This window comes from Methanohalophilus sp. (assembly GCF_030156785.1).
Lineage (GTDB): Archaea > Halobacteriota > Methanosarcinia > Methanosarcinales > Methanosarcinaceae > Methanohalophilus.
This window is the reverse complement of record NZ_JASGLW010000002.1, coordinates 1-115343: the sequence shown is the minus strand read 5'-3', so window position 1 is coordinate 115343 and position 115343 is coordinate 1. Positions and strand designations below refer to the sequence as shown.

Genomic DNA, 115343 nt, shown 5'->3' with positions numbered 1-115343 from the left:
CAGAATCTATTTAAATTTATCTTATTTGAGTAGTTATTCATCTTTTTCATTTGATTTCTGGATTCCCCTGAAAATACCTCTCAGCGTTTGAACTTCACGAGGTGTTAGGACAGCCCTTCCGAATATTCTCCTGAGCATCAGGTATGTTTTTTCTTTCTTATGTTCCGGATGTCCTATGTCATCCAGCATTTCTCTTAGGTGCTCATAAAGGAGTTCCAGATCAAACCTGTTCGCAATAGGCCTTGAAGGATCTTCCATATCGCTCATTTCATAAAGAACGACAGTTGCCGCATGGGATATATTCATCACGGGATAATCATCCGTTGTGGGAATTGTTAGTATCATGTCACACTGTTTCAGTTCTTCCTTTGACAAGCCATTATCTTCCCTGCCAAACAAAACTGCAATCGTTCCGTCAGCATTCTCAATATGTTCCTTCATTTGTTTAGGGGTGTATAGCGGAACACGAAGATGTTCATCCTCTTTGATTCCTGATATCCCACTGGTCCCAATTACCAGATTTGCATCACCGATTGCCTCCTTCAGACTGGATACTATTGTTGCACTTTCAAGTAAATCCTGTGCATGGGACGCCATAGCTCTTGCTTCTCCTTCAAGAGGACAAGGATTAACTAGCACAAGATCATTATAACCGAAATTCTTCATTGAGCGGGCAACAGATCCAACATTTCCCTGATAAAGTGGCTCGACAAGTATAATGCGTAAATTAGGAGACATCTCCCTCTACATCGTCTTCTAGATATAATTGCTTTCTGGGACTTTTCTGGTAAATTATTTTGGAGGGATCTTAGAAACCCTTGCCCAAACAAAAAAGATTCATATGCTTCATCCATCACGTAAACAGTGTTTAAAGAAGGAATTTCTACATAGCCAAAAATCAAAAGAAAAAAGAATCTCACGGAAACCATGAGCAAAAACAATCATGTGAAGATACTATAAACCAGCATACCAAGATCAACGATGAATTCCTTGATAATTGTCCCGGTAGTCAGCCCTTTGTATGAGATGTTGCCTTCCGCATCTATGGTAAGTTCAAGGGTAGGTGTGATTCCATCATCCTGCCAGACATCGTAGTTGCCATCTCCATCAAAGTCAATCCAATTACCACCTTCAACAATCATCCCGGATTCTGTGATAACCCCATATTCCTGCTCATTACCATTGGGCATTGTAGCATAAACATGTATTATTTCGTTACCCAGAAAACTGTGCACAAACCCCGGAAGTGCGTCAAGATTCCGGTTGTAAGTTTTCAATGCCTCCAAAAGAAGAAAACGCTCATCATCAACTATAGCGTCTTCCGGTAGAGATACACCCTCTTTCCAGTAATCACATGAGAGAATCTCATCATAAATCACATCCCCATTGGCATCTTTCTCGGTCACGGACTGGATATAGACATAACCGTTACTGGAACCAAAGGGAACATGTACTCCGGTTTCATTTTCAACTGCGTAATTGACACACAAAGTACAACCGATTAAACGATAACCTTCCTCTGGTTCCGGACAGTCATCATCACAAACAAAGTATTTAGCTGCCTGCACTCCCGTAATTGATCCAAACATAACTAGAAGTAAAAGTAAAATATGTATACTTATTCTCATAATAACTCACCTGAGATTTCGTAATTGAAAATCTCAATTAATATATCATATTTCATTACATTTTATCTTATTGTTAATAACGAACCTGACCCCCCTCTTATACCTTTTTCTAGCAGAAATGCTAAGCTTAGTGGAAAAACTTCACAGCTAACAAAGCCATGAATCTTTATGCCTTTTCTCTTCTTAGATTCATTGTAAGCCGTCCCATGTATCCCTTTTTAGTTACAGTGAAACTACTATCTAAACAAATTGTTTCAAGTGATAGCTTACCTTTGCTGAGAAGCTGAATCTCTAAGTGACTCTATAATTCTATTCCATATACCCTTCTTCTGACCAGCGCCTTAATCTCCTCCAAGCAGTTACTGAAAAATCCATAAGTTTTAGGCACATCTCTCCATCTACACGATGTAATTAAAACAAAGATCATTGATGAGATTTCGACCAACAGCTCTTTCCCTATCAGTTATTGGCTGTGATGATAGAACAGAGTTTATAAATCCCCATGCTTCATCAGAAGGATTTTTAGATTACCATCTCAGTTTTTCTTTGAATTTCATCTATTTTTCTGATTTCAGCCATTTCGATCTCTTCTATGTGTCTTTTATCCCCTTCAATACCCCTATCCCTTTCAGACAAACTTGCTATTACTTCATGTGGGCCATAGCAGATCAATAGATCTCCTGCCATTAATTCCGTATCCCCATCCGGACTTCCTATAAATTTTTCTTCCCCAGCAATTTTCCTGTAGATTGCCAGAACCAAAACCCCTTCCATATTCAACTTCAAATCTTTTAACATTCTATTTTGTAGCCATTTATTCTCCTTAACTTTAATCTCACCAACAGAGTATCCTTTAGTCAATCCAAGAAGCTGCTGATAGTCATAAACTGCTAAAGAAGTAAATTTGAGGAGCAATAACTTGATGGCTTTTCTCATTATTTTTTCAATATAGATGGATCTAAAGAATAGATAAATCAGAATCAAACCTAAAATAAGGAAAATTAAGTTAATTTGTGCTTCCTGAAAAGTATTTCCTGCAAATGTAAAAACAAGTGTAGCTATAGTGGAAGCCAATCCACCACTTCCAAGAAGAATCAAAATTCTAATTATCTTCCTTCTTGCCGGATGTGACACTGCGTATTCGGATTCAGATGTTGTGAAACCTGCTCCGGAGAAAGCGGATTGAGCCTGAAAAGATGAAAGATCTTTAGATAATCCCGTCATCTCAAGGGCAACTGAACCAATTCTGATTATTATACGTGAGAATAGTATTACTACCAAAAAAGAAATTAAAGCAATCATTTAAATCAAACATATTTTCCCAAATAGGTTATAAGTTTATTGATGAACCTGTTTCACAACTCCTTCCTCCTATACCTTTTTCCAGCATAAAATGAAACATGCAATATCCAGCAATCCCTTGAAAACTACATTGCACCTTTCATATGTACTTGCTAATCTTCTAAATCCCATCTTCAACCATGCGAATCGTTCACTACTGGTTCATTTGGTATATCCCCCCATCTACACCCTATAATTAAAACAAAGAGGATACCATTTACGACATTGCGGTCATTAATTCTCCTACCAGTTATTGGCTGTGGTAATAGGAAAGGTTTGATAAGTTCCCATTGTTCATCAGAAAGTTATCTAAAATTCATTCAATATCCCCAAAATATAATTAGGAGATGTCGCATTTACATATATTTTGAAACCGGCTATATAATAAAGTGTAAAAAATATTGGATTTATTCAAAGCTGTATAATAAGTCCAATACCTCTAAATTGGAATATAGTTTGAGAGGCTTTTTGAATAGATGGTTCCTTAAATCGAAGAAGATGTAGATAAAACATCTGTGGATCACTATTCAAACATATTTAGAACTGTTTATTTAACTTAAGTGGAGCTGAATTAAAATGGAAATCGAAGAAGTTAACGAATTTGGAGAAGAGCTAATCAGAATACTCAATTTGGAAACTTCCCCTGTAGCAGTATCATTGATTCCAGATACACATGAAATCCCAGAAGAAATTGAAAGGCTAAAAGAGTCTACAAGACATTGCCAGATGATAGATGAAGTCAGAAGAAAGGGTACTCAATTTTACACTTTGGTAGATGATCAGAAGTGCAATGGTGGGGCTGCAGCCATGGGCCTCTGTGAGATGAGTAATGCGCTAGCAAGTGGAGATCTCTATTATAGACTTGGTCGTTTCAGTACCCTGAATGCAGCAAGACGTACCATGCAGCAGGTTCCCACTGTCCCAGCTGGGTCTATAAAGGCAATTGTCTATGCTCCTCTTGAAAAGGCGAAGGTAATGCCAGACGTGGTTGTAATCATTGCTAATCCTGAGCAGATAATGTGCATATCTCAGGCATTGATTCGCAAGTATGGTGGAAGGGTAAAAACAAGCTTTGCTGGCATCCAGAGTCTTTGTGCAGATGGCATAGCCTACCCATACCTCTATGGAGCACCTGGAGTTACTGTGGGATGTACAGGAAGCCGTAAACATGCCGGCATCCAGAAAAGTGAAATGATCATAGGGATTCCAATTGAACAGCTGGAGGATCTGATAGAATCTGCAAGGGAAATATTTACCTGAAAATTTTTTACTCATGGTTTTGTTTTTTCCTTTTTTTTCAAATCTATTTGTGGTATAGCCCATTAGATAGTATATTTGATAGGATATACTAATGGTGCAAGATGTAAAGGCAACTTATTAAAACAAAAAACTTTATCCATACAAAAGAGGCTTCCTATGAAAGTTTTCATTTTTGTCTGTGGAGAAGGGTTGGGTCACACAGCTCGCAGCATGGCTGCCGGGAAAGAGTTTGAAAATGAAAACCATAAGGTCGTTTTTGGTGCCTACGGATACTCCGCAGAACTGATCCGGAAAAATGGATTTAGGGTTATTCCCATCCCCCCCGAAATCCGGCTTGTAGGGGATAGCGGAACACTTGATATGAAAACTTCAATCATTGAAAGTTTGAAGCTCAGACAGATCCGCGGATTATTCAGAGTTATGAGAATGATCAAAAATGAAAAGCCTGATGTGGTTCTTTCTGACAGCTATTACCTTGGAACCTTGTCGGCTCTGCAATAGCATATCCCTGTCTGTCTTATGGTAAACCAATCAAACATGGAAGAATTCTTCAAAGACGGGTTTATTCTTCGCATACTCGGAAAAATTGCAAAGCTGTTTTACAATGCAGTCTTCAGAAAGGTTGATCACATAATAGTCCCCGATTTCCCGATACCACATACAATCTGTCAGCTTAATCTTAATTTTGAAAAAAAAATACAGGAAAAAGTACTTTACACCGGCCCCCTGCCTGCGAAAAAACCAGACGAAGTTTAGGCAGAAGAGCTTCCAAAGCCTCATGTCCTCTCATTGGTAGGAGGTTTTGGGTATCGCAAACCTATCTTTTTAAATATTTTGAAAGCTGCTAAAATGGATTCCAAAATCAATTACACCATGCTTACCGGACCAGGAATCAAAGCCGAAGATTTTGGAGAGGTACCAGAGAATGTTACCATGCTCCCTTTTGTTCCAGACCAATACCCATACCTAAAGGGTTCGGATGTGGTAATCGCTCCAGGTGGGCACACCACCATGATGGAAGCTCTTACATTTGGAATACCAGTAATTTCATTCCCTGACAAAGACCATGCTGAGCAACAGAATAATGCCCACGGATTGGAAAAACAAGAGTGCGGTTTCCGGATGAATTATGATGCCAGTGCAGAAGAAGTATTGTACAGGATAAGATATGCTATAGCCGGGAAATTGGCTGGTCCAAAAAAATTTGCAACCCTTGCATCAGAGCTGGAAGGAGCTACAAGATTGCGAAAAATTATGGAACACTTGGCAGATGACCAAATAATATAAATGCATAGCCTTTTATTTCTAACTGGCCCCGCACCATGCGGATTAAAGGTCTGTATTGCTGAATGAGAAGTTATCTTGACCTAGGGTACCATGAAGAAAACAACCAAGTGGATGGCATTATCATTTCTGATAAGCCTGACTGTGATGGCCGGAGTCCTGATTTATACCTTTGATGCCAACACCCTTGAAAGCATACGCAACATAAAACCGTTCTACATAGTACTGGCAATAGTACTGCATCTCAGTTCTTATGCAGTATGGGGATTGCGGACAAGTGTCTTGTCAAAAGCTCTCGGGTACAGGATTGGACTAACGAACGCCATTCAAATTGTCACTTCCAGTACTTTTCTGGCTTCAATTACCCCATCTTCAATAGGTGGTGAACCCCTCAGGATCCATCTTCTCAATAACAATAATATGCCAATTGGAAGTGCTACAGCAGTCGTTCTTGGTGAAAGGGTTCTGGACGCAATTATCATTCTGTTAGCTGCCCCCTTTGCACTCTACCTATTCAGAGATATTACAGCGGATCATAACTTTGATGTAATTATAATAGCAGGAGAAGTATTTCTCTTTTTTATTCTTGGAATTTTGTTATATGCCATATGGAAACCAATGCACACAAGACGAGCAATTCAATGGATTGTTAAAAGATGTGAAAATGCATTTGGTGAAAAAAGGAAAACATTTTTTTGTAACCTTTCAGAAAAGATCGATACTGAACTAGAAGAATTTCACGACAGTATTTACTACATCCTCAGCAAAGGAAAAATAGGACTGTTGAAAGGCATAATATGCACCTTATTCTTCTGGATTGTTGAATTTTCAATGCTTCCTGTAATCCTTATTGGATTAAATGTTGAACCATTGGGACTGGTCGTATATGCAGCCCAGGTACTCCTGATGATAGTTGTGATTATACCTACCACACCTGGTTCGAGCGGTGTGGCTGAACTATGTGCAACAACACTCTTTTCGGTTTTTGTACCAACATATGTACTGGGGATTGTTGTTATTTCCTGGCGCGCATTTACATATTACATGAACCTGCTTGTAGGCGGGTTTGTAAGTTTCAAGATACTCCGTGACACCGTACTTGTGAACCGGATGCTTAAGTAAAGAATTTCTTAAAGCGATCCACAACCGCTGATATTTTCATCGGATTCCCATAATGCATCCCACAGTGGGGACAAGAGAAATCAGAGTTTACTTTTATACGTGCATTGCAATTAACACAGGGAACAGTGGGCTTGCGCAGATGGTAAGCAATCCTAGCTACCAGAAACCGATAAAAAGCAAACATGGAATCACTGTAGCGAAATGTCACAAAACAGCAGATAAATGCAAGGAGGATTCCACCAATCATATCAGTAATCCAGTGGATGCCAAGATAGAGTATAGTAAACAGAATAACCACAGTTGCAACAACTGAGAATACACGGTAACGCCTTGAATCCACATTATGCAGGACAACCAGCATTGCCATTATGGAAAGAGCCGCATGAAGACTCGGAAAACAATTGTTGAGAGTGGGATCAACTATTCGCACCCCCTGTGCTATGATAGGGCTCAGGTTGTAGAGCAACGGAGTAACGCATGCTAGTGTATAGCCTGTAACTTGAACTGGGAACAATACATAGAATGGAAATGCAACTATGTATATCAGGATGAATGCCACAACAAATTCCTGGATTGCCCTGTAACGTTGTAAGTATAGCAGGAGCAAGAAGGTAAATACCAATAAAAACGGAAACATCAAAAGATAGAAAAATCCACTGATATATGTCAACAAAGGAGTAGCAAGCTCCTGAATAAGACTTACTTTGTTCCCTTCAATAATCATAATGTAACGCGCATAATTCTGACCTGCAGGGATTCCAACTGCCTCGCTTATAACATCCTGCAGACGCACCAGTGCGTAAACAATTGACATTGGTAGCGCGTAAAGCAGGATATCCAGCAGGAGATGTCTCCACCGTTGTGAGAGGCGAATGTCCTGCCTGTATTTGCGCACATCAAGAGGTACAAAGATATAATATCCTACAATAATCATTAGGATCAAGGCAGGAATTAAAAGCAGTGTCATGAGATAAACAGATAGCACCCCTTTGCAAGCCTCCGATTTATCAATGTGATTCCTAATAGGCCCATATTCTGTATATTAGCCTCTTTCAAAATATAAAGAATACATCTCCTAATTATATTTTGGGGGCATTGAATGAATTTTAGATAACTTTCTGATGAACAATGGGAACTTATCAAACCTTTCCTATTACCACAGCAAATAACTGGTAGGAAAATTAATGACCCCAAGATCATCAAGGTCTTTGTTTTAATTGTAGAGTGTAGATCGAGAGATATGAAAGAAGTTTATTTTAAACCATTCAAAGGAAAGTGATATTAACTTCCTGAAACATAGTTTTATTGGCAACAAAGAAAGGAGGTGAGATTTGTTGCAGTCTTTTATTGTAGAACATTATCTACAGAAAGAGATTGATGTCTATTGCGGGGGACCTGATATCTTTTCAGGAAAGGTAGAAGCATGCGCTGATGGCGTGCTAACTCTTGAAAAGGATGGAAAATACACCCACATTGCTATCCAGAAAATAGTGGCAATCTGGGAAGAAAAATAAGAAATTGGGCATGTTGCCGGAAAATCCGGCACAAGCCATATTTAATTGACTTCTGCAAACGCAAATTTATGCATTACTTTGGTGACTTTTATAGAGATTTCGTCTCCAACTTCGGTCCCAGGTACAAAGATCACAAAACCTTCAATACGGGCAATTCCGTCGCCTTTCTTGGCAATATCTTCAATTACAACATCATAGGATTCTCCAGCTTCCACTGGAGCAATAGGTTCATTACGTTCGAACAACTAAGTACACTTCCTTAAACAATTAAGCTCGCTGGGATGTAGCAAAACAGACATAGGTGAAAAACCACAATGGTAACCACAATGGTATATTACTAGCCGAAAAGCTTCCAATCCTGCGATAGCGTATACATGCATCTTTTACTATAAGAATCTTTTGCCCAAGAAAACGTAACCAGCAACATAATTATTTATGCCGTGGAAATATAGTATACAGATAACATGATAAGTAATTTTTAAGGATGCTGGCTGAATGCAAGAGCTACAGATCAAAGTTGAGAAAGCACATCCCATTGATTTTGGAAGGGGTATTATTCGCCTGGATCCAGACACACTCTTAAGCCTTCAACTTTCACCTGGGGACATCGTCCAGATTGAGGGCAAGCGGAATACTGCCGCGAAAGTCTGGCGTGCCGACAGACAGGATTGGGGTCAGGGAATCGCAAGAATTGATGGTTACACCAGACAGAATGCCGGAGTGGGAATAGGCGAGCGAGTGACAATCCGTAAAATCGAAGCAATTCCTGCTGAAAAAGTGCTTCTTGCACCTCCTGAGGGTGTAATGATGGAATTTGGGGAAAACACAGAATCCATCATTAAGCACAACATACTCAAAAGACCACTTGTTAAGGAAGATATAATACCTATTATCAGTTCCATGGGCCAATCCCATCCGGGAAGCCAGGCCATACCTCTTATCGCAATTGAAACCGAGCCTGAGGAAGGGGTACTTATTATTACTGAAAGAACCGAAATCCAGCTTCAGGAAAAACCAGTAATTGGATATGAGAATGCGACCCGGGGCATTACCTATGAAGATATTGGAGGACTCAGAGATGAAATCCAGCGTGTAAGAGAAATGATTGAGCTTCCACTGAAACATCATGAGCTTTTCCAGAGACTAAATATTGAACCTCCAAAAGGGGTTATTTTGTACGGACCCCCTGGCACTGGTAAGACACTCATTGCCAAAGCTGTTGCAAATGAGTCCCGAGCACATTTTCTCTACATTGCCGGTCCTGAAATTATGGGTAAATTCTATGGAGAAAGTGAGGAAAGATTGCGCAGGATTTTTGAAGAAGCGGACGAAAATACCCCATCCATTATTTTTATTGATGAAATCGACTCTATAGCACCAAAGCGTGAAAACGCGACAGGAGAAGTCGAGCGTAGGGTGGTCGCACAATTACTTACCCTGATGGATGGAATGGATGAACGCAAGGAAGTGGTTGTTATCGGTGCAACCAACCGTATTGATTCAATTGATCCTGCACTACGCCGCCCCGGTAGATTTGACCGCGAAATTGAAATCGGTGTTCCGGATTGTGATGACAGGCTCGAGATACTGCAAATTCACACACGTGGAATGCCTCTTTCCGAAGAAATCGATGAAGATTATTTACGTTATCTTGCAGAATACACACAGGGTTTTGTTGGGGCCGATATGCTTGCACTTGTTCAGGAAGCTTCAATGAGGGCGTTGCGACGCATACTTCCAGAAATCAACTTTGACGAAGAAAAGATTCCCGAAGAAGTACTTGAAAAACTTGAAGTCACGGCACAGGACTTTGAAGATGCACTCAAGGAAGTCGAACCTTCTGCAATGAGAGAAGTACTTGTTGAAATCCCGTCTGTTGGCTGGGATGATATCGGCGGGCTTGAAGATGCAGAACAAGAACTAAGGGAAACTGTGGAGTGGCCATTGAAATGGCCTGAAAAAATTGAAAAGATGGGAGTTAAACCCCCTACCGGTATTTTACTATATGGTCCACCCGGAACCGGAAAAACTCTTCTTGCACAGGCAGTAGCCAATGAAGCAAATGCAAATTTTATAAGCATTAAGGGTCCACAGATATTCTCAAAATATGTTGGCGAGTCAGAAAAAGCTATTCGGGAAATATTTAAGAAAGCCAGACAGGTTGCACCATGTATTATTTTCTTTGACGAAATAGATTCAATCGCATCTATCCGCCAGGGCGGTAGTGATGAAGGCGGAAGGGTAACTGAACAGGTTGTAAACCAGCTCTTAACTGAAATGGATGGGTTGGAGCCCCTTAATGAAGTCGTAGTCATAGCAGCTACAAACAGACCAGATCTTATCGACCCGGCACTGCTTCGTTCCGGAAGATTTGACAGGCTGGTAATGGCTACTCCAACAACACATGAAGGAAGAATAAGTATTTTCCAGATCCACACAAGAAACATGCCATTAGATGATGATGTGAATATTTCAGACCTTGCAGGCATGACTGAGGGATATGTTGGAGCTGACATCGAAGCCGTTTGCCGGGAAGCTGCAATGCTTGCCCTTCGAGAAAACTTTGATAATGACAAAGTAAGTCTCAGGCACTTCACACAGGCTTTTGAAAAAGTTAAGCCAACAGTTAATGAGGACATGATAGACTTTTATAATCGCTTGTCCCAGAAACTTAAAGGCGGTACACGAAAGACTGAAACTAGTTCATATACAGGATATATTTGAAGGAGAGGACTTATAAATGGTAAAGGTGTTTGCAAAAAACATTTCCAACAAACAGGTAATGGCAACAGACGGCACTGAAATTGGTATACTTAACAATGTTGTAATGGATATAAAAAGTGGAAAATTAGAAGATCTCATAATCAAACCTGATATTGGTCTTGACACATCCAAATATCCAATGGAAGGACAATACCTAAAGATCCCATTTAGAGCTGTCCGCTCCGTTAAAGATTACATTGTTGTGGACAGGGCATTTATTTCCGAACAGGCTTAAGCGATTAAACCTTCAGCCAGCAGGTATTCAAGTGCCTCTTGTGCTCCATCACCAAATGATGAAGAGGTTACCATATCTGCTACCTGAATCAGTTCATCCGATGCATTGCCAACAGCCACAGAAAAGCCTGCAATCTCACACATTTCAATATCGTTTACTGAATCGCCGATGGCAACAAAATCTTTTGTATCAATTTCCATTAATTCTGCCATTCGGGCAAGACCAGTACCTTTGTTAACATTCTTACTTTTTATGTGGATTGCAAATCCTGTATCAATAATTTCTACATTGTAATTGGAACCTGAAAGTGCTTCCTGAAGTTCTTCAACTGGTATACCCCTTTGGATAGTTATTTCAGTTTTACGGAGAAAGGGATCCAATCGAACAAGATCATATTTTGAAGACAACAGATCGAATGCAGCCTCACATTCCTCAATATTATCCGAAATATACGGCTTTGTATCGAAGGCCAATTGTAAAACTCCGCCATTCTCACTGATGACTTTTCCTTCCAAACCCATCAGCTTTGAGGCTGCAGAGGCATAACAAAGTACATTTCCGGTAGCCAGCACTACTGGTATTTCAAGGTTATAAAGAAGTTCGCAAGCCCCGTAGTGAAGCTTCCTGTCCATACCAGTGATTGTACCGTCTATATCCACAGCAAGTGCAGAGAACATGACATTAGCTCTAAGAAAAGGAATATGATAAAATTATCCCTGAATCATCCGTCTAGCAGACCATCTGTGGTAACTGCCACAATCGCTTCTCCGTCTGGAAGGCATGGAGAATCCACCAATTTGACAATTCTCTTATCGCCCTTAGATTTGCGTATATATATCCTGAAAGTTGCTGTATGACCCACGATATGCCCTCCGATTGGGCGAGTTGGATCACCAAAAAAAGCATCGGGCTTCGCCATCACCTGATTTGTCACCACCACACAGGCATTATTAAGATCACCAAATCTCTGGAGATCATGAAGGTGTTTATTCAGCTTTTGCTGTCGATCTGCAAGCGTACCTCTCCCCACATACTCAGCCCTGAAATGTGCTGTCAGTGAGTCTACAATCAACAAACGGACTGGTTTATCAGTATCTTTTAGTGCAGTTGCTTTTTCCGATGCGGCATCCGCAAGAAGAATCTGGTGATTGGAATTGTAAGCCCTCGCCACATGTATATTCCTGAGAAAATCTTCCGGGTCAAGATCAATTCCGTGTTTTAGGGCTGCACCTTCGACCATCTGTTTGATCCTCTCTGGCCTGAAAGTGTTTTCAGTATCAATTATGATAACTGAACCATTCAATCCGCCAAATTCTTCCGGAAGCTGGACATTAACAGCAAGCTGATGAGTAATCTGGGTTTTTCCTGATCCGAATTCACCATACAATTCAGTGATTGCCTGAGTTTCCACACCCCCACCAAGCATCTCATCAAATTCTACACAACCTGTAGAAAGTTTTCCTACTTTCTCTCGTCTTTCCATAACAAGATCGCCGGTTTCGAATCCGCCAATGTCTGCCGCACTTCTGGCGGCATTGATAATTTTAGCGGCTGTTGACTCTCCGATGTCTGCACTTGCCACAAGTTCAGCAGGAGAAGATACTGCAATCGCTTCCACGCTTGTGTAGCCTGCTTCCCGTAGTTTCTGGGCAGTTGCCGGACCAACATGATCCAGTTCTTCAAGTGATATCTCGCTCATTAAAATACCTCTTTTGGTGCACAATTTTTCGTCCTGGGTGCACTGTGATATGATTGAACTATCCACATTGCATTATATATATGTGACCAAAGCAACCTGAAAATATTCTGGCAAAAAGCGAATTATGAAAATTCAGCCCTTATTATCCGGTATTCCCTGATGAGCATCCATGAAGTAAGCACGAAAGCCAGTGTATCTGCTATCGGAAATGCCATCCACACCCCTTCAAGATCATATGCACGAGGCAAAAGAAACAGCAGAGGCAAAAGGAAAATGGTCTGTCTGGCCATTGAAAGAATAAATGAAGGGAGGGGCTTTCCCAAAGCCTGATACATTCCTGCACTCACAAACTGAATACCCAGAAGCGGCACAGCCAGAACCATTATTCTGGTTGCAGATACACCTACTTCAATAAGGTGTGTATCAGTTGTAAATATTGAAAACAGAAATGATGCCAGCGAATACAAGAGCACAAAATCAAAAATCGCAATCAGTGTGGAGATCCAGAGAGAAAGTCTGAGCGATTCCAATACCCTTTCAAAGTTTCGTGCACCATAATTAAACCCGATGATAGGTTGCATACCCTGCAATAGGCCAATAAGTGGCATCGAGGCAAAAACAAACAATCGGTTGAATATACCGTAAACAGCTATAGGAACATCCCCACCATATATTGCAAGAATATTGTTCACGAAAACTACTACAATACTCATTGAGGAATTACGGGTAAATGGAGCAAGCCCAAGCGCACAAACCTCTTTTAATATTGGTATATCGGGTCTGAGATCATGAGTTCTGAAAACAAGACTACTGTAACCTGACATGAAATATTTCACCAAGAAAAATGCAGAAGCAAAATAGGAGATTACAGTAGCAATTGCAGCTCCTCTGATACCCATTCCCAGTCCGAAAATAAATATCGGATCAAGAATTATGTTCAGTACGCCACTAAACACCATTGTTAACATGGCAACCCTTGCATTACCTTCAGATCGGGCCACATTATTTGCCACAAGGGAAAACATGAAGATCGGCGTTCCATAGAGCAATATTTGAAGGTATTCCCTTGCAAAAGGAAGAATTGTTGGAGTCGCTCCGAAAAGCTCCAGAATCGGAGTCATGAAAACAAGACCCATTATGGAAACTAGTGTACCGAGTACAATGGACATACCTATAATATTCCCAAAAGTCTTTTCAGCACCCTCAATGTCCTTTGAGCCCAATCTGCGGGAAATTATCGATGCCCCACCAAGTCCTATGGCAAGGGAAATTGCCATGCTTATCATCAAAACCGGAAAACTGACCGCAATTGCGGCAATACCCTGAACACTTGCATCCCCAAGAGCACGTCCTACAAAAATAGTATCGACTATGTTGTATAGACCACTCACCAGCATACCGACTGTCGCTGGAGCTGATAGCTTGAGCAAGAGCTTGCTTATTTTTTCTATACCCAGCATTTCACTTTGTGCTTTCATCCCACATTTCCTCACAAACGTTATTCACCATCTTTGCAAGCAGTTTAATAAAAGTGGCTTGCTCTTCATCTGAAAATCCTGTAAAAAGCTTCTTCCGACGCATAGCGGAGATTTTCATAACAATTTCCTGTAGCTCCAACCCTTTCTCAGTAAGGTAAACCCGTAAGGCCCTTTTGTCCGAATGATCCTGTACTCTTTCAACATACCCTTTTGAAGCCAGTTTTTGTACGGCTCTGGCGGCAGTAGCTCTGTTGACCAGAAACATTCTGGCAAGCTCTTCCTGATACAAGCCATCCTGATGGTAGAGAGCCATCAAAAAAGCAATTTGTCCACCACCTATCCCATATTCTTCGAGATGTTTTGCCATATATCCCAGATTATGTCTATGAAGAAAGGCAATCATGGCACTGGGGGAATATGAAGGGTCAGAAAAACTCATTGGTCGTTGCATAAACCATGTTGTATATAATTGTTGCGTATGCAACAATCTGCCATAAAGGCTATCAAAAAAGAAGACATCATGAGTCCTGATGCCACGAATAGCGGTAGGAGGAACTTTTGAATTCCTGCATGATGGACACAAACGGCTTTTGCGCAAGGCTTTTGAATTAGCGGAATCAGGGACTGTTGACATCGGTGTCACTTCCAATGCAATGGCACAAAAAAGGGGGCGGGAGATTCTTGATTATACAAAACGTCTTAAGCAGCTTAAAGACTACCTGGACCATATTCAGGTAAAAAAGGAATCCTACAGAATCCAGAAGCTTGAAGACCCTTATGGAACAACCCTGACTGATAATTATGATTACATCGTGGTCTCGCCTGAAACATATCCAGTTGCCCTCAAAATAAACGAAATTAGGAAGCAAAAGGGCCTTGATGAAATAACTATCGTCAAAATTGATTACGTACTTGCAGATGATGAAATCCCCATTTCTTCCACTAGAATTGTAAAAGGGGAAATAGATATTCACGGCCACCTCAAAGGGACAAGACTTTAATTTCTTTGCTTTCATATTATTTTCCCATGAGACGCGAATTCACAGATAGAGACATGGAAATTTTTAACAAGCTTGCTCCAGAAGCCGGGGGAAATAATATTTCATCTATGGGACATCCATTCCCGTTTATCCTGAGACCTGTTTCCCACAAATTCGCGGAATCCGCAGAAGATTTCAAGGAACGACTCTCACGGCTTTCCATGGAAGAAATTGAGTATCTTGCCGATCTTGTGATGGAAGGGACAGAAGAAATCCGTACACTGGAAGATGAGGACATTGACAGCTTTTTTGAAGTCGTTAGTGAAAAAGTATCTGCTGAAAAAGTTGAAGCACTCAAAAATAAACTCGGGATTTTTTAAAACATGCCACTCTTTTTTGGAACCGCAGGGACTCCTATTAGCGCAAAGGAAAAGGGAAGTATTGGAGGGATTAAGCGTATCCGGGAACTTGGTCTTAGTTGCATGGAACTTGAGTTTGTGCGCGGAGTGCGGATGAAGGAAGACACCGCCCGAAAGATAGCAGCTGTTGCCTCCGAGAATAAAGTGGCGTTGAGTGTTCATGCCCCATATTACGTTAATTTAAATTCCCGTGAACCTGAAAAAATTGAAGCAAGTATCAAACGCATTTATGATTCCGCCCGAATCGGAAGTCTTTGTGGTGCATCATCCATTGTTTTCCATCCTGCTTATTATCATGGAGAGACCAGTAGAATCGTTCTGGAAAAGGTTATCAGATCACTGAGAAAACTCAGGGAAATCTTTGAAGAAAAAGAAATTGATGTTATTCTTCGCCCCGAAACTACCGGGAAACCCAGCCAGTTTGGAACTCTTAAGGAAATACTGAATATGGCTGTTGAGGTGGAAGGTGTGATGCCATGCATTGATTTTGCACACCTGCATGCCCGTACTAATGGAGATATTAACACATACGAGGAGTTTGCAGCCTGCCTTTGTATTGTGGAAAACTACCTGGGAAAGCAAGGGCTGGCAGATATGCATATGCACATTTCAGGAATTAAATACAACTCAAAAGGGGAGGTAAAGCATCTAGTCCTGCAGGAATCTGATCTAAATTACCCTGCCCTTATGAAAGCATTGAAGGATTTCAACGTTGAAGGTCTTGTGATTTGTGAAAGTCCGAACCTTGAAGAAGACGCACTGCTTCTTCAGGAAACCTTTGAAAAGCAGTAAATCAGCTCTTTTTATATTGCTCACACACACTGAAGAAATTGTGGAATAATGCCTCACCACTTTTGGTATGTGCAACTTCAGGATGCCATTGTACACCATAAATTGGTTTATAAGGATGCTTCATGGCTTCCACCTCACATATATCCGAGCGTGCAAGCTATATGAATCCTTCAGGCATGACTGTAACCTCATCTGCATGAGATGCCCACGTCGTAATTTTTGGACCCAGACCTTTCAGGATATCATTTTCTTCGAGGATTTCAACATCAACATCAGCATAGCCGCCATATTTCCCTGAACCGGTGCTTCCCCCGAAAGAGAGAGCTATTAACTGGTGCCCGAGACAGATGCCAAGAATAGGAAGATCAATTTGTTTTACGTAGTCACTACAAAGACCAATCCGGTCCATGCTTGGACCACCGCTCAAAATTAATCCGTCCGGCTCCATTGCGTGGATTTCATCTATTGGAGTTGTATTGGGAATGATTTCTGTCTCCATGTCCAGATCGCGGACGGTGCGATGAATCAGATGACAAAACTGCCCGTAATTGTTGATAACAAGTATCTTCAACTTTTCCATGAATGGACTGAGGAATATAAAAATATATAATACATTTGCCTGCACAGCATCTGGTTAAACCAAATTTTGAAATTACAAACAAAAAACTTAAATATAACACTGTGTAACTATGTCACATACTGACACGGTGAAGGAGTTGGACATATGTCTGAACTGGGAAAGAATATTCGAATAGAAAGAATAATGGACAGAGATAGCAGAAACATGGTGATCATACCTATGGACCATGGATTGTCTGATGGCCCCATCAAAGGTGTAATCGACATAGCAGATTCCATAAACAAGGTTGCCGAAGGAGGAGCTAACGCTGTACTCATGCAGAAAGGAATGGTTCCTCACGGTCACAGGGGATACGGTCATGATGTGGGTTTGATTGTTCACATGAGTGCTTCCACATCACTGGGTCCCGACCCCAATGACAAGGTATTGGTCTGCACAGTTGAAGAAGCATCCAGAATGGGAGCGGACGCAGTTTCTGTGCATATAAATGTGGGATCTGAAACCGAATCCGAACAACTCAAGATACTGGGAGAAATAGCCAAACAATGTGATTACTGGGGAATCCCATTACTTGCAATGATGTACCCCAGAGGAAAGAAGGTCACTAATCCGCATGACCCCGAAATGGTAGCCCATGCAGCCCGTGTAGGTGCGGAACTGGGGGCTGACATCGTAAAGACCGTTTACACCGGAGATGAAGAATCATTTACCAGGGTAATAGAAGGCTGTCCAGTTCCTGTAGTTATTGCAGGAGGACCAAAGACCAACACCGACAGGGAATTCCTGGAGATGATCAGGGGAGCCATGGACGCCGGAGCCCGTGGTGTTGCAATTGGTAGAAACGTATTCCAGCATCCAAACCCTACAAAAATAACAAAAGCAATTACACATATAGTACATCAAAACAGTACTGTAGATGAAGCTTTAGAGATATTACGCTAAAAGGAGTCATCCTGATGAACAAGGAAGTATGGATACGTGCCGATGAAGGCGACTGGGAAAAGAAAAAGCAGCGCATCACAGCAGGTCTCGAGGCTGGTGTTTCATGCGTACTGGTATTACCGGAGGATGTTGACAAGGTAAAAGAGCTTGGAGATATTAAGATCGCCACTTTCTTTTCATCAGAGCCGTCAAATGCAGATATCATAGTAGTGGGTAAGGATAGTGAAGCAGATGGAACACTGCCCCTGCCCACAGATTTAAGTAATTCCCGGGATTTCGATATCATTGCACACCTCCGCCGGGAAAAGAAAACTGTTGCAGGCTTTTCCATAATACACGACAAAGCCCATGAAAAATTTGCTTCATCCCTTGGCAGGGTTTGTGATTACCTTATTGCAATCGGTACTGACTGGAAAGTCATCCCACTGGAAAACCTGATAGCATCACTGCAACCGGAAGACATGAAAATCATATCCGGTGTTCGCGATACCGACGAAGTCAGGCTTGCCCTTGAAACCATGGAGCATGGTGCAGACGGAGTATTGCTTGACACAGATAACCCCGATACCATTCGCAAATCTGTGGAAATTGCAGAAGAAGCAACTTCCGAGCGGCTGGAGCTTGAAGTTGCAAAGGTTACAAAGGTAGAACAGGTTGGAATGGGGGACCGTGTTTGTGTAGACACCTGCAGCCTCATGGGTACCGGAGAGGGAATGCTTGTAGGATGCGGTTCAGGTGGCATGTTTCTGGTTCATTCCGAATCAGAAGATAGTCCTTACGTTGCTTCCCGTCCATTCAGGGTTAATGCGGGAGCAGTTCATGCGTATGTTCAGACAGGCGGAAAAACACGATATCTTTGCGAACTAGAAGCTGGTGATGAGGTTGCAGTTGTAAATGCCGAAGGAAGGCAGCGTAGAGCTGTTGTGGGAAGAGTTAAAATTGAGCGGCGCCCACTCATGCTTGTAGAAGCCTGCACATCTGATGGCAAGACAATAAAAAACATCCTCCAGAATGCTGAGACAATCAAGCTCGTTTCAGGAGATGGAAAACCTGTTTCCGTAACCAGCCTCAAAGAGGGTGACGAGGTTATGGTCTATGTTGAGGAAAGCGGCAGGCATTTCGGGATGAAAGTAGAAGAAACAATCATCGAGAAATAAACATGCTGGAGTTACCCAAACACAATCGTGCCCTCATTGTTGCATCCATTGATAACAATCCATATTCACAAGCATTGGCCGCAAAAAATCTTGGTGCCGATGTTCTGGAACTCAGAATGGATCTCCTTGGAATTGACTCTGTGGATGCTGCCATCCTACTTAGAGAGCAAGTTTCATGCATTGGACTTCCATGTATTGCAACCAATCGAATACGTTCAGAGGGCGGTCACTGGGGAGGAAATGAAGAAAGCAGGCTGGAAATACTCGAAGGAATCCTTCCATACGTAGATGCAGTAGACATTGAAATGTCTGTTCCTGAGAAAAACAGGATTATCAAAAGTGCAAAAAGCAATCATGTAACGGTAATCATCTCGTCACACTTCTTTGACAGCACACCCCCAATGGAAAAAATAAATGAGATTTTCAGGAAAGGACATAAAGCAGGGGCTGATATCACAAAGATTGCCACAATGCCCAAATCACCTTCAGACGTCCTGAAGCTTCTGGAGGCAGCAAATTCTGCCGATAGTCCTGTATGCGCTATTGCAATGGGTAAAATTGGAAGTTACAGCCGGGTTGTAGGTGGGCTTTATGGATCAGTCCTCACATATGGCTGCATCGGAAAGGCCGTTGCACCGGGTCAGCTTAGAATTGACAAGCTTAAAGCTGCAATGGAGATGCTGCTGTGAAGGTTTTTGGCGTAATAGGAAATCCTGTAGAACATTCCCTTTCGCCTGCAATGCATAATGCTGCATTCCGTGAACTCGAAATGGATTGTGTCTATCACCCATTCAGGGTTGCCCCGGAGTACCTAGGGAATGCTATAAATGGAGCAAATGCCCTTGGTTTTGGAGGACTTAATGTCACCGTTCCACATAAGGAGCAAACACTGCATTTTGTGAAACCCGATGAACTTGCTCTCCAGATTGGTGCCGTAAACACCATTGACTTCAAAAATGGGATAAGAGGATACAATACCGATGGTCTGGGTGCTGAAAAAGCTCTGACAGAAAAGGGAATCCGCATCAAAGGTGCAAATATTTCGCTAGTTGGTGCCGGAGGAGCAGCAAAAGCTATAGCATATCATTTTTCAAATCTCGGTGCAAATATTGATATATTCAACCGCACGCTCCGGCGCGCAGAAGAACTTGCCCGTGTTGTAAATGGACATGCCCACGGATTGGACATTCTCGGGAAAAGCCTTGAAAACTGCGATATTCTGATTAACACCACTACAGTTGGAATGTATCCAAATTTATCCGAATCCGTTGTAACCCGTGAACAACTTCATTCGGATCTGGTTGTATTTGATATAGTTTACAATCCACTGGAAACAAAATTACTTCAGGAAGCTAGGGCTGTCGGTGCTAAAACAATTGACGGTGTTGGAATGCTGGTTCATCAGGGAGCCGAAGCATTCCGTATCTGGACTGGCCGCGATCCTCCGGTTGAAACCATGAGAAAAGCCGTATTGGAGGAACTTTCATGCAGATGCTGATCATTGGTGGTACAGGTGAAATGGGGCAATGGTTTGCAAAATTTTTCAAGAACGAAGGATACGATGTCTGGGTATCGGGACGCCGGGGGCGCGCTGATGTTGCGGAAAAACTAGAAGTTAATTTCACATCCTCTCCAAAAGAAATAATTCCAGATTGTGACATTGTTATTGTATCAGTTCCTATTGATATAACACCTGAAATTATACGGCAAGCTGCCCCACTCATGAAACCCGGTAGTTTGTTGATGGATCTTACATCCATTAAGAAAAAGCCGGTTGAAGCAATGATAGAAGCCTCACCAGAAGACGTTGAACTGCTGGGAACACACCCCATGTTTGGCCCCTCGATACCATCATTGCAAGGACAAACTTTTATCCTGACACCTGTGAAAAACAGATGCGAAAACTGGTTCCCGAAAATCCGTAAATTACTGGAAAAACAAGGTGCACACATCGAAATAATAACCCCGCAAGAACATGACCATATCGTATCAATCGTACAGGGATTGACTCATTTTGCCTACATCACAATTGGTGCAACCCTGAAAGAACTTGATTTTGATGTGCAGGGGTCACGTCGTTTCATGAGTCCTGTTTATGAGATTATGTTGGATTTTGTCGGGCGTATATTGGGACAGAACCCTTGGCTTTATGCACAAATACAAATGCAGAACCCTGAGATCCCGAATGTACACAGGACTTTCATAGAGCAATGTGAGAAACTCTCTCAGCTTGTTGTGGAAGAAAAAGCTGATGATTTCTGCAGGGTTATGAAAGATGCCTCAATTCATTTTGGAGATACAGTGGCTGCATTACATAGATCTGACAAGCTTATCAATGCAAAAGTAGCAGAATTTGAAGAGCTGGTTCACTCCATTGGAAAGGAAAGAGGGCTATACCATATTTACTCAGGTAAAACTCATATTGGGATTGTTGAGAAGGTCATGCCAAGATCGGTCACTATTTCAGAATCCGGAAAACTTGTGACCCTTAAAATTGAAAATGTACGCCTCCTGAGTTCCGATGAACTCAACAAATGGAAAAATGAGAATATTACAAGAAAGACCAGAGATATTTCCGCCTACATCCCCAATAATGCTGATCCTGATATTCTGTGCCAAATTCTCGAGAAAATAAGTGAGGGAATATCCTGTAAGGTACATGACATCTACAATAATCCTGAAGGACACATGAGTGTTACTTTTCGTTTGAGTATCCGTCAGGATATTGATGTAAACAAAATACAGATTGAAGCGGAAAAACTGCTTGAAGGCATAGGGTGTACCCTTCGCTAAAGCAAGGATTTATGTAAATCATATGCACTTTGTTTTGAAAAGAACATAAAATGGCGTGATGATGTGAAAGTGAAAAAGAAGAAACAAAATGATGCCGTATTACCGCATGTCTTCGGAAAAGACATCCGCGAATTCCTCAGGTATTACAAAGGTGGACTCCTTTTAATAGCTCTTCTGGGAATATATCTGGGGATACAGGGACTTTATCTGATTATTGTAGCAAAGGATTACATTCCCGGAATTTCCCTGTTTCTGGCAGCATTGCTAATATCTCCCCCACCTATTGGGATATCAAATATGGTGGCACAGCAGCTGAGAATTGAACTGACAATGGTCATGAAACTGGGATTTTCAACAATTTTGCTGGTGATAGCAGTGCTTACGCTCTGAATTTTGAGAGACATATAATGGAACTGACAAAAAGACATGTGTTTTCCCAAAAAACTCTGTAGAAATCGCCCTACGGATACACATATGAACAAATCTAACCACAGAAAACACAGAAGTCCACAGAGGAGATTTCAAGAGTCCTGAATGCTATTTGTGGGAGTTTTTGCCATCTCTTTGATCTCTGTGAATTCTGTGGTTTTATGTGAAGTATAAGTGTTCTACAAAACCAAACAACTATTAAAAAAAGAAAAAAGTATGATCAAGTAAAGCTCAAAGGAAGCTTACAAGATCTTCAAGTGCGCTTTTTGGATCTTCCGCCTTGACAATACCTGAAGCGAGCAAAACCCCATCTGTACCAAGTTCAAGGGCTGCTTTTACATCTTCCCCTTTTGAAATTCCAGCACCGCACAATACCTTTACATCTGAATTTATGCGCCGGACTGCACGCACTGACCCTTCCACAATCTCCGGGTCCGCTTTTGAAACCGGGATTCCGCTGCCGATGAGCCCCGGCGGTTCCACTGCCACATAATCCGGGGAAAGAGCCGCTGCTGCTGCAGTTGTTGGAATATTGTTGGTGCAGACAATTGAAGTCAAACCTTCAGCTTTTGCAGCGCTTACTGAAGCCTCAATATCTGCAAGCTTGAGACGGTGTTCTGAGTGGTTGATAAGGGTTCCGCAGGCACCTGCATCTTTTACACAGCGTGCAAGCACATGACCAGTATGGCTTCCTGGGGCCATTCCATCCAGATGCTGAGAATATACGGGAACATCCACCTCTGATGCCACACGATAGACATCGCAAAGCTGGGGTGCCACCGCAATGGTAACACCGGATGCCTTGGATACTTCCACACATGCTTTAGCTATTTTTACAGCTTTAGGTCCTGTTCCCTCCAAATAAGTCTTGAAGTTCACCACTATAAGCGGAACCTGCATTAACTCACCTCAGAAGTCAGTCATTACCCTGAACTGATCGATTTCAGGTTTACCTAGGGCTTCAATGAAGCGCTCGGTAGCCTGACGCACATCTTTGGCGTTGGTTATGGCACGTCCGACTACAAGGATATCTGCACCTGCTTTAAGAGCATCCGGTATAGTATCTACACGAATACCACCTGCAACAGCCACAAGCATCTTGGAGGATAGTGCTTTCATGTCATCGATGCTACCCCATGCGTGAGCCGTTTCCTCGATGTCAATCGCCCTGTGGAGCTCCACCACGTCAGGAAGCTCATCCAGCTGCTTGAGCACTGAAACCGGGTCTGGCTGGTTAAGTGTATCCATGACTGCATAGATACCGGTCTTGTGAGCTTCTGAAATTGCTTTGTTGAGGGTTGCAATGGGTGCAAGAGCTGAAATCACAATGGCATCTGCAGTAGCATCCGCAACCATTCTTGCTTCAAGGTTACCTGTGTCCAGTGTTTTCAGGTCCGCAACAATGAACGCATCAGGTTTGATTTCCCTGAGCTTTGTGATAACATCTACACCATACCTCTTGATCAAAGGCGTACCGGCTTCAAGAATCAGATGATCGCTCTTTGGAAGCTGCTTTACAATGCTGGTTACTACATCAATGTTGGGGTTATCCAGTGCAACCTGAAGGTATGGCGGGTCCCAGAGTCTTGATACCTTAAATCCCATGATAGCATGTGCCATCCTGTCTTTTTCCTCAAGAACCTTGTTAATGCTGGGAAATCCATTCATTGCTCGCTTGATCGCCAGTTTGGTGGCTCCGTAATTATATCTGTAAATACGGTTGTAATCCTGAGCATCGGGGTGGATGAAAACACTTGCAATAACAACAAGTTCTTCAGCTTTCTCTTTAGGGATCAAACCTTCCTCTACAGCATCGGCTACTGCCTTGGCCACTGCAGCCTGTGCAGGACCAAAAACCTGGGATGCCTGATCCATGTTCTTTACAGTGACCTTCGGAACAATGAGAGTTGAGGGTTTGGTAGGGAGATTTGGCCTGATTACCGAGAGTAATGGAGTGTGCCCTGCTGACAGCTGGGTCATCCCGGTAGCAAAGGCCTGTCCTACCGGACCTTCCTTCTCTCCGATCATAAGATCAATGTGGGCGAGCTCGGGGGCCTCGCCTATTAAAGCTTCTCCAATTAACATCATTGTATCAATTCGCTACATGTGTATGAATATATATATGGTTTCTGATGAGTCACAATTGAATATTGAAAAAATTATTTATTGATGAGCACAAATACAAACTACGTGACCTTAAAAACAGAAAATACCTTGATCAAAAATCCTCGAGTTCGTAATCTATTGGTGATTACTGCTTTGATCATTAGTTTTTTTGCTGCGTGGTTGCCTGATTTTGAATTTATTTTTGGAATGGAGCAGGGTCGTATAAGTTCCATGCTGGTTTTTGGAACATTTAATGGCTTTCTACTGGGGCCAATTGTCGGACCTATTGTGACAATTGTGGCAATGCTTCTGCATTTGCCAATAAACCCTGAATATCTGGGAAACAACCTATTTACGTACCTATCCCCTGGATTTATCGGTCTTGCATCAATAATAGCAGGATTGTGTGTTGCTGAAAAACAAAAATTTGCTTACTCTATCTTTGGTGCAGTGATTCTACTGTGGTTTATCACACCTGTTGGCTTTCAAGCTTATTCATACATCTGGTTCCATGTTCTAGTGCTCGCTTGCTGTGTCCTCGCTTCAAGAAAGCAGGCATTTTATCACGTCTCCAGAAGATGGCAAATCTTTGTATACTTATTCCTTGTATCGTTGCTTGCGGTTCTCGCGGATCATTTAATAGGGAGCATTATTGCTGCATTCGTCTTTGATCTGGATGCGAATGTGTATAAGGAAGTAATTTACTTATACCCGCTAGAGCGCCTGATACTTGCATTTTCAGCTGCAGTTTTCGGATATATAGTATTCATGCTGGTACAAGTACTCACCTCAGAAAATATCAGAGATAGAAAAGAACCATTTACAGATGTCAAAGACATTGTCGACTACATCGAAACCGATGTGAAAGCAATTCTCCATAAAGAGAGAAAGTAATCTTAGCAAATCTGATCTTTTAGATTGAAAATTGCCTTGGAAAAAGGATGAGCTGGATCTTCACATGTAAATAATTTTTTAGTTCCATATTTTGAAACATCACACATACATGGAATTCTTGCAAGTACTGGAACTGGAATTTGATCCTCAAAAGAAAATGAAGATACACCATTATTCATATTTTCGATTGCAAAACAACGCTTCTCAAGTGGTTTGTAAATCCCGTTGATAACGAGCTGGACGCCTCTGCTTTCCCCTGACTTAAATACTGTTATCACATATTCACTGCATGCAACTACATTTACAGAAGTGTAATCAACTCCTGGACTGGAATCCATTATTACCACATCAAACCCACTGGAAAAAAGTTTCTTTTTGCAGTCTATAAGTTTCTGAAGCGCCTGTGATTGCCAGCGACGGTCCTTTAAAGATATTTCCCGTATTTCAGCAATATCCGGATTAGAATATCCAACACACACTCTACCTTTTGTACCCATCTCTCTGGTAGCATCCACAAGAACATCATCAATTTCCTGCCTGCCTTCAAGAACACTGTTCAACCAGCAATCTTTAACAGGAAAGAGGCCACTGAAAAGGCTTGGAGACTTGAGATCAAGATCCAGAAGACAAACATTTTTTCCATCCATTGCGTAAGCATACGCAAGGTTCTGGGCAATACAAGTTTTTCCTGTACCCCCCTTTGAAGAATGGATTGAAATAGAGAAACTCATGCTAACATGCCACAAGGTCGTTTAAGATTTTGCCTATCTGCAAGTACTTTTTAATTAAGCGGGAGTCTCATCCTGCAGCAAGATATATATTAATTATCCTGGTTAATCTTAATCGCATCGATGAATATAAAGAAATATATTCTTTTTGTGATTATAAGGAGGATTGGATCTCAAAAAATACTTTTTTACCTTTCCTGAATTTACGTACATGACCCATCCTTACAAGCTGATTAAGATATGAACTTTCTACAGCTCTTTTCTTGGATGTTATTTTTGCCAGATCCTCTGCAGTGGACACGCCATTTTCAATAAGTGCAGTCGCAGTTGTCCGCAAATGATCTGGCAATGACAGAAGAGTCATCACATCAAGCCCTTCAGGAACTTCATCTGCCATATAAATGTGTTTCATCCTGAGAAGTTTGTCAAGTTTCTCATCAATGCTTTTGAGTAAAAATAGGATTTTATCTGTCTGTTCTTTATTATCCATGATAAAACCTCCTAAGAGTATTCATGTACTACATGGATACATAAATTTAACGTCTTTTCAAAGAATTCTGGACATATATGGACCTTTTAATCTGTATCCGAATTTCCTGTAATATTCCCTTGCACCAATGCCACTAATAACTGAAAGCTCACGATAGCCAGCAGCCCTTGCCATCTATTCAGCTGCTTTTAGCAACTCCTCCCCATAACCCCGGTGCTGCCAGTTTCCTTCCTTTGCTTCCTTTCCAGGTGGCACAAGTGAACCGTAAACATGTAATTCCCTCACAAGAGCAGAATGCTCGAGTTCCTTTCGGTGAGGATTATGAGGAAACCGTAAACGCAAAAATCCTATCAGGATATCCTGCCTCACATCTTCAAAGGAAATAAAGTGCTCAAGCCCGTCACATGATTTGTAGCTTTCTACCATTAGTTCAATGTCAGATGGAACTGGTTCCTTTCCTTTTAGCAGCTTGTGCCCAACTTCCCTGCATCTGATACATCTGCAACATCCACCCTTCTCTTCAAGTCTCTCAGAGGCAAGCTGCCTGATATTACTCTTCCTGACCCCTGCAAGAATCTGTTTTGCAGGGATATCCCTTTGTATACGCTGCAGCCTCACCCATTTTGGAAGTATTGCTTTTATGTCTGCAATCAGTTCGACTGCTTCGTCATCATAAAGTGGAGAATATTGCCCATTCTCCCACATTTTGTTAAGTTCGGTTCCTTCTGTCACAAGGGTTGGATAGATTTTGAGATAATCCGGCATAAACCTTGAATCCGTGAACAGTTTCTTAAAACCGCGTAAGTCCCTTTCACGATCTGATCCCGGAAGCTGGGGCATCATGTGAAAGCCTACTTTCAGACCACTGTCACGCAAAATGCGGTTTGCATTTACTGTGTCTTTTACCGTATGACCCCTCTTCATACGGGATAATATAAAATCAAAAACGCTTTGCACACCAAGCTCAACTTTGGTTGCACCTAGCCGGAGCATTGTGTCCACTTCATCTTCAGTAGCCCAATCCGGACGGGTCTCAAAAGTCATCCCGATGTTGCGCACGGAAGCAGTTTCATTGGCTTTCTGAACCTCTTCTAGCGGAACAAACTGCCCCCTTGAAAAGACAGTTTCTCGCCATTGCTTCCCCCGGTAATCATTCATAGCCTCAAGACAACGCCTTACAAACCACTCCTGATAATCAAAGGATCTGGAAGGCATAGTACCTCCCATAATAATCAACTCGGCTTTGTCAACATCATGTCCGATGTCTTCCAGCTGGGTAAGGCGGCCGTTCACTATCCTGTAAGGATCGTAATCATAACGTATAGCCCTCAAAGCTGCAGGTTCCTGACCCATATAACTCTGGGAAGACTTGAATCTGGAAGAAGGACCACCCGGGCATGGTACACAAACTCCATGAGGACAGGGTGCCGGCGAAGTCATAACCGCAATAACAGCAACACCAGAGATTGTACGCACGGGCTTGCGACGTAGGAGAGCTTTGACTTTATCCCGTACCTCCGGGGGAGCAACTGCAATTATATCGGAATTCCGGGGCAATTTCTTGAGGGACATCTCCCTGCAAATTATCAGTTTTTGGCGGTTTAACTGGGTTTTGTCCTCAATATCACCACTTAAGACCAGATTTAAAATCTTTCTGCATGCCTCTATGAATTTTTCATCTTCATCAAACATTAGACATCTCCGTGACAAGGGCTTCAAGCTGTATCCTGTCGCTGGCACCGCTGCGTATAAGCATATCTGCATCTGAAAGTTTCTGCATCATTGCCGCAATGTCCTCCGGCTGCAGGGTCTCTTCCCAGATAACCTTGTGAAGCTGACTTATTACTTCCACTCCTGACATACCATCATTGATAAGAAGAGAATCAATAACTTTTCGGGCAGCTAGAAGATCTTTTTTGAGAATAGTCCTGTAAAGCTCCCTCACACCTGCAGGAATGCTTTCCTTGGACGCTGTGAAAATCATTTCGGTGTCCACTTTTGAACCGGAGTTTTCAAGGGAGATGGTCTGCAGGATATTGAGTCCGCATGCAATATTGCCTTTGCATAGCATGTACAGGTAACCCCAAGCATCCTCATCCACATCAAGATTTTCAGCTTCAGTGACTCTTTTAAGGAAAGCTGTGAAATCTTCCTCCCCAACATATGTGAAGAAAAGTTCCAGACCCCTCGATCGCAGTGGCAAGATCAATCTTGAAGGCTGGGTTGTGGAAAAAACGAACCTGCATGTCTTACTGTAGCGCTCCATAATCCTCCTCAGGGCATGTTGCGCATCTTCCCTCAGGGACTCAGCACTGTCAATAAAAATTATTTTATAATCAGCATCCAATTGACCCATTGCAGCATATTCATTTACAAGATCCTTGAAAATTGAAATCACGCTGTACTGGATCTTCTTAGGATCATCCGTTCCGAGGAAGCGAATGAAACGTTTATCCCTTACAAGATAGCGTTTCCCCTGATCGAAAAAATCTGATGCGTTGAAGTAAGTGAGATTGCGTTCGTAATCCTTACCATACAACTCATTCGCAAGGGCAAAGACTGCTGTGGATTTGCCACAACCCGCAGGGCCATGGATTACAAGATGAGGCAAGCGGCCTGAGGTCACCACCTGACGAAGCATATCTACTGCATTCTTGTTTCCCACTATACCGTCAAGGGTTTGTGGTCGATATTTGACAGTCCACAGGTCCTGCGTAGCTTAACCCTCCTCTTCGTAAAGGACATGTTTAATCACTTTGCCATAAACCGGTCTTGCAATCAGCACACCAATCATAACGCCAATAATGGTTGTTATTGCAAAGCCTTTCAGGGCACCAAAACCCATTACCACAAGCGGGGCCATTGCAATCACCGTGGTAGCAGCGGCTGCGAATATGATGCCAAATGCACGGGAAATACGTGACAGATATATCTTAGTCGAAGGCAATTTGCCTTCATAAAGCACTTCATCTGTAATTATCACAAGGTGATCAATACCGGTTCCTATGGCTGCGATAATTCCTGCAATTGCCGGGAGGTCAAGCTGCCAGTTAATTGCAGAAGCAAATCCGAGAATCATTATGACTTCAGATAGGGAAGTCCCGACCATAGGAATAAGAATCTGTTTCTTTCTATACCTGCGGTATACCGTCAGTGCAACTGCTATAAGTGCAAGTAATCCTGCAATAACAGCCTCCATTTTGAACTGGCTTCCAAGTGCTGCATCCACCTGACCTGAGCCCATGAGTTCAACATTTACCGGAAGTGCACCGGAACGAAGGTGTATCTGAAGTTGTTTTGCCCGGTTTTCACTATCCTCATCTGAACCTGTGGATGCCTCCCATGCATAAATAGGAGTCTGCTGGAGTTTTGAAGCTGCAGATAAACTGAGCGGTGCACCATACACTTCCTCTCCATCAAGATACATCATCAGCCAGTGTGCATCCGGATTTTGGGTTGCTCCTGTTTCAATTGCCACTTTTTGTAATGCAAGTGCACCTTCCTCGCTTAGAGTAAATGGTGTGAACCATTGCCCGTCATGATAACCAGCTATTCCTACACTTGCAATGTCATCGCCGTAAAGTACATGTTTTGTTTGGTTGCCGTTGGTCTGGATTCGGATTTCGAACTTACCGGGAGTCAGTGCAATATCCTTGGCTGTTGTAAGATCGATCCCTGCAAAGTCTATGAGGATATACTCATCACCCACTGTCCTGACAGGAATATCCTTAAGCCCGAGACCATTGAGTTTGTCACTGAGAATGTCTTTGGTCAGATCGCGTGTCTCGGTCCTGACACCATCACGATAAAGTAATTCGCCAGATTCGTCGGAGAGTATTGAACCACCTACTGCAGCAAGAAGTGTATTAAGCTCTTCTTCACTAACAGCCGTGCGGATCTCATATTCCACTCCATCTTCGGTTGTAAACGGAACGACCTCGCAACCCAGTGAGTTTGAAAGATATGACACCATCAGAACCTGCTCAGTTGTGAAAAGTGTTACTACCGATCCGTTGCCTTCACTTGCAATTGAATACTCTCCCAGTCCCAGCAGATCCATTTGTGAATTGACTACAGGTTCATCTGTTACCATTACTATTGTAGACGTGCCAGCGGGTGTTTTAGTCACGCTTTGTATAGTGACATCGTAACCTGTTGTGGATTCTAGTAATGCTTCTGCCATCTGCCCTAAATTCGCATCAGCCTGAATTACAGCTCCCTGAAGTTTTACCTGAAGCCAAGAACCTCCTTCGAGATCGAGTCCATAATTGAGATTTGTATCAAACCCTTTATCTGCAGAATACCACGGATGTATTGCTACAACTGACAGCAAGAGAGCAAAGATGAAGATCCTGACTCTCCAGTCTTGCCAGATGGTTTTAGGATTCTGTTTTCCACCCTCGTTCATTTTTTCACCCCCCTGGGGTTCTTTGCAACATACCATTTCAAGATGCCTGTATTGAGCATCCATGTATTCATAATATCGGCCAGCAGTCCAAAGATGAGGACTATGGCAATGTCGGAGAGCAGGTTAATCTGGGAAGCTGTAGAGGTTATGAGATAAGAGAAAGTTGTTACAAAATACATTACCACGAGGGCTGCGAGGGTTGTGGTGGTCATGGTCAAGCCGGTATGCAGCGCCAGAGATATTTTTTCATCAATGCTGCCCCTGCGCTTGAGAACGCGAGTGGTAAGCAAAATGTCGCTGTCTACTGAATAACCTATAAGCATCAGGAGCGCTGCAACCGTTCCGAGAGATAATTCAATGCCTACAATAGTCATGAACGCGGCAGCTATCGTAATATCGGAGAGTGCTGAGAGAACGACCGCTAACGATGGTACAAATGTTCTGAAAATCAGGAAGACGACTATTGCCATCCCGATGAATGAGAAGACAAGTGCCTTCAGTGCCTGTGCCTGCAGGTCTGCGCCGTAAACCGCACCGATTTGTCGGATTTCGACATTGGAATAAGTATCCATCACACTCTGTTCAAGGGCACGCTGTTCATCGTTATCCATTGGACCAAATTGCATTACCGCACGCTCTCCGGCTTTGCGTACGTCAATCAGTGCATAAGAAGAGTAAAGTTCCTCAAGCTCTGATACGGAATCGTCCGTCTGCATGGAAATCATGGTACCTCCTTTAAATTCCATACCAAGATTCACAGGCGAACCTGTGGTCGCAAACAAAACCCCAAGAACCAAGAGTGATACAACAAACACTGTCAATGGAATGCCTATTAATTGCTTAATATCACGTCCCCGGACAAAAGCTTCCAGTTTATCTCCAAAACCAGCCATGACTATTATCTCCGATAACTATCACTAGATGTGTAAGTCCATAGCATTGCACTATATAAACAATTTCCTTATTGTACTGTAATCCACCAACGTTTAATAGTAGAGATGTTAGAAAACATAGTAGATTTAATCAAAACAAAGAAAAAACATGGAAAACCGGGGGGATTTGTCTTGAAATAGATATTATCCGGCATTATAATAGTGGCACTTTTTATACTGGGATCAATTATGGTAACCGATGCAGCCGTATATGTTGTTAACAGCGGCGATTCGATACAAGGTGCAGTAGACCGTGCAAATGCCGGCGACACCATAATTGTCAACAGTGGAACCTACTACGAAGCTGTTGCCTTAAATAAACCAGATCTTATTCTCCACGGGAATGATTCAGGAGATGGATATCCCACCATAGACAGTGGCGAATCCAGTGGAATTACAATTGAAGATGATGGATGTGTTGTTGAGAATTTTCATATTACAAAATCAAACTACGGCATTTTTGTGAACTCGGACAACAACATCATAAGAAACAATGATGCCAGTTTGAATGAAAACGGGATCTTTATGAATAATTCAAAAAACAATATGGTGGTGAGGAACACTATTAATTCAAACGGGATGTTTGGAATAATCCTGCAATTTTCCAATAACAATACAATTCTCGGCAATATTGCAACTCAAAACGGAGGAGACGGAATTGTGGTGCATGACTCTGACTATAATACATTTGTCGGCAATAACCTAAGTTTAAATGGTGACGATGGGATTGATCTGGTTTCATCAGACTATAATGTCCTTGCGGACAACATTGCTCAATCAAATAGTTGGTTTGGAGTCAATCTGGAGAAATGCAATTACGATCAGTTTGTTAACAACAGCATCGTCTCAAACCACGACTACGGGATGTACATTTACTACTCCACTAATAATATCCTGAAAAATAACAATGTCAGTTCTAACGGCTACTATGGATTTCGCCTACAATCATCGGATTATAATGAATTCATAAACAATACTGTCTGCTCAAATAAAGACACCGGCATATTGATCAGAGATTCAAATTACAATGTTTTTGAAGAGAATATTGTAAATTCAAATGCTGAAAATGCCTTTGAGATGGCTGGAAAATCGATGCATAATCTGTTTGCCAACAACACTGCCATCTCAAACGAAATGTATGGTATTTCTATAGAATATTCACACGACAACACGTTTTCCGGTAACATCGTATACGGTAACCTGCATGGTGATTTCTACGGCGATTCCTATCCCAATATATGGAGTACAGACAGCTCCGGTGAAATTTACGGAAATCTTTTCCAGAAATATATGGCAGAAAATTCCAGCGGAAATTTCGAGAAAACGGAACTTTACTACAAAGTAAATGGCGGGGAATGGATCAGATACAATAAAAGCATTGAATCTGAGTTCACATCTCCCCCAGTTTCTTTTCAAGATTGCTATTTCTATACCATTGAAGCTGATTTATCTAATTCCGATAGCATGAGTTCCAAAAATGCAGTCCTGTCATCAGAAGATCATATCTCCAATACTTCTGCCATTAATGACATTGATGAGAATACAATGGCAGAATTCGGGGGACTAACACTAATCCTGTCGGTTATGGCTGCATTTTTGCTGAAGCGCAGGAGTTGCTGAACAGTTTTCTTTTAGTACTAAATGATGGTTATTGAAGATAATTGAAAACGTACCTTTGGCTTATCGCAAATTCTACAAATGAGATTTGCTATGGAAAAATATCAAATCTGGGAACTTTTCAAAGTAACACATACAACATTGTAAAATTAACATTTGAGGATGTTGAAGCTATTTGAGATTTAATCTCCCTATGTCCGCAAATAAGCACTCAGTATGGTGGTCTAACAATGGGATTTGACGCAAATGCAATCGATGGCTGGCTAGCCATGGTATGGAAAGCAAATCCCTAATTAAAAAGACAAAAAATAATCATCACTAAAATGAATCATGTGAACAAAACTAATATTACTGAGGATGCTTAATTTTTAGCTTCTATTCCCAAATAATCAAATTTCCAGTCCACCAAAAACCAATATATATCTTACAACCCTCTCATAAGCTATGGATGAGAGACCTTCTATTGACGAATATTTCCTTGAAATCACAACTGTGGTAGCCAAACGTTCAACATGTCTGCGCAACCGGGTAGGTGCTGTTATCGTACGTGATAAGCAAATTCTCTCAACCGGCTACAACGGTGCGCCGAGAAATATGGAACACTGTCTTGACATCGGATGCATCCGTGAGATGAATAATATCGAATCAGGCACCCGTCACGAAAAATGCCGAGCAGTCCATGCAGAACAAAATGCTATAATACAGGCTGCACTTCACGGAGTTGGAATTGAAGGCGCCACTCTTTACTGCACGCATCAGCCCTGTATCCTGTGCGCTAAAATGATAATCAACTCAAATATTAAAAGGGTAGTATATCTCAATTCCTACCCCGATACCGATGCACTGGAATTTTTCAGCGATGCCGGGGTAGAAGTAGAAAATTTGCAGCCATCACACCTGCTTAAAACTGCGTAAGGCTTTCTTGACCACATCCTCATCGTCAGGCCGGTAAAGATCGGTAATTGTGACTTTTTGATCCGTGTGGAAGTTTAGACCTCTTACAATCACAACCGGACATCCACCATCACCCTCACCCATTAACAAATTAGCTGCGGCTGCTATCTCATCCACAACTGCCTCCTCGCTTATTTTAAGTTCCATCCCGAAAAGGTCATGTGTACCTTTCCAGTCCCGAAGGGGTTTAATGTGATAAACACCGATTGCCACGCCCGTTTGCCCTATTCTGAAAGCTCTACCGTTGGTATCAGTAATAATTACACTCACGTTTTTGCCTGAAAGCTTCTCGATCTCTTCACCAATCCTGCATGCACTGGCATCGGGATCCTCAGGCAATTCCACAAGTTTCCCGTCCTCAACATTAGAATCATCAATTCCTGCATTGATGCAGACATGGGCAGATTTGCTCTGCATCAGCATTATGGGATAACCTACGAGACACTCATAACTCCTGTCAAGGACTGCCTGCACAAGCCTTGGATCTCTACCTCCCTTTTTTCCAAGGCTAAGAGCCAGTTCCCCGGGAACAATGTTTTCAAGTGTAAATATGCGACCTTCTGCCTTTGCAACAATAGTGGATGCGATAACTACAATATCCCCCTCTTCAAGGACAGTGTTTTCACAGATCATCTGTGCAATGTTATCTCCGGGCTGTACCAAAGGCAGGCTATCAACCGTAAGAACTTCCATTTTCAAAGACTCAACACCTCAACTGAAAATAGCATCAGGAATAAATAACAGTATCTACAATTACTAAATGCGGCGATGATGAGAGTTACCCCCACCGAGTAAAGGATGACGACAAATACTGATCTGATGCCGCGAAAATAATTAAAACGATAAAAAATAAGAAAAAGATAAGAGATTATTCAATCTCTATCTTTGGTTTTTCTTCAGACTTGATCTTTGGAAGAGTTACAGTCAATACCCCGTTCTCAAGCTTTGCTTTTGCACCTTCATCTGTTACATTGGAAGGCAGTGATACAACACGTGAGAACTTGGAATATCTACGTTCTTTCTGGACGTAGCCTTCTTTTTCAGATTCTTCATCTTTTTTCGACTCAGCACTTATTTCGATGTATCCTTCCCCTACACGGATATCTACATCAGCTTTGTCAACCCCTGGAAGATCCGTTGTAACTATTACAGAATCTTCTTTTTCCTGAACATCCACAAGGGGGGCGAATACATCTCCGCCTTTCAACTCAATCGAAGGCATAAAGTCCTTAAAAAGGTGGTTTAAGTGATCCTGTGTCAGGCGGATCTCTTCAAGAATATCATTAAATGGCTCCCAACGGCCAACTTCCGGTACCCCTGTTCTGCGAATTAAACTCTTCATTAATACCACACTCCTGCAGTCTTCTAAGAACTGCAGCGAAAATTATGTTGTCTAAACTTAAAAATATTACGGTAGATGCTTTTTTAATTCGATTTCTCCAGTTTCATCAGAAGCTTTATCAAATCATTGCCTTCCACAGTACCCAAACATCCATTCGCAACACTTTTTTCAGTGTACTCGACAACTTCATCCCTAATAATATCTGCAGTCGACCAGACTACAAAAGGCACCGATTCCGGAGTATGGGTTCTTAGGGCAATTGGTGTCGGGTGATCTGGTAAGACAAGGACTATACAGTCCTCATCAAGTGACTCCACACCATCCAAAATGGGTCCAACAATCTTTCCATCAAAGTCTTCAACCGCCTGTATTTTGGCTTCAATGTTACCCATATGACCTGCTTCATCGGGTGCTTCAACATGCACAAAAACAGCATCATGGTTTTCCAGTGCTTTTAAAGCAAAAGCTACCTTTCCTGCATAGTTTGTGTCAATGTAGCCAGTGGCTCCGGGTACATTAAGAACGTCCATACCTGCATAAACCCCTAACCCTTTAATGAGATCAACTGCCGAAATCACCGAAGCTCTAAGCTCATAGAGATCATAAAACATAGGGAACTCCGGAGCATATCCCTGACCCCAGAACCAAATCGAATTTGCGGGTCTTTTTCCTTCCTCAATCCTCTGGGCATTAACAGGATGATTTTCAAGAACATCCCACGATGCTTCAATCAATTTACTGAGATTTCCGGAGGCGTCTCCTTTTGGCATGTGAGCTTTTACAGGTTGCCCCAGCACATCATGAGGTGGCGTACAGATACAGTTCACACCAAATGGGGCAACCATAAGATGGCGGTAGCTAAATCCCGGATAAAAATGAACATCTCCTCCTAGCTTCTTCTCCACTGCTTTAATAAGTTGAGCCGCCTCTTCACTTGAAATATGTCCTGCACTGTGATCGATAATTAGCCCATTTTCAATTGTAATGAGATTACAGCGAAATGCTACTTCCCCTTCCTTTAAACCGATGCCCATGCTTGCAGCTTCAAGGGGAGCACGCCCGGAATAATACTTTCGGGGGTCATATCCCATAATCGACATGTTTGCAACATCGCTCCCTGCGGGATATCCATCAGGAACATTATTAGCAAGACCGCATGCACCTTCTCTTGCCATTTTGTCCATATTCGGAGTGGAAGCCGCTTCCAGAATTGTTTTCCCGCCAAGGATGTCAATAGGGTGATCTGCCATCCCGTCGCCAATGAGTACTATATATTTCATACTACAACCATGGAAAAACTGCTATATATCTTCTGTTAGTACTTTAAAGTTAGTACTTTAAAGAATATATGAAGAGATGGGTAAAATGAAGCACATAATTCTGATAACAGCTTTTCTATTGATTCTTATAAGCATAGCCGTATGTGCAGCCATTGAAGATGAAACACCCATCCTGTATTATGAGACCGATGCTACAATCAACGATGTCTTCGACCTCCAGCAGGATTATTCTATAAAGGTTATGGACATTAACAGTAACAATGGCGACCTGTGGATACAGGTGTCCCTTGAAGGGGATGAAGTAGACAATGGTTTTGTCCGTGAAAACGACCCTTACGAATATATCCTTGAACTCGAAGATAATGAGGATGAGTGTACAAAAAAATACCTGATCGTGAAGGTATCTTTTATTGACAAGAAAAATTCAGGAGATGAAACAATCTCCAAAATACTGATTGAACAGTTCCTTGATCCGGAAAGATCCGATTCTGATTTCCTTATCTTGGGTTCAGAGGTTTCCGTGGAAGAAGGTGAAGAAAAAATACTTAAAAACGGATATACCCTCACATTCACTGATATTGACACCGACACTGCAACCCTTATCCTGAAAAAAGATGGCAATATTCTGAAAACAGAAGATGAAATCGAAGAAGGAGATGTCTTCAGTTATACGCTTGAGGATAACGGGGAAGTACACACCATCTTTATGGCTTATGTCGACACCATCTTTGAAGGTACAGACTCAAAAATCGTCATTCTTAGGAATGTTACCTTACGCAAGGACAGCGGAATAGATGCAGGCCTCAACATAGAAATATCGCTGAGTGACGTTTCCGCCGGAGAAGAAGCAATTATCAGTTACACACTTGATGAGGCTGCCTCCAGAGTAGAAGTGTTCCTTGACGGGGAACTAATAGATCATAGGAATAATGTGGATGCGGGGACCTACCCTGCAATTACAGGAAAACTTGATGCCGGTATTTATGAAATTTCCGTAAAAGCAATTACTGAGGAGGGACTGGAGGTTGAGAAAGATGTTGCTTTTGAAGTGAAGAGCAAAAAACAGACTGTATCAGTAGATGATATTGAGCCTGTTGTAGGCAATATTACCGATGTCATTAATGAATCCGGTATCAAAGAAGAGCTAAAGGGCATTCCGGGTTTTGGAGCAGTTATTTCAGTTCTTGCACTGGTATCAGCCATTATGTGGAAGCGCAGATGAAATAATGGTTCATAATGTTTATATCCAACTGCCCTATTATACTGCCAGAAAACGATTAAAGCTTACACAAACGTGATTAAAACATGAAATATGTAATGAAATTTGGCGGAACGTCTATTGAAGACGGAAAAAAGATCCGCCATGTTGCCAGCCTACTCAACGATTACAAAAAAGAAGGCCATCAAATAGTGGCAGTCACCTCGGCACTTGGTGGTGTTACTGACGGTTTACTTGAAAATGCCATAGAAGCTTCCAGAAAAGGGAAAGTTCCACAGATCAAGGAATTCATGGCAAACCTTGCAAAAAAACACTATGATGCAGTGGAAGAAGCCATCGATGACAGTGATACAGCTGATGAAGTCATCGAAGAAATTGATGCCCGTATTGATGAGCTGGAAAAGGCACTTATTGGAATTTGCTATCTTGGGGAGCTAACTCCTCGTTCCATTGATTATATTTCATCCTATGGTGAGAGGCTTGCCGCACCAATCATAAGCGGAGCAATACAAAGCTTCGGAACCAAATCAAAGGCATTTACCGGTGGAGAAGCGGGTATTGTTACAAATAGTAACTATGGAAAAGCAATCCCCTTGGAAAAGTCCTACGACAACATAGAAAAAATAATCGGGAAAATTATTGATGATCACATCCCAGTAGTGACCGGCTTTATCGCTGAAAACGAAGATGGTATAATCACAACCCTTGGCAGGGGCGGCTCTGACTATACCGCATCCATCATTGGTGCTGCGCTTAAAGCAGACGAAATCTGGCTGTGGAAGGAAGTGCATGGGGTGATGACCAGTGACCCCCGCATTGTGCCTGATGCACGCCCAATCATGCAGATATCCTATATCGAAGCAATGGAATTATCCTACTTCGGTGCCAAGGTACTCCACCCAAGGACCATTGTACCTGCTATCAAACACGGTATTCCTGTCCGGGTCAAAAACACCTTTGAGCCAGACTTTGAAGGAACACTTATTGTGGCAGACCAGACCCGCAGCGAAGATGTTGTTAAGGCAGTCACTCTGATCCGTAATGTGGCGTCCATAAACATTTCCGGTGCCGGGATGGTTGGTGCAATTGGTACTGCAGCACGTGTATTTTCAGCTCTTGCAGATGCCGGTGTGAACATAATTATGATCAGTCAAAGCTCCTCCGAAGCTAACATGTCATTTGTGGTACATGATAGAGATCTTGATATTGCGATGAAAGCGCTTCAAGCAGAGCTCGAGAAAAACTCCATTGCTGATGTCGCCTGTGATAGTAACATTTGTGTGCTTGCAGTCGTTGGAGCCGGAATGGACGGTATACCCGGAGTTGCAGGAAGGGTTTTCGGCGTATTGGGACGGGAAAAAATCAATGTAATTATGATAAGTCAGGGTTCATCTCAGCACAACATTTCATTTGTTGTCAGTTCAGATGATGCGGAAGATGCGGTCAGGGCGTTAAATAGGGAATTTGGGCTCGGTGCTCTACTGGAGGAATGATTTTGCAGGGGAAAAAACTCACATATGCAGAGTCCGGTGTGGACATCCATAAGGAAAATGATACAATAGGAAACCTGACAAAAAGCATGACATATCGCAGGAAAGGTATTGGTGCACCCTTAACAAACATTGGGCATTATGCCGGTCTCATGGATTTCGGGGAATATGCGCTTGCAATGGCTACCGATGGAGTAGGATCAAAAGTGCTTATTGCAACGGAAATCGAAAAATGGGATACAGTAGGAATTGACTGCGTTGCCATGAATGTCAATGATCTGCTGGCTATTGGTGCCGAACCTATAGGTTTTGTGGATTACCTGGCAGTTGAAAAACACTCCAATGAATTTGCCCGTCAGATTGGCATCGGACTTGCAAAAGGAGCTGAAATCTCAAAAATTTCAATTCTTGGAGGGGAAACAGCAACCTTGCCGGAGATAGTTAACGGTTTTGACCTTGCAGGAACCTGTCTCGGTATGGTTAAGAAAAACGAAATTATAACCGGTGAAAAGGTGAAAATTGGTGATGCGCTTGTGGGACTCCCCAGCAGTGGGATACACAGCAATGGTTACACCCTTGTTCGCAGGATAATTGAAGAATCGAATTATTCCTATCATGATCCTCTCCCCTATGATCCCACAAAAACCATCGGTGAAGAGCTTATCACCCCTACCCGAATTTACATGGAAGTGCTGGACGTAATCCGGGAATGTAATGTACACGGGCTTGCACACATCACAGGGAGTGGATTGTTGAAACTTCAGAGGGTTACCAATCTCGGATTTGAATTTACTGACCCAATTGAGCCACCGGAAGTTTTCAGGTTTCTCCAGAAAGAAGGAGGAGTGGATGAAGCTGAAATGTATCGCACCTTCAACATGGGAATGGGCTTTTTGATAATACTACCACCGGAAGAAGCCAAAAAAGCTGCAAGCCTCTGCAATGGGAAAATTGTGGGTAAAATCGTGGAGAAAGGGATCAAATTGAAAGGAATCGATATCATCTAAGGTATTCAAATGTCTTGTATCAATGACATACCCTATGAAATAATGCTTAAAGGTGCCTCCCCGAAAGAATGCGAGGATTTCATTCGCAAGAACTCTGACGAGATGTACCATGTTCCTGCAGGTTACAAAATCCGCGGTGTTATGCTTAAGGGAGCGAAGACAATACCAATTGGTCTGAAGGGAGATACAATCTACTTCCAGTACGTAAAGCCCTGTACCGGCCTGTTTGTACTCAAACTGGACAATGCAGGGGACGAAATCGATAAACTGAGAAGTGAAGGCCACGCCGATTAAATACGGGCATGTTTACCCTTTTCCACCACATATTTGAGGAATTCCTTGGTAGGAAACTCATGAACAGTCGTGGCGATGACCAGCCCATCTCCTATCTTTTTTTTCACCATCAAAGCACGCCCCTGTTTGTCTCTGAGGATCACATCCCCGTCCGTTTTTGAGAAGTAGCCATCACAATACACTTCCAGAGGAACGGATATTATATATCCCATCTCCTTATCCACCACCTCTACGGGAATCTGCATGTGTTCCTCCACATATGTTAGCTCAAAAGGCAGCCAGTTATAGTTGTATGCGGAAACACATGCCCCAAACACCACGAGGACACCTCCCTTTTTCACAAAGGCGACCACTTGAGAGCCTTTATTTTCGATCCCTCTGTATACCTTTGTATAGGCCGTATTGGCAAAACCGGTAGGAACTATCAGGCATCTTGTTGCCGGCAGGAAAGGAGTTCCCAAGGCATTGCCGTCTACCCGCATGTGTTCATAGCCATGTTCTCTGAAGAGCTTTTCAAATAGGAGAGGTTTATCCCAGAGCAGTAGTACATCGGTCATGGTAAAAGATACTCCCGACAAAGATTATATTATTGACGATACGGTGCTCAGTACTGGTTGTAGAGTAGTTCGACTTCCGTGGCATTGAGTGCATAGTCATATATTGCAACTTCATCAATAGAACCATCGAATCCAAAGTTTTTCATCCCCAATCCAATATTTTCGGTAATCTGCGCCCCGATCTGCAGAGAACCAGAGGTCTTGGGCGCCGAAATACCCCACTGGTTGATTGTGGAAGTGTCCAGCTCACCGTCAATGTAGAGATTTACGGAACTGGAATTCCATGTCCCCACAAGATGATACCACTGGCCTTCATTAAGAGTGGTGCTTGAGGAAACTGTTAATTGGTTTATGCCAAAATAGACTTTCGGGGTTTCCCACATCTTGAGGAAATAGGCTTCGTCCGAATAGTCCTTTAGCTGACCTTTGTGCACGATCCCGGCATAGGGTATGAATTCGTCCATATAGATCCACGCCACGATACTGCCTTCGTCCGAAAGGTCAAGGTTGCTGCTGTCTGGAACCGTGACATATTCGTCCAGCCCATCCAACATAAGACCAGTAGTCCCTCCCACGCCCGTGCCCCACTCAACCTGCCTGACGGTGCTTCCGTCATTGTCATCAATGGAATCGTCTGCATTGCTGCTGTTAAAAGTCCAGAGAGATACAGGAGATGTCAGTGAAGAAGATGATGCTGGCAAGATCTCGTAGTATCCGCTGCATTTTAGATAGGTATCTGAGGGATTAAACGTAAGTAACGTTGAACCGGAGCTGTAAAATCCGATATTATAAATGTTTATCGCTGAATCATTGGTGGGCCACCAGCCAATTATGACATCGTTATTAGCTTTAAGATAGGTCCCACTCTCATAGGATGGTAGTTCATACCGCAAAGTGGAAATGAAATCTGATATCGGTTGAACATACAAATCGGTAACGTATCCCGAATCTACCAGAACGCCGTTTATGTATAGGTTGACATTGAAATCAAAAGTCGATATCTGGGCACTCTCTATGTTCATATCGATCTGCCCAGAGGTCTGGTCATTCACGATCTCCAGCTTTATGGAATCCCCTGGGTTCAGATCATACTGGGTTCCGTCTATCGTAACATAACGGTAATTCCCTTCATTGGTGAAGCTGATATATCCACCATCTTTTATGACACCACCTATATCGTTTTTGTTCAGGATAAGCCGATCCGCATAGATACCCGGCATACCCGTTACGGTCCATTCCCATGTGATCGAATCGGTAAGTGAGGGATCAATGGTGTTGTGAGCTACAAGGGTCAGGGTATGGGTACCCGCGGAAAGAGGCGTATTAGTATAAATAGGGAAGGTGCCATTGGACCATGCCACACGCACGCCGTTCAGAAGGAATTCATTATATGAAGCTTGGCTGCTCGTTGCTTTGAAGGTTGCGGGTTCTAGCACACTACTGGTACAGGATAGATTGGGAGGGTACGGGTCGGTGAGTACTGGAGCCTGCAGGTTCCCGGAAGAACCTGAGTAATAGGTGTCACCTCCGTATAACTGGCTGTCAAAAAAAACAAGATTCGCCGAGGTATGAATCATCTTTGATTGCAAATAACTGTTTTCATTTATATTGTATCCAAACATATCGGATACATTCAAGGCAATGATATCACCAAATTCCCACATATCCCGATGATAGAAAGAAGATATAGTATCCGAATCAATCCTCTTAGTGGTACCGTTAATGTTTACCAACAGCTCTAGTTCATTGATATCAACGGTTTCCCCACCAGCATGCCTGAAATAAAGAGTATCTGATTCAGTATCTGCCCAAGCATCTACATCCACCCTTGCAGACTCAGCTGGTCCTAGCTGTGAAAAAACAAAAGTGACAATGGAAGCAAATGCCAGAACTACAATCGCAGTCAAAAGTATTTCACCGACTACTTCCGCTACAGCAGAATCATTGCTTAAAAGCTTATTCCTGCGTGGAATGACTGGCATGCAATAATTAAACAATTTTATACAATATATTATTGGTGGATCATACGGTATTTAGGTAACGCTGGATTTCCCAGTCGTGAACTTGGATCCTGTAATTATCCCATTCTGCCTTTGCAATCCGCAGGACATTATTATGCACATGCTCCCCAAGTGCATTCATGAGCAGTTCATCGTTCGCAAAATACATCGAAGCTTCATTAAGAGTTTCTGGAAGTGTTTTGATACCTTTGTCAAGAAGTCCACAAGCCGTTAATTCAAAGATATTTTCTTCCGTGTATTTCTCCGACGGATCTATCTTGTTTTTAATTCCGTCAAGACCAGCTGCCAGAATAGCTGCAAATGTGAGATAAGGATTGCATGAAGGATCCGGGTTTCTCAACTCAATTCTTGTACTGTTACCCCTTGCTGATGGAATACGTATAAGAGAACTGCGGTTTGCTCCTGACCAGGTAATGTAAACAGGAGCTTCATAGCCGGGAACAAGCCTCTTGTATGAATTGACCAGCGGGTTGGAAATTGCTGCAATAGCCTTTACATGCTTAAGCAATCCGCCAATAAAATAAAATGCGATATCGCTTAATTCCATTTCACCATCTGGATCATAGAAAGCATTCTTACCATCCTTTGAGAGAGAGAGATTTATGTGCATACCTGATCCATTCTCCCCAAAAACGGGCTTTGGCATAAAAGTTGCATGAAGACCATTGAGTTTTGCAATTGTCCTTGTCACATACTTGAATGTCACCACGTTATCTGCAGTGGTAAGGGCATCCCCGTATTTGAAATCAATTTCATGCTGTCCGAAAGCAACCTCATGGTGGGATGCTTCAATATCAAAATTCATATCAGTAAGAGTCTGTACGATCTCTCTTCGAATATCTTCAGCGAGATCTGCCGGAGCGAATTCAAAGTAACGTCCAAAATCATGGGGTTTTGTTGTGGCAACTCCGTCCTCTATTTCAAAAAGGAAGAATTCAAGTTCCGGTCCTACATTGAATGTATAACCCATATCATGAGCTTCTTCAAGTACTTTCTTGAGAACATAGCGTGGATCCCCGGTAAATGGAGTTCCATCCGGTTTATAGACATCACAGATCATCCTGGCAACAACACCTCTGCTCTGATTCCACGGCAAAATAGCAAAGCTGCGAACATCAGGATGCAACACCATGTCGGATTCATCAATTCTTACAAAACCTTCAACTGAAGAACCATCAAACGATATGCCTGGACCGAGGGCTTTCTGGATCTGTGTCACAGGGATCTCGACATCCTTAACAACCCCCTGAATATCAGTAAATTGCAGACGAATGAACTTGACATCTAGTTCTTCAATTGCTTTCAAAACATCCTCTTTAGTGTTGATTATCATTAGTATCACCTGATGATTAGCAATATTGATTGCTTTTACGCCCCGTATGATATATCATGCTTTTGGTGATAAATAAAATCGAAAGACTATAGAAGTGACTGAGTTTCAATTTATAAAAGCTAACTTAAAACAAATAGGTGCCCTAAAAAAGAACTGCTTGTAACCAGCAGTTTTAATCAATGAACTTTATCCCAACATCTTTCATATTGTTCCTGATGGCTATATTGATAAGAAGAGGCGTCAGGGATTCAACCATCGAAGATGTTTCAAGTGGGCCTATGTCGAGTGGTCTCATGTTGGAAATATCCCTTACAAGATCAAAAACAACCTTTTTAGAATGCATGTTGTTTCCGCAGACTCCGACATCATAACTCAATTCGATATCCATATTTGAGAGTTTTGCTGCAGGTACATTGTGGAATGCGGATACGAGTTTAATTCCATCTGGAAGCATGGCATCTATTTCCTCTGCCGCACTGCCTGAAGCAGGAGTGCTGTAGCAGAAGTAATCCACTTTATAATCATCGCGATCAGTTGCTTTAACCTCAATAGTAGTGGAATCCGGGACTATCATACACCGATCCTTTGCCATTGGTACAACAACAGATATGACAATCTGATCTTTTAGTACAGGTTTAATTTGATCAATTATTGCAAACACCTGATTATACCTGATTGCAAGGACCACTACATCAGCCGCTGCCGCTGCCTTTTTGTTAAGTGCGCCAGTAATATTAGCATCAAGACCGTAATCTTTCAGTATAGCTGTAAATTCAGCAGCTTTGGTTTCAGCTCTTTTCTGATCCCGGGAGCCGACAATTACTTCGTGCTTTTGGCCCCACCTGAGCGCAAATCCTTTCCCGATATTGCCAGTGCCACCTATTACTGCAATTTTCATTGGAACCCCCATATTTTGTAATACAATAAAAAGTTTCTCTTTGTTTTAATTACAAGTCGATGAATAGTGTCGAAAAAAAGGTTAATTGAGAAGTTGCCTGATTATTCAGGTATTCCTCTTTATTTAGCAGTAATTTTTGGAACTGGATGGTCTTGACAGGGAATTCAGGATTTATTTTTCTTCCCGGTAAAGTCTCTCCCTCTCAAGATTTAATAGCCTGCGAATGACAAGCTTTGGTTTTCCAATCCCGACATTTGGGATCTCTGGGTAATGCTGGGTTGCATACTCATAAAGTTCCTGTGCATTCATCTTACGGAACTTATTCTCAAGTTTGAGAATCTCTTTCATGATTTACCTCCATTAACCAATCCATCTGATGTGCTTTTCTATATTTAGGACTTATGGTTTTGCAGGCAGAGAAATTCTATAAAACTTATTTTCTATAAAACTTATAATTCCGAACAATCATTTATGAGTGATCTATAAGTAATCACATAAATTCCGGGATTTAGCGAAGTCTTCAACAGAAATCATTATGAATTGAAAGGTATATCTATCAGACAAAAGGGTTTTGAGGTTAAATATATATGAGCGGAAACTACGAGCCATTACCGAGTTCTTATTTCTTTAATGCCCTGCTGGATAGGGAAACGATTATCCTTGCGACCAACACCCGCATAACCTTGGTAACGAAAGGTATTCTCAGAGCAGCAAAGGAAATGGATGCACCTGTTATTTTGGAGCTTGCAAGATCTGAATCTGATCTTAGTGGCGGATATACCGGGTTGACTCCAGCTGAATTATCTAGACGGTCACGAGAAGCTGCAGCGGAAGTAGACTACGATATGTGGGCACTTCATGCTGATCATATTGGTATTAAGAAAGGTACTCCAGAGGACATTGAAGCCACAAAAGAGCTTGTGAGCGGGCAGATTGATGCAGGTTTTACATCTTTTGCCATTGATGCATCCCATCTTTTTAATTTCCAAGGCGGCAATTTAAGGGAAGAGCTGGCAGACAATATTAATGCTACTACTGAAATCGCCCATTACATTGAAGAAAAAATGGCCGGAAAAGAGTATGGCCTTGAAGTAGAGGTAGGTGAAATCGGGCGAGAGGATGAACATGGGCGTGTACTCACAAGACCTGAAGAAGCCGTTACTTTTATTCAGGCACTTAATGAAAATGGTGTATATCCTCATGTTCTTGCCATTGCAAATGGCAGTGCTCATGGAAATGCCTATGATAGTGCAGGGCACCTGATTGAAGATATTTCAATTGATGTTGAACAAACCATCGCGGTGGCAGATGCTCTCAAGAAAAGCGGTTCAAATGTGCGTATTGCACAGCATGGGATTACCGGAACGCCCCCGGAATTGATTTATGAGCGCTTCCCGCACGGTGCTATCCTTAAAGGAAATGTTGCAACCTATTTCCAGAACATTGTATGGGATATTTTCAGGATTTTTGAACCCGAACTTTTTTGGGACATCTGGAACTGGACAATAAAAACGTACCGCGAGAAAGCTCCGGATAAATCCGAAAATGAGATTTTCGGCAAATTCAGTAAATTCGCAATAGGGGAGTTCTTTGATAGGATTTATGCGGTAAATAATAATACAAAAGTTGCGATTGACGCCCGGGTCTATGCAGAAACCATAATCTTACTGAAAGCTTTCAAAGCAGAGGGCACTGCTAAAATAGTGAGGGAATATATTTCTTCCCTCTAAACTCATTTTTTCAAAAGGAGCTCTTCAGCCTTTTTCTTACTGAGCCCCTCCAAATAAACCGTCTTCTGGCTGCTTTTTGCACCGGCAGTAATTGATATCGATGACGTGGGGATGCCAAAGATTTCCGATAGCTTACGGATAAGCTGCATATTTGCTTTTCCTTTTTGTGCTTTTTCCGTGAGCTTAACTTCAATGCGCTTTCGCCACGCATTGTATTCTCCTGGGACACAAATTGTTTTCGAACCAGCGGTGACTTCAAAATCAATTATTACTCCCGTATCAGTCTCGTGGATAGCATCACTTACACGCATAAATATAATTCCAGGGGATTGCATGAAACGGGGACAATGCTGTCGCCCGACGCACTAACTCCGGAAGTTCATCCTCTGGATATCTCCGCGGTCCTTTCCGGTTACCCTCGTGACAGGCTTTGTCGCATCGTCTCCAATATAGCGCATTGAGGTTGTCTGTACACTCATTGAAAGGCTTCTGCCATATTCTTGTGCAAGGACCTTACAATGCGCATATTTTCCTACGCTCTGTATTTGATAAAAAGATGTCGTTAGATCATGTGTAGTACCGTTTAACTTATATATTAGAAGAAGGTAATTGATTGCCAACCCAACGTGATTTGAGCAAACTCTACATGCGGTGTCTGGTTGGAGAGGTTCACCTACAAGGAACAATTAAAAACGAAATCAGAAAACGTCGGTATGAAACATACATCGGGTTTGCCTATCAATTAAATTAGCCTAAAACGTCTCATAAATCAAAGAGGTCAAACAAATGTCAACAGAAAATCCATTTGAAAACTCAAGGATGCAGTTAGCAAAGTGTGCAGCAATTCTTAAACTCGATGACGGTGTACATGAAATGCTCAGACACCCAATGCGTGAAATGCATGTCTCCCTTCCAATCCGCATGGACGACGGTTCCATTCGGGTCTTTGAAGGATTTCGGGTTCAGTACAACGATGCAAGAGGACCCACAAAAGGCGGTATCAGGTTCCACCCGGATGAAACCATTGACACTGTAAGGGCTCTTGCAGCATGGATGACCTGGAAATGTGCAGTCGTTGATATTCCACTTGGCGGTGGTAAAGGTGGTGTAATCTGCAACCCTAAGGAAATGTCCGATGGCGAACTAGAACGTCTCTCCCGCAAATATATCCAGAGCATCTCCCAGATTGTAGGTCCGGAAAAAGATATTCCTGCACCTGATGTATACACCAACCCCAAAATGATGGCATGGATGATGGATGAATTCTCCAAAATCTCCGGCATGAACAAAGCAGGTGTCATCACTGGTAAGCCACTCTCAATCGGTGGTTCACTCGGAAGAGGAGACGCGACTGCAAGAGGAGGTCTTTACACTATCCGTGAAGCAGCAAAAGAACTCGGAATTGATCTAAAAGGTGCAAAAGTTGCTATTCAGGGATATGGAAACGCAGGATACTTCGCAGCAAAAATTGCAACCGAAGAATACGGATCTACTGTTGTTGCGATAAGTGACAGCAAGGGTGGCATCATGAACATGGACGGTATTGATCCGGAAGTTGCATTCCAGCACAAAGTTGACACCGGATCCGTTGTGGGTCTTTCAAACACCGATCCAATTTCCAACGAGGACCTTCTTGAACTTGATGTTGATATACTCATCCCTGCAGCTCTTGAACACGTAATCACCGAGAACAACGCAGACAAAATCAAAGCTAAGATTGTAGCAGAACTTGCAAACGGTCCTACTACACCAAAGGCAGACGTAATTCTCCACGAGAGGGGCGTACATGTCATTCCTGATTTCCTCTGTAACGCTGGTGGAGTAACTGTGTCATACTTTGAAATGGTACAGAACTTCTACATGTACTACTGGAGCGAGGAACGTGTTCACAGTCGTCTGGACAGAAAGATGACTGATGCATACCACGCAGTTCTTGAAGCATCCAAGAAATACGACATCGACATGAGAACCGCAGCTTATGTAGTTGCTATTGACCGTGTCGTAGTTGCAATGAGTGACCGCGGCTGGATTTAAGCCCTCCGCAAACACCTGTCGTTTAAAAATAGCTGAATGACCCTCCTTTATGTGGGGTCATCGGCTATTTTTTCGAACCAATCGTTTTATTGGATCTCCTCAATATTGAGCAGCTGATTTAATATTTGTTTTCTCCAGTTCAATTGATATGGAAGATTGAAAACTCATTCAACTTGCATTCGGTCATTCATCATCTTGGTATGTAATAGTCATAAATCTTGAAGATCTTGACGTTTCTAAAGAAAATAGATATCCACCTTGATTTTATAAAATGACCTAATTTCCCTTCTTTGGTTTACAACCTAAAGTGAACTCCATCATACTAAAAAGAAAATGTGTGGAAGCAACTTGATTTTTCCATTATGAAACATACCTTTCATGTAAGATATGTATCCTGATCTTTGATGGCAGGGGGACTCAGTTTACCCACACAACATTAAAGAAAAACAAATTTAGTATTCCCTTTTAGACAAAAGCCCTGAAAAATCAAGCTGAGTCTTCATCAATTAAACGTGATCCTACTCCTATAACCCTTAGATGAGTTTGAAGAGGAAAATCCCACCCATCCGGCACTATTTCTTCCTTGATAACATCGATATCTACATGATCCGGATCAAGTCCTGCATCTTTCATGTATTGCATAATGAGGGACTCCCCGGTTTCCTTTGCATAACGCATGGCATCACTGTATTCGTGGAAGCTGACTCTTCCAAGCTCTGAGAAAACATAATATTCCCAATCCGGTGCCGCCATTGATGCAGGTTTTATCAGGAAGTCAACCCTTCTAACACCTTTGGCTGCAAGAGCTCCTGCGGCATTGCCAACACTTGAGTATTCCGGAAGAATAATTTCCGCATCAAGTATTTCCTCAAGCCCTTCCTTGTAAGCGACTACTGGACCTCCAATGAGAACTACCGGAATACCTACTTTGAACTTCACGGGGACATCAAGATCGAATATTTTTCGCACTTCTTCTTTTGGAACTCCTTCGAGGAAGAAGGATACAAGATGCGAAGCCATATTGCGAGTAAACTGCTGCTTAACGGACAACGCAAATCCCTTTGGGTCCAGTTTACACATTTTCCCTAGTAAAGAAGCACCAATTTCTGCAGCTTCTATATTGTTCTCGGTGTAATCCCCCAATATGTGAAGAGCATCGGTTGGAGTAAAGCCAATAGTTTGTATCAGACGCTTCTGAATAAGTTTGTCCAGAACCTTGGAAGAAGGATATCTGTTATTAAGCCGAGATCTCAGCTCTCGAAGTGAGGTTGGCTCATCCGATACCGCATCAAAAACCGATTTTTCGAGATCTGTAAGCCCGATTGGTTTATAGCCGGATTTCATGTAAAATGTAGTCGGCTGGATGTTATTACTAATCAGTGTGTTGGCAGGCATGGGATTTATTTTGAGCATTTCCAAAAAATCCGGGAATAATTCCGCGGCACGGCTTAGTGGAATTACCCTCCGTGGACCAATGTTTATTTTTCCATCTTTCACCCATACGTGGCTGTCTCCACCCATTGCAGATGTTTCCATCTTAATAGCCTTTACGCGTGTTTTCCAGCCACCTACAACCGCCCCCTCATCACTTATCTCAGGAACACCGTTTTGTATTACTGATATATCCGTGCTGGTTCCGCCAACATCGATGACTGCACAAGTGTCTTTTCCGCTAAGGAAAGAAGCACCTACAAGACTTCCTGCTGGTCCTGAAAAAACAGATTCGATTGGTTTTTCGAGGGCACTCTTGATGCCAATTACGGATCCATCACACTTAAGCATGAATATTTTTGGAGAAATCCCACGACTCTTTATATCCTTCTCAACCGTTTCCATGAATTTTTCCGTGATTGGAAGCAGCTGAGCATTGAAAAATGCAGTCGTTGCCCTTTCAAATGCACCGAGATCAAGAGATAACTCATGTGCACATACTACCGGATGACCTGTGACTTCCCGAACAATTTCCTTTGCTTTTTCTTCGTGCTCCGGGTTGCGTATACTGAAAAAAGAAGAGATTGCAAATGCTGAGACTTTATCCTTAACTTCTCCAGCAAACTTACGTATCCCTGCTTCATCAAGAGCTTCTTGTTCCACACCATTGTGATTGTGACCGCCTGCAACTTTTACATAATATGGTGTTGGAAGCTCCTGTTTAATATCGTAGTTACCAATGAGTATGAGAGCTACCGGAAATCCAGTCCCTTCAAGAATTGTATTTGTAGAAAGAGTTGTGGATACAGATACAATTCTTACATCTTTTAGTAGATTCGGATCAATCCCATTAATTGCGTTTTTTATTCCCTCGATAGGATCTGGATAACTTGTTAATGCCTTGTTTGTAGCAACAATAGTATTATCATCGTCATTTAACAAAACGGCATCAGTATAGGTACCACCTGCGTCAATCCCAAGACTATATACCATAAAAGACAATTCCTTTTTTTGGATCAGTTTGATTTAATTATATGCGGCAGAGAGATACCATCAAATGCTCACTATATAAAGATTCCGTATTGTCTCATCGCTGTGAACTTCAAAAATAAAGCCTGCTGACATCGAATTATGTAGGAGCACAAACCACTCCGAACAAAATACTATCTACCAAAATCAATCTTCATCATAAATAAAAAACTGACATCAATAATATTATGGCTGTGAGAGCAGTTAAGCCATAGTCTGTATTTTTATATTTCATTTCATAGAGTTGTGTTCTTAACCCGCCATGATAGCATCGACTTTCCATCGCAACTGAGATATCATCTGCCAGTCTCATGCTTCCTGAAAAAAAAGGAATTATTAGAGAAAATATTCCGGATATCATGAACTTATTTCCTAAACCCCTTGAAAGCTGGGCATCCCTGACTTCTTCCATATAATGCAAAAGAAGCGGAAACAAATTCATTGATAATGCCATCATTGTGGCAATTTCAGAAGTTGTCACCCCCAGCCGGTGGACGGGGATTGGTTTTAAAATTGCTTCAATTGCCTGCGCAAGCATTGCAGGAGAAGTCGTTGCTGAAAAGAGAGAAGCAAAAAGAAGCAGCAGAATAAAGCGTCCTATCACAAGGAAGCCGCTGAGTAGTCCTTCAATCGAAATCGAAAAACACTAGAATCCAATTGATTCCTGACCCGGGGTCAGCAGAAAATGGAACAAGAAGATGGCAATAAGAAACGGAATTAGTGGACGGACAGACAAAACATGTCTCTTTATCGATGTCCCGGAAAAATATGCTGCCATAATGAAGATGGTTAAAGGAAAAAGCAGATTCTGAAATGCCGATATCCTGAATATTAAAATGCTTAATCCAATAAGGGCAAAAAGCTTGGCTCTTGGATCTAGTTTATGAACAAATGAGTTGCTTATAACAAACCCAAAAAAATCATATTTTCTCATCCAGTGCCCTCCTTTTTACAGGCAGAGAGAATTGCTTCAAATGCTTTTTCAACTGTGAAATCCGTAGGAGATATGTCTATACCCTTTCTTTGCAATACGGAAATCAATGCAGCAATTGTGGAAGATTGCAAAGGGTAATCTGAAGCAAAGGACTCTGGAGATCCGTCATAAACAATTCCCCCATTTTCAAGGAATAGAATCCTGTCAACTAACCCGACAAATGTATCAAAATGATGGGATGCTATTAAAATCCCACATCCACTTGCTTTCAACTTTACAATGCTATTTACCATCCTGCTTCGGGAAACACTATCCAATCCACTGAAAGGTTCGTCAAGAATCAAATAGCGAGGTGAACAGGCAATTATACCTGCAAAACATGCAAGTTTTTTCTCGCCACCACTCAACCTGTGAGGTGAAAGATCAAGCAACTCTTTTCCCAGACCCACAAGATCTGCAGCTTCAAAGACTGTTTTTTTGAGGTCATTCCCTTTTAAACCATAATTTTTCGGACCGAATGCGATGTCATCGAAAACAGTTTGTTCAAACAACTGTCTGGAAGGGTGCTGGAAAAGAACACCAACAAGCTTTCTGGCTTTTTTATTAGATGCAGGAATATCATCCACTATAACCAACCCACTATCTGGTAGTAGCAACCCATTGAGATGTCTGATAAGCGTGGATTTGCCAGAACCAATGTCTCCCATAAGCCCGGAGACTTCACCCCTGTTCAGACAAATAGAAATGCCGGATAGCACCGGTTTATCATTTGAATAGGAAAAGCTTATGTTTTTTACCTGAATCGGCATATGCCCTCCACCAATACATTCACATCACATGATATATTTTCAACAATACCTGCCTGCTTGAGTCTCAGGGAAAGTTCCATAATGGGAGGTATTTCCAGACCTGCTTCCCAGAAGATCTAATCTCCAAGAAAAGGTTCCATTTTCCCGTCATAGAAAACCTCACCGTTTTTCAGAGCAATAACCCTCTCAGCGTGGTTTATTTCATCCAGATTGTGAGCAATTTGGATGATAGTTTTTCCTTCGGAATGCAATTTTCTGATTACGGAAATTATTTTTTCTTTGGTATCTGAATCAAGCATTGAAACCGATTCATCAAAAACCAGGCATTTTGGTTTCATTGCCAATACTCCTGCAATTGCAGCCAGCTGCATCTGGCCACCGCTGAGCTGGGAAGGGGATCTCTTTTTGAACATATCCATTCCAACACTTGCAAGTGATGACTCAATAGCTTCAAGCATTTCCTTCCGGGGAAAGCAGAGGTTTGATGGCCCAAAAGCGACGTCTTCCCAAACCGTAGCACCTACAAATTGTGTCATTGGATCCTGAAAAACCATTCCTACTGTCTGACGGATTTGCTGCAAGCAGGATTTATCAGCCGTGTTCATTCCAAAAACGTTCACAGAACCTTCAGTAGGAATCAACAAGCCGTTGAGATGTCGCGCCAGAGTTGATTTACCACTACCGTTCTCCCCCACAATTGCAACATATTCACCGGTTGTTATCTTAATATTTATATTCCTGAGGATGTAATCATCCCCAGAATACCGAAATGACAGATTTTTTGTTTCAATCATAGCTCATATCCAAGTGTGTAAACAATACGGCCGCAGCGATCGCCTTAATGGCATCAAGAAGTATAAACGGAGCTATCCCTATAATGAATGCTTCCTTGGGGGTGAGGGATGCCACATAAATAAGCTGCAGATAGCCAAATACGTAAATTGTAACCATTCCCGCAAGGAAATAGAGTGAAACACGGAAAAATGATTTGGTGGGGAAATGCTCTACCAGATAACCTATCACATAGGCTGCTGCCACAAATCCTAACAAGTAACCACCTGTGGGACCAAGAAGCACACCCAACCCTGCTGCACCTCCGGCAAAAACAGGGAGTCCTGCAATTCCAAGAAGAAGGTAAACAAGCATGCTGGTCATACCCCAACGAGCACCTAAGAATGCCCCCGCAAAGAATACAAACAATAACTGAAGGGTTATCGGAACCGGCCCACCTATTGGGATTACCATGTAGGCCCCTACTGAACTCATTGATGCAAACAGGGAAGCATAGACCATTTTACGTATACGTTCAGATGAATTTACAACGATGTCAACCATTGCGGAGTTATTGGTTAACAAGTAATATATAATTTTGTTTTGAGACCTTTAGATTAAAAAAAGAGAGTGATGGGCTTTGTGAGCCACATCACATATCCATATCAGGCATTTCAGGTGTAGGACCTGCTTCATTTGGAGAAGCTGCAACTACGTCATCAATTCTCATGATCATCACAGCTGCTTCCGTTGCAGACTCGATAGCCTGTACCTTAATGCGGAGTGGTTCAATAACATCTGCGTCCCACATGTCTACAACCTTACCTGTGTAGACATTAAGACCTGCATTCTTGTTGCCTTCCTCGTGCTGTGAGCGAAGTTCAACAAGTTTGTCAATTGGATCGAGTCCTGAGTTCTCAGCAAGGGTTTCTGGAATTGTTTCAAGTGCTTCGGCAAACTTGCTTACTGCGAGCTGCTGCCTTCCTTTGAGACTTGCTGCATATTCGTTGAGACGCAAGGATAATTCAACTTCCGGAGCCCCGCCGCCGGCAACTACATTGCCGTCTTCGAGTGCTACACTTACAACGTGAAGTGCATCATCCATTGCACGCTGGAGGGAAGCTACGACGTGTTCGGTTCCACCATGAAGAATTACAGTGACTGCCTTTTTCTCTTTGCAGCCTGTGATGTAAGTCATCTTGGTGCCTTTAATGTCACGTTCCTCAACCACATCGGCTTCACCGAGATCTTCAGGAGTGATTTCATCAATATCCTGTATATTGGTTGCACCTGTTGCTTCACATATTCTCTTGATGTCGCTCTTCTTTACCCTTCTGACAGCATATACTCCGGCTTTCTCAAGATAATACTGTGCCAGATCATCAATTCCTTTCTGGCTAAAGACAACATTTGCACCGCTTGCGATAATCTTGTCAGCCATTTCCTTGACCATTTTCTCTTCCTGATCAAGGAACATCTGCATCTGTTCAGGAGAAGTTATCTTGATTTCAGCATCCATTTCAGTCTTGCGGAATTCAATAGGGATGCTGAGCGCAAGGATTTTTGCACCTTCGATCTTTTCAGGCATGTTGGGATGGGTACGTACTTTGTCAATAACAAGACCTTTTACAAGATGAGATTCCTTGATGCTTGCTCCTGCCTGCTTTTCCACCTTGATGTTAGTAACATCAGCTACAAGCCCGTCCTCAGTCTCCTCCACAATCATTTTCACTGCGTCAACAGCGAGTTCAGAAAGTTTTTCCTTGTAATTCTCAGCACCTTTTCCGGTAATTGCAGTGGATGCAATCTTTTTCAGGGCTTCGTCATCATCAGGCGAAACTGAAATTGCAATATCATTAAGGATTTTAATAGCCTTTTTGGATGCTTCCCTGTATCCGGTTGAGATGATTGTCGGATGAATGCCTTTGTTGGTGAGTTCTTCTGCATTTTCAAGAAGTGCACCGGCAATTACTGCAGCGGTGGTTGTTCCGTCACCAACCTCTGAATCCTGGGTCTTGGACACTTCAACAATCATTTTTGCTGCAGGGTGTTCGATGTCCATCTCCTTAAGAATGGTTGCACCATCGTTAGTAATTACAACGTCACCCATGCTGTCCACGAGCATTTTATCCATGCCTTTGGGACCAAGGGTTGTACGTACTGCGTTTGCCACAGCTTTTCCTGCGAGGATGTTGTTGCTCTGTGCATCCCTACCTCGTGTTACTTTACTACCGTCTGCTAAAATGTAAATTGGCTGTCCTGCCATATATCCTACCAAAATTCTGACCTCCTGATAAATAATATAGTGATTATTATAGTACTGACATAGCACCCGTAGGGTACATGCTCTGCTCGTTCTAAATGAATGAACTTCTATATAAACATTGCTTATCTGCCCCAATGACAAATAGGATGGAAAAGGAAAAATATACTAATTTAAAAGGGGTTAACTGTACAGGATTTTTCATTAAATTGCCATGCAAGTTGGGATTACATAAATGGAAAAAGCAGGCGGTGTTTCCAAATACTCCTCAAATGTGCGGGAACATGGGAACATATTATGTTTGTATAAAGCTGCGGAGATAGGAAGAAATAAGGTGGGTGCCATAAAGGATGAAGACTTTTTTGATAAATATAAAAACAATATTACGAGTATGATTTACAAAAATAATAGAGGTACTCACAAAAATAAGTTAAAGCGTCCCGACCGAGACTTGAACTCGGGTCTAAGGCTCCGCAGGCCTCAAGGATATCCGCTACCCTACCGGGACACGCTTTGATGTTGTACATGTTTTTCAGATATAAAGCTTGCTGATGAGCTGAGAAAATAGATAAGAATTAAATGCATGCAAAGTATGAAGGATTAGTATGACAATGACCATAGGCCTCGCCGGCAAACCTAATGCCGGAAAATCAACATTTTTCAAAGCTGCCACGCTGGCTGATGTGGAAATTGCAAACTATCCGTTCACAACCATCAACGCCAACCGCGGTGTTACGTATGTGCGCACTACCTGCCCCTGCACCGAGAAAGGCAAACCCTGCGGCAAATGCAACAACGGTGTGCGCTACGTCCCCATAGAGATAATCGATGTTGCGGGATTAGTTCCGGATGCACACAAGGGGCGCGGATTGGGTAACGCCTTCCTTGACGAATTGCGGCAGGCACAGGCAATTATCCACGTAATCGACGCCTCCGGAAGCACTGACATCGAAGGCAATCCCGGAGATATCGATAGCCACGATCCTCTTGTGGATGTTGACTTCCTCAACCACGAAATTACCATGTGGATGGCAGGCATCCTTAACCGCAACTGGTTGAGACTCGCACGAAAAATAAAGGCTGAAGGGCTCAAACCCGAACAGGCAATCGCCGGACAGCTCATGGGAGCAGGTGTCTGCGAAAGTGATGTACACAGAGCTCTCTGCCAGTACAAGGATGATAACTACGAAAAATGGGGAGAAAACGAACTTGTCGAACTTTGTGAACACATACGGACACTCAGCAAACCCATAATGATCGCAGCCAACAAGATGGATATTGCTCCACCTAAAAACCTGAAAAAGCTCAGTGAACTCGATCTCATTGTGGTACCTACAAGTGCTGCGGCCGAACTAGCCCTTCGAAATGCTGCAAAACAGAAACTTATTGATTACATTCCAGGGAACGAGGATTTCAACATAATTTCCGAGGATCTCGATGAGAAACAAAAGAGAGGGCTGGAAAGTCTCAAGGCATTCATGAGGGCACACAGGCCCAATGGCTGCGGTGTGCAGGAATGCATAGATAAAGCAGTTTTTGAGCTGCTTGACCTGATTGTTGTCTACCCTGTGGAAGACGAGACCCACTGGACAGACACAAATGAAAACATGCTTCCCGATGCCTATCTAATGAAACGCGGCTCAACAGCCCATGACCTCGCCTATCGTGTTCATACAGACATAGGGAAAGCGTTCCTCTATGCAGTTGACGGACGCACGAAAATGAGACTCGGGGAAAAACACGAATTACAGGATGGAGATGTCATTAAAATTGTATCAACTGCCCGTTAAGGATAGCGGAGTTAAGTACCGTGCTAAGGAGAATCTACGAAAAACACCTTCAGAATACAGTAATGAAACCAGGAAAGAAGATTCCTGAGCATATTGCTGTAGTTCTCGCAGAAACAGATATCCTGAAAAATCATGGCACTAACAAGCTTAAGGATTTCATTAACTGGAGTTTAAAGATAGGATTTATTGAAATCAGCATCTACATTGATGTTCTCGATACGGTTCCTCAGCTACAAGAAAAGATGGAAAGCAAGCTTGCTGATACCCTCCGACAAATGTTTGCCACCATGCCCCTGAAAACAGAATATGCAATTTACAATTCCAAAGGGACTCTTGTGGCAAAAGATGGGAGCAAACAACCTTTAATCAACATTCTCGTAGGATTCGGGGGAAAAAAGGAACTCACACATGCTGTTAGAAGCCTTCTTGAAAAAGTTGAGATCGGCGAACTTCAGCCTGATGAAATAACTGAAAAATCCATAGAAAACAATCTAACAATCAAGACGGAACCTGATCTAATAATACGTGCAGGGGGAAAGCATCTTTCTGATTTTCTCATTTGGCAATCCGTATACGCGGAATTATTTTTTACTGATGTCAACTGGGAAAGTTTCAGAAAAATAGATCTTCTGAGAATAATCCGTGACTTCCAGAACCGCCAGCGGAGATTTGGGAAATGAGTTCAGGATGGGAAAGACATTACGTAGTTGTTGTATGCCCGAAATGCCGAGTACATTCTCAGATAGTGGATGATAGGGGGCAAAAAAGCGTACGCTGTCAGAACTGTGGTACAAATCTCCGATTTAGAAAACTGCGACAATTCCATAATTCAACTGATCTAGAGGAAGCCATCCTGATAAGAACAAAATTGCAGGCATCTCTTGTAGGGAAAGGGGATTCTAGAATAATTTCGACGATAGAATTCGATAAGTCCAAAATTAAGGAGAAAAAGGGAAAAAAACCAATACCCAACAAACCCCAAGAGATTGTACTTTCAAAAATTCCCGCCGGGGAAAGCATCTCCTTCACAGAACTAATGAGCCTCGTTAAAACGATGGGCCTTGATGAAGAGAAATTTGAGGATACATTGCACAAGTTGCTTGAATCTGGAGAGGTTTACGAACCTAAAAACGGGATTTTCCGCAGAGCATGATTTTTTGCACAAATTATATCTAAAAAAGAATCATAACAGTATGGTTCGAAGTACTTTTTATAAACTGTGGAGAAAATTTGAATATGTCAGAAAGTAGTCTCGACGCTGTTGAACTGCTGCTCACAACCAGCATCTATAACGATCACAAAGAGTTGGATGAAAACAGTCTACCTCGCAATATCAGGAAAAACTACTGGAACAGACAATATAATGGTGTTCCAAAACCTGTTAAAGTATCGCTCTTAGATCTGGAAAAACTATATGGAATAGATAACCCAAAAGCTGAAATTCAAGGAATCCCCTTTCTTGAAATCGATGATGTTGGATACAAATTAAAACTTACATCTTTTGACATAGCTGCAAAGTGGTTTGAAAAACAGGATAGTTCAACGGAGAGAATCAACAACAACCCTGTCCTTGCATATTATTTTGAAAAACGTGAACATGAGCATGCTGATTATAATGCTGCGCTGGAATTTACCCGCCCCAAGGAAGTAGACAGGGAATGGCTGGAATCCCTTCAGGAAAAGATCAGCAAAGAAGAAGGTGGCGAGGATATGCTCAAGCTTGCCCATCTCATCGCCCCCGAGGATATTATCCAGCCACTTGATGAACTTGTCCTTACCTCCAAACAGAAAGAAAAAGTTAAGAAAATTGTCAAGGCGATTACATATCGAGATTATCTAAAAGAAATAGGTCTTTATGATGTTGGAAAAATCCTCTTTGTTGGAGCTCCAGGTACCGGAAAGACGTCAGTTGCAAGGGCACTCTCCGAAAAACTTGCCTTGCCTTTTGTAGAAGTCAAGCTTTCCATGATAACCGATCAGTATCTGGGAGAAACAGCCAAGAATATTGACAGGGTTTTCGAACTGGCTAAGAGGTTAAACCCCTGCATCCTGTTTATTGATGAATTCGATTTTATCGCCAAAACCCGAACTTCCGACGAGCATGCAGCTCTGAAAAGAGCAGTTAACACTCTCCTGAAGGCCATTGATAGTATTAGCCTGACAAACAATGGCGTTCTGCTGATAGCTGCAACAAACCATCCGCAAATGCTTGATTCTGCTGCATGGAGACGTTTTGATGAAATAATGGAATTCCCGTTACCCGATCTTGAGATGCGAAAGGAAATCCTTGATATTGTTACTCAAAAAATTAAAGGTGAAATAAATACTGAAGAAATTGCAGAACTCTCCGAAGGATACACAGGTTCCGACCTCAGAATGATAATCAGGGAAAGCGTCCTATCTGCCCTCCTTGAAGAGAGGACTGAACTCTCACAGGAGGATCTCCTTAATGCAATTGAAATATTCAATGCAAGAGATATCATCAAATCGGATGAATATATACGTCGCAATTTTACATGAAAACGGGGGTAGCTTATGAAAATCACGTTACTTGGTACCGGTGATGCTCCCGGAACACCTATAATTGGATGCCATTGTCCTACCTGTAACGATGCACAGAGAGGAACCAAAAGCCAGAGACTTCGAAGCTCCTTGCTAGTGGAAAATGAGTATGGAAAAGTGCTTATCGACACTGGACCGGATCTTCGTGCACAGCTTCTGAAAAACGGAGTTGAGCATGTTGACGGAGTGATATGGACACATGGCCACTACGACCATTTCACAGGTTTTGCAGAATTCCACCGCGTGCAATATAAAGTTGATGTCTACGGGATTACGGAAACCCTTGATTATATCGTAGATTACCTTTCATTTTTGGGACCAAAGCGGCATGATATCCCTATGTACAAACCCTTTGAACTCATTGGTCTTAAGTTCACACTTTTCGAGGTAAAACACCGCCCTTACAAAAGGGCCGTTGGGGTGATGATTCAGGAAGGAGTCAAAAAGGTTGTGTTCACTGGCGATTCTGAAAGTGAGTTCCTTGAAAAGAGCCTTGAAGTTATGGATAGTCCTGATCTTCTTATCGCAGATGCTATTGTACCGGATAGATCCATCTTCCACATAAAAAAGCACATGGATGCCATAGAGGCAATGGAACTCGGGAAACGTATCCATGCGAAAAATATTGTTTTGACGCATCTGAGCCACTATTTCAAACCACATGTAGAGGCAAGCAAAGAATATCCACTGGGATATGACGGCATGCAGCTTGAAATTTGAAAGTGCTTCAATCTTTTTTGCGTTGATCTGTTTGTTCTATTTCCTTAATCCTCTCTTCAAGCTTGCGCCGGGTTAAAGCGTAATTTAAGGCAACTACAAACGTTGCAATACTAAGTATAGAAGTCCCGATTAAGAGCCCTGTGGATGCGTAAGTCCTATAGAACCTAAGGACAACAGGCCTATATTCCACAGTGTCCTCATCGTGCAGTCTTTTGGCGGTTATGTTAAAGAAATCCATTGATAGTAATGAAGATGATTTCCTCTGCAGTTCCAGCCATACAAGAACCTGCCTGCCACTTTCATCATAGTAAGTGAAATTAGCCTCCGGCTGAACTTTTCCTAAGAATGGATTTCCTGTAGTGTAACCTGGCGGAAGGACTATTCGCAGCACCGAATCGTGTGTAGGCATATAAATGAAATCCTGCCCCAATGGCACTGCCATTTTAAAGGCAACAAATCCAGTAATTGATCGGTTAAAATCTATCACCTGTCTTTTTTGCCCCTTGATCACGCGCTCCTTAATTGTAAAATTCAGATCTGTAGCTTCTTTCAGAGAAGAAAGATGCCTTAAAGTTTCCTCAACATCAGTTACATTACTGGAGTCTTCTGCAATTATTACTATGTCGTAAATGGGCTCGTTTCCCATGTTTGTGAGATCTTCCATAGGTACTATTTCAATAGATGAGGCATTATCCAGAGCATAAACGCCTGTTGCAAAGCCGTCCGTCGTCAGGTAAAAAGTGGTCTCATTTAAAGTCGATGCATTTGCTTGTTTTCCATGAAAAATGAGTTCATAATCGGAAATATTTACAGATCCCTCATCATGACCAGTTACCAGTTCATCAACACATCCACCTGCAAAAACAACGGAAAACAGGATCATAAGAAAAATGCAAACAGCTTTGCTATCCATTATACTCATCACAGTCAACCTATGTAAAAAAGATAACGCCTCCTTCATAAAGGAGGCATTGTGAAGTTAGTCTTTTTCAGGGATACTAATGAAGAGCCCAATACTCTCAAGTGCCTTGGATACTTCATTGTATGCAACAAAGAGTTCTTTTTTATGGATCTCCATTTCACTTACATTTGGCTCTGATGCAAACCAGATTTCCTTGTCATTGTTACCTCTGGTAATTGAAACGCATGCAAGCATGTCTGCCTGAACAAGCCTGTAAATAGAATCAATACCTGCAGATGTAACCCATGCGGGATAGTTGTTACGCAGTACATCAACAAATCTCTTCCAATTAATTGATGCAGAACATTCCATTTTCACATGCAAATGAGCACGTTCTCCAACCGCTTGTTCCTGGATTGTTGTAAGGAATGTCTGGAAATCAGGATCATTCTCATCTACAGCTTTTGCCTCATCTGCAGCAAGATTTTCTGCCTCATCTTCGAAGAAAGGAGCGAGGTTAATACTGCTTGAAGGTTTTGTTGCAAGAGAAACGCCAAAGAAAGCAACGCCACTGAGAAGCATACCCACAATAATTCCATGGTTCATCAGGATCGGATGAATGCTTTCAAGGTACGGCGTTGATAACGGCGGTGTCATGTAGAGATCATATACAATAAGGGAGATCTGGGAGACACCTCCTACAATCAATCCTGCCAATGCGCCCTCCTTGGTTGCACGTTTCCAATACAGACCTCCCATCAAAGGGAAGAAATAGGAGGCACTGGCGATGAAAGTTGCAATATGAATTGCGGCAATGATACCATCAATCAGGAATGAACCAATTGTAGCCGCTGCAACAATAATAAGGACACAGATGCGGTTGACGGTAAGCATTTCCTTCATTGTTGCATCCGGCTTGATGAAACGCTGGTAGACGTCACGTGAAAGAGAAGAGGCACCCGAAGTTGCGAAGGTGTCTGCCGAAGACATTGCAGCTGCAACAAGACCTATGGACAATACAGAAATTACCATGGGAGAGAAATACGAATTGATGAACATAAGCATCGCAGGTTCTGCCTGTGCCATAGCCCCCATCCCAATTTCCTCGAAAGACGCCGGTATTTCAGGATAAATCGAACTCAGAGCGATGGCAATAATTGCACAAGCTGCAAAGACAATTGTAATCAAAACTGAACCAAGTAATAGACCATTACGGGAAGACTTTGAATCCTTGGCCGCCCAGACTTTCTGCCATGGATCCTGCTCAGTGATCCATCCTGGAATGATTGCGATGATGTAAATTAAGATCATCGGAATACCTATACTCAGGGGATTCCACCAGTTTGAAGGAACTGAAGAGAATAATTCCGCGGCATCCGCCGGAGCTCCTGCCCCACCGGTTGCAGCACCCACTGAAAATACTGCTATTACAAGTGTTACCAACATCAGGAACATAAACTGCATTACATCAGTCCAGACAACTGCATGTAACCCTCCAAGGATAACATAAACAGAAACTGCCAGAGCTACCAGAAGTGCTGCATAAACTGGGTTCAGACCATAGAATACTTGAAGAACCATTGTAAAGCCTTTAATATCAGCTACAGCAAAAAGGATCATTACTATTGTAATGATGATTCCCACAGGTGCACGAATTGCCGAACTGTAACGCTGCTCAAGCAATTCAGGTTGTGTGATGGTCGGGAGGCTCTTGATTTTCTTGACAAACATGGCAATGATCAAAAGTGCAAGAATATTGGGGGCAACAAAGCCCCAGATGGAGCCCATACCAAGCAGCATGAAAAAACCAATAACTGCGAGGATACCGCCTGTAGTTAACCACGATGCAGCAGAGGAGAATCCAACACCAATAGTACCAATTCTCCTTCCTGCAAGCCAGAAGTCGGTAACGGTTTTCTGCCGTTTTGTAAAGTACCAACCAATTGCTATCAGTACACCCAGATAGAGTGCAAGTAATACGATAAACAGTTGATATGCATCCATAGTGATTCCTCAATTGATTAAGTGTTGATAGAAAGTAAATGCTAAAATATATAATTACTCAAAAAATCAACTTTACTTGTTCACAAATATATTTGTTTTAGCATGAAAAGGAAAACTATGCCTTAATCCTCCTGAAACATAATCCAACTTGGAAGCTCTATTTAAGAGGAGGAAAAGACAGTAATAATCTGAAAAACAATAATATACTGATGGCATTAGTTACCCTGACAACAGATTTCGGGACTTTGTATCCGGCAGCCATGAAAGCTGTTATTCTGAACATATGCAAAGATGTTACTATTGTCGATATTTCTCACACAGTGCCACTGGGAGATATTCTTACAGGAGCTTTTGTCCTTTACAACACAGCATACCTTTTCCCGAAAGGAACGGTTCATGTGGCAGTGGTAGATCCTGGAGTTGGAACATGCCGAAAAGCCCTCATACTGGAAGCCGGTGGACAATATTTTGTAGGACCTGACAACGGGCTAATGATTCCCGCAGCTCACAGATGCAGGAAAATGAAGGTATGGACAATTCAGGTAGACAGGCTCTTCCCGGAAATCTCCTCAACGTTCCATGGTCGAGATGTATTTGCACCTGTTGGTGCATATCTCGCAGCCGGAAGGAATGTAGAGGATTTGGCCAAACCAAGCGACTGCTATGTTTGCCTCAATCTTGAAGAAGCAATAATTGAAACCGATACAATCAGAGGTAAAGTCAACTATGTGGATGACTTTGGAAATGTAATTACAAGTATTCCTGCCCATTCATTGTGTAACATTCTAAAACCAAGAGATATTCTTAAACTTGAAGGAAATGATATCAGGTTTGTCGAGACTTACGCAAATTCAAATCCTGAAGAAACAATTGCATTAATTGGAAGCCATGGATTCCTTGAAATTGCAGTGAGTATGGGCAATGCTGCAGAAATGCTTTCAATCTCAGGCCATCCTGCAATATGTCTTCAGAAGATTACATCCACTGATAATAACGAATGACTTCCGGATTAAAAGAGTACATCATACTGTTTTCCGCATATCCGAAAAAAAGACAGCCTTCACAGGAAGATGCTGTCTCCTGCATCTTTTTCCAGCATTGGTTCCATACTTTTTCAAATCCATCACGAATATCTGCAAGAGGATCCCGGTGAACCCTGCAAGTATAAACCATTCCCTCTTGCGACACCCCAATTACAATATTCGGAGCGTGGCACCTCCACAGAGGTCGCATATCCCTGACCATCCGAAGATAAGTTTTTGAATTGATTATCGGATATCCTGCCTCTTTCATATGGATCAGTTCTTCAACTGCCTTTCTGTGCTGATGCTTATCCCGCACTCCGATTTCATTCCATACATTACTTCCAATGCTGGTAAATTCATACATTGGCTCAAAGGAAATCATAGCACCAAGATCATTTGCAAGCAGCACAAGATCACGAAGTTCATGGAGATTTTTGTTGCTGATGACACAGTTTAGTAGAACAGGTTTTTCAAAAGTGGACACAGCCTGTTCAATTCCTGGGAGTATGCGGGAAAAATCCACTCCTCGTGCATCACGATACGTCTTAATCCCATCAACTGAAACTGAGAGATAATCAAGATCAGTAAGTTCTGAAAGCCGTTTTTTCAGCAAAAGGCCATTGGTCACAAGGGATGTGGTTAATCCCAATGAATGAGCATGTCCAAGAATTTCCGGTAATTCAGATCTCATCAGAGGCTCAACAGTCCATGCATTATAAACCCCAATTCCAAAGTCCTTTGCATCATCCAGCATGGAGAAAATTTCTTCAACCTCCATTTCCTGTTTTTCTTCACGCCAGTAATCACAAAAACTGCATTGCATATTACAGGTTGAATTAATTCCATGAGACAGGACAAAGGGACGTTTACGAACTCGCATCTGCCACAGAGCACGCACTGCAGTATTAAAATCGAACATTTGTTGTCTATTAGTCTTGAAAACAGATAAGTTAAGCCCTTAGATATAAAAAAAGAAAAATTGTGCCCGCAAAATTGCGGACATTGCCATCCAATTTAACCAAATAGTGCACCAAGACCGGCCATGCCGCTCTCTTCTGCTTCCTCTGCATCTTCTTCTGCAGCTTCTTCTTCTGCTGCGGGTGCCTCTTCAACTGCTGCTGGAGCTGCTGCGACTGCTGGAGCTGCTGCAACTGCTGCAGTTGCCATTGCTTCTGCAATGTCTACGCCATCAAGTGCTGCAACGAGTGCTTTTGTGCGTGCTTCATCTACTTCGATACCTGCTGCTTTGAGAACAGCGTTTACTGCTTCTTCTGTAATCTCCTTTTCTGCGTTGTGGAGTAAAAGTGCTGCATATATGTATTCCATTTAAATCACCTAATTAATATCAAATTTAACCAAAGAGTGCGCCGAGTCCGACCATTCCTTCCTCTTCGGATTCTTTTTCATCCTCTTCTTCGTTCTCTTCTTCAGGAGCTTCTTCAACTGCTGCAGGTGCCACCGCTTCTGCAGCACTCTGAGCTGCTGCCCCAAGTGCTGAACTCAATTCCTCATCCACAGCATTTGCATCCTTCTCTGCTATAGCAGAAGCAAGGGAAAGCATTTGTGACTGTGCCTTGGAAAGGAGGATATCCATAATTTCCGGCTCCGTAATTGCGGCATTGATTCCGAGGTTCTTTGCCTCTGAAACGGCTTTTGAAATGAGAGTGCTGATTGTAGCACTTGTTGGATATGCCACGTTAACAGCTAGGTTAAAGGCCTGCTGAGCTGCCATTGAAATATCTGAGAAGTATTTATCCTCATCAATGGCCAGTACATCCGGACCGAATATTGAGCCATCCTCAAACACTGCCCTGAGATCAAGACCTACTTCCACGGGATAAATCTCAAGTCTTGCAAGCATGGATGCCAGTTTCTGGGAAACCACTTCACCCTTTGCAGCTACGACTTTATCCTGACTGATAACCACGCTACCCTTATCGATGGCAGCAGGGATACCTGCACTTTGCAGGTCACCAAGAATAGGACCTGGCGGGAAGCCTGTTGGCCCCTTCTCCACTTTAATATCCTGTGGTGCAACTGCACCTGCCTTTATAGGGGAAGGAGTCTTGCTATTCTCAAGTAATTTGTAAAGCTTGAAAGGATTCTCATTTGTGAAAACAAGAGCTGATTGTTCCTCAAGGAAATCAACCATCTCTGCATGTTCTGGAGAGGACTCTTCAAGTGCCCTCTTAATGAGAGTGTTTCGTGAGACTTTAATTACCGCGAGGTCTTTCAGTACTCTCCTCATGGACTGAAGCTGTTTTGCAGGAATTCCGCCGACACCAACAATGCCGAAAAGCGGATAGGAATTAATAAGTTCCTTGATATCCTCAATTTCCTTCTTCTTCCATTGCGGGATGTGTTCACTGTGATGAATTGCTTCATGAATTGCTTCCATCATACCACCCTCACGGATGTACCCATAGTGGTTGTAACATACACTGATTTGAGGTTATGTACACCCTTTTCAAGGGCATGTTCAACCCTATTTAAGACAGTCTCAATGTTCTCTGCGACTTTTTCCGCATCCATGTCCCTTCTTCCAACTGCCACATGGAATGTCATCTTATCTTTGGAACGAATACGAATTGAGTTCTTTGAGGAATTGATAAGATCTACTATGTTCTTACCGGGGGGGAGAGGAATTGGCATTTTCCCTCTTGGACCCAACACAACACCCAAGGTCTTACCAATCAGAGGCATGTACTGCACTTCTGCAATAAAGAAGTCACATTCATTGGCAATTGCTCTTGCCTTTGCTTTGTCTTCTCCAAGTTCTTCAATATCTTCTTCGGAGAAAACATATTCACAACCAGCCTCTTTGGCCTGAAGCCCAACCTCACCTTTTGCGAAAACACCGATCTTGACATCCCTGCCACGACCATTGGGAAGAATTATCTCTTCATCCACACGGTTTTTAGGCTGGCTCAGATCAATATTTTTTAAGTTAATTGCAAGGTCAACACTTTCAGTGAACTTGCGTTGTGGGGACTCCTCAAATAACTTATTTACGGCGTCCAGTATAGTTTCTTTTACCATTCTGTACCTCCCGTAGTTCGATAGAACCTCTTGGGCCTCCTACGGATCATACTATAAGGGCTCTCAAATAGAGCTATTTATTTTAAAGCTATCGGTTAAAAGGCAGTATGAATCACCATGATTCAGCTGCCAATACATCATCAAATTTACCTTCATCAATGGCTTTCTGGCATTCTTGGGGTTTCATACCTTCAGTTGTAACACCCATTGTGACACAGGTACCAATTACTTCCTTAACAGCTGCCTTGAGATCATAGGACAGCAAATCGTCCTTCTTCATGCGGGCAACTTTTGCAAGCTGTGGAATTGTTATATTGCCAACAATGTTAACATTTGGCTCACCTGAACCTTTTTCAATTCCAATTTCCTGCTTGATCAGGGCAGTGGTAGGAGGAGTACCAACTTCAATTTCCACATTTTTGTCATCGTCTACGATTACTTTAACAGGAACCTGCATGCCATTGTAATCTTTTGTCTTCTCATTGATAGCATCAACAACTTCTTTAATGTTGACACCCAGCGGACCCAATGCTGGACCGAGTGGCGGTCCTGGATTTGCTTTACCGCCCGGAACCAAGGCTTCAACAACGCTTGACATTAAATAATCACCTTTTTAATTTGATAAATTTAATAAGATCAGGAATCTTCGTCTTTCCTGAGAATTCTCACCGTATCTCCACGGATTGTAATGGGAATTGGAACCACTGCGTCGAAAAGTTCGACAGTGATTTCCTCATGCCCTTCGTCCACACGCTTAACACGGGCCTTTTCACCCTTAAACGGCCCGGAAGTGACTTCAATGATAGTACCTTCCGTGATACCGGTAACTGTAGGTTTCGGCGTCAGAAAATGCATAATTTCCGCTAGACTGGATTGCCCTTTCACAACTGCTCTTGCATGTGGAACTGTCTGAATTGCTAATTCCACTACTCCGGAATCCGGAGCTTCTACAAGCACATAGCCTTTCAGCTCATCCGGAGCCAGAATTGCACGTAGATCAAGCTTTTCCTTGCGTGCAGTCTGTGCCAGCAGATTTGCAACAGAACGTTCCTGATTTGCAGTCGTCTTGACTACAAATATAGCGGCATTTTCACTCATGGATTACACCCATTTAGGTAATTCAGTTAATAGCACATACAGTAGAAAGCCAACAAATCCAATAACAAGGATTCCTGCACCTGCTACTTTTGAAATCATCAAGAACTCTTCCCGGGAGGGTTTCCGGGCCAGCTTGAGAACCCTGAAGTAGGATTTGAGTATCTGGCTGATGTTGCCATTGATTTTTGTTGATTCAAGTATATTTCCTGCCAAAATCTTCACAACCGGTATTGTGATACGGGGATACTTACAGTTCAATTATGATATAAATCTATAGCGCCCTTCAAACAACTTATTGCTTAAAAAACCTTTCCACTCAAACGAAATCACTTATAAGAGGAGAAGAGAAGAGGGTCGTGGACTATTCTCATCTTACAAAATCAATTCCATACCTTCTAGTGACGTTTTTAGCACTTCCGTGACCGTAAATCTGTGGGGATTTCACACCTGTAACAACAATCATGGTACGAACACTGTGTTCGAGATCAGGATCAACCTGGGCACCCCATATAAGACGGGCACTTGGATCAATGCGGCTGTATACTTCCTGAACCACACTTTCCGCCTCTGCGATGGTCATGTCCGGTCCACCGACCACATTCACCAAAGCAGACGTTGCACCAGAAATATCCACATCAAGAAGAGGACTGCGAAGTGCTTTTTGCACAGATTCCACAGCTTTACTTTCACCATCAGCCTCACCCAAACCAATCATTGCTACACCACCGTTTTGCATAACAGTGCGAACATCAGCAAAGTCAAGATTGACAAGGCCCGGTTTGGTAATCAATTCGGTAATTCCCTTAACTGCACGCATGAGGACTTCATCAGAAACTTTGAATGCTGCCTGAAGAGGAAGACGGGGCACTACTTCAAGAAGTTTATCATTGGGAACCACAATAACCGTGTCTGCAACATCCCTGAGCCTTTCTAAACCTGCTTCTGCGTTTGTTCTTCTGACTTCACCCTCAACTGCAAAAGGAAGAGTTACAACAGCAATGGTGAGAGCGCCTGCATCACGGGAAGCTTCTGCAACAACCGGAGCTGAACCTGTTCCGGTGCCTCCACCAAGACCGGCTGTAATAAATACCATATCAGTGCCCTCTACAATTGCACTGAGTTCATCAATACTCTCAAGGGCAGCATCCTCTCCAATTTGCGGAAGGCTGCCTGCACCCAGCCCCCTTGTCTTCTTCTTGCCAATGAGAACTTTTTTGTCAGAGTTTATGTTAAGGAGATGTTGAGCATCGGTGTTTATAGCTACAAGTTCTGCGCCTTTGATTCCCTCATCGGCCATTCGCTGAACACTGTTGGAACCACCGCCACCACATCCGATTACTTTGATATTGGTATGTAATTCCCGCAGCACAGCTTCAATCTCTGCATTTACATCCGACTGTTCGGGGGTTTGTGCAGTGACACGCTTCTCTTCTGCCGATCGCGCTAACGCCTCTTCAACTATGGATTTCATAATGTATTCTCCTCCACGACCAAAAGATAATCATGAGATTAAAGGACCCTGCTATCAAGCACAAGTTGTTTTGTTACTTTTTCATGGACCATTTCCGGGTCAACAATATGCCCATCCATCTCAATCGGGATGCCCTTAGAAAGTTTTCCATATAAGGAACCTTTAGGAATCCCTAGTTTCTCTGCAAGGTAAGGATTGAACCTTTTTTTGGATAGATAGAGCGTGGTATTGTCCGGAATATACTCAATTTCATAATGTTCTTTTAGTATTTTAATGCATTCATTTACTATATCTTCCAATAAAACTCCTGCATCAGATTCCCATACAAAAAAAATGCCTGAAAGAGTGCCATTGTCCTTTTCGAGCCACACCAGAGAACGATTTTCAAGCCAGTCGATAAAACTATCAGAGTTATGTTTCCAGGTAAGATGCACAAGCCTTGGATCTACCATTATTGTCTTGAAATTTAAATAATCAGAAAGTAAACCCCGATCCAGCATACTCCTCAAACGCTTAGAAATATGAAGAGTAGCTCCGGGTTCAACTTTTTCCACCTCTAAAAAAACTTCCCTGAAAAATGCCCATGGAACCCCTTTCATTCCATTGATATCACTCTCACGCAATATCAGAAAACCTTTTTCCTTAGACCATTTTTCTATCCGGGTTTTTTCGGCAACTGACATAGATTTGCGGTCCATGTAAACAAAATCCGCATTGGATTTAGCCATTGCCTGAAGAAACAGGGATTCATTGATGTTTTTGAGTTGATATGATGGAAAATTGTGCCCGAAAGCTACATTGTTGTTCATCAGGATTTCCGACTGGCGGACAGCATAATGACCCCCTCCAAATCCCACAGCCACAGGCAAATCCTGCGGAATAAAAGACAAAATTGCTCTGGCAACTGCGTCACCAGCTTGCAGATCATCCCATTGATCAGGACCACTACCAATTTCCACATAGATAGATGGAATTTTGAGATCAGTTGGTCCATGATGAGTTGACTCCATAGATACCTGATATCCAATCGCTTCTGAATATTTCAGTAATTCCATGATAATGGGTTTAATGGCAGAAGTGTATGCAACTACCAATTCACCATCTTTGCCACCATATTTTGCCTCCGAAGGATTCCCAGTAAAATGTGCAGTTAATAACCGTCTTCCATCATTGCTTTTGTGTTTGGAGATAAAAATAATGTTTTTAGCCGGAAGACCGCATGACTCCAGTTTTCGGTCAATTCCATCCTGAAAAATATGATGATTTGTAACTTCTACAAGCCTAAATCTGTTGGATTCATAAACCTCTGCCAGATCTTCAAACTCCGGACAATTAATTTCCAGTTTTGACCATGAATCAAGTTTCAATAAGTTATTTTTGATGTTCTGGCTCGCAGTATCCACTCGCGAGCAAACAATGGTGGACATGGGTACTGGACTTTTGTCATGATCATCCATAGGAATACAAACTCCCGCCGGTTTTAGTTCTGTTTTTCTGCTCAATTTTCAACCTGAAAATATGATTTTACATTATATGTGTTTTTGGAGATCAAATACCCACCTGCTCACACCTGAAGCCACGTTCCCGCATCTTCTGACACCCAATATTTCATATCCGAGCTCGCTAAAATTCTCTTTAATAGACTCAATCTCCCCTGCCACTTTGAAAGTGTAGAAATGAAGAAAACCTTCTTTTTTAGCCAGAGGGGACAGAAGCTCAAAGAAAAAGTCCATACCATAAGGAATCGGAATTATTATCCTGTCAAACCGGCTTTTCACCATGTTTGGTATATCCAGAGCATCTGCACAAATTAAATCAACTTTTGAGCTTACGTTATTAAGGTAGATATTCTCAAAAAGCCACTTACAAGCCGCAGGGTTTTTCTCAATTCCCAGTACATTGGCACCCCTTGCAGCTGCCGGAATTACAAATGGTCCAACCCCGCAAAACGGAACAAGAATATTCTCCCCTTTTTGGACCTGTGACATCACCCTTTGGCGTTCAAAGCTAAGTCTGCTATTGAAAAAAACTTCGGAAACATCCAGATTATATCTATGTTTGTATTCTCTATGGGTAGTCACAGTGCTTTCACCAAGTAATATTTCAAACTCCGAAACGCGGTGATCACCCTGTACAAGACTTATTTTGTTGAGAACTGTTTTTATATTCCCCCTTCTGTTTGCTATGGTTTTTGCAATCTGAAACCGATATTCCGCAAGTGACGGAGGGATTGAAGCAATAGCAATGTCACCTATGACATCAAAACGATTAGGGACATCCTGAAGAAGAGCCGCAGGAATTTCTCCTTCCAGAGTACTTCTTAGATCTCTTCTGCGCATACCAATACCTAACCTGCTGCTACAAAAACATACCAATGTGTAAATAATCCCTTAAATGTCACACTATTTACCTTCCATTATTGATGTGAGCTTCAGATTTTCCGAGTAATCCACCGGGACATCCACAAGCCAGACGCCACCCTCATTGAAAGCATCCTGAAAAATATTACTCAGTTCATTAGCGCTGCGCACACGTACACCCCTAGCACCAAAACTATGCGCAAGTTCCACAAAGTCGGGATTTTTGAAAGTAGTACCAAAAGAAGAGCCAAATTCCCTGTTGCATTCCCACTCGATGAGTCCATAGGATGAATCATCAAAAATAACAATAACAAGATCGCAATCCAGTCTTACAGCGGTTTCCAGATCCTGCAGGTTCATAAGGAATCCTGCGTCTCCGGAAATTGCCACTATTTTCTTTTCAGGATGTACAAGACAGGAAGCTATTGCTGCAGGAAGGGCAAAGCCCATGGAAGCCAGCCCGTTTGACATCAGCACTGTATTCGGGGCAAATGCGGGATACAGCCTCCCGATCCAGAGTTTGTGAGCGCCCACGTCACTTACCAGAATGTCCCCCCGATCCAGAATTTGTCGCACTTCCCAGATAATGCGCTGGGGCTTCATCGGAAAAGACGGATCATCCCTGTAATTAAGCAACTCATTTTCCATGGAAACCTTGATATTGCGATAATATTTCGGGAATTCCTTAGCATGTATTTTATGAAGCATTGCTTTGAGAGTTGTCTTAAGTGAACCTATAAGCGCACATTCGGGTATGTAGCTGGATTCTATTTCAGGATGCCTGGTGTGTACATGAATTATTTTTGTGGTAGCCCTTTTGTTCCAGTGATCAGGACTGTATTCCACTGAATCAAACCCCACAGTAATAACAACATCTGCCACATCGAGTCCGCACATGATGTAATCCTTCTCTGACATACCCATAGAACCAATGAAATGATCATTGTCTGCACTGATTGCACCTTTTCCCATGAAAGTGGTTACAACGCCTATATTCGAAGCATCTACAAACTGTTCCAGCTCGGCAGAAGCGTTTTCACGAATCACACCGTTTCCTGCGATGATTAATGGCTTTGAAGCTCCCGAAATCATTTCAAGTGCTTTATGCAATTCATTTTCTTCGAAATTGCAGGAATGAGAGTAACTTTTTTTCTCAAGAGGTATTGCGTCGGTTTCCTGCGAAGCAACATCTTCAGGCAATTCAATATGGGTAGCGCCCGGTACATCCGTTGCTATGTCAAAAGCCTTCCCTACCAGCTCTGGAATCTGGTGAGCAGCAGTGGCGATTGCATTCCATGAGGTAATTTTGTCGAATAATCCCACAACATCCAGAATCTGATGCGATTCCTTATATGCCCTGTCAAGAGAGCCTTGCCCCGTAATTGCCACAAGAGGAGCTCTGTCAAGATGCGCATCTGCAACACCTGTTATGAGATTGGTAGCGCCCGGCCCCAGTGTTGAAAGGCATACTCCTGGCCTGCCCACCAAACGTCCGTAGGCATCTGCCATGAATGCTGCAGACTGCTCATGCCTTACCACAATAAATTCGATGTCTGATCTGGAAAGAGAATCCATAAAATCCAGTGTTTCCTCTCCCGGTATCCCAAAAATATACTCTACGCCTTCATTTTCCAGACACCTGACAAACAGGTCACTTCCTTTCATATCAATACCCTTTTGACTGAATGTTATCTTCATAAATCCTTATTTGTGCATGGAAAATTTAATACAGTTTCATTGACCGTATGTGCATGAATTCATACAATCCGAAATCCGATAGTTCGCGCCCCATCCCGCTATTTTTCATCCCGCCAAAGGGCAGGCAGGCGTCAGGCCTGAAGAACCCATTTACTCCTACTACTCCTGCATGAACTTTCTTTGCAAAGGATATGCCATCCTGAAGTTCCCCACACCAGATACTGGCACCCAGCCCATAGGGTGTCGCGTTGGCAAACCGGATTGCTTCATCCCTGCCCTCGAAAGTTATTATCGGTGCTACTGGGCCAAAAGTTTCCTGCTGCATTACCGGCATATCAGTATTCACATTGGACAGAATAACCGGCGAATAGAAGAAACCTTCTCCTTCAACAGGACCGCCTTTAAGTTCCATTTTTGCACCCATGTCCAGCGATTTATGAACCTGCAAATCCAGTTCTTCAACCTGTGAGAGACGTACCAGAGGCCCGATATCAGTATCCTCATCAAAGGGGTCTCCTACATTCATTTTCATCGTTTGTTCAACAAACCCGGATGTAAACTCGTCAGCAATTGCTTCATGAACAATAAAACGCTTCGATGCAATGCATGTCTGCCCACTATTAAGGAAACGGCTGCGAGCAGCCACTTCCACGGCTTTCTTGACATCTGCATCCTCAAGGACTACAAAGGGATCACTTCCACCCAGCTCAAGTACAAATTTTTTCATATGGGATGCAGCTTCTACTGCCACTTTTCTTCCGGCATCTGTGCCCCCGGTAAAGGATACGGCTGCTATTTTGTCGGAACCTATTAACGATGAAGCAGTGGAAGAATCCGTCAGCAAAGTCTGGAAAACACCCTCAGGTACACCTGCCTCGATAAAAAGTTCCTCCAGTTTCAGGGCACATCCCGGAACGTAACTGGAATGCTTGAGCAGTATAACATTACCGCCTGCAAGGATATGCGATGCAGCACTCAACACCTGCCAAAATGGGAAATTCCAGGGTTTGATGCAAAGGACAGTTCCCATGGGTTCAAAGAAAATTACCGATTTTTCAGCATCTGTTTTCTCTTCACGGCTTGCAAGCAGCTGCTGCGCATTGTCCGCATAATAATCAAAAATAACAGCACATTTTGAGACTTCCGCCCTTGCCTGTTTGACGGGCTTCCCCATCTCCATGGTTATAAGCTGACCAAGTTCCTCTTTTTTTCCGCGTAATAGCGAGGATACATTTTTCAGGTAATCAGCCCTTTCTGAAACGTCCAGACTACTCCACACTTCAAACGCAGAAGCTGACTTTCGAACCTTTCCGGAAATCTCTTCCTGTGAATGTAGAGTAAATTCCCTGTTCACCTGCCCTGTAGCAGGGTTAATTGAAGCAATCGTTTTCATGATTGTAACTTTGTGACTGATGGAATATAAGAGATGGGTAATTGTGGGCTCCTTAACATTCCAAAGAAAAAAGGATTTTATCGATTGCCTGAATTTCATTCTTTTTTCAGGTCTTTGTCCCGATAACGTCTGCCCGCTTCCGAGCCCAAGCTTCTCCGGTAATCACTGCGAATTTGCTTCTGACTGGTTTTGACGAGCAATTCATCGAGTTCCTCATCGGAGATGTTGCTTTTAGATTCTGACATGATTTCATCAAATTGGACTGAGATAATAAATCACTTTCCGATAGCTCATGTCTACTTCATGAAGCTATAATCATAACTAACTATATGGTACAAGAGTTTAAAAACAAAACAAATCAAATCAGAAAAATATATCGTTTAATCTGCTGAAAATGAATAGATTCCAAGCAAAATCCCAGCAAATACAAGAAATATTCCGACGATGTTGCTAATGAATATACCCCCTATAAATGCCATGAGAAGTGCCAATAATCCTAGAATCCCACCCCAAGCATAAGTCAGCAAAATTTGAAATATCGGAATTATAACAAATATTAGAATCCACGAAAGAGTTACACAATATTCAAAATGAGTTCCTTGAAGAAGCGGAGTGAAAGCATTCAAAATCTCTTCCAATGGATTCACACCAGTATGGATCCATAACCCTTCAGCTGCTCCAAAACCAACAATCAATTCTTTCACTGCTATATTCACAGTGTCTTCTGGTTGGGGCATATTAGCAAATAAATAGATTTTTGACATAAGTATTTTTTTATACTGTTTTTTAAAATTGACCTATTGATCACCATTATAGGCTATTGATTAAGACATGATCAAAAATCCCTTCCCATATCTATAAATTCCCCAACTCCAAATTCCTTTACATGCAGCAATTACTTGAAACCGCAGAAAAAATTCGCACAATGGAGATCAGGGGAGCAGGTCGGATAGCTGTTGCAGCAGCCACTGCCCTCAGAGATTATGTGAGGGAGTTACAGGTATCATCTTTAGAAGAGTTTGAGGCCAAAGTTCTGGAAGCAGCCGCCATTCTTGTGGATACCCGCCCCACAGCAGTATCCCTTCCAAACGCCGTTATGCTTACCACTAGGTATGATGCGTCCACCGTGGAAGAGGCACGGGAGCAAATTATTGCTAATGCTGACAAATTTATTGAAAGAGCAAAAAAAGCACTGGAAACTATCGCACAGATCGGGGCGAAACGCCTGAAAGACGGAGATGTTGTGATGACACACTGCAATTCACATGCAGCCCTTGCTATTATAAAAGCTGCCCACAAGCAGGGAAAGAACATCAGGGTTTACACAACCGAGTCCAGACCACGCAGGCAGGGATTCATCACAATCCGGGAACTGAATGAAACAGGAATACAAACCACACTTATTGTTGATTCTGCCGTGCGCATTTTCATGAAGGAAGTCGACGTGGTTATCGTGGGTGCAGACTCCATTACAGCCAATGGCGCACTGGTTAACAAGATCGGCACTTCCCAGCTTGCACTTGCCGCAAAAGAAGCACGGGTAAATTTCATTTCCGCTGCCGAAACTTACAAATTCCATCCCATGACCGTGATGGGCGACATGATCGAAATTGAAGACAGATCAGCTGACGAGGTCATCGATCCCAAAATAATTGCAGAACTGCCGAATGTAAAAGTCAGAAATCCGGCATTTGATGTTACACCATCGGAATACATCGATCTTATAGTCACCGAGGTTGGAGCATTTCCCCCAAGCATGGCTTTTGTTGTTATCAGGGATTACCTCGGGCTGGAACTTATGGAAGACATGAAAGAAACGGCATGACTTTTATCCTCATGCCGTCAAAACCCCGAAAGGCGATTCCTTATAATAGCTTACCAACCCCCTAATAATTTCCTGAATTGAGGCTTCTGAGCCAAAAAGCAGGCTTGAGAGAGATGGTTTATTAACATAATACACATCTGGTTCCCCTTCAATCCCCGCAAGTTCTGCAGCTATTTCAATGGAATCGTAAAGGTTCCCGAACTCATCCACAAGCCCAAGCCGTCTGGCATTAGCACCAGTATAAATCCTGCCGTCTGCAAGCATCTCAACTTCACTGATCGTCATATTGCGCCCTTTGGCTACATCCTCTATAAACAGAGTGTAGACCTCCATTACAACATCGTCCGCATATTCCTTTTCTTCATCTGTCAGACCCCTCCAGGAACTTCCCATATCCTTGAAATCGCCTGATTTGGCAACATAATACTCAATGCCTTCTTCTTCATAATATGCAGACATATTGGTGAAAACCCAGATGACTCCAATACTGCCGGTCATGGTATTGGGATTGACAACAATCACATCCGAAGCTGATGCTGCATAATATGCTGCACTTGCCCCAATATCGCCAATGGACGCAACTACTGGAACACCCATCTCCCTTGCTCTCTTAACCTCATTATATATCTCCTCCCCCGCCACAGCCGAACCGCCACCGCTGTTGATGCGCAGTACAATGGCCTTGACGCTTTCGTCATCAACGGCTTCACGGATGTTTTCTATGATTTCCTCGGAGGTCACATAGCCATATCCCGATGGAATGCTGCCAGTGATCATGGTTCCCTGAAGATAAATCACAGCCACTCTTTCCCCTGAGGGATAAAGATCTCCTTCGACTGAATAAATTATAACTGCAAAACTTGCAAATACTATGAGAAGTAAACCAGCAACAACTGCCATATATTTGATCCAGTTGCCTTTCCTAGGCTGTGGAAAGGAAGATGAATACGAGGATTTTGCACTTGCAGAATTCTTCTTAATCGGTGAAACGATTTCATCAACTTTATTGGAAACAGATTCCTCATGATTGTTTTCAACTTCTTTCTCTGGAGCTGAATCTTCAATTTCAGTGTAAATACCAAAGTCACTTTCCGGGAAATCACCGGAATTGCCTTCAGGTGCGATATGAGAATGTGAATCTGAATCCACTTCCTGAATACGATCTGTTTCATTTTCAAAAATCTTATCAGAATTATCAGTCATCAAAGGCCCCTTTGCAAGTAAACGAAATATACAAGGCAGGACATAAAAACTTTCCCGACAATCAGTTAACAAGCGAAACGTATTTTATAATTGGCTCCAATTCCATTGAAATATCATTCATATCATTCATAATGGAGTATCAAAATGTCACAATTTCCATCTGATAAACCCGTACTTGTAACATGTGGTCTTCCTTACGCAAACGGAATGGCTCACATCGGGCATTTGCGAACTTATATCCCGGCAGATATTTTCGTGCGCTCATTAAAGAAAATGGGTCAGGAAGTTACCTTTGTTTGCGGTTCCGACACGCATGGAACACCTATTGTGTTCAATGCCGAGGAATTGAATACAACACCTGCTGAGCTGATAAAGATCTATCACAAGCACTTTGATGAAACCTTCAAGAAAGTGGGAGTGAAGTTCGACGCCTTTGGTACCACTGATGACCCCATAAATCACAATCGTACAACCGAAATTGTGAACAAATTAATCGAAAACGGTTATATATTTCCGAAAATCGTCGAGATAGCCTACTGCCCTTCATGTGACCGCTTCCTGCCGGACAGGTATGTTAAGGGGATATGCCCCCACTGTAAAAAAGAGGCAAGAGGTGACGAGTGTGATCAGGGATGTGGCAAACACCTTGAACCGGGAGAACTGGAATCCCCTACCTGTACAACATGTGGAGGACCTGCAGAATATAGAAAACAGGAGCACTTTTTCTTCAAGCTTTCGGAATTCAAAGACTTCCTGCTAGATTACCTTGAAAACCTTGGAGGAACTACCAATGCAAAAAATTATGCACTGGGATGGATCAAGCAGGAACTTACTGACTGGTGTATCACCCGAAACCTTGAGTGGGGAGTTAAATTCCCGGGACATGATGACCTTGTTGTTTATGTTTGGGTTGATGCTCCTATTGGATATATTGCATTTACAGAGGAATGGGCAGAAGCAAACAATGAAAGCTGGGAGAAGTTCTGGAAAGGCGATGGGCGTATTATCCACTTTATCGGAGGAGACATTATCTACCACCACTGTATCTTCTGGCCGGCAATGCTCAAGGGTGCAGGATACAGCCAGCCATGGGCGGTTGTTGCCTCGGGAATGGTGAAAATTGAGGATAAGACATTCTCAAAGAGTCGCGGATATGTTGTATGGGTTGGTGAGGATTATCTTGATCACGGATTCCATCCGGATTTGCTTCGCTATTACCTTGCAAGCTACACCTCGCACACAAAGGAACTGAATTTCTCATGGAAGGTATTCCAGGACAAGGTCAACACTGAGCTTGTGGGTGTTTTTGGGAACTTCCTGTACAGAACACTTCTCTTCACATTTAAGAATTTCAAGGAAATCCCTGAAGGTGAGATAAAACCTGAAATAATAGAGAAGATCCGTAAGACTATCGAATCCAGCAGCGAAGCAATGGAAAACTATGAGTTTAAAAAATATGCCGACACAACAATGGCACTTGCATCATACGGAAACACATACTTCCAATCCAACGAACCATGGAAACTCATCAAAGAAGATAAGGATGCATGTGGCGAAGTTATTAAAAATTGTATCCAGATTGCAAAAGCCCTCTGCCTGCTCTTTGAACCTATCCTGCCGGAAAAAATGGAAAATGCATGGAAACAAATAGGTATGGAAACTGATGTTCACACAGCAGGATATGCTGATGCTCTGACACCTGTAAAAAGCGGGATAACTCTTGAAAAACCATCCATCCTCTTTGATAAAATAGAAGACGAAAAAATCGAAGAGATGGAAACCATTGCATCCAGAAGAGTGAAAGCAGCGATGGAAAAAGAGAGTGGAACCGAGAAGAAAAAGGAGATAAAAAAGATGAAAGAACTTATCACATTTGATGACTTTTCAAAATTAGACCTGCGTGTGGGTACCATTGTAAATGCCGAGAAGATCAAGAAATCCAAGAAACTACTGCGCCTTGAAGTTGATCTTGGGGAAGAAAATCTGCGTCAGGTGGTTGCAGGAATTGCTCTGACCCATAATCCCGAGGATTTAAAAGGCAAACAGGTAATCGTTCTTGCAAACCTTGAGCCTGCAAAGCTGTGCGGTGTTGAATCCAATGGAATGGTACTGGCAGGAATCGATGATAATGGTAGTGCGATCCTTCTCCAGCCGGAAAAGAAAGTAGATGCCGGCACAAATATCGGTTAAAGATTAAGCAAAAGACAAATAGTGATGGGTTTATTCACCCATCACCAATTCCATATAAGATTTTCTGATGGAATCGTCTACTCCCAAACCAAATTTCTCCATAAGCTCAAAAAGCTTGTCACGGCTTTCTTCAATGCTTTTTTCTGAAAACAGTTCGAATTCAATAAATTCGCCCAGTGAGTCTACCTGATCGAGACAAACAGTAATATCCCCTACTTTATATACATCGCGAAGTTTTTCAACTGTTGCCGCTTTTGTGAAACCCAGTCGATCCAAGATTGCCTATGTTGAATCCCATTCCACTGTGGTCTGGAGCTCTTCTCGGCTCTTTGTAAGGTCATCCAGTTTCTCACCCTTGTAAGTCATAACCGAACGGCCGTTTACCAATCGAAGTCTGAGGGCTTCATCTGTTATGGCAAAATTGCGGTGAGGAGCATTGTAATAGATGTCATAATGCTTCTCTGATTCCACAAATTTTGCTTTAAGTTCTTTTAAGACTTCCCTTGCGCGGGTAAGAGAAAGCCTCGCCTTGACCTCTACTTCGATCATATAATCAGACCGGAGTGAACTTTGTTCCGTAATAGATCATACCGCGATCCCCGCTTTGACCTAATTTGCGGAAAACCGGGCGGACCCTTGTCCCTATCTCCACTTCATCAATATCTGCTACAATCTGTGAAGTAAGCCTGGGACCTTCATCAAGTTTCACAATTCCCAATACATAAGGAGTCTGGTGTTCAAACCCTTCTGCCGCCGTGTGAATTATTGTATAGGAAACAACTTCACCCAGTCCTTTGAATTTATAAGATTCGATTGCACCTTCCCTTCTGCAGATGGGGCAGGTATTCCGTGGTGGATAATAATATTCATTACAGTTTTTACAATGTGTACCAACGAGATTGTACCTCTGTACCTGCTGCCTCCAGAATCTTGGAACTGACATTTTCTCACCTCTCCCTCGAAAGTATATGAACCACAGCGGTAGCACCTGAACCACCTACATTGTGGGTCATCCCTACTTCTGCACCGTCAACCTGACGCTTACCGGCTTCACCGCGCAGTTGTGTTACGATTTCAGCTGCCTGCTTGATACCTGTGGCACCCACTGGGTGACCACATGCCTTCAATCCGCCCGATGTGTTTATGGGAATGCTGCCTCCTATGGCGGTCTGACCTTCTTCAGTTATTTTTCCACCCTGTCCTTTTTCGACAAAACCCAGATCCTCAATCGCACAAATTTCTGCAATTGTGAAACAGTCATGTACTTCAACTACATCGATGTCTTTTGGACCCAGCCCAGCCATTTCATAAGCACGCTTGCCGGCATGTACTGTAGCATCAAGAGTAGTGATATCGCGGCGATCATGCAGTGCGATTGTATCACTTGCCTGTGCCGTTGCTTTAACATAAATCGGAGTATCAGTATATTCACGAGCCATATCCGCAGGAGCCAGCACAACTGCTGCTGCACCGTCTGTAATCGGAGAACAGTCGAATATGTGCAAAGGATCAGCAACCATTACGGATTTAAGCACCTGTTCTACGGATATTTTGTTGTGGTACTGGGCAATTGGGTTCATTGAACCGTTTTCATGGTTTTTCACGGCTACCTGTGCAAGTTGTTCGCTGGTAGTACCGTACTTATGCATGTGAAGGCGGGCTATCATTGCATAAAGCCCCGGGAATGTTGCACCCATCATCCCTTCCCATTCACGATCTGCCGCCGCTGCCAAGGCAGTTGAAGCACTGCTTGAGGAAACGTCTGTCATCTTTTCTACACCTGCTGCAACAACAATATCGTCGTAACCGGAAGCAACAGCCAGTATTCCATGCCTCAGGGCTAGGCCTCCGGAAGCACAGGCGGCTTCCACACGTGTGGCAGGGATATGCAATTCACCCGCAAGACCGGAATAATCCGCAATAAGGGCACCAATGTGTTCCTGTTCTACAAACTGTCCTCCGCTCATATTCCCAACAAAGATGCTATCGATATCTTCTCCGTAAACCATAGCATCCTCAAGGGCCCCTACACCTGCTTCTACAACAATATCCCTAAAGGACCTACCCCACATTTCTCCAAATTTTGTAGTTTTCACACCGATAATAGCTACGTCTCTCATGTTTATCCCTCACCCAAGTCTTATCTTGCCCTTATGCTTTGCATACATGGCATAATCCATGTAAACAGGGTTTGCAAGCAATTCTTCCACTTTTGGGGCTTGATCCCTTACTTCATCAATACGATCTGTTACACGGAAACTAAAAGCATCACCGCCTGCACCGGATCCAAATGCAGTTGCAAATATCCGATCTCCCGGCTTTGCTTGATCAAGGGTTGCAGCTATTCCCATCATGCAAGAACCGGAATAGGTATTTCCCAACCATGGAACCACAAGACCGGGTTTTATTTGCTCCTTACTAAAACCGAGCATTTTCGCTACCTTTGAAGGGAATTTCCCATTTGGCTGATGGAATACAGCATTATCATAATCTTCCGGCGATGTGCCCATTTTTTCCATAAGACCCCGTGCCGCGCCCATAACATGTTTGAAATAACCCGGTTCCCCGGTAAAGCGACCCCCGTGTTCCGGGTAGGGCATTCCTTCGCGTCTCCAGAAATCAGGGGTATCAGTAGTAAATGAAAAAGTGTCTTCGATAACTGCAACCATCTCGGATTCGTTGCTGCCGATAATATATGCAACGCCTCCTGCCGCTGCTGTGTATTCGAGTGCATCACCCGGAGCACCCTGGGAAACATCCGCACCTATTGCAATTCCAAGATCCACCATTCCAGACTGTACAAGACCCATACATGCCTGAATAGCGGCAGTACCTGCCTTGCAGGCAAATTCAAAATCTGCCGCAGTCATAGAGGGAGTTGCCTCGATTGCTTCTGCAACTATGGTACTGGTTGGCTTGACAGCATAGGGATGACTCTCTGAACCGGTATAAACCGCTTCAATACGTGAAGGATTTATTCCCGCTCTGCAGATGGCTGCCCTTGCTGCCTCAACTGCAATGGTAGCTGTATCCTCATCAAGATCAGGGACAGATTTCTCGTTAACCATAAGTCCCGCACTTAGGATATCGGCGTCATCTCCCCAAACCCTAGCTATATCCTCTACTTTTATACGATATTTGGGGATGTAAGCCCCATAAGAAACTATGCCAACAGTCATTGTTGAAATCACCTTTTTTGGTAGATGCGATTTTATTCCATTACATGATACTGGCTGTACTTCTTAAGCACATCCACAATTTCATCAAGATCTTTCGTTGTTGCAAGCAAAGGTATCCTGTCGACCTCCGCCATCTTCTTTGCCATCGGATCCACGTTCTTTGCCGAAATCCCGTGAAGCACAACTGCCGCAGGTTTTAGAGTTGTCACCCTGATTGCAACCATGGGGGACTTCCCCGTAGTCACCTTGGTGAAAACCATTGCACGCTCTGTACTCCATCCATATAATTTCTGGAATTCATGGGATGACAGCTCAACTATTGCTTTTCGGCTGTCCACCACTGTGAAACCATAAAGAGGTTTTTCATTGCCCTTATTGACAAAGTCTGCATCTATCAGCGTGGCAAGTTTTGCCAGCTGTATAGGATACGTGTATTCATAAGTCGCATAAACTGCCCGTGAAGCGATTTCACTGAAAAGCATCCCTTCATAGGCATGAATTTTCTGTCCTCCCTTAGACTCGTCTATGTCCAGAAGTGCTTCTACTATCTTACTGACAATCAGTGTCCCCGGAGATTTCCTTCTCCCACTTTCATAATCACTGATTACCGACGGAGATACCCCCAGATATCCTGACAGATCTGTCTGAGCAATATCAAAATTAAGCCGCCATTTTTTGAGAGCTTCGCCTGGTTTGTCGGAGAGAGTAATCTCCCCTGCCATCTTCTCGGCAAGACGCCTCCGAACGTTTTCTCTGGATATATCCTCGTCCATGGGTCAGACTAAATAATAACCAGAATGCATATATATTTAACGAATGGTAGTTCGTCTATTGTCGAAGGAGAGTTTATATGATTTCAGTCTAGATTATAGACCGATGAGTGAAATTTTTCCATTTAGATATACTAAACTATCCGATGTTGTTAATTATCTTCGATGCCCTAGGAAAGTGTATTTTTCTTCGAAAACAGAAGAAAAACAAGACATTTCGGAAGCATATCTAAAGCACCTTCTGATAAGGGAATTTGCACATAAATACCCGGAATTGTTGCAAGATGCAGCCGATAAAATCGAACTGGTAAGCGCGATGAGAGATAGACTCCAGGAATTAGCACAAGAACTCTTTCAGATCCATGGACCCGAACTTGAATTATTTAGCGAGGCTCAAATGCCGGGTATACTTAGGGAAGTACCAGTGGAAAACATCGCTTCAAATCTAATGGCATACGTCAATGAACATGGAAAAAAGAAGGTTCTAAAGGAAATTTCAGAGATTGAAACCGAGCCCATCATTGTAAGTAAAAAGCTGAATCTCACAGGACAAATTCCTGCAATAGTTTGTCTGGGTGAAAAACCATCCCCAATGTTGATCAAAACCGGTAAGGCACCTGAAAACGGCATCTGGAAAAATGACAGGATACATCTTGCTGCAAGTGCCCTCCTAATGGGAGAACATACCGGAACACATCCTACAGAAGGCATTGTTCAATATGCTGCCTTCGGAAGTATAAGAAAAGTAAGAATCCATTCTACAGATCGCCGCAATGCCATCAATGTTATTAAAAAAATTGAGAAAATAAAAATGGGAACGATGCCGGAAAGAAAGGAAAATCCCTTGTGTGAAAGTTGTGGATTCCGGGAAAGCTGCATCAGTGAACCAACTTCTCTTCTCTCACGATTATTCTGACGTGGCAAAACCTATATCTATATTCAAAGAATTCATCCGGCTTAATGTCAAAACCTGTCTATCTGGGAGACCTTTTACTCTACTGGTGCCCTGATTGTAATGTGCCTGTACTTGGGAAGAAATGCGGATGTGGAAAGAAAACATTCCATGTGGAGATTACACCTCCCGGTGATATTCGCCCTGCTTTTGAACATGACATAAAGCACATTAACCGGATTGCAAAGGAGCAATTCAATCGTCCGCTTCTCCCTGAGAACAATGTTGTTGTCCTTAACAAGGCACCCTATGACGACCGGATGGACGAAATTATCACAGACGGACAGGTAATCGCAAGCATCCGATATGAAACCGAAAAACTGAGATGGATGATGCTTCCACGGATTGCTGGTGCAAAGCGGATTGTAGCCACGGATGCAGGAGAACTGAAAGGTTGGGTTTTGATAGAAGATGAAGTGAAAAAATTCCTGCTCAAAGGAGCAAGCTTACTCGCACCTGGTGTGATTGATGCGGACCCCTCCATCATGCCTGAAGATGAAGTGATTGTAATCAATTCCGAAAAACGGGTCGTTGCAACCGGTCGGGCGAAGATGAGCGGTCCGGAAATGGCAGAAGCAAAGAAAGGTATTGCTGTCAAGCCACGTAAGAAAGATAAGGGAAGGAAAACACCTGATGTTGCACCTGCCCTCAAAAACTGGGATGATGTTATTGAGGCAAACTCACAAATTCTGGATAAATTCCAGAAGGAGGCATATGAGTTTATCCACAACACCATTGAGAAGGTGAACAGACCCCTTTCGGTATCTTATTCCGGTGGGAAAGACAGCCTAGCTACATTGCATCTTGTGCATGACTGCACAAAAGATTATGAGATTATTTTTGCAGATACCGGACTGGAATTTCCGGAAACTCTTCAAAATGTGAAGGATGTCGCAGAGTTTTACGGCAAGAATCCCACTGTGAAAAGTGTGGGAAACGCATTCTGGGAATCAGTTGATGATTTCGGACCCCCTACCCTTGAAATGCGGTGGTGCTGCAAGATATGCAAGCTTGGCCCCATCACCCAGCTTATTGAAGACAATTACGAAAAAGGTTGCCTGACTTTTGTGGGACAGCGCAAGTATGAATCCGCCACCCGTGCACGAAGCAATCGAGTCTGGAAAAATCCGTGGGTTGCAAACCAGACAGCTGCTTCCCCGATACAGGACTGGACTGCTATGCACGTCTGGCTCTACATTTTAAAGAACAAACTGCCCTACAATCCGCTTTACGAAAAAGGGTTTGATCGCATTGGCTGCTGGCTCTGCCCGTCTTCCTCACTTGCAGATCTTATGAATCTTAAGGAAACACACCCGGAACTTGACCGCAGGCTTCAAGAAATGCTCCTCAGACACGCAGAGAAGATGGGGCTTGATCCAGGCTGGGCAGAGTACGGGATGTGGAGATGGAAAAAGCATCCTCCCGCAATAAGGGAGATAGCTGATAAGTTGGATATTACCATCCTTCCAACCCGGAAAGACAATACCAAACTCACATTCAAATCAAGCTCTGGCTACAGGCCCTGTAAAACTGGTGAAATCACGGCAGAAGGAAGTTTCTCGGCAGCCATTGATCTCGATCATATCCTGGACACCGGTATGATGAATACAATCGGGAAAACGGCATATACGACCGGTGTTGTTTATATCCATTCCGGCGACAAATCGGTTCAGCTTTTTGCATCCGGTAATATCATTGCAAGGGCAAAGTCAGAGGACAAGACCAAGGCACTGCTTCGAAAAACCGAAAAAAACGTGCTTCGGGCACTTGGATGTGTGGGTTGTGGTGTTTGTGTGGGGAGGTGTCCTGTAAGTGCTATTTCACTGAAGGAGAAGCAGGCTTATGTTGATGAGAGCTGCACAAGCTGCGGCAATTGTATTGATAGCTGTCCTGTGGTGAAGTTCAGGTGAGGTGCATTCAACTGGCTACACTGCCTTCACTGATATAACAAAACTCTGCAATCTGATACAATCAGATACTAAAACAAATTAACCTCTGTTTTAAGAAATGCAGTATTCTCATCAAAATACCACATGAATACCATTGTGCGGCAAGTATAGTTTCCACCCGCTGAATACTTGGAGACATAAATAAAATGTTTTGTTATTCAGTAGGACAAAAATATGATTGCCATCATCAACCAGAAACTTTATAGCCTATTTCTAACAATGTGACTTGGTGATTTTTTGGTTAAAAGGGCATTGCTGAGCGTTTCTGACAAAACCGGAATTGTCGAATTTGCGCGTGGGCTCAAGCAACTGGACATAGAAATAATATCCACCGGAGGTACAGCAAGAATCCTCCGCGACGAAGGCATAGAAACAACCGACGTATCAGAAGTCACCGGATTTCCCGAAATGATGGGAGGCCGGGTAAAGACACTTCATCCACACATCCACGGCGGACTTTTGTGTATGAGAGAGAACCCGGAACATTTAGAAGATGCCAAAAAGCTATCCATTGGACTTATCGACATGGTAGTCGTGAATCTTTATCCATTTGAGATCACCATATCCAAGGACAAAGTAAATCTTGAGGAAGCTATTGAGAACATCGACATCGGGGGGCCCACACTCCTCAGGGCTGCCGCCAAGAATTACAGTGCAGTAACTGTAGTCTGTGACCCTGACGATTACGGACACATTCTAAAGGAACTCCGCTCAAGCGGCGTAACTTCCCTGAAAACACGGGAAAAGCTTGCAGTCAAAGCATTCCGGCACACTGCAAACTATGACAGCACCATCGATACTTACCTGAGCAGCACACTGCTGGGTGAGAAAGTTCTTCGCATGAACTTCACAGAGGGTACAAAACTAAGGTATGGTGAAAACTGGCATCAGGAAGCAATGTTCTATAGGGATACCAGCGTAACCGGACCCTCACTTTCCAATTGCCACCAGCTGCACGGCAAGGAACTTTCCTATAACAATTATATCGATGCAGACAATGCCCTACAGGCAGTAAAGGAAATCAGTAACGGCAATCCGGCTGTTGCTATTGTCAAACACAATAATCCCTGCGGACTTGCCACAGGTAAAACCCTTGAACAGGCATTGAAGGCTGCATGGGATGGCGATCCTATCTCTGCGTTCGGAAGCATAATCTGCACCAATACAATCGTCGACCTGAAGGCTGCAGAATATCTTAAGAACAAATTCGTGGAAATTATTCTTGCTCCCGGTTTTGAGCATGACGCTCTGGAATTCCTGAAAAACAAAAGCAAAAACCTTAGGTTACTGGAACTTCCGCAACTCAACGAGCCATTTGACGTGGATTACACTTACAAGTATGTCATCGGCGGCATGCTGAAGCAGTCCCGCAACATAGGGCTTTACGAGAAATGGGATTGTGTCACCGAAACACCATTCCCTGAAGAAAAAAGAAAACTTGCAGAATTCTGTATCGCAGCATGCAAGAGCACCAAATCCAATGCCGTAAACCTTGCTTATGAGTACGATGACGGCTGCTACATGATGCTGGCAATGGGTGCAGGACAACCTAACCGAGTGGATTCTATTCGCAAGCTTGCAGCAACCAAAGCCCGTGAGAATCTTAAAATCATCTACGAGAGGGAGAAACCGGAAGTGGACTTTGATGAATACTGCAACAGCGTGATGTCCGAATGTGTCATGGCATCCGACGCTTTCTTCCCCTTCGACGACAGTATAATCCATGCCAATGAAAACAATATCAGATATATTGTATCCCCTGGCGGATCAATCCGTGATGGAGAAGTAATTGCCACTGCCAACAGGCTTGGTGTTTCACTGATATTCACCGGAATGAGGCATTTTCTGCATTGAAAATGCCTCTTAACTTTTTTGTGTGCTCTGCCATGCGTGTAATCTAAGATGAAATCAGACTGAGATTCAAAAGTCAAGTATTTTCTTTTGTTTTGTGTCCTGTTTTGGAGGATACAAAAGACCTATGATCATCCAAGTAGCATAGCGAAAATGCGTGCCAAGAACAAGATAGAGATCCCTTATAAATTCAATTAATTTCAATCTAATCTTTTCTTTAAGTTCTTCGGGAGTTATATCCTCTTTCGCTTTTATGATATTACGTGCAAGCTCATTTATCTCCCAATCAAGAACAATCAATTTGTGACCTTTGCTGTTTTCTTCACCATGGCAAGTAAACAGATATCTGAAATCATCACCCGAAAAACGCTTCAAGTCTAATTCAGGCATTATATTCCTTTGGCTCAAATATCCTATCCAGCAAATCCAGACGACCCAGATCCTTTAGCCGAACATAGATCAACTCCCACACACAATCCTTTTCTGGATCAACCTCGCATTTGCCATCCATTGAACCACCACATGGACCATTCAGCAATCCCTTGGGACATCGTGCTGTGGGACAAATCCCTCCAAAAAAGTTTGCAATGCAATCCCCGCACATAGCACATTGATTTTCCTTTACTTCCCCACAGGAGATTCCTCCGAGAGAGCACGTATTTGTAGCAGGGTACACCGGCAAGTTTACAACGGAAGCAATTATGGAAAGCCCGCTTCCGCAGGACATTATAAGAAGAGAATCAGTTTCGCCAATCCGTGGATCAAGTTCCAGCAAAGCATTCATCGACTTTACGTTGCATGCCGCTTTTGCGACTGCTCCTCCGATAACATCTTTTCCTGCTTCCTGGAGTTTGCAACACATTTGCTTAACTTCGGGTTCACCCCCCACGTGTAATTTTGTAGCACAGACTCCGCATCCTATAACAAAGATTTTGCCGGCATCCTCCAGCATGGAAAGGATTTCCTCAAACGGTTTGGAAGAAGAAATTATCATTTTGTATCACTGATCATTGGTACCGGTAAGTTATATCATCATATTCCCAAAGCACTGTGTCAATCATTTCTGCAATCCGTGGAAGACCACGTGCCTGCCCCTGAAGCTTTTCAGAGAGCTTTTTGAGTTGCAACAGGGTTCCCATAACCATTAAATCCGTCTTTTCTGTTTCGTGGGACACAGCATTCCTTTCAAGAGCGGCATCCCCTCCTCTTGCAAGGATTTCCTGTTTGATAATCAGGGCTTCTGTAGTTGTAATGTTTTTGATCAACAAGTTAAACATCACTGTTTTGTTTTTCATTATTTGCGCCCCTGTGGAAGTCACACCCAGGGACTGCATTATTCTCACAGAATCCACTGGACTTCTGATTTCCAGAATCTCCACTTCCCGATCGCCGTCAACTTCCACAGCAGGGTTCCCGCGGATTGCGGATGCCACTTTGACAGCGTCAAGGGTTGGACCCACATCATGGGTGCGGATAATATGAGCACCTTTCTGGACTACAATAGCAGTCGCAGCAAGGCTTCCGTAAAGCCTGCCCTCAGGAGGCTTATTCAAAACTTCACCGATACATGATTTGCGTGAGAGTGCTGCCAGAATGGGTTTGTTGAAACTCTTAAGTCTTTCAAACCTATCAAAAGTCTCAAAATCATACATGGGTACTTTTTCGGGGATCCATTTGCCTATAGCAGGGTCGAGGATTATCTTATTCGTATCAATCCCTTTATCCTCACTTAACTGAAGAATATCCTGCAAAGATTGCATCACTGCATCCATGCCCAGAACATCCCCTGGAACTTTCCGGGATGCCATAACTACAGCCGGACAGCCGAAATCCGCCACAACATCAACCATTTTTTCATCAATTGCAAATCCGGAAACATCATTGATGATATCAGCTCCTTTTTCTAGGGCTGCTTCGGCGAGATCGGAAAATATTGTATCTACAGAGATAACCGCATCAACATTCCCGGCAAGAGTTTCAAGAGCAGGAAGTAAACGGTTGCGTTCCTCGTCCTTTGAAATCGGATCCGCCAACGGCCATGTAGAACGTGCCCCCAGATCAAGAATCGTAGCACCTTCATCAATCATTTCCCAGGCGACATCCAGAAGAGCATCACTTTCGACAACCGAGCCTTTATAAAAAGATTCGCGGCTTAGGTTCATCACTCCCATGATATGGACAGGATGTCGGTCTCCTACCTTCAATCCGCATATATCAACGTCAACGACCATGAAATTACCAATAGAAAGCTTATTTTATCACTTATATAAGTGCGTCCGTTGCCCTGCAAAATGCTTTGCTGCAATAACCACGTGTGTAAGAAGAGTCGCAATGGTCATGGGGCCCACACCACCCGGAACAGGCGTAATGAGAGACGCTTTTTTGGAAACATTTTCAAAGTCTACGTCACCGTAAACCTTGCCGTCTTCTTCGGTGATACCTGCATCAAATATTACAACACCGTCTTTCACCATATCGGCTTTGATGAGGTGTTTGACACCGGTTGCAACGATAAGAATATCTGCTTCTTTGGTGTAGCGTTTCAGATCATCGGTATAAACGTGACAAATTGAAACCGTTGCATTGCGGTTTAAGAGCATTGCAGCCATCGGTTTTCCAACAACATTGCTGTGACCTACAACAACTGCATTCTTGCCCTCAATTTCCACACCGTATTCTTCAAGGGCCTTGATTATCCCTGCAGGAGTACAGGGTACAAGCTGTTCATCCCCGATCAGCAGCTTTCCCACATTGCAGGGATGGAACCCATCCACATCCTTAGTTGGAATTATTGTCTGCATAGCTTCCTGTGCATCCAGATGAGAAGGAAGCGGAAGCTGTAGGAGTATGCCGTGAATATCCTCCCTTAAATTAAGGGATTCAATCAGAGCAAGAAGTTCTTGATGCGAGATGGAAGCATCAAGCTTATGGTCTTCCGCATTGATGCCCACCCGATCGCATGCCTTGTGTTTGAGACGTACGTACATATTAGAAGCAGGATCATCTCCTACGAGAATTGTGGCAAGACCGGGAACAACGCCTGTGCTTTTTTTTAGACCTTCAACTTCATACTTCACACGCTCTTCAATCTTTTTTGCAAGTCCTCTGCCATCGATAATCTTGCTTTCATCTGTCATTTAATACACCTTAGAGATTCCGATAGATTGGGAAATCAGTACACAGCTGCTGAATATCAGCACTTACTTCAGCAAGAATTTTTTCATCGTTTGGATTTCTGAGAACTGTGTCAAGATATCCTGCAATATCATCCATCTGCTCTTCTTTCATACCACGGGTTGTTACAGCAGGAGTGCCTGCACGCAGACCGCTTGTAATAAATGGACCTCTGGTTTCAAAAGGAATTGTATTTTTGTTAATAATAACGCCAGCTTTACTCATTATAGCTTCGCCATCTTTGCCGGTGATGTCAAACTTGTTAAGATCCATGAGCATAAGGTGGTTGTCAGTACCACCGGACACTATATCGAACCCCCTTTCAATGAGAGCACGGGCGAGTGCATCTGCATTCTTCACAGTCTGCTCCTGATATTTTCTAAAATCAGTAGAAAGGGCTTCCTTAAAGGCAACTGCCTTTGCAGCAATGGTGTGCATAAGGGGACCACCTTGGATACCCGGGAATACAGCTTTGTCAACATCTTTTGCGTATTCTTTCTTACACATAATCATTCCACCTCTTGGCCCCCTGAGGGTCTTGTGGGTGGTTGTTGTGACGAAATCTGCATATGGTATTGGGCTTGGGTGAACACCTGCAGCAACAAGACCGGCAATATGTGCAATATCCGCAAGCAGATATGCATCTACTTCATCGGCAATTTCCTTGAAGCGCTTAAAATCAATAATTCTTGAATATGCAGAAGCTCCGACAACAATCATTTGCGGAAGTTCTTTCTTTGCCATTTCCATAAGGGCATCATAATCAAGTACTTTGGTTTCACGATCAACACCATAAGGCACAATGTCATACAACTGACCTGAGAAACTTACAGGACTTCCGTGGGAGAGGTGTCCACCATGTGAGAGATCCATGGACATGATTTTATCTCCGGGCTTGAGGACGGAGAAGTAAACCGCCATATTGGAACCTGATCCGGAATGTGGCTGTACATTCACATGTTCCGCACCGAATAACTTCTTTGCCCTTTCAATTGCAAGATCTTCGGCAATATCCACATACTGACATCCTCCGTAGTAACGTTTCCCTGGATAACCCTCTGCATATTTGTTAGTCATGATGGAACCCTGTGCTTCCATCACTGCGCGACTGGCATAGTTTTCGGACGCAATCAGATTCAGCCTGAATTCCTGCCTTTCAGCCTCCAATTTCAGTGCTTCTTCAATTTCCGGATCGATTTCTGAAATATAAGACATACCTTTTCCTTTCCTCTGGATTCAATGAGATTTATTATAAAATTATGATCTTAAAACAATACGTCCTTTTATGTTAAGACGCCCTTCTGCAAACAATTTCACGGCTTCGGGGAAAATCTGGTGCTCTTCCTTAAGAATACGCTCTGCAAGGGAATCTTCCGTATCATCATCAAATACAGGAACACATTTTTGCAGGATGATAGGACCCGAGTCCATCTCTTCATCCACAAAATGAACTGTACAGCCTGCGACTTTAACCCCATACTCCAGTGCCTGTTTTTGTGCATGAAGTCCTTTAAAAGAAGGAAGAAGTGCTGGATGAATATTTATTATCCTATTTTTAAAATGCCGGACAATATTCGATCCAAGCAACCGCATATAACCTGCGAGCAACAATAATTCCACGTCATACCCATCAAGGACTTCTAAAATACGACCTTCATACTGATCCTTGTCGGAGAAGGATAACGGATCCACAAAAACTGCGTCAATGCCGTGATTTCTGGCTCTCTCAAGCGCGTAAGCCTCCCTCTTGTCACTGACAACAACACGGATAGCAGCATCCTTGATGTAACCGTTTTCTATGCTGTTAATTATGGATTGGAGATTTGAGCCTCTCCCTGAGGCCAGCACTGCTATGTTGAGAGTCATCGGACAACCATAGTTAATAAGTATATATTAGAGTTTTGGAAACTGACTAAATACACTCAACTTGAAATTCGGAAACATTCTTTTGATCGCTCATTGATTAGATTGTCCAATTCATCAGAATCAGAAAGGGAATCAAGTTCATTCTTCTCAATCAAAACCGTGTTTTCCACTGAAGTGTATTTACTGTTCCCTTCAATAATGTAAACGGATCTGGTAAGGGTAACCTCGGAAATGCTGCTCATCAAACGAGCCCGTTTGAGCATGGAACCACTATATTCGCTGATTCCCGTAAGAAAAGTCGTGGATGGGTCTTTAGAGACTGCCTTAAAGGGTGCCTGATCCGTTGATAGTACATCATAACCAAGGTCTTGAATAAAACTCAGGATGCTATCCCGCTGGGGAACAAACTTTTCGACATTTTTCTCCTGTTTGTTATCCTTTAGTCCCCGTTGCAGAATATCAATGGAACGTGCAAGCGCTACATCCAGCAATTCCTCAAGCTGGAGAACCACATCAATGGAAGCATCCATACAGCCCTCTTCATACTTACTGATAGTGCGTCTTGAAACACCAAGATGTGATGCAAGAGCACCCAATGACAGTGCCATCCTTTTGCGGGCTTCTTTTAGCACTTCACCATCAATTGAAACGTAGAGTCCACCTGGTGCCGCTGAAACCAGTGGAGGGACATCTTCAACAAAACAGTCGTAGAGCGTCTGGATATTGAAAGCCGGGATATCATACCTCATGTAAACTACGCTGTCTTCAAGCAACTGATCCCGTGTTTTAGCGCCAATGAGTATTGGGGATCCTCCCAAATATTCCGACAACGATCTCATTTCAGATGCCGTATCCTCATTAAGGCTATCAATGTTGTATAAAACCTTGCAGAAAAGAAGCACATCGCCTTTCCTTGCAGCAAGATCAAAACTTCGCGGACGTATATCGCATCTGTTAGAAATTACAAAATCAGCCTGTTTCAATACATCAATAATTTGATGTATGAGGATGTCTTTAGTCATGGCTGATAGAATCTTTCGAATACTTCTATATAAAGATATCTGTTGTAAAATGCGGATGTTGGACACATGATAATTGCATTTGATGATACAGATTCCAGGAATACAGGCATGTGCACCACATATCTTGGAGCTTTGCTTTTCGAGGAACTGCAACAATACGGTCCGATTACAGATGACCCCCTACTCATTCGCCTAAACCCCACAATCCCCTACAAGACAAGAGGAAATGCAGCTGTTGCTTTGCAAATAGAAACAAGCAAGCCAGAGGAAGTCATCTCCCATGTAATAGGAAGGGTAGAGAATTTTGCCCAATTCCAAGATGAGAACACCAATCCCGGCGTGGTGTTTATCCGCCCAGAACAATTCGAGAGTTGCAGGACAGAGCTTGCAAACTTTTTCCTTGAAACGGTGCAGCAGGTTATCCCAATTGATCGTGCAAAGGAAATCATTGCAAGAAACAAAATTGAAGCACGTGGATACAAGAACGGCAGAGGATTAATTGGCGCCCTTGCTGCCTGCGGGGCAGTTCTTGCAGGACAGTGGGACTACACTTACGAATTACTTGCTTACAGGCAACCTGATAACTGGGGAACCCTGCGCCGTGTTAATGAAAAAAGCATCTGGGAAGCTGACAATGTAACCTACCCCGAAACATGGGATAATGTTGATGTCGCAAACAATATGGTTGTGTGTGTGCCACATTCCGTTGATCCGGTCCTTTATGGCATCCGGGGAAAGAATAAGGACACAATCAGAAAAGCTGCAAACATGATTTTAGGTGAGGCTATCGAAAGATCTTTGCTCTACCGGACAAACCAGGGAACAGACATGCATCTGATTCCAGCATCCTTCATTGAAGATTTACAGGATTTGCATTCCTACACAATCGAACTGAAAGTTACAACAGTTCCCCATACCATTGAGGGGGGGCATACTTTTTTTAAGGCTGCTGACAAGAAGGATAAAAATATAGATTGCGCAGCTTTTGAACCAACCAAGAATTTCAGGGAACTTGTGAGGAAACTTATTCCCGGCGACCTCGTCATTTTATCCGGCAGCATGAAAGACGGTACACTCAATCTTGAAAAACTTGAGATCAAAAGGCTAGAACCAAAATTCGAACTTGTGAACCCCACATGCCCTTCCTGCGGAAAACGTATGAAATCTGCCGGGAAGAATCAGGGATACAGGTGTCGAAACTGCAAAACCACTGCATCTGAGCCTGAAATAATTGAAATCCCAAGGGATATTGAAATCGGGATTTACGAAGTCCCTCCCTGTGCAAGGAGACATTTGTCAATGCCTCTTATAAGAAAAGAACAAAATAGCTATATTCATCCGTCAAGATAAGTTTTTCAGAAGCGCAGGTCACTAAGATCTGCAATTGGAGGAACTTTTCTCTTGTGGATGTTAGAATCAATCCTGACCAATAGTGAATGCATATCCTCAGCGGAAACTCCTACCATCGATTGTACCACATGCGTATCCAGACCTTCCAGAAGGAGGGAAAGAATTCTGTCAATAATTTCATACGGTAAACCAAGGTCTTCTTCGTCAGTCTGCCCAACATGGAGAGCCGCTGATGGAGGCTTGCTGATTATATCGGCTGGAATACCTAATATCTCAGCCATCTGCCTCACTTCTGTTTTATAGAGGTCACCAATGGGTTCGATGTCAACGCCACCATCTCCGTATTTTGTGAAATAACCCAGCAAAATTTCTGTCTTGTTGCCGGTACCTACCACAAGGTATCCTGTGAGATTTGCATAGTAATACAATATGGACATCCGGATTCTGGCTTTCAGGTTGCTATTTGCATAAGACTCTGCAGGGTTGCCATCTGGTATATTGTTTAGAAAAGATGCCACAATTTCAGATATATCGATGGTCTTGAATTCAATTCCCAGAATGTCAGCAACTTGTGTGGCATCCAGCACATCCTCGGCAGGTGTGACATTTAGTTCCGGCATATGTACCCCAAGAACATTTTCAGAACCAAGTGCTTCCGTGCAAAGGTATGCAACCAAAGTAGAATCGATTCCCCCACTTAGACCCAGCACAACTCCACTACATCCTGCATCATCACACTTCGTACGAATAAATTCTACTATTCTTTCCTTTGAGGCAATAATTTCCATTAGTATGCACCATGAGAAGGTTTAGGAATACAATATATGTATCTTTCCTAGGAAAAGAGGAGAAGATAATTAATAATTCAATATAATTTTATATGTCGATAGAGGTGCAACAATGGAAGAAGCCATTTTCACATAAAAAGGACTCGATGAAATTATTGTAATAGGAGTTTATAACAACAGCAAAAAATGGATTTAAAATTAAAAATTCCCTTCAAAATCTCTATTTTAACACATCGATGTTATTTAATCCTATTAATGCATACGCAAAGGATATGAAAATCTTCGTGGCGGATACTGCAGTTTTTATCAACCGTTATAGGAGAGATGCTACTTTTGTAACTGTCCCTTCTGTTATTGAAGAACTAAAAAGCAGGGAATCCAGCATTGAGGGATTATTGGCAATTGAAAGCGGAGCAAAGGTGGAACAACCTAATCCGGAAGCTATTGCAGAAATCCATCGCATGGCCAGAAATACCCGAGACATTGAGGAACTGTCAAAAACAGATATTGAGATTCTTGCCAAGGCTTTTGAATATAAAGACAATGCAATACTCCTAACAGACGATTATGCGATGCAGAACGTTGCATTACTTCTCGGAATAGAAGTTAAACCCGTCACTCAAAAAAAGATCAAGGATCGTATAATATGGGAAAAAAGATGCACCGGCTGCAGAAGAAAGTTTGATAGCGGGGATGAATGCCCTGTCTGTGGGTCCCCTTTGAAAAAAACCCGCAAAAGAAAAGTATAAGCTAAACGATATAAGATATGTCAGTAGAAAGTGGTCCAACATGAAGAATATTGATGAATTAATACAGAAAGCAGTTGAACTGCAGGCAAATGGATTGGTTACCGGGGAAATTGCCAATGAATTGAATGTGTCAAGAGACACTGTAACCTGGCTCCTTACAAGAGCAAAAAGAGGTGCCGCATCTCCTGCTGCACCAAAAGATATCTCCGTAAACTGGAGCAACATCGGAAAAAGCTCATACCGCCTTCGGTACATTTCCCAGGCGCTTTGTGATATGGTTCTGGAAAGCCTGAGCGAAAGTGGAGATTCCGTAGACATGGTAGTGGGAATAGGACTCAGTGGAGTTCCAATCGCAACCATGATGGCAGAAGAACTTGGTGCTGAATTTACAATATTCCACGGCTATGACAGTAAGAAAGAAAAGGGTACTCAAAGAGGTATATTCAGCAGAAACTTTGGAAATGTCGTAGGAAAGAATTGTGTAATTGTTGATGACGTCATTTCATCTGGTACCACAACTACCGATGTCTGTAAGCAGTTGAAAGAGAGTGGCGCAAAACCTGTTTCAATTGCCGTCATTCTTGACAAGAAAAATGCAGATCATATTGAAGGCGTTCCGGTAAATGCCCTTGTTCATATTGTAAGGGTTGATTGAGGAAGTTCACACTTCCTCTACTTCTGCAGCACCAACTTTTTCAGCCAATCTCGAAAGTACTTCTTTTCTCATACCTTCAACAAATTTGATGCTGCCGACTACAAGATGACCTCCACCATTGACACCAGCACCTACAAGTTCATCGTGAAGCTCACGAACCATCTGCGGGATATTCATTTTTACCCCACGGGAACGGATTACAGCAAAATCCGGCCCGTATCCAATGGTGATGACAGGCTTTCCTTCATATTTCTGGCATAGCCTGTCGTGAACTTCACCCGAGGTTTTACCGGGTGGAGGAAATGTGAATTTGTGAGCGTAATTTTCCACATCCAGAACATTCATAATTGCACCATTTGGCAATTCCGTGGATTTGACATTCGGCAAGCACGCGTCAAGCTGCTCATTAATCATTTCATTTGCCTGTTCGCATAGCAATGAAACCAGCTTGCTGTGGCGGGGACTTACTGAAAGATTTAGGATATCATCAATTATATGTTTCCCACTACTGAATTTTAGCCAGTAAGCTTCAAAATCAAGTGCTAGAGCCATTTTCTTTAGTTTCTCAATTGGATAAGTGTCTGAAACAAGCTGAATATAACGCTCTGCTTCAGGTGCTTCGGAACGATCCCCTACAGCTGATACCGCAGGTAAATGTTTGATTTTTTCTGTCACATCTGGATTAATCATTCTTGCAACTTCCACGGAAAGCATACCGGCTGTGACTCCAAAATCCCCTCCCACATGTGCAGGATTTACATGCGCTTTCAAATACCTGTCAACCGATTCATGGGGATGATGGTGATCAACTACAACCATATCCATACCATAGAGTTCCACATGTTTCATAGCAGGAACATCCTCATCCGTAGAACCGTTATCAACCATAACTATGAGAGGTAGTTTCTGCCCATGTCGCTCAGAATCTTCAAGGGCAAAGGATATGTCCTTGGTAACATCCATCATCTCATAAAATGGTGCTTTTGAAGGAGCACGCTTGTAAAAATAATGTTCTGAATCCGCACCGTTAATCTCTAGGATCATGGGTAAAATGGCTTTCTCTATTGCCACCGCTGCAGTCATACCATCTGCATCAGCATGATGACGCAGGAGGATAGGTCGTGATCTTATTACAGCTTTTTTGATCACGCGGGCTACATCCCTCATTGCAGGACGTAGGGCTTCCATGACTTCACTTTCTATAAGAAACTCTATATCCGAAGGTTCAGCCTTTTTGTCAAGAGCAGCATCTATCCTTGCCTTTACATATTTCTCCCTTTCACCGGAAAGATGTTTCATGCTGCGTACTTCAACCTGTAGCCTATCTGCCCTCTGGTTTACTTCCCCAGTAACGCGAACTATCATATCTGTGTCAATTTCCGGATATGCGCGTTCTCCGGCTCTTTCAAATGCAGCCGCGGAAATCAATCCCTCCTCATCGGAAATTATAAAAATTGTTGGTCCACCAGTCTGTTTGACCTGTATAACCTCACCATCTACTTTTACTAGCTTACCTACAAAGTTCTTGAGTTCAGAAGATTTGCGGATAGGAATGTCTTTTTCTACTTCAACGGTCCTGAATTCCTTGATAGCTTTTGGAATCAGGTCCATCTTACCATCCTGCCGGAGTTCATTAAGTTTCACTATGATTTTGTCTCCTACTTCCAGCTTATCCTTGATATTACTGGAATGTACAAGACCCCGGACATTGGAATTTATGTTAACAAATGCCCCAAAATTCACCACATTGTTCACTTTAGCATGGTAGAGTTTTCCAACCTCAAGTTCTACAATATCACAGGAATCATCCAGTTCATGTACGACATGGATTTCTTCGCAGTTTCTGCAAACCTCTTTGTCATCAAGAAGCTCATCGATAGGTTTGCCACATATATCACATTTGTAGAAATAACCTGCACCCTTGCAGGAAAAACACTTTTCTTTTATTTCTACTTCTCCGGTTCCATTACATTTCTCACATGCAGCTGAGCCTTTTAACAAACTGTTCATATCCTTTTCGGAAAGGGACATGAGATTAACAGAGCGTGGTTTGCCGGAACCCTTACATTCCGGGCATTTTACCTTTGATATGGAAGTATAACCTGCACCATCGCAGTTTTTGCATTTCTCTTTCATTCTTATCTGTAGGGGTGATTGATCTACTGGTTTATTTAGGTTGCTGAAACGAAGATTTTTGGATTATGAAGGTAAAGAGGACGGTTTTCTTTAACATCGCGTGGGTAACCGATGCCTGGCTCATTATCTCATTGTAGCCGCTCACAGACCAAACCTTCCACATGCAGCAGTTATTTTGAATCCCCAAGGTTTTCCCGAAAGGGTAAGATAAATCAGAGATATGCCATTGATCTGGCAAGCCTGTACATATGAAGCAGGGTGTCTACACTGTCAAATACAGCAGCGGTTTCTTTCCCCTGCCAAATAATCGGGAAAGAGAGGATTAATAGTTGTGTTTGGTTCTGGTTTTCGCAGGGACATCGGTTTCTGGGCATGTCAGGGATTAATCGGAGTGATTAATATTAATTGCCCGAATGAAATTGACATATAGTAATCAATATATGCCCTGGCCTTAATAAGAATTTGTAACGTGGAGTTCGAATGAATATTAACCAACCAGAACTCCACATTGACCCGAAGGCAGGGTTAGGTTTGTTTTCAATCCGGTTTAAAACTTGCGTGATCTTGCCTCGAGTAGATTAAATGAGGTAAGAAATACATGTCTAATTTAGTAAAAAAGGACTGATGGCAATGTCAATAATTTTTTTGATATTGTTGTCTACAGGAATGGTAAGTGCAGAAAAAATTGAAACCCACACAATGGCCGAGGATAAACTCGAGCTTGCAAATGAACTATATGGAATTAATATTACATATGGTGAATACATAAAGCAGCTTTTCCCTGAAGAATATGATGAATCACCTGACCCTTCCAAAGCGAGATTCTACTCCACAAAGATAAGCTGGCCAGATGAATCAAAGGAATTTGATAAGACTAATGGAGCCATGGAAGCTTCTTCAACTAGTGAGGATCAAAAACTTTCAGTTCCAATCCCTTATTTGATACATGGAGAATCCGAAATTGACGTTTCCAACTCCAACATTGACTATAAATCTTGGCAAAGAATGGTATTACCAACTCCTTATACAAGAGTTGCTTACATGGAAGTCGTGACTAATCTGCAACGTAATGATGGAGATCATGTTACAATCGTAGGAGTAAAGAGGAAAACAGGTTACAATGTGTATAAACTAGAAGCCAGTGGCTCTTACACTGCTAGTACTTCAGGATACTATAAAGCTGTTGGACTGCACTATGTTGAATGGCCCGCAAGCCCAGGTTATTATGCAGGCTCCTCATTTACAGACTGGACTTATGTAAATTAAGTGCCTTTTAATCTGGAGAAAATGGGGTGTTATTTCAACCCCCGAATTTCACTTAAATGCTATAAAAAATAGGTGCGAAAGATGTCTTCTGCGTTATGGGGTTTTGGAATACAATATGATCTTTTTGCTACATTGTTATGGCTATTCTTTTCCATTGTGATACTAATAGTAGCAAGATTATTGTCCCTCAGAATGAAATGGAATCCTAAAAAAAAGCACTGGATTATCATTATTTTGATAGCACTAATTGTTTCGGAAATATTGTTATTAATGCTTGGAATTAGTTGAAATGTGATCTCAGATTTAGATATTCTTTCAATTTCACATCTTCCGGTCTTTTGTGTTCCCATTTTTCCTAGAATGATCTATTTGTATTGCAAACTTTCTTGCATATACCATATACTAAATTTGATTTTAGCTAAAATTATTGGATTATGCGATAAATCATAGAGTTTTTCATCTGATATTTATGATATTCATTCAACAACCTTTATAATCAACACTTACAAACTATTACTACCAGGGAGAGATATAATCATGGTGTTAGAACAATTTACAATACTTACACTTATTGTAGTGATAGCTATCCTTACACAGGCCATCAAGGTCGTAAAGGAATACGAACGTGTTGTGATATTTAGACTTGGTCGATTCAGCGGTGTTAAAGGTCCCGGGATATTCTTCATTATTCCGATCATAGATACGGCAATCAAAGTGGATCTGCGCGTCGTAACCATTGACGTCCCAAAGCAGGCAGTCATAACACTGGACAACGTTACGGTGGCAGTGGATGCGGTGGTATATTACAAGGTCCTCAAACCAGAATCTGCGATTACAGAAGTCGAAGATTACAAGTATGCAACCGCAATGCTTTCACAGACCACTTTGCGTGATATCATCGGACAGATGGAACTTGACGAGGTCCTTTCATCAAGAGATAAAGTCAACAAGGAAATTCAGGAAATGCTGGACGTATCCACTGACCCGTGGGGTATAAAGGTTACAGCCGTTACCCTACGTGATGTGAGCATCGACGAGTCAATGCTGCGTGCCATTGCAAAGCAAGCGGAAGCTGAAAGGGAGAAACGTTCACGTATCATCCTTTCGGATGGTGAATTCAAGGCAGCCGAAAAGATGAAGGAAGCAGCTAAGTTGTATCAGGATGTTCCTGTAGCCATCAAACTCAGGGAACTCCAGACCATTGCGGAAGTTGCAAGAGAAGGCAACATGGTAGTGGTTACCAATACCGGTGATACAGGCAATATTGCTGCCCTCACGGAAGCCTTTGCAAAGAAATGATGGAGAATAAAATATGAAAGGGCTCCAATACCTTTCTTTCTTTTCTTTTATCCTTATCCTGCTAGTGCTGGTTCCGTCTGCTTCGGCAGAAGAGGTAATGGTTCTTGACATGGATGATTCCATCACACCAGTTGCCGATGATATGGTAGCAGATGCACTTGCAATCTGTGAGGAAGAAGGTTACGAAGCCCTTGTAATAACCCTTAATACACCTGGAGGAGGACTTGACGAAACCCTAAAAATAATCGAGAGAATCGATGACTCATCTATCCCGGTTATCGGATATGTGTACCCTAAAGGCACAAAAGCATGGTCAGCCGGCACTCTCATACTCATCAGTACCGATGTGGCAGCAATGGCACCCTTCACAGTGATTGGCTCTGCCCAGCCAGTAAGCATATCAGCAACAGGTTCCCAGCCCGTCAATGATTCCAAAGTCATAAACGCAATTGTTGCCCTTGCAAAGGAAAAGGCAAGCCAGCATGATAGGAATGAAACCGCTGCTGAAGAGTTTATCACAAAAAATCTCAACCTTAACGCAGAGGGAGCACTTGAAGCCGGGGTAATCGAATACATTGCTGAGGATATTGATGATCTGCTTGAACAGGTTGATGGCGAAAATGTAAAAGGTGAGATACTCAACACATCCGGAGCAGATATCGTAAACTATGAACCGGGAATCTCTCTGGCATTTATGCAAATAATCTCAAACCCGATAGTCTCTTCCCTGCTTCTTATGCTGGGAATATACGGAATTATTTTCGGCATTTCAAGCCCTGGTGTGGGAGCGGAAATTTTTGGCGGTATCAGCCTGTGCCTTGGCCTGATAGGAATAGGCTTTGACGTGAACCTTGCAGCAATATTCCTAATCGGTATTGGAATTGTGTTGTTGATACTGGAATTGCAGGCGTCGGGGTTTGGAATCTTTGGCATAGCAGGAATAATATGCCTGATTGCCGGGAGTGTCTTCCTTGTACCGAATGATTTTCCTCGTTGGTATGGACCGGCGGAGGCACAAATGACAATGATATACTATGTACTGATACCCACATCTATTGTAGCGATATTCTTTATCTTTGCCCTTTACAAGGTAATGCAGGTAAGGAAAAAGAAACCCATAATCGGAGAAGATATGGTAGGCGATCGTGCAGAAGCTCTTGATGATATTTCACCCAAAAGCAGTGGATATGTGCAATATCACGGAGAATATTGGAAAGCCGAATCCGAAGAAACAATTCATGCTGGAGACAAAGTGGAAATAATCGGAAAAGACGGACCTGTTTTGACAGTCAAACGAAAAGAAAAACAAAAATGAATCATGGAAGGTTTTTGAGTCTTTCCACAACCTTTTTTTTCTTTTCAATGGCTTCATTTGCAGCTCTGTCAATAGCCTTTTTCATGTTTTCGAAATCTCCAGGTAGGTCCTCACCCATCATTTTCTTGATAGGCGTGTACGCAGATTCCCTGAACCTTGGAGAAAAGTCCTTCACTACACCATCAACAACCAGATCCGCACCAGATCCTTCTTCCACACGACCCACAATATCAATGGCTACTCCTGCATTACGTATGCATTCCATGATTGCGGGAGCTTCATCCCCAGGAGCTATAATCAACAGTGCATCCAGTGACACTCCCAGATAGTCAATCTCAAGTTTTTCCAACATTTCAAGGACACGGGGATTTACAAGCGGACGGAGTTTATCCTCTTCAAATACAAGTTTGACACCTGCTGTCCGGGAAATCTCTTTGGCATCCCCCCTAATTCCTCCGTTGGTTACATCAGTCATGGCATGAATCCTGTCCACTAACCCTGAATCAAGAAGAGCCTCACATGCCACAAGAAATTTAATATTTATGGTTTCGTCAACCACGTCATGCATCCCATAATAAAGTGCCGTGGTTGAAATTGTACCTCCTCCGGCACCTTCCGTCATGAGAATTACATCACCCACTGTTGTATTTTTTCTTGCGGCAAGTGATGATGAAATCCCTACTGCGCCCACACCGCCGGTCATACGACCACCGATAACCATGTCCCCGCCGATCCGGAGAGTACTTCCTGTAATCAAAGGAATACCGGTGAGTTCGGAAACAGTAGTAATTCCTGCAATATGATCAAAGATCATACCAACATCCCCGTCATCTGCGACATGAATGTCAGATAAAAGAGCAAGTGGTCTGGCACCCATTACATAGACATCCCTTAACGAAGCCCTTGCAACATGGAAACCTGAAAGATAGGGAAAATCACTCAGGCGTGAATGCATACCGTCTATAGTTATCACAAGATATTTATCATCATCAATTTGAACGGCTCCTGAATCATCAAGCTGGCTGCTGTCAACGACTGCGGATGTATTGCCTATTATCTCTGCTATCTTCTCATGGGTATAAAAATCGCCTATCCCACGTGAACCTACACCAAAACGTCCCATACTGACTCCGGAAACGGATGAAGTAAGGGCATCTCCCTCTACATTCAGAGTTGCTTTTGCTTCTTCAATTGCAGCTTTTGCAAGTGCGAGAGAGTGTTCATGGGTGGAACCTTTTATTTCCTGAATTAACGCTGCAAGCCGTCTTTCAATGTCTTCTTCACCCTTTAAGAGGGCACGTTTTGCATATCCTTCAATATCCATGATATCCCTTCAGCACATGTCAACAAAATTGCGGAGTATCTTCAGTCCCACATCCCCACTTTTCTCGGGATGAAACTGGGTTCCCATGACATTACCACTGTCATTCACAACTGAAGCTGCAAAATCCAAACCGTAATTGCATGAGGCAAGTGTGTGAGAAAGATCTGTTTTCACATAATACGAGTGCACAAAATAAACAAATGAACCGTTTTTTATGCCTTTGAAAAGCGGGTGTTCCTGTACTATGGAAAGGGCATTCCAGCCCATGTGCGGCACCTTCAGATCAGAGTGGGGAAAACGAACAACCTTACCGGGAATCAATCCCAGACCATTTGCTTTCTCTCCTTCCTCAGAATGTTCCATGAGCATCTGCTGTCCCAGACAAATCCCGAGCATTGGTTTCCCAGACTTGACAAATTGGTCTATTCTGTCAAGGAACGGAACAATATTTTTCATGGCATCATTGAATGCCCCGACCCCGGGAAGAACAAGACCATCTGCATGAACCAAAACAGCAGGATCTTTCGTAATAGTTACTGAAGCCCCTGCATGCTCAAGTCCTTTCTGGACACTCCGGAGATTTCCAACACCGTAGTCAATAACCACAATATTTTTCATGGTGAGTATGTAATGGTTTTAATACATCAATCTAACGAACCGATATTGTTTACCAGCAAATTCCTATGTATTCTATATCCGTAGACAGGGCGTCGGGGTCTATAACATGACGACCGTCTATGACAAGCTTCTCTTTCATCAATGAGAAGGACTCATCCAGATCCCTAAATTCATCCCACTCTGTCATTATCAGGCAAGCATCTGCATCTCTGAGAGAATCATCGATGTTTTCGCAATAAGTGATGTTATCAAAAACCATTTTCATGTTTTCAGATGCGAGCGGATCATATGCCTTAACTTCAGCACCAAGTTCGAGAAGTTTTCTGATAACAGGAATTGAACGGGATTCCCTTATGTCGTCCGTGTTGCTTTTGAAAGCAAGACCCAAAACTGATATTTTTTTCCCGGAAAGATCAGGAATCTTTTCCTGAAGCAAATCCACCATTTGAAGAGGCTGTAATTCGTTTACCTCTATTACAGATTCAAGTAATGAAGGATAATAATCCATATCCTTTGCCTTTGCTATGAGTGCCCGGACATCTTTTGGGAAGCAGGAACCACCAAATCCCACCCCACTATTGAGGAAATAAGGACTTAACCTGGAGTCTTTCCCTACAGCATCCATTACTTCATAGGTATCAATACCCAGCTTTTTGCAGATATTCCCGATTTCGTTTGCAAAAGAAATCTTGGTTGCAAGAAGGCAATTGTTTGCATATTTGATCATTTCTGCTGTTCGTATATTGGTATGAGTGATTTCACAGTCTATATCTCTATAGAGTTCGGAAACAAGTGCCCCAGATCGTTCATCAATGGAACCCACCACAATTTTGTCAGGATTCATGAAATCAGCAACTGCCCTGCCTTCCCGCAGGAATTCCGGATTCATTGCTATTCCAAAACCTTCACCTGCAATGCGACCGGAATACTCTTCAATCAGAGGCAAAACAACATCTTCTGTGGTGCCGGGAACTACAGTGCTTTTGACAACAACAACGTGATAACCTTTTTTGGTGGCGATTGCAGAACCCAAACTCTTGCTTGCAGCACCAACAATTGAAAGATCAATTCCGCCGTCATCGCCTGAGGGAGTGCCAACACAAATGAATGAGATGTCAGTATTCTGGACAGCATATTCGTAATCTGAAGTTGCTATCAGGTTTTTCCCCACATGCTCCTGCATGAGATCTTCGAGACCTTCCTCCCAGACAGGTGGATAACCGTCATTGATTTGCCTGACTTTTTTCTCATCTATATCAATACAAATCACTTCATGTCCAAGAGCTGCAAAACATGCTGCAGTTACTGAGCCAACGTAACCAGTACCTATAATTGACACTCTCATTATGACCTCTCCCGAATTGTAAAATGTTTTTATTAATATATTAGGATAATTATTCAGCTACTAAAACGAAACTTAAACCGGTTTCACAACAATAGCTTCCCCTGCTTCAAGTGCATCCAGGATATCTGCAGCAACATGGGAATTCTTCCGGATTTTGATTTCCCCATGCCTACTTACCGTAGCTGTAAAAAGATAATCCTGCCCTATAAAAATTTCAACGTCATGGGTAGAAAGATCGGGAACATCAAGGATGATATGACGTTTTGTCTGCTCAACGGCCGGCCTTAATTCAGAATTTGAAGATTCTCGCTTGCCACCTTTTCCAATCAGTTCACGAACATCAACGCTAAGGCCCAGTTGCTTTTCAATTTTAGCAATGGTTGAACCGTTCTTTCCTATTACCTGTGGAATTTCGTAGTCTGAAACCTTAACGACTGCTTTACTGTCAGAAATCATCTCAACTTCAACAGGACCATTTACATAGCGCTCCATCAGACTTCGGATCTCATTTTCCGCAAGCTTCCATGTGGGTTTTCTTGCTTCCTCTGAAACAGGCATTACAACTACCTGTTCCCCAAAGGTGTAGATTTCATATTCCACCTGCCCACTTTCAAAATCAGAAATTAGAATCACGGGCCTTGCAAGGTCTGCTTCGGTCATCCCGAAGGGTACTTTTACAGTAAATTCCAGAACCTGTACTTTTGAGACTTCACCTTTGTCAATAAAAACAACAGTATCAACTACCTGTGGAATGATACCCAGTTCAACTCTTCCAATCAGACGCTGTACTGCATCAACCGGCCGGTTTGCATGCACAACACCCACCATTCCTACACCTGCAAGCCGCATATCTCCGAATATTTCAAAATCATGTGTTTTGCGCACTTCGTCATAAATGGTATAATCAGGCCTTACCAACAGCAATACATCGGCAGTGTTTGTCATATCTCCTTCCAGCGGAGCATACTGTGTTATTTCAGCCGGCACCTGAAGATCCCTGGGAGATTCCATGGTTTTGACAACATATCCATTTTCGTGAAGGTAATTGGCAAGCCCGGCAGCAAATGTGGATTTACCTGCTCCTGGGGGACCGGCAATCAGGACACCACGCTGCATGAGGACACGTTCCTTTAATTGATCACTTAAACGGTATTCTTCAAGCCTTACTGATGCCACCGGCCTTACTGCCGTTATTTCGATATCATCGGAGAAAGGCGGATTTGAAATTGCTATTCTCATATTTCGAATCTGTAAAACAGAAGCACCTGTACTGGAAAGTTCAACAAATGATTCGTTGTCTGATCTTGCCCTTTCAGACAGCTCCCTTGAAATGTAATGTAATTCCCCATACGTACATGGAGTATCACGTATGGGCACGAATTTCACATCGCCAATGCTACCCCTTTTTGCCATGGGAAGCACACCATTTTTGAGATGAACAGACATCGTATCGTCTGAGAAAAAATCTTCTATTTTAAGAGGAGTTAGTTCAAACAAAGAGGGTTTAAGGTACTCTACATCCATCCCCCTCGCCAGGGCGACTTCTGCTTGAATCCGATCCCCAGTCACAAATTTCGCGCCCAGTTCTTCACCAACTGAACGTATAAGAGCGTCAATTTCCCCTCCTTTTGCAAGTTTGACCTGATCCGGGCTAGGGCGAATACCCACAAAAGAAACATCTACCAATCCCTTCCGGGATAATTCCTGAATAGATTGTAGTTCTTCAAGTCCCTTGTATCCAATTTCAAGACCACGATTGGCCTGTGCCTCGATTTCGGCAACCACAGCTTCGGGAATGATGATTTTCGCATTTGTATAATCGCCGGACCGTATTTTTTCCGAGATCCGGCCGTCTATGATTACACTTGTGTCAGGAACTACTTTCAAGTCTGTGGAGTTACCCATAATATGTGAATTGTTTGTGAATATATTTAATTCAATCCTTCAAAGAGTTAGTAAACATCTTCCGGATTAAACATCTTCTCTCCGACAACTTCGCCTTCAATGTTGCGGTAGAAGCATGACCTGTAACCTTTGTGGCAGGCACCGCCTTCCTGTTCAATTTTTGCAAGCAGGACATCCATATCACAGTCAACCAGAAGCTCTTTTACTGTCTGGAGGTGACCCGAACTTTCTCCCTTTTTCCATAGTTTCTGGCGGCTGCGGCTCCAGTAGTGCATAATTCCGGTTTCAATTGTCTTTTCAAGAGCTTCTCTGTTCATATAAGCAAACATAAGGACTTCGCCCGTTTCATTGTCCTGTGCAATTGCTGGAATTAAGCCGTTGTCAAATTTCAGTTCATCAAGATCAATCATGGTAATCATCTGTGATGATATACTATAACTATAAAAAGTAGAGGCTTCATATGAAAAGTAATAATTCACTTATTTGTCGGTATTACTTTTGTAATTACCTAAAAATACACATCATTGTTAGGTGAAGGCAATGGAATATATTTTTGATGGAACAAGTGGCTACATGACACCAACGGGAATCGAGGGGCTTGACGTACAATTGGGAGGGGGAGTCCCCTCTGGAATTACAATATTGCTATTGGCTGAACCCGGGACTAGTTCAGAAATTTTTGCACAACAATTCGTATATGGTGGTCTCACCGAGGGAGAAGAAGTCTATTATTTCTCTACTGACCATCCCATCGATGAAATAATTGAAGATATGAAAAACTTCGGGTGGGATATTGAGGATTATATCAACAACAATCAGATGGATTTTATCGACGCATATAGTCTTCGTTTTTACAATGTTCTTCCAAAGCACCTTTCCATTGATCTTTCTGCGAAAGACTTCATCAAGCAGAATATAGATGCCATGAATCTGTTAAAAGTAGTTATAAACGAGCCACGAAAAGAGAAATACAGGGGAGTTATTGATTCAATATCCTTTTTTTTGAGAGCTTATGAACTCAATGACGTTGTTGAGGAAATTGAAGTAATTTCTGCTATCGGAAAGGCTACCAATGCCGTACAACTTATCATGATGACGTCAGGCATGCATGATCCAATCATAGAAAACACCATGAAAGACATATGTGACGGTGTTATTGAATTCAGGATGAAAGAGAAGGGAAGTGAAGTTGAAAGATCAATTCTTATTCGGAAAATGCGTGGCATGATCCCACCAAGTAAAACCATTTCATACAATATTACTAAAAAAGGAATTGAACTTGAAACCACAACAAGAATCCTTTAATTGAATCTAAAACAATAAAAGGTGGCAATTAATGAAAAATAAGCTTTCAAAAATACTGAATGATATACTTACTTCATCCGGATACAACGTGATGGATTCCAGTACTGCGGATTTGATTGCTGAGAAAAACGGAGAAAAAATGTATATCAAGTTTGAAAGCCGACTTGATCGTAGTTCCATAGAGAATTTTTCCAGAAACATTTCTGACGGCGTTGGTCTTTTTGTCATTACCGGCGGTACCGAGCAAGAAATGGTAGCAAATGCCAGAAGAAACGGAATCATGGTATGGGATTGGGACGAACTGGCTTACCAGATAGGTAAAGCCGTGCTGGCAGATCTGGAGGAAAAAGATGTTGATCTTGTACAAACAGAAGCAGTTGATAGTCCCCAAGAGAACTACATCATTGCAGAGGATAACACTTTCCAGAACAACATGTTTGTAACTTCGGTTCCAGATGAAGAGAGAAACAGCACATTAAAACCTGCTGCAACCATCATGAATGAAGATACGGAAAAAATAACCGAACTTAACCTGAAGTCTTCACCAATAAATATTACAAAAGACAAAGCCATTTCAATTGCGAGGCCCCATCTTGGAAATGTCAGTGGTGCAGAACTGAAGTTTGTTCCTTTCTGGAAATATATTTATTCCCTGCATTCGGAGTACCAATTTAAGTCCAAGATTATAGATATTTCAGGAGAAGGAGAAGGATTTATTAATGCTGTTAATGGGAACACTGAAGAATTTGTGCTTCCGAAAATTTGTAACAGCGTGCAGGTTGAAGGCGAGTATGACATTAGAAGTCCTTCTCTAACAGACTCGGAAATTCGGGAAGAACTTCTTGAGAAAATAATCGATGAACATACCAAAGATGTTAAGTTTGGGAACACAGTCGGAGAAGCAATAATTTCCGAGCACAAGCGGTTCAAGCCAATGAAAGATGATATATCAATCAAGACTGAACTTGTTTACGTCCCTGTATGGGAAGCAAAAGGTAAAAGAAATTCCGTAGAAATCAACGCTTCCACCGCCGAAGTTCTTGCAAACCCTTCAGATAGTGATGTAGAATTCGTGTAAAACTGAGGACGACAAATTAATATAGTAACACCCGACTAAGGGAAGTATAATTACTTACAAAGGAGAGAACAATGGTAGAAATTACTGATCTCGCAGCTCAGGAACTTAAATCCCTGATGGAATCCGAGAATAAAAAAGATTATGCTCTGAGAATTTTTGTTGCAGGTCTTGGTTGCAGTGGTGTACAGTATGGCATGGCACTTGACAACGAAACAAAAGATGATGATGTAACAATTACCGACAAAGATCTCAAGATCGTAATGGCACCTGACATTGAGCAGGATCTTCATGAGGCGAAAATTGACTTTATTGAGACTCCTGATGGCAAAGGTTTCATCATTGATAACCCAAAAGCTATGAGTGGTTGCAGTTCATGTGGTGGTGGATGCCACTAATTTGAGCATGCATTTATGTCCTACATTATATAACTGGTGTATTACACGAATGAGGTATTCAATATGATTCCAAACATGGGCGGAAGGGGCATGAACCCAAAGAAGCTTAAGCAAATGATGAAGCAAATGGGTATCAACGTCGATGAACTATCTGATGTTGAACAGGTAATTATACGCCTGCCGGATCGTGAGATAGTATTCAATGATGCCAATGTAACCATAATGAATGCCCAGGGAGTTGACACTTACCAGATAGTCGGAACTCCTGAAGAAGTAGCAAGAGAACTAGAAATTCCTGAAGATGATATAAGGCTTGTCATGGAACAAGCAAATGTTTCTGAAGATGCGGCTAGACAGGCCCTCAAGGATGCAAACGGCGATCTTGCTGAAGCAATAATGACATTATCTTCCTGATTTTACAGGAAGATAACTTTTACTCTTTTATGCATCAAACCCTTCCTGAAAAATATCGGAAGCTATTCAAGTTATAGCTATTGGTTGCTGGACCTAACTCGATCCTTTTTGAAACAAAAAGTAAATAAAATCAGATACTCGCCTTCATCTATAAAGAAGGCACATATTAAAATGAAGCGTCCATTTTTCTGTAAGTTTAAATTCATCCTTATACAAAAACCGAACCGGCAAGCCAAGATCTTCAATCTTATAGTCACTTTCAACTGAATAATATTTAACCAAATATTCTTTAAAAAAACGAATTTGCTCTAGTCCTTCGTCTGTTTAGTTATTTAAATAAACTAACATCTCTTATGATAAATTAATTGATAA

At 42.6% G+C, this 115343-nt stretch carries 114 protein-coding genes, 1 tRNA gene and 4 pseudogenes; 47 read left to right on the top strand and 72 right to left on the bottom strand.

The window, feature by feature from the left end:
• Positions 1–33: 33 nt before the first annotated feature.
• From PWQ49_RS01885 to PWQ49_RS08265, 4 genes and pseudogenes are all read right to left on the bottom strand, one after another.
• Complete coding sequence (locus PWQ49_RS01885; RefSeq protein ID WP_300607029.1) at positions 34–738, bottom strand: RNA methyltransferase; 705 nt, start codon at positions 736–738, stop codon at positions 34–36.
• A gap of 203 nt (positions 739–941) precedes the next feature.
• Entirely contained in the window at positions 942–1589 is a 648-nt protein-coding gene (locus PWQ49_RS01880) for a hypothetical protein (RefSeq protein WP_300607026.1), read from the bottom strand.
• A 561-nt stretch (positions 1590–2150) separates the two neighbouring features.
• Positions 2151–2930, bottom strand: coding sequence for a TrkA C-terminal domain-containing protein (locus PWQ49_RS01875; protein ID WP_300607023.1), 780 nt, complete (start codon positions 2928–2930; stop codon positions 2151–2153).
• 173 nt (positions 2931–3103) lie between these two features.
• Positions 3104–3262 (bottom strand): annotated as a pseudogene (locus tag PWQ49_RS08265) (transposase); the annotation flags it as partial.
• 283 nt (positions 3263–3545) lie between these two features.
• Here PWQ49_RS08265 and PWQ49_RS01870 point away from each other — a divergent pair.
• The 5 genes from PWQ49_RS01870 to PWQ49_RS01850 all read left to right on the top strand — a co-directional run bounded on the left by PWQ49_RS01870 (position 3546) and on the right by PWQ49_RS01850 (position 6635).
• Positions 3546–4229 carry a DUF169 domain-containing protein gene (locus PWQ49_RS01870; RefSeq protein ID WP_300607021.1) on the top strand — a complete coding sequence of 228 codons (684 nt, stop codon included), beginning with the start codon at positions 3546–3548 and terminating at the stop codon, positions 4227–4229.
• A gap of 156 nt (positions 4230–4385) precedes the next feature.
• Positions 4386–4730 (top strand): hypothetical protein, encoded by a 345-nt coding sequence (locus tag PWQ49_RS01865; protein WP_300607018.1) that lies wholly within the window; start codon positions 4386–4388, stop codon positions 4728–4730.
• A gap of 36 nt (positions 4731–4766) precedes the next feature.
• Entirely contained in the window at positions 4767–4985 is a 219-nt protein-coding gene (locus tag PWQ49_RS01860; RefSeq protein ID WP_300607015.1) for a hypothetical protein, read from the top strand.
• Positions 4986–5078: 93 nt separating this feature from the next.
• Positions 5079–5516, top strand: a complete 438-nt coding sequence (locus tag PWQ49_RS01855; protein WP_300607012.1) for a glycosyltransferase — start codon at positions 5079–5081, stop codon at positions 5514–5516.
• A gap of 90 nt (positions 5517–5606) precedes the next feature.
• Complete coding sequence (locus tag PWQ49_RS01850) at positions 5607–6635, top strand: flippase-like domain-containing protein (RefSeq protein ID WP_300607009.1); 1029 nt, start codon at positions 5607–5609, stop codon at positions 6633–6635.
• Here the strand turns inward: PWQ49_RS01850 and PWQ49_RS01845 are convergent.
• The gene (locus PWQ49_RS01845) at positions 6628–7620 is read right to left on the bottom strand and encodes a phosphatase PAP2 family protein (protein WP_300607006.1); all 993 of its coding nucleotides are present in this window, start codon (positions 7618–7620) and stop codon (positions 6628–6630) included. The two genes, PWQ49_RS01850 and PWQ49_RS01845, sit on opposite strands and share 8 nt — an antisense overlap.
• A gap of 349 nt (positions 7621–7969) precedes the next feature.
• Between PWQ49_RS01845 and PWQ49_RS01840 the strand changes: the two genes are divergently transcribed.
• Positions 7970–8149, top strand: a complete 180-nt coding sequence (locus PWQ49_RS01840) for an MM0924 family protein (protein WP_300607004.1) — start codon at positions 7970–7972, stop codon at positions 8147–8149.
• Between the two features lie 41 nt (positions 8150–8190).
• Here the strand turns inward: PWQ49_RS01840 and PWQ49_RS01835 are convergent, their stop codons facing one another.
• Positions 8191–8394 carry a TRAM domain-containing protein gene (locus PWQ49_RS01835; RefSeq protein ID WP_300607001.1) on the bottom strand — a complete coding sequence of 68 codons (204 nt, stop codon included), beginning with the start codon at positions 8392–8394 and terminating at the stop codon, positions 8191–8193.
• Between the two features lie 250 nt (positions 8395–8644).
• Here PWQ49_RS01835 and PWQ49_RS01830 point away from each other — a divergent pair, with 250 nt between their 5' ends.
• Together PWQ49_RS01830 and PWQ49_RS01825 are read left to right on the top strand one after the other, a co-directional pair.
• Positions 8645–10873: a CDC48 family AAA ATPase gene (locus tag PWQ49_RS01830; protein ID WP_300607000.1), complete on the top strand. Its 2229-nt coding sequence runs from the start codon at positions 8645–8647 to the stop codon at positions 10871–10873.
• A 16-nt stretch (positions 10874–10889) separates the two neighbouring features.
• On the top strand, positions 10890–11147 hold the full coding sequence (locus tag PWQ49_RS01825; protein WP_300606997.1) for a PRC-barrel domain-containing protein: 258 nt from the start codon (positions 10890–10892) through the stop codon (positions 11145–11147).
• Here PWQ49_RS01825 and PWQ49_RS01820 read toward each other — a convergent pair.
• The 4 genes from PWQ49_RS01820 to PWQ49_RS01805 all read right to left on the bottom strand — a co-directional run bounded on the left by PWQ49_RS01820 (position 11144) and on the right by PWQ49_RS01805 (position 14763).
• Positions 11144–11824 (bottom strand): phosphoglycolate phosphatase, encoded by a 681-nt coding sequence (locus tag PWQ49_RS01820; RefSeq protein WP_300606994.1) that lies wholly within the window; start codon positions 11822–11824, stop codon positions 11144–11146. The genes PWQ49_RS01825 and PWQ49_RS01820 overlap by 4 nt on opposite strands.
• 44 nt (positions 11825–11868) lie before the next feature.
• Positions 11869–12846 (bottom strand): DNA repair and recombination protein RadA, encoded by a 978-nt coding sequence (gene radA / locus PWQ49_RS01815; protein WP_300606991.1) that lies wholly within the window; start codon positions 12844–12846, stop codon positions 11869–11871.
• 122 nt (positions 12847–12968) lie between these two features.
• On the bottom strand, positions 12969–14324 hold the full coding sequence (locus PWQ49_RS01810) for an MATE family efflux transporter (protein WP_300606988.1): 1356 nt from the start codon (positions 14322–14324) through the stop codon (positions 12969–12971).
• On the bottom strand, positions 14308–14763 hold the full coding sequence (locus tag PWQ49_RS01805) for a MarR family winged helix-turn-helix transcriptional regulator (RefSeq protein WP_300606985.1): 456 nt from the start codon (positions 14761–14763) through the stop codon (positions 14308–14310). Before PWQ49_RS01805 ends, PWQ49_RS01810 begins: the two co-directional genes overlap by 17 nt.
• A gap of 91 nt (positions 14764–14854) precedes the next feature.
• Between PWQ49_RS01805 and PWQ49_RS01800 the strand changes: the two genes are divergently transcribed.
• From PWQ49_RS01800 to PWQ49_RS01790, 3 genes are read left to right on the top strand one after another with little or no spacing between them, the layout of a single operon-like run.
• Positions 14855–15325, top strand: coding sequence for a phosphopantetheine adenylyltransferase (locus tag PWQ49_RS01800; RefSeq protein WP_300606982.1), 471 nt, complete (start codon positions 14855–14857; stop codon positions 15323–15325).
• 26 nt (positions 15326–15351) lie between these two features.
• On the top strand, positions 15352–15684 hold the full coding sequence (locus PWQ49_RS01795; protein WP_300606979.1) for a hypothetical protein: 333 nt from the start codon (positions 15352–15354) through the stop codon (positions 15682–15684).
• A 3-nt stretch (positions 15685–15687) separates the two neighbouring features.
• Positions 15688–16515 (top strand): deoxyribonuclease IV, encoded by an 828-nt coding sequence (locus PWQ49_RS01790; RefSeq protein ID WP_300606977.1) that lies wholly within the window; start codon positions 15688–15690, stop codon positions 16513–16515.
• A 1-nt stretch (position 16516) separates the two neighbouring features.
• On the opposite strand, the pseudogene PWQ49_RS01785 reads toward PWQ49_RS01790, so the two are convergent.
• A pseudogene (locus PWQ49_RS01785) lies at positions 16517–17095 on the bottom strand (GMP synthase subunit A).
• A 144-nt stretch (positions 17096–17239) separates the two neighbouring features.
• Here PWQ49_RS01785 and PWQ49_RS01780 point away from each other — a divergent pair.
• From PWQ49_RS01780 to PWQ49_RS01755, 6 genes are all read left to right on the top strand, one after another.
• Complete coding sequence (locus PWQ49_RS01780) at positions 17240–18037, top strand: 2-amino-3,7-dideoxy-D-threo-hept-6-ulosonate synthase (protein WP_300606974.1); 798 nt, start codon at positions 17240–17242, stop codon at positions 18035–18037.
• Positions 18038–18048: 11 nt separating this feature from the next.
• Positions 18049–19194, top strand: a complete 1146-nt coding sequence (locus tag PWQ49_RS01775; RefSeq protein ID WP_300607185.1) for a 3-dehydroquinate synthase II — start codon at positions 18049–18051, stop codon at positions 19192–19194.
• 2 nt (positions 19195–19196) lie between these two features.
• Complete coding sequence (aroD, locus tag PWQ49_RS01770; RefSeq protein ID WP_300606971.1) at positions 19197–19883, top strand: type I 3-dehydroquinate dehydratase; 687 nt, start codon at positions 19197–19199, stop codon at positions 19881–19883.
• On the top strand, positions 19880–20692 hold the full coding sequence (locus PWQ49_RS01765) for a shikimate dehydrogenase (RefSeq protein WP_300606968.1): 813 nt from the start codon (positions 19880–19882) through the stop codon (positions 20690–20692). The genes aroD and PWQ49_RS01765 overlap by 4 nt, the downstream gene beginning before the upstream one ends.
• Positions 20680–21987: a prephenate dehydrogenase gene (locus tag PWQ49_RS01760; protein WP_300606965.1), complete on the top strand. Its 1308-nt coding sequence runs from the start codon at positions 20680–20682 to the stop codon at positions 21985–21987. Before PWQ49_RS01765 ends, PWQ49_RS01760 begins: the two co-directional genes overlap by 13 nt.
• 69 nt (positions 21988–22056) lie before the next feature.
• Entirely contained in the window at positions 22057–22377 is a 321-nt protein-coding gene (locus tag PWQ49_RS01755) for a hypothetical protein (protein WP_300606963.1), read from the top strand.
• Between the two features lie 270 nt (positions 22378–22647).
• On the opposite strand, the gene tpiA is transcribed toward PWQ49_RS01755, so the two are convergent.
• Together tpiA and PWQ49_RS01745 are read right to left on the bottom strand one after the other, a co-directional pair.
• A complete protein-coding gene (gene tpiA / locus PWQ49_RS01750; protein ID WP_300606960.1) occupies positions 22648–23316 on the bottom strand; it encodes a triose-phosphate isomerase in 669 nt (222 codons plus the stop codon).
• Between the two features lie 9 nt (positions 23317–23325).
• Positions 23326–24504: a bifunctional 5,6,7,8-tetrahydromethanopterin hydro-lyase/3-hexulose-6-phosphate synthase gene (locus PWQ49_RS01745; RefSeq protein WP_300606957.1), complete on the bottom strand. Its 1179-nt coding sequence runs from the start codon at positions 24502–24504 to the stop codon at positions 23326–23328.
• 171 nt (positions 24505–24675) lie between these two features.
• Between PWQ49_RS01745 and PWQ49_RS01740 the strand changes: the two genes are divergently transcribed.
• Positions 24676–25416: a hypothetical protein gene (locus tag PWQ49_RS01740; protein WP_300606955.1), complete on the top strand. Its 741-nt coding sequence runs from the start codon at positions 24676–24678 to the stop codon at positions 25414–25416.
• A 2-nt stretch (positions 25417–25418) separates the two neighbouring features.
• On the opposite strand, the gene PWQ49_RS01735 is transcribed toward PWQ49_RS01740, so the two are convergent.
• The 6 genes and pseudogenes from PWQ49_RS01735 to PWQ49_RS01710 all read right to left on the bottom strand — a co-directional run bounded on the left by PWQ49_RS01735 (position 25419) and on the right by PWQ49_RS01710 (position 31935).
• Entirely contained in the window at positions 25419–26147 is a 729-nt protein-coding gene (locus PWQ49_RS01735) for a MinD/ParA family protein (RefSeq protein ID WP_300606952.1), read from the bottom strand.
• A 151-nt stretch (positions 26148–26298) separates the two neighbouring features.
• On the bottom strand, positions 26299–26634 hold the full coding sequence (locus tag PWQ49_RS01730) for a transcriptional regulator (protein ID WP_300606950.1): 336 nt from the start codon (positions 26632–26634) through the stop codon (positions 26299–26301).
• Positions 26635–26691: 57 nt separating this feature from the next.
• Positions 26692–28326: pseudogene (locus PWQ49_RS01725) on the bottom strand (tRNA uridine(34) 5-carboxymethylaminomethyl modification radical SAM/GNAT enzyme Elp3).
• Positions 28319–29341, bottom strand: coding sequence for an AAA family ATPase (locus tag PWQ49_RS01720; RefSeq protein ID WP_300607182.1), 1023 nt, complete (start codon positions 29339–29341; stop codon positions 28319–28321). Before PWQ49_RS01720 ends, PWQ49_RS01725 begins: the two are co-directional and overlap by 8 nt.
• A gap of 12 nt (positions 29342–29353) precedes the next feature.
• Positions 29354–31042, bottom strand: coding sequence for a preprotein translocase subunit SecD (locus PWQ49_RS01715; RefSeq protein ID WP_300606947.1), 1689 nt, complete (start codon positions 31040–31042; stop codon positions 29354–29356).
• Positions 31039–31935, bottom strand: coding sequence for a protein translocase subunit SecF (locus PWQ49_RS01710; protein WP_300606945.1), 897 nt, complete (start codon positions 31933–31935; stop codon positions 31039–31041). The genes PWQ49_RS01715 and PWQ49_RS01710 overlap by 4 nt, the downstream gene beginning before the upstream one ends.
• Before the next feature lie 228 nt (positions 31936–32163).
• On the opposite strand from PWQ49_RS01710, the gene PWQ49_RS01705 reads away from it, so the two are divergent.
• Both PWQ49_RS01705 and PWQ49_RS01700 read left to right on the top strand, forming a co-directional pair.
• On the top strand, positions 32164–33594 hold the full coding sequence (locus PWQ49_RS01705; protein ID WP_300606942.1) for a right-handed parallel beta-helix repeat-containing protein: 1431 nt from the start codon (positions 32164–32166) through the stop codon (positions 33592–33594).
• A 441-nt stretch (positions 33595–34035) separates the two neighbouring features.
• Positions 34036–34506 carry a cytidine/deoxycytidylate deaminase family protein gene (locus PWQ49_RS01700; protein WP_300606940.1) on the top strand — a complete coding sequence of 157 codons (471 nt, stop codon included), beginning with the start codon at positions 34036–34038 and terminating at the stop codon, positions 34504–34506.
• Here PWQ49_RS01700 and PWQ49_RS01695 read toward each other — a convergent pair.
• The 3 genes from PWQ49_RS01695 to PWQ49_RS01685 all read right to left on the bottom strand — a co-directional run bounded on the left by PWQ49_RS01695 (position 34483) and on the right by PWQ49_RS01685 (position 37167).
• On the bottom strand, positions 34483–35244 hold the full coding sequence (locus PWQ49_RS01695; RefSeq protein WP_300606938.1) for a coenzyme F420-0:L-glutamate ligase: 762 nt from the start codon (positions 35242–35244) through the stop codon (positions 34483–34485). The two genes, PWQ49_RS01700 and PWQ49_RS01695, sit on opposite strands and share 24 nt — an antisense overlap.
• Positions 35245–35413: 169 nt before the next feature.
• The gene (locus PWQ49_RS01690; RefSeq protein ID WP_300606935.1) at positions 35414–35887 is read right to left on the bottom strand and encodes an Hsp20/alpha crystallin family protein; all 474 of its coding nucleotides are present in this window, start codon (positions 35885–35887) and stop codon (positions 35414–35416) included.
• An 83-nt stretch (positions 35888–35970) separates the two neighbouring features.
• On the bottom strand, positions 35971–37167 hold the full coding sequence (locus PWQ49_RS01685) for a cofactor-independent phosphoglycerate mutase (protein WP_300606933.1): 1197 nt from the start codon (positions 37165–37167) through the stop codon (positions 35971–35973).
• A gap of 85 nt (positions 37168–37252) precedes the next feature.
• Between PWQ49_RS01685 and PWQ49_RS01680 the strand changes: the two genes are divergently transcribed.
• The 4 genes from PWQ49_RS01680 to PWQ49_RS01665 all read left to right on the top strand — a co-directional run bounded on the left by PWQ49_RS01680 (position 37253) and on the right by PWQ49_RS01665 (position 41177).
• The gene (locus PWQ49_RS01680; protein WP_300606930.1) at positions 37253–38389 is read left to right on the top strand and encodes an S-layer protein domain-containing protein; all 1137 of its coding nucleotides are present in this window, start codon (positions 37253–37255) and stop codon (positions 38387–38389) included.
• A gap of 83 nt (positions 38390–38472) precedes the next feature.
• Positions 38473–39879 carry an aspartate kinase gene (locus PWQ49_RS01675; protein ID WP_300606928.1) on the top strand — a complete coding sequence of 469 codons (1407 nt, stop codon included), beginning with the start codon at positions 38473–38475 and terminating at the stop codon, positions 39877–39879.
• Positions 39880–39881: 2 nt separating this feature from the next.
• Positions 39882–40883: a phosphoribosylformylglycinamidine cyclo-ligase gene (gene purM / locus PWQ49_RS01670; RefSeq protein WP_300606925.1), complete on the top strand. Its 1002-nt coding sequence runs from the start codon at positions 39882–39884 to the stop codon at positions 40881–40883.
• Between the two features lie 9 nt (positions 40884–40892).
• Positions 40893–41177, top strand: a complete 285-nt coding sequence (locus PWQ49_RS01665) for a DUF1894 domain-containing protein (protein ID WP_300606923.1) — start codon at positions 40893–40895, stop codon at positions 41175–41177.
• Here the strand turns inward: PWQ49_RS01665 and PWQ49_RS01660 are convergent.
• The 5 genes from PWQ49_RS01660 to PWQ49_RS01640 all read right to left on the bottom strand — a co-directional run bounded on the left by PWQ49_RS01660 (position 41174) and on the right by PWQ49_RS01640 (position 46334).
• Complete coding sequence (locus PWQ49_RS01660) at positions 41174–41734, bottom strand: hypothetical protein (RefSeq protein WP_300606920.1); 561 nt, start codon at positions 41732–41734, stop codon at positions 41174–41176. The genes PWQ49_RS01665 and PWQ49_RS01660 overlap by 4 nt on opposite strands.
• 47 nt (positions 41735–41781) lie before the next feature.
• Positions 41782–43716: a LamG-like jellyroll fold domain-containing protein gene (locus PWQ49_RS01655; protein WP_300606917.1), complete on the bottom strand. Its 1935-nt coding sequence runs from the start codon at positions 43714–43716 to the stop codon at positions 41782–41784.
• A gap of 40 nt (positions 43717–43756) precedes the next feature.
• The gene (gene glnA / locus PWQ49_RS01650; protein WP_300606915.1) at positions 43757–45088 is read right to left on the bottom strand and encodes a type I glutamate--ammonia ligase; all 1332 of its coding nucleotides are present in this window, start codon (positions 45086–45088) and stop codon (positions 43757–43759) included.
• Positions 45089–45260: 172 nt separating this feature from the next.
• Complete coding sequence (npdG, locus tag PWQ49_RS01645; protein ID WP_300606912.1) at positions 45261–45986, bottom strand: NADPH-dependent F420 reductase; 726 nt, start codon at positions 45984–45986, stop codon at positions 45261–45263.
• Between the two features lie 171 nt (positions 45987–46157).
• Positions 46158–46334, bottom strand: a complete 177-nt coding sequence (locus PWQ49_RS01640; RefSeq protein ID WP_300606909.1) for a hypothetical protein — start codon at positions 46332–46334, stop codon at positions 46158–46160.
• A gap of 239 nt (positions 46335–46573) precedes the next feature.
• On the opposite strand from PWQ49_RS01640, the gene PWQ49_RS01635 reads away from it, so the two are divergent.
• On the top strand, positions 46574–47716 hold the full coding sequence (locus PWQ49_RS01635; RefSeq protein WP_300606907.1) for a class II fructose-bisphosphate aldolase: 1143 nt from the start codon (positions 46574–46576) through the stop codon (positions 47714–47716).
• Between the two features lie 2 nt (positions 47717–47718).
• Here the strand turns inward: PWQ49_RS01635 and PWQ49_RS01630 are convergent, their stop codons facing one another.
• Positions 47719–48027: a DUF167 domain-containing protein gene (locus PWQ49_RS01630; protein WP_300606904.1), complete on the bottom strand. Its 309-nt coding sequence runs from the start codon at positions 48025–48027 to the stop codon at positions 47719–47721.
• Positions 48028–48502: 475 nt separating this feature from the next.
• Here PWQ49_RS01630 and PWQ49_RS01625 point away from each other — a divergent pair, with 475 nt between their 5' ends.
• Entirely contained in the window at positions 48503–49750 is a 1248-nt protein-coding gene (locus PWQ49_RS01625) for a Glu/Leu/Phe/Val dehydrogenase (RefSeq protein ID WP_300606901.1), read from the top strand.
• A 486-nt stretch (positions 49751–50236) separates the two neighbouring features.
• On the opposite strand, the gene PWQ49_RS01620 is transcribed toward PWQ49_RS01625, so the two are convergent.
• The 7 genes from PWQ49_RS01620 to PWQ49_RS01590 all read right to left on the bottom strand — a co-directional run bounded on the left by PWQ49_RS01620 (position 50237) and on the right by PWQ49_RS01590 (position 57495).
• Positions 50237–52174 (bottom strand): hydantoinase/oxoprolinase family protein, encoded by a 1938-nt coding sequence (locus PWQ49_RS01620; RefSeq protein WP_300606898.1) that lies wholly within the window; start codon positions 52172–52174, stop codon positions 50237–50239.
• 193 nt (positions 52175–52367) lie between these two features.
• A complete protein-coding gene (locus PWQ49_RS08260) occupies positions 52368–52841 on the bottom strand; it encodes an energy-coupling factor transporter transmembrane component T (RefSeq protein WP_363321788.1) in 474 nt (157 codons plus the stop codon).
• A gap of 299 nt (positions 52842–53140) precedes the next feature.
• Positions 53141–53953 carry an ATP-binding cassette domain-containing protein gene (locus tag PWQ49_RS01610; RefSeq protein ID WP_300606895.1) on the bottom strand — a complete coding sequence of 271 codons (813 nt, stop codon included), beginning with the start codon at positions 53951–53953 and terminating at the stop codon, positions 53141–53143.
• A 116-nt stretch (positions 53954–54069) separates the two neighbouring features.
• Positions 54070–54747: an ATP-binding cassette domain-containing protein gene (locus PWQ49_RS01605; RefSeq protein ID WP_300606892.1), complete on the bottom strand. Its 678-nt coding sequence runs from the start codon at positions 54745–54747 to the stop codon at positions 54070–54072.
• Entirely contained in the window at positions 54740–55288 is a 549-nt protein-coding gene (locus tag PWQ49_RS01600) for a biotin transporter BioY (protein WP_300606889.1), read from the bottom strand. Before PWQ49_RS01600 ends, PWQ49_RS01605 begins: the two co-directional genes overlap by 8 nt.
• Before the next feature lie 88 nt (positions 55289–55376).
• On the bottom strand, positions 55377–56990 hold the full coding sequence (gene thsA / locus PWQ49_RS01595) for a thermosome subunit alpha (RefSeq protein ID WP_300607179.1): 1614 nt from the start codon (positions 56988–56990) through the stop codon (positions 55377–55379).
• Positions 56991–57423: 433 nt separating this feature from the next.
• Positions 57424–57495: transfer RNA gene (locus PWQ49_RS01590), tRNA-Arg, on the bottom strand.
• 97 nt (positions 57496–57592) lie between these two features.
• Between PWQ49_RS01590 and PWQ49_RS01585 the strand changes: the two genes are divergently transcribed.
• The 5 genes from PWQ49_RS01585 (at position 57593) to PWQ49_RS01565 (ending at position 62059) form a co-directional block, all read left to right on the top strand.
• A complete protein-coding gene (locus PWQ49_RS01585) occupies positions 57593–58777 on the top strand; it encodes a redox-regulated ATPase YchF (RefSeq protein WP_300606887.1) in 1185 nt (394 codons plus the stop codon).
• Positions 58778–58797: 20 nt separating this feature from the next.
• Positions 58798–59457, top strand: coding sequence for an undecaprenyl diphosphate synthase family protein (locus PWQ49_RS01580; protein WP_300606884.1), 660 nt, complete (start codon positions 58798–58800; stop codon positions 59455–59457).
• Positions 59454–59930, top strand: coding sequence for a hypothetical protein (locus PWQ49_RS01575; protein WP_300606881.1), 477 nt, complete (start codon positions 59454–59456; stop codon positions 59928–59930). The genes PWQ49_RS01580 and PWQ49_RS01575 overlap by 4 nt, the downstream gene beginning before the upstream one ends.
• An 83-nt stretch (positions 59931–60013) precedes the next feature.
• Complete coding sequence (locus tag PWQ49_RS01570; RefSeq protein ID WP_300606878.1) at positions 60014–61297, top strand: ATP-binding protein; 1284 nt, start codon at positions 60014–60016, stop codon at positions 61295–61297.
• Between the two features lie 15 nt (positions 61298–61312).
• A complete protein-coding gene (locus tag PWQ49_RS01565; protein ID WP_300606875.1) occupies positions 61313–62059 on the top strand; it encodes an MBL fold metallo-hydrolase in 747 nt (248 codons plus the stop codon).
• A gap of 7 nt (positions 62060–62066) precedes the next feature.
• Here the strand turns inward: PWQ49_RS01565 and PWQ49_RS01560 are convergent, their stop codons facing one another.
• Together PWQ49_RS01560 and PWQ49_RS01555 are read right to left on the bottom strand one after the other, a co-directional pair.
• A complete protein-coding gene (locus PWQ49_RS01560) occupies positions 62067–62972 on the bottom strand; it encodes a DUF5803 family protein (protein WP_300606872.1) in 906 nt (301 codons plus the stop codon).
• 66 nt (positions 62973–63038) lie between these two features.
• A complete protein-coding gene (locus PWQ49_RS01555) occupies positions 63039–64964 on the bottom strand; it encodes a sodium:solute symporter family protein (RefSeq protein ID WP_300606869.1) in 1926 nt (641 codons plus the stop codon).
• Between the two features lie 209 nt (positions 64965–65173).
• Here PWQ49_RS01555 and PWQ49_RS01550 point away from each other — a divergent pair, with 209 nt between their 5' ends.
• The gene (locus tag PWQ49_RS01550) at positions 65174–65965 is read left to right on the top strand and encodes an S-adenosyl-l-methionine hydroxide adenosyltransferase family protein (protein WP_300606866.1); all 792 of its coding nucleotides are present in this window, start codon (positions 65174–65176) and stop codon (positions 65963–65965) included.
• Here PWQ49_RS01550 and PWQ49_RS01545 read toward each other — a convergent pair.
• The 14 genes from PWQ49_RS01545 to PWQ49_RS01480 form a co-directional block, all read right to left on the bottom strand.
• Positions 65940–66908 (bottom strand): radical SAM protein, encoded by a 969-nt coding sequence (locus PWQ49_RS01545; protein ID WP_300606864.1) that lies wholly within the window; start codon positions 66906–66908, stop codon positions 65940–65942. The genes PWQ49_RS01550 and PWQ49_RS01545 overlap by 26 nt on opposite strands.
• 95 nt (positions 66909–67003) lie before the next feature.
• On the bottom strand, positions 67004–67315 hold the full coding sequence (gene rpl12p / locus PWQ49_RS01540; RefSeq protein ID WP_300606861.1) for a 50S ribosomal protein P1: 312 nt from the start codon (positions 67313–67315) through the stop codon (positions 67004–67006).
• A 25-nt stretch (positions 67316–67340) separates the two neighbouring features.
• Positions 67341–68378, bottom strand: a complete 1038-nt coding sequence (locus PWQ49_RS01535) for a 50S ribosomal protein L10 (RefSeq protein WP_300607177.1) — start codon at positions 68376–68378, stop codon at positions 67341–67343.
• Between the two features lie 8 nt (positions 68379–68386).
• Positions 68387–69028: a 50S ribosomal protein L1 gene (locus PWQ49_RS01530; RefSeq protein WP_300606858.1), complete on the bottom strand. Its 642-nt coding sequence runs from the start codon at positions 69026–69028 to the stop codon at positions 68387–68389.
• A gap of 112 nt (positions 69029–69140) precedes the next feature.
• The gene (locus PWQ49_RS01525) at positions 69141–69626 is read right to left on the bottom strand and encodes a 50S ribosomal protein L11 (protein ID WP_300606855.1); all 486 of its coding nucleotides are present in this window, start codon (positions 69624–69626) and stop codon (positions 69141–69143) included.
• 38 nt (positions 69627–69664) lie between these two features.
• Positions 69665–70126: a transcription elongation factor Spt5 gene (locus PWQ49_RS01520; protein WP_300606852.1), complete on the bottom strand. Its 462-nt coding sequence runs from the start codon at positions 70124–70126 to the stop codon at positions 69665–69667.
• A 3-nt stretch (positions 70127–70129) separates the two neighbouring features.
• On the bottom strand, positions 70130–70339 hold the full coding sequence (locus tag PWQ49_RS01515) for a protein translocase SEC61 complex subunit gamma (RefSeq protein ID WP_300606851.1): 210 nt from the start codon (positions 70337–70339) through the stop codon (positions 70130–70132).
• A gap of 154 nt (positions 70340–70493) precedes the next feature.
• Positions 70494–71597 carry a cell division protein FtsZ gene (ftsZ, locus tag PWQ49_RS01510; RefSeq protein ID WP_300606848.1) on the bottom strand — a complete coding sequence of 368 codons (1104 nt, stop codon included), beginning with the start codon at positions 71595–71597 and terminating at the stop codon, positions 70494–70496.
• Positions 71598–71635: 38 nt separating this feature from the next.
• Entirely contained in the window at positions 71636–73099 is a 1464-nt protein-coding gene (locus PWQ49_RS01505; protein WP_300606846.1) for a D-aminoacyl-tRNA deacylase, read from the bottom strand.
• A gap of 27 nt (positions 73100–73126) precedes the next feature.
• Positions 73127–73936, bottom strand: a complete 810-nt coding sequence (locus tag PWQ49_RS01500) for an RsmD family RNA methyltransferase (RefSeq protein ID WP_300606843.1) — start codon at positions 73934–73936, stop codon at positions 73127–73129.
• 63 nt (positions 73937–73999) lie between these two features.
• Positions 74000–75655, bottom strand: coding sequence for an acetolactate synthase large subunit (locus PWQ49_RS01495; protein ID WP_300606841.1), 1656 nt, complete (start codon positions 75653–75655; stop codon positions 74000–74002).
• A 25-nt stretch (positions 75656–75680) separates the two neighbouring features.
• Positions 75681–77048 carry an NAD-dependent succinate-semialdehyde dehydrogenase gene (locus PWQ49_RS01490; protein WP_300606838.1) on the bottom strand — a complete coding sequence of 456 codons (1368 nt, stop codon included), beginning with the start codon at positions 77046–77048 and terminating at the stop codon, positions 75681–75683.
• Positions 77049–77143: 95 nt separating this feature from the next.
• Complete coding sequence (locus PWQ49_RS01485) at positions 77144–77293, bottom strand: hypothetical protein (RefSeq protein ID WP_300606835.1); 150 nt, start codon at positions 77291–77293, stop codon at positions 77144–77146.
• Positions 77294–77428: 135 nt separating this feature from the next.
• A complete protein-coding gene (locus PWQ49_RS01480; protein ID WP_300606833.1) occupies positions 77429–77785 on the bottom strand; it encodes a hypothetical protein in 357 nt (118 codons plus the stop codon).
• Positions 77786–77934: 149 nt separating this feature from the next.
• On the opposite strand from PWQ49_RS01480, the gene PWQ49_RS01475 reads away from it, so the two are divergent.
• A complete protein-coding gene (locus PWQ49_RS01475) occupies positions 77935–78873 on the top strand; it encodes a ribose 1,5-bisphosphate isomerase (RefSeq protein ID WP_300606829.1) in 939 nt (312 codons plus the stop codon).
• Between the two features lie 9 nt (positions 78874–78882).
• Here PWQ49_RS01475 and sppA read toward each other — a convergent pair whose 3' ends face one another.
• Positions 78883–80076 carry a signal peptide peptidase SppA gene (gene sppA / locus PWQ49_RS01470; protein WP_300606827.1) on the bottom strand — a complete coding sequence of 398 codons (1194 nt, stop codon included), beginning with the start codon at positions 80074–80076 and terminating at the stop codon, positions 78883–78885.
• Between the two features lie 144 nt (positions 80077–80220).
• Here sppA and metG point away from each other — a divergent pair, with 144 nt between their 5' ends.
• Positions 80221–82266 (top strand): methionine--tRNA ligase, encoded by a 2046-nt coding sequence (metG, locus tag PWQ49_RS01465; RefSeq protein ID WP_300606824.1) that lies wholly within the window; start codon positions 80221–80223, stop codon positions 82264–82266.
• A 30-nt stretch (positions 82267–82296) separates the two neighbouring features.
• Here the strand turns inward: metG and cyaB are convergent.
• The 5 genes and pseudogenes from cyaB to PWQ49_RS01440 form a co-directional block, all read right to left on the bottom strand.
• Positions 82297–82815, bottom strand: a pseudogene (gene cyaB, locus PWQ49_RS01460) (class IV adenylate cyclase).
• A gap of 4 nt (positions 82816–82819) precedes the next feature.
• Positions 82820–83209, bottom strand: a complete 390-nt coding sequence (locus PWQ49_RS01455; protein WP_300606821.1) for a Zn-ribbon domain-containing OB-fold protein — start codon at positions 83207–83209, stop codon at positions 82820–82822.
• Between the two features lie 4 nt (positions 83210–83213).
• Complete coding sequence (locus PWQ49_RS01450; protein WP_300606819.1) at positions 83214–84386, bottom strand: thiolase domain-containing protein; 1173 nt, start codon at positions 84384–84386, stop codon at positions 83214–83216.
• Between the two features lie 9 nt (positions 84387–84395).
• Positions 84396–85445 carry a hydroxymethylglutaryl-CoA synthase gene (locus PWQ49_RS01445; RefSeq protein WP_300606816.1) on the bottom strand — a complete coding sequence of 350 codons (1050 nt, stop codon included), beginning with the start codon at positions 85443–85445 and terminating at the stop codon, positions 84396–84398.
• A 32-nt stretch (positions 85446–85477) separates the two neighbouring features.
• Positions 85478–86218, bottom strand: a complete 741-nt coding sequence (locus PWQ49_RS01440; protein ID WP_300606813.1) for a helix-turn-helix domain-containing protein — start codon at positions 86216–86218, stop codon at positions 85478–85480.
• A gap of 103 nt (positions 86219–86321) precedes the next feature.
• On the opposite strand from PWQ49_RS01440, the gene PWQ49_RS01435 reads away from it, so the two are divergent.
• The 3 genes from PWQ49_RS01435 to purH all read left to right on the top strand — a co-directional run bounded on the left by PWQ49_RS01435 (position 86322) and on the right by purH (position 90970).
• Positions 86322–87131, top strand: a complete 810-nt coding sequence (locus PWQ49_RS01435; RefSeq protein WP_300606810.1) for a Dna2/Cas4 domain-containing protein — start codon at positions 86322–86324, stop codon at positions 87129–87131.
• 44 nt (positions 87132–87175) lie between these two features.
• Positions 87176–89077 carry a phosphoadenosine phosphosulfate reductase family protein gene (locus PWQ49_RS01430; protein WP_300606808.1) on the top strand — a complete coding sequence of 634 codons (1902 nt, stop codon included), beginning with the start codon at positions 87176–87178 and terminating at the stop codon, positions 89075–89077.
• Positions 89078–89353: 276 nt separating this feature from the next.
• On the top strand, positions 89354–90970 hold the full coding sequence (gene purH / locus PWQ49_RS01425) for a bifunctional phosphoribosylaminoimidazolecarboxamide formyltransferase/IMP cyclohydrolase (RefSeq protein WP_300606805.1): 1617 nt from the start codon (positions 89354–89356) through the stop codon (positions 90968–90970).
• 66 nt (positions 90971–91036) lie between these two features.
• Here purH and PWQ49_RS01420 read toward each other — a convergent pair whose 3' ends face one another.
• The 7 genes from PWQ49_RS01420 to PWQ49_RS01390 are packed head-to-tail and all read right to left on the bottom strand — an operon-like array spanning position 91037 to position 97029.
• Positions 91037–91357: a hypothetical protein gene (locus PWQ49_RS01420; RefSeq protein WP_300606803.1), complete on the bottom strand. Its 321-nt coding sequence runs from the start codon at positions 91355–91357 to the stop codon at positions 91037–91039.
• On the bottom strand, positions 91350–91961 hold the full coding sequence (locus PWQ49_RS01415) for a methylenetetrahydrofolate reductase C-terminal domain-containing protein (protein ID WP_300606800.1): 612 nt from the start codon (positions 91959–91961) through the stop codon (positions 91350–91352). The genes PWQ49_RS01420 and PWQ49_RS01415 overlap by 8 nt, the downstream gene beginning before the upstream one ends.
• 13 nt (positions 91962–91974) lie before the next feature.
• Entirely contained in the window at positions 91975–93198 is a 1224-nt protein-coding gene (gene folP / locus PWQ49_RS01410) for a dihydropteroate synthase (protein ID WP_300606798.1), read from the bottom strand.
• A gap of 27 nt (positions 93199–93225) precedes the next feature.
• Positions 93226–94104 carry a bifunctional methylenetetrahydrofolate dehydrogenase/methenyltetrahydrofolate cyclohydrolase FolD gene (gene folD, locus PWQ49_RS01405; RefSeq protein ID WP_300606795.1) on the bottom strand — a complete coding sequence of 293 codons (879 nt, stop codon included), beginning with the start codon at positions 94102–94104 and terminating at the stop codon, positions 93226–93228.
• 10 nt (positions 94105–94114) lie between these two features.
• Complete coding sequence (gene glyA, locus PWQ49_RS01400; protein ID WP_300606791.1) at positions 94115–95356, bottom strand: serine hydroxymethyltransferase; 1242 nt, start codon at positions 95354–95356, stop codon at positions 94115–94117.
• Positions 95357–95398: 42 nt separating this feature from the next.
• Positions 95399–96007, bottom strand: a complete 609-nt coding sequence (purN, locus tag PWQ49_RS01395; RefSeq protein WP_300606788.1) for a phosphoribosylglycinamide formyltransferase — start codon at positions 96005–96007, stop codon at positions 95399–95401.
• Positions 96008–96063: 56 nt separating this feature from the next.
• The gene (locus PWQ49_RS01390; protein WP_300606785.1) at positions 96064–97029 is read right to left on the bottom strand and encodes a transcriptional regulator; all 966 of its coding nucleotides are present in this window, start codon (positions 97027–97029) and stop codon (positions 96064–96066) included.
• 66 nt (positions 97030–97095) lie between these two features.
• On the opposite strand from PWQ49_RS01390, the gene PWQ49_RS01385 reads away from it, so the two are divergent.
• Complete coding sequence (locus PWQ49_RS01385; RefSeq protein WP_300606782.1) at positions 97096–98379, top strand: tRNA(Ile)(2)-agmatinylcytidine synthase; 1284 nt, start codon at positions 97096–97098, stop codon at positions 98377–98379.
• A 5-nt stretch (positions 98380–98384) separates the two neighbouring features.
• On the opposite strand, the gene PWQ49_RS01380 is transcribed toward PWQ49_RS01385, so the two are convergent.
• Positions 98385–99167, bottom strand: coding sequence for an NAD+ synthase (locus tag PWQ49_RS01380; protein WP_300606779.1), 783 nt, complete (start codon positions 99165–99167; stop codon positions 98385–98387).
• 236 nt (positions 99168–99403) lie between these two features.
• Here PWQ49_RS01380 and PWQ49_RS01375 point away from each other — a divergent pair, with 236 nt between their 5' ends.
• The gene (locus PWQ49_RS01375) at positions 99404–99916 is read left to right on the top strand and encodes a DNA-binding protein (RefSeq protein ID WP_300606777.1); all 513 of its coding nucleotides are present in this window, start codon (positions 99404–99406) and stop codon (positions 99914–99916) included.
• 40 nt (positions 99917–99956) lie between these two features.
• Complete coding sequence (locus PWQ49_RS01370; RefSeq protein ID WP_300606774.1) at positions 99957–100571, top strand: orotate phosphoribosyltransferase-like protein; 615 nt, start codon at positions 99957–99959, stop codon at positions 100569–100571.
• 6 nt (positions 100572–100577) lie between these two features.
• On the opposite strand, the gene PWQ49_RS01365 is transcribed toward PWQ49_RS01370, so the two are convergent.
• Positions 100578–102707 (bottom strand): DHH family phosphoesterase, encoded by a 2130-nt coding sequence (locus PWQ49_RS01365; protein WP_300606772.1) that lies wholly within the window; start codon positions 102705–102707, stop codon positions 100578–100580.
• Positions 102708–102919: 212 nt separating this feature from the next.
• Complete coding sequence (locus PWQ49_RS01360; protein WP_300606769.1) at positions 102920–103081, bottom strand: hypothetical protein; 162 nt, start codon at positions 103079–103081, stop codon at positions 102920–102922.
• A 250-nt stretch (positions 103082–103331) separates the two neighbouring features.
• Here PWQ49_RS01360 and PWQ49_RS01355 point away from each other — a divergent pair, with 250 nt between their 5' ends.
• The 3 genes from PWQ49_RS01355 (at position 103332) to PWQ49_RS01345 (ending at position 106587) form a co-directional block, all read left to right on the top strand.
• Positions 103332–103973, top strand: coding sequence for a hypothetical protein (locus tag PWQ49_RS01355; RefSeq protein ID WP_300606766.1), 642 nt, complete (start codon positions 103332–103334; stop codon positions 103971–103973).
• A gap of 537 nt (positions 103974–104510) precedes the next feature.
• Positions 104511–105272 (top strand): slipin family protein, encoded by a 762-nt coding sequence (locus tag PWQ49_RS01350; RefSeq protein ID WP_300606763.1) that lies wholly within the window; start codon positions 104511–104513, stop codon positions 105270–105272.
• 13 nt (positions 105273–105285) lie between these two features.
• The gene (locus PWQ49_RS01345) at positions 105286–106587 is read left to right on the top strand and encodes a nodulation protein NfeD (RefSeq protein ID WP_300606760.1); all 1302 of its coding nucleotides are present in this window, start codon (positions 105286–105288) and stop codon (positions 106585–106587) included.
• Between the two features lies 1 nt (position 106588).
• On the opposite strand, the gene PWQ49_RS01340 is transcribed toward PWQ49_RS01345, so the two are convergent.
• The 5 genes from PWQ49_RS01340 to hisI all read right to left on the bottom strand — a co-directional run bounded on the left by PWQ49_RS01340 (position 106589) and on the right by hisI (position 112189).
• On the bottom strand, positions 106589–107911 hold the full coding sequence (locus tag PWQ49_RS01340) for an AIR synthase related protein (RefSeq protein ID WP_300606757.1): 1323 nt from the start codon (positions 107909–107911) through the stop codon (positions 106589–106591).
• Between the two features lie 9 nt (positions 107912–107920).
• Positions 107921–108529, bottom strand: a complete 609-nt coding sequence (gene hisH / locus PWQ49_RS01335; protein WP_300606754.1) for an imidazole glycerol phosphate synthase subunit HisH — start codon at positions 108527–108529, stop codon at positions 107921–107923.
• A 49-nt stretch (positions 108530–108578) separates the two neighbouring features.
• Positions 108579–109874, bottom strand: a complete 1296-nt coding sequence (locus PWQ49_RS01330; protein WP_300606751.1) for a UDP-glucose/GDP-mannose dehydrogenase family protein — start codon at positions 109872–109874, stop codon at positions 108579–108581.
• Between the two features lie 72 nt (positions 109875–109946).
• Positions 109947–111779, bottom strand: a complete 1833-nt coding sequence (locus PWQ49_RS01325; RefSeq protein WP_300606749.1) for a PINc/VapC family ATPase — start codon at positions 111777–111779, stop codon at positions 109947–109949.
• A 47-nt stretch (positions 111780–111826) separates the two neighbouring features.
• Positions 111827–112189, bottom strand: a complete 363-nt coding sequence (gene hisI / locus PWQ49_RS01320) for a phosphoribosyl-AMP cyclohydrolase (protein ID WP_300606746.1) — start codon at positions 112187–112189, stop codon at positions 111827–111829.
• A gap of 130 nt (positions 112190–112319) precedes the next feature.
• Between hisI and PWQ49_RS01315 the strand changes: the two genes are divergently transcribed.
• From PWQ49_RS01315 to PWQ49_RS01300, 4 genes are all read left to right on the top strand, one after another.
• On the top strand, positions 112320–113084 hold the full coding sequence (locus PWQ49_RS01315) for an RAD55 family ATPase (protein WP_300606743.1): 765 nt from the start codon (positions 112320–112322) through the stop codon (positions 113082–113084).
• Between the two features lie 31 nt (positions 113085–113115).
• Positions 113116–114162, top strand: a complete 1047-nt coding sequence (locus PWQ49_RS01310) for a hypothetical protein (RefSeq protein WP_300606740.1) — start codon at positions 113116–113118, stop codon at positions 114160–114162.
• Between the two features lie 71 nt (positions 114163–114233).
• A complete protein-coding gene (locus PWQ49_RS01305; protein WP_300606737.1) occupies positions 114234–114557 on the top strand; it encodes an iron-sulfur cluster assembly accessory protein in 324 nt (107 codons plus the stop codon).
• Positions 114558–114620: 63 nt separating this feature from the next.
• Positions 114621–114971: a nascent polypeptide-associated complex protein gene (locus PWQ49_RS01300; protein WP_300606733.1), complete on the top strand. Its 351-nt coding sequence runs from the start codon at positions 114621–114623 to the stop codon at positions 114969–114971.
• Positions 114972–115343: the final 372 nt, after the last annotated feature.

Coding starts and splice junctions, on each gene's coding strand:
- PWQ49_RS01685 (WP_300606933.1), bottom strand. CDS start 37,167: ATGAAATATATAGTACTCATTGGCGACGGGATGGCAGATCACCCTATT.
- PWQ49_RS01620 (WP_300606898.1), bottom strand. CDS start 52,174: ATGGTATATAGTCTTGGGATTGACGCAGGTGGTACCTATACTGATGCC.
- PWQ49_RS01530 (WP_300606858.1), bottom strand. CDS start 69,028: ATGGTAAAAGAAACTATACTGGACGCCGTAAATAAGTTATTTGAGGAG.
- hisH (WP_300606754.1), bottom strand. CDS start 108,529: ATGAAAAATATTGTGGTTATTGACTACGGTGTTGGAAATCTCCGGAGT.
- PWQ49_RS01480 (WP_300606833.1), bottom strand. CDS start 77,785: ATGCCCCAACCAGAAGACACTGTGAATATAGCAGTGAAAGAATTGATT.
- PWQ49_RS01330 (WP_300606751.1), bottom strand. CDS start 109,874: ATGAGAGTGTCAATTATAGGTACTGGTTACGTTGGCTCAGTAACTGCA.
- PWQ49_RS01690 (WP_300606935.1), bottom strand. CDS start 35,887: ATGAAGAGTTTAATTCGCAGAACAGGGGTACCGGAAGTTGGCCGTTGG.
- PWQ49_RS01485 (WP_300606835.1), bottom strand. CDS start 77,293: ATGTCAGAATCTAAAAGCAACATCTCCGATGAGGAACTCGATGAATTG.
- npdG (WP_300606912.1), bottom strand. CDS start 45,986: ATGAAAATTGCAGTAATAGGTGGCACTGGCAATATCGGGAAAGGATTT.
- PWQ49_RS01585 (WP_300606887.1), top strand. CDS start 57,593: ATGACAATGACCATAGGCCTCGCCGGCAAACCTAATGCCGGAAAATCA.
- ftsZ (WP_300606848.1), bottom strand. CDS start 71,597: ATGAAATCCATAGTTGAAGAGGCGTTAGCGCGATCGGCAGAAGAGAAG.
- PWQ49_RS01435 (WP_300606810.1), top strand. CDS start 86,322: ATGAGTGAAATTTTTCCATTTAGATATACTAAACTATCCGATGTTGTT.
- PWQ49_RS01745 (WP_300606957.1), bottom strand. CDS start 24,504: ATGATGTTAATTGGAGAAGCTTTAATAGGCGAGGCCCCCGAGCTCGCC.
- sppA (WP_300606827.1), bottom strand. CDS start 80,076: ATGACTGATAATTCTGATAAGATTTTTGAAAATGAAACAGATCGTATT.
- PWQ49_RS01760 (WP_300606965.1), top strand. CDS start 20,680: ATGCAGATGCTGATCATTGGTGGTACAGGTGAAATGGGGCAATGGTTT.
- PWQ49_RS01555 (WP_300606869.1), bottom strand. CDS start 64,964: ATGGATGCATATCAACTGTTTATCGTATTACTTGCACTCTATCTGGGT.
- PWQ49_RS01495 (WP_300606841.1), bottom strand. CDS start 75,655: ATGAAGATAACATTCAGTCAAAAGGGTATTGATATGAAAGGAAGTGAC.
- PWQ49_RS01825 (WP_300606997.1), top strand. CDS start 10,890: ATGGTAAAGGTGTTTGCAAAAAACATTTCCAACAAACAGGTAATGGCA.
- PWQ49_RS01610 (WP_300606895.1), bottom strand. CDS start 53,953: ATGCCGATTCAGGTAAAAAACATAAGCTTTTCCTATTCAAATGATAAA.
- PWQ49_RS01420 (WP_300606803.1), bottom strand. CDS start 91,357: ATGCCTGAATTAGACTTGAAGCGTTTTTCGGGTGATGATTTCAGATAT.
- PWQ49_RS01865 (WP_300607018.1), top strand. CDS start 4,386: ATGAAAGTTTTCATTTTTGTCTGTGGAGAAGGGTTGGGTCACACAGCT.
- PWQ49_RS01875 (WP_300607023.1), bottom strand. CDS start 2,930: ATGATTGCTTTAATTTCTTTTTTGGTAGTAATACTATTCTCACGTATA.
- PWQ49_RS01375 (WP_300606777.1), top strand. CDS start 99,404: ATGTTATTTAATCCTATTAATGCATACGCAAAGGATATGAAAATCTTC.
- PWQ49_RS01860 (WP_300607015.1), top strand. CDS start 4,767: ATGGAAGAATTCTTCAAAGACGGGTTTATTCTTCGCATACTCGGAAAA.
- PWQ49_RS01660 (WP_300606920.1), bottom strand. CDS start 41,734: ATGACCGATGTACTACTGCTCTGGGATAAACCTCTCCTATTTGAAAAG.
- PWQ49_RS01635 (WP_300606907.1), top strand. CDS start 46,574: ATGAGCGGAAACTACGAGCCATTACCGAGTTCTTATTTCTTTAATGCC.
- folP (WP_300606798.1), bottom strand. CDS start 93,198: ATGGTCGTTGACGTTGATATATGCGGATTGAAGGTAGGAGACCGACAT.
- PWQ49_RS01440 (WP_300606813.1), bottom strand. CDS start 86,218: ATGGACGAGGATATATCCAGAGAAAACGTTCGGAGGCGTCTTGCCGAG.
- PWQ49_RS01625 (WP_300606901.1), top strand. CDS start 48,503: ATGTCAACAGAAAATCCATTTGAAAACTCAAGGATGCAGTTAGCAAAG.
- glyA (WP_300606791.1), bottom strand. CDS start 95,356: ATGTCTTATATTTCAGAAATCGATCCGGAAATTGAAGAAGCACTGAAA.
- PWQ49_RS01500 (WP_300606843.1), bottom strand. CDS start 73,936: ATGCGCAGAAGAGATCTAAGAAGTACTCTGGAAGGAGAAATTCCTGCG.
- PWQ49_RS01830 (WP_300607000.1), top strand. CDS start 8,645: ATGCAAGAGCTACAGATCAAAGTTGAGAAAGCACATCCCATTGATTTT.
- PWQ49_RS01380 (WP_300606779.1), bottom strand. CDS start 99,167: ATGGAAATTATTGCCTCAAAGGAAAGAATAGTAGAATTTATTCGTACG.
- purN (WP_300606788.1), bottom strand. CDS start 96,007: ATGACTCTCAACATAGCAGTGCTGGCCTCAGGGAGAGGCTCAAATCTC.
- metG (WP_300606824.1), top strand. CDS start 80,221: ATGTCACAATTTCCATCTGATAAACCCGTACTTGTAACATGTGGTCTT.
- PWQ49_RS01735 (WP_300606952.1), bottom strand. CDS start 26,147: ATGAGTTTCTCTATTTCAATCCATTCTTCAAAGGGGGGTACAGGAAAA.
- radA (WP_300606991.1), bottom strand. CDS start 12,846: ATGAGCGAGATATCACTTGAAGAACTGGATCATGTTGGTCCGGCAACT.
- PWQ49_RS01525 (WP_300606855.1), bottom strand. CDS start 69,626: ATGTCAAGCGTTGTTGAAGCCTTGGTTCCGGGCGGTAAAGCAAATCCA.
- PWQ49_RS01385 (WP_300606782.1), top strand. CDS start 97,096: ATGATAATTGCATTTGATGATACAGATTCCAGGAATACAGGCATGTGC.
- PWQ49_RS01700 (WP_300606940.1), top strand. CDS start 34,036: ATGGATGAGAGACCTTCTATTGACGAATATTTCCTTGAAATCACAACT.
- PWQ49_RS01600 (WP_300606889.1), bottom strand. CDS start 55,288: ATGGTTGACATCGTTGTAAATTCATCTGAACGTATACGTAAAATGGTC.
- aroD (WP_300606971.1), top strand. CDS start 19,197: ATGCTGGAGTTACCCAAACACAATCGTGCCCTCATTGTTGCATCCATT.
- PWQ49_RS01570 (WP_300606878.1), top strand. CDS start 60,014: ATGTCAGAAAGTAGTCTCGACGCTGTTGAACTGCTGCTCACAACCAGC.
- PWQ49_RS01390 (WP_300606785.1), bottom strand. CDS start 97,029: ATGACTAAAGACATCCTCATACATCAAATTATTGATGTATTGAAACAG.
- PWQ49_RS01665 (WP_300606923.1), top strand. CDS start 40,893: ATGTCTTGTATCAATGACATACCCTATGAAATAATGCTTAAAGGTGCC.
- PWQ49_RS01300 (WP_300606733.1), top strand. CDS start 114,621: ATGATTCCAAACATGGGCGGAAGGGGCATGAACCCAAAGAAGCTTAAG.
- tpiA (WP_300606960.1), bottom strand. CDS start 23,316: ATGCAGGTTCCGCTTATAGTGGTGAACTTCAAGACTTATTTGGAGGGA.
- PWQ49_RS01715 (WP_300606947.1), bottom strand. CDS start 31,042: ATGAACGAGGGTGGAAAACAGAATCCTAAAACCATCTGGCAAGACTGG.
- PWQ49_RS01550 (WP_300606866.1), top strand. CDS start 65,174: ATGGCATTAGTTACCCTGACAACAGATTTCGGGACTTTGTATCCGGCA.
- PWQ49_RS01675 (WP_300606928.1), top strand. CDS start 38,473: ATGAAATATGTAATGAAATTTGGCGGAACGTCTATTGAAGACGGAAAA.
- hisI (WP_300606746.1), bottom strand. CDS start 112,189: ATGATTGATCTTGATGAACTGAAATTTGACAACGGCTTAATTCCAGCA.
- PWQ49_RS01795 (WP_300606979.1), top strand. CDS start 15,352: ATGAGACGCGAATTCACAGATAGAGACATGGAAATTTTTAACAAGCTT.
- PWQ49_RS01820 (WP_300606994.1), bottom strand. CDS start 11,824: ATGTTCTCTGCACTTGCTGTGGATATAGACGGTACAATCACTGGTATG.
- PWQ49_RS01805 (WP_300606985.1), bottom strand. CDS start 14,763: ATGAGTTTTTCTGACCCTTCATATTCCCCCAGTGCCATGATTGCCTTT.
- PWQ49_RS01415 (WP_300606800.1), bottom strand. CDS start 91,961: ATGATAATTTCTTCTTCCAAACCGTTTGAGGAAATCCTTTCCATGCTG.
- PWQ49_RS01705 (WP_300606942.1), top strand. CDS start 32,164: ATGGTAACCGATGCAGCCGTATATGTTGTTAACAGCGGCGATTCGATA.
- PWQ49_RS01855 (WP_300607012.1), top strand. CDS start 5,079: ATGGATTCCAAAATCAATTACACCATGCTTACCGGACCAGGAATCAAA.
- PWQ49_RS01790 (WP_300606977.1), top strand. CDS start 15,688: ATGCCACTCTTTTTTGGAACCGCAGGGACTCCTATTAGCGCAAAGGAA.
- PWQ49_RS01445 (WP_300606816.1), bottom strand. CDS start 85,445: ATGACTGTTGGCATAGTTTCTTATGGGGCTTACATCCCCAAATATCGT.
- PWQ49_RS01730 (WP_300606950.1), bottom strand. CDS start 26,634: ATGGATAATAAAGAACAGACAGATAAAATCCTATTTTTACTCAAAAGC.
- PWQ49_RS01370 (WP_300606774.1), top strand. CDS start 99,957: ATGAAGAATATTGATGAATTAATACAGAAAGCAGTTGAACTGCAGGCA.
- PWQ49_RS01885 (WP_300607029.1), bottom strand. CDS start 738: ATGTCTCCTAATTTACGCATTATACTTGTCGAGCCACTTTATCAGGGA.
- PWQ49_RS01640 (WP_300606909.1), bottom strand. CDS start 46,334: ATGAAAGAGATTCTCAAACTTGAGAATAAGTTCCGTAAGATGAATGCA.
- PWQ49_RS01560 (WP_300606872.1), bottom strand. CDS start 62,972: ATGGATAGCAAAGCTGTTTGCATTTTTCTTATGATCCTGTTTTCCGTT.
- PWQ49_RS01360 (WP_300606769.1), bottom strand. CDS start 103,081: ATGCCCAGAAACCGATGTCCCTGCGAAAACCAGAACCAAACACAACTA.
- PWQ49_RS01565 (WP_300606875.1), top strand. CDS start 61,313: ATGAAAATCACGTTACTTGGTACCGGTGATGCTCCCGGAACACCTATA.
- PWQ49_RS01800 (WP_300606982.1), top strand. CDS start 14,855: ATGCCACGAATAGCGGTAGGAGGAACTTTTGAATTCCTGCATGATGGA.
- PWQ49_RS01345 (WP_300606760.1), top strand. CDS start 105,286: ATGAAAGGGCTCCAATACCTTTCTTTCTTTTCTTTTATCCTTATCCTG.
- PWQ49_RS01325 (WP_300606749.1), bottom strand. CDS start 111,779: ATGGGTAACTCCACAGACTTGAAAGTAGTTCCTGACACAAGTGTAATC.
- PWQ49_RS01305 (WP_300606737.1), top strand. CDS start 114,234: ATGGTAGAAATTACTGATCTCGCAGCTCAGGAACTTAAATCCCTGATG.
- PWQ49_RS01545 (WP_300606864.1), bottom strand. CDS start 66,908: ATGTTCGATTTTAATACTGCAGTGCGTGCTCTGTGGCAGATGCGAGTT.
- rpl12p (WP_300606861.1), bottom strand. CDS start 67,315: ATGGAATACATATATGCAGCACTTTTACTCCACAACGCAGAAAAGGAG.
- PWQ49_RS01350 (WP_300606763.1), top strand. CDS start 104,511: ATGGTGTTAGAACAATTTACAATACTTACACTTATTGTAGTGATAGCT.
- PWQ49_RS01340 (WP_300606757.1), bottom strand. CDS start 107,911: ATGGATATTGAAGGATATGCAAAACGTGCCCTCTTAAAGGGTGAAGAA.
- PWQ49_RS01810 (WP_300606988.1), bottom strand. CDS start 14,324: ATGAAAGCACAAAGTGAAATGCTGGGTATAGAAAAAATAAGCAAGCTC.
- PWQ49_RS01655 (WP_300606917.1), bottom strand. CDS start 43,716: ATGCCAGTCATTCCACGCAGGAATAAGCTTTTAAGCAATGATTCTGCT.
- PWQ49_RS01605 (WP_300606892.1), bottom strand. CDS start 54,747: ATGATTGAAACAAAAAATCTGTCATTTCGGTATTCTGGGGATGATTAC.
- PWQ49_RS01870 (WP_300607021.1), top strand. CDS start 3,546: ATGGAAATCGAAGAAGTTAACGAATTTGGAGAAGAGCTAATCAGAATA.
- PWQ49_RS01475 (WP_300606829.1), top strand. CDS start 77,935: ATGCAGCAATTACTTGAAACCGCAGAAAAAATTCGCACAATGGAGATC.
- PWQ49_RS01315 (WP_300606743.1), top strand. CDS start 112,320: ATGGAATATATTTTTGATGGAACAAGTGGCTACATGACACCAACGGGA.
- glnA (WP_300606915.1), bottom strand. CDS start 45,088: ATGATAATCAACACTAAAGAGGATGTTTTGAAAGCAATTGAAGAACTA.
- PWQ49_RS01455 (WP_300606821.1), bottom strand. CDS start 83,209: ATGTCAGTTCCAAGATTCTGGAGGCAGCAGGTACAGAGGTACAATCTC.
- PWQ49_RS01310 (WP_300606740.1), top strand. CDS start 113,116: ATGAAAAATAAGCTTTCAAAAATACTGAATGATATACTTACTTCATCC.
- PWQ49_RS01850 (WP_300607009.1), top strand. CDS start 5,607: ATGAAGAAAACAACCAAGTGGATGGCATTATCATTTCTGATAAGCCTG.
- PWQ49_RS01630 (WP_300606904.1), bottom strand. CDS start 48,027: ATGCGTGTAAGTGATGCTATCCACGAGACTGATACGGGAGTAATAATT.
- PWQ49_RS01575 (WP_300606881.1), top strand. CDS start 59,454: ATGAGTTCAGGATGGGAAAGACATTACGTAGTTGTTGTATGCCCGAAA.
- PWQ49_RS01365 (WP_300606772.1), bottom strand. CDS start 102,707: ATGAAAGAGAAATGCAAAAACTGCGATGGTGCAGGTTATACTTCCATA.
- PWQ49_RS01430 (WP_300606808.1), top strand. CDS start 87,176: ATGTCAAAACCTGTCTATCTGGGAGACCTTTTACTCTACTGGTGCCCT.
- thsA (WP_300607179.1), bottom strand. CDS start 56,990: ATGGCAGGACAGCCAATTTACATTTTAGCAGACGGTAGTAAAGTAACA.
- PWQ49_RS01880 (WP_300607026.1), bottom strand. CDS start 1,589: ATGTTTGGATCAATTACGGGAGTGCAGGCAGCTAAATACTTTGTTTGT.
- PWQ49_RS01710 (WP_300606945.1), bottom strand. CDS start 31,935: ATGGCTGGTTTTGGAGATAAACTGGAAGCTTTTGTCCGGGGACGTGAT.
- PWQ49_RS01520 (WP_300606852.1), bottom strand. CDS start 70,126: ATGAGTGAAAATGCCGCTATATTTGTAGTCAAGACGACTGCAAATCAG.
- PWQ49_RS01355 (WP_300606766.1), top strand. CDS start 103,332: ATGGCAATGTCAATAATTTTTTTGATATTGTTGTCTACAGGAATGGTA.
- folD (WP_300606795.1), bottom strand. CDS start 94,104: ATGACAGATGAAAGCAAGATTATCGATGGCAGAGGACTTGCAAAAAAG.
- PWQ49_RS01780 (WP_300606974.1), top strand. CDS start 17,240: ATGTCTGAACTGGGAAAGAATATTCGAATAGAAAGAATAATGGACAGA.
- PWQ49_RS01680 (WP_300606930.1), top strand. CDS start 37,253: ATGAAGCACATAATTCTGATAACAGCTTTTCTATTGATTCTTATAAGC.
- PWQ49_RS01490 (WP_300606838.1), bottom strand. CDS start 77,048: ATGAAAACGATTGCTTCAATTAACCCTGCTACAGGGCAGGTGAACAGG.
- PWQ49_RS01450 (WP_300606819.1), bottom strand. CDS start 84,386: ATGAGAGACGTAGCTATTATCGGTGTGAAAACTACAAAATTTGGAGAA.